This is a genomic window from Streptomyces sp. CNT360 (genome assembly GCF_000424785.1).
Genome location: NZ_AUKO01000002.1, coordinates 1 through 115343 on the forward strand (window position 1 = coordinate 1; position 115343 = coordinate 115343).

99 protein-coding genes, 5 pseudogenes and 1 riboswitch (1 of these 105 running past the window's edge) are annotated in these 115343 nt (G+C 70.6%); of the genes and pseudogenes, 54 read left to right on the forward strand and 50 right to left on the reverse strand.

The genetic code is table 11. The features are described from left to right. Positions 1-106 precede the first annotated feature (106 nt). The gene (locus tag H297_RS34460; protein ID WP_486589402.1) at positions 107-772 is read left to right on the forward strand and encodes an amidohydrolase family protein; all 666 of its coding nucleotides are present in this window, start codon (positions 107-109) and stop codon (positions 770-772) included. Between the two features lie 131 nt (positions 773-903). Then, positions 904-1263 (forward strand): annotated as a pseudogene (locus H297_RS44000) (transposase); the annotation flags it as partial. Positions 1264-1958: 695 nt separating this feature from the next. Here the strand turns inward: H297_RS44000 and H297_RS34465 are convergent. Beyond that, positions 1959-2730: pseudogene (locus tag H297_RS34465) on the reverse strand (transposase family protein). Positions 2731-3322: 592 nt separating this feature from the next. After that, complete coding sequence (locus H297_RS0104490) at positions 3323-3802, reverse strand: DoxX family membrane protein (protein WP_158693636.1); 480 nt, start codon at positions 3800-3802, stop codon at positions 3323-3325. Between the two features lie 183 nt (positions 3803-3985). On the opposite strand from H297_RS0104490, the gene H297_RS34470 reads away from it, so the two are divergent. The 3 genes from H297_RS34470 to H297_RS34480 are packed head-to-tail and all read left to right on the forward strand — an operon-like array spanning position 3986 to position 7388. Beyond that, the gene (locus H297_RS34470; protein WP_051351522.1) at positions 3986-5227 is read left to right on the forward strand and encodes a histidine kinase; all 1242 of its coding nucleotides are present in this window, start codon (positions 3986-3988) and stop codon (positions 5225-5227) included. Continuing rightward, positions 5224-5910, forward strand: coding sequence for a response regulator transcription factor (locus H297_RS34475; RefSeq protein ID WP_051351523.1), 687 nt, complete (start codon positions 5224-5226; stop codon positions 5908-5910). The genes H297_RS34470 and H297_RS34475 overlap by 4 nt, the downstream gene beginning before the upstream one ends. Then, positions 5907-7388: a phytoene desaturase family protein gene (locus H297_RS34480; RefSeq protein WP_051351524.1), complete on the forward strand. Its 1482-nt coding sequence runs from the start codon at positions 5907-5909 to the stop codon at positions 7386-7388. Before H297_RS34475 ends, H297_RS34480 begins: the two co-directional genes overlap by 4 nt. A gap of 378 nt (positions 7389-7766) precedes the next feature. Here H297_RS34480 and H297_RS34485 read toward each other — a convergent pair whose 3' ends face one another. Beyond that, positions 7767-8843: a LacI family DNA-binding transcriptional regulator gene (locus tag H297_RS34485; RefSeq protein ID WP_051351525.1), complete on the reverse strand. Its 1077-nt coding sequence runs from the start codon at positions 8841-8843 to the stop codon at positions 7767-7769. A 140-nt stretch (positions 8844-8983) separates the two neighbouring features. Between H297_RS34485 and H297_RS0104515 the strand changes: the two genes are divergently transcribed. From H297_RS0104515 to H297_RS44005, 4 genes are all read left to right on the forward strand, one after another. Next, the gene (locus tag H297_RS0104515; protein ID WP_078513738.1) at positions 8984-10327 is read left to right on the forward strand and encodes an extracellular solute-binding protein; all 1344 of its coding nucleotides are present in this window, start codon (positions 8984-8986) and stop codon (positions 10325-10327) included. Beyond that, positions 10324-11271 (forward strand): carbohydrate ABC transporter permease, encoded by a 948-nt coding sequence (locus H297_RS0104520; protein ID WP_027736072.1) that lies wholly within the window; start codon positions 10324-10326, stop codon positions 11269-11271. Before H297_RS0104515 ends, H297_RS0104520 begins: the two co-directional genes overlap by 4 nt. Before the next feature lie 3 nt (positions 11272-11274). After that, a complete protein-coding gene (locus H297_RS0104525) occupies positions 11275-12138 on the forward strand; it encodes a carbohydrate ABC transporter permease (protein ID WP_486589403.1) in 864 nt (287 codons plus the stop codon). 77 nt (positions 12139-12215) lie between these two features. Next, a complete protein-coding gene (locus H297_RS44005) occupies positions 12216-14555 on the forward strand; it encodes an FAD-dependent oxidoreductase (protein WP_027736074.1) in 2340 nt (779 codons plus the stop codon). 150 nt (positions 14556-14705) lie between these two features. Here H297_RS44005 and H297_RS41165 read toward each other — a convergent pair. From H297_RS41165 to H297_RS0104575, 8 genes and pseudogenes are all read right to left on the reverse strand, one after another. Continuing rightward, positions 14706-15235, reverse strand: a pseudogene (locus tag H297_RS41165) (transposase); the annotation flags it as partial. 203 nt (positions 15236-15438) lie between these two features. After that, positions 15439-15984 (reverse strand): GNAT family N-acetyltransferase, encoded by a 546-nt coding sequence (locus tag H297_RS34495; RefSeq protein ID WP_051351526.1) that lies wholly within the window; start codon positions 15982-15984, stop codon positions 15439-15441. Between the two features lie 535 nt (positions 15985-16519). Next, entirely contained in the window at positions 16520-17395 is an 876-nt protein-coding gene (locus tag H297_RS0104545) for a LysR substrate-binding domain-containing protein (protein WP_027736076.1), read from the reverse strand. An 833-nt stretch (positions 17396-18228) separates the two neighbouring features. Beyond that, the gene (locus H297_RS0104550) at positions 18229-18978 is read right to left on the reverse strand and encodes an SDR family oxidoreductase (RefSeq protein ID WP_027736077.1); all 750 of its coding nucleotides are present in this window, start codon (positions 18976-18978) and stop codon (positions 18229-18231) included. Positions 18979-19628: 650 nt separating this feature from the next. Further along, the gene (locus H297_RS44010) at positions 19629-19868 is read right to left on the reverse strand and encodes a hypothetical protein (protein WP_486589404.1); all 240 of its coding nucleotides are present in this window, start codon (positions 19866-19868) and stop codon (positions 19629-19631) included. 308 nt (positions 19869-20176) lie between these two features. After that, positions 20177-20674: a hypothetical protein gene (locus tag H297_RS0104565; protein ID WP_027736079.1), complete on the reverse strand. Its 498-nt coding sequence runs from the start codon at positions 20672-20674 to the stop codon at positions 20177-20179. Positions 20675-20961: 287 nt separating this feature from the next. Further along, positions 20962-21384 carry a RidA family protein gene (locus H297_RS0104570; protein ID WP_027736080.1) on the reverse strand — a complete coding sequence of 141 codons (423 nt, stop codon included), beginning with the start codon at positions 21382-21384 and terminating at the stop codon, positions 20962-20964. A 58-nt stretch (positions 21385-21442) separates the two neighbouring features. Next, the gene (locus H297_RS0104575; protein ID WP_027736081.1) at positions 21443-22132 is read right to left on the reverse strand and encodes an HD domain-containing protein; all 690 of its coding nucleotides are present in this window, start codon (positions 22130-22132) and stop codon (positions 21443-21445) included. A 72-nt stretch (positions 22133-22204) separates the two neighbouring features. On the opposite strand from H297_RS0104575, the gene H297_RS0104580 reads away from it, so the two are divergent. The 3 genes and pseudogenes from H297_RS0104580 to H297_RS41175 all read left to right on the forward strand — a co-directional run. Beyond that, on the forward strand, positions 22205-23149 hold the full coding sequence (locus H297_RS0104580; protein ID WP_027736082.1) for a helix-turn-helix domain-containing protein: 945 nt from the start codon (positions 22205-22207) through the stop codon (positions 23147-23149). A gap of 277 nt (positions 23150-23426) precedes the next feature. Continuing rightward, positions 23427-23909, forward strand: a complete 483-nt coding sequence (locus H297_RS0104585) for a hypothetical protein (protein WP_158693637.1) — start codon at positions 23427-23429, stop codon at positions 23907-23909. Between the two features lie 238 nt (positions 23910-24147). Next, positions 24148-24515 (forward strand): annotated as a pseudogene (locus tag H297_RS41175) (transposase); the annotation flags it as partial. Between the two features lie 17 nt (positions 24516-24532). On the opposite strand, the gene H297_RS0104595 reads toward H297_RS41175, so the two are convergent. Further along, positions 24533-24907 (reverse strand): MerR family transcriptional regulator, encoded by a 375-nt coding sequence (locus H297_RS0104595; protein ID WP_027736084.1) that lies wholly within the window; start codon positions 24905-24907, stop codon positions 24533-24535. A 67-nt stretch (positions 24908-24974) separates the two neighbouring features. On the opposite strand from H297_RS0104595, the gene H297_RS0104600 reads away from it, so the two are divergent. After that, positions 24975-25310 (forward strand): EthD domain-containing protein, encoded by a 336-nt coding sequence (locus H297_RS0104600; protein WP_027736085.1) that lies wholly within the window; start codon positions 24975-24977, stop codon positions 25308-25310. A gap of 652 nt (positions 25311-25962) precedes the next feature. Here the strand turns inward: H297_RS0104600 and H297_RS0104605 are convergent. The 5 genes from H297_RS0104605 to H297_RS0104625 all read right to left on the reverse strand — a co-directional run bounded on the left by H297_RS0104605 (position 25963) and on the right by H297_RS0104625 (position 31571). Next, complete coding sequence (locus H297_RS0104605) at positions 25963-27927, reverse strand: hypothetical protein (RefSeq protein ID WP_158693638.1); 1965 nt, start codon at positions 27925-27927, stop codon at positions 25963-25965. Positions 27928-27936: 9 nt separating this feature from the next. Continuing rightward, a complete protein-coding gene (locus tag H297_RS40140; protein WP_051351527.1) occupies positions 27937-28356 on the reverse strand; it encodes a hypothetical protein in 420 nt (139 codons plus the stop codon). A 410-nt stretch (positions 28357-28766) separates the two neighbouring features. Next, entirely contained in the window at positions 28767-29702 is a 936-nt protein-coding gene (locus H297_RS34510) for a hypothetical protein (RefSeq protein ID WP_158693639.1), read from the reverse strand. Positions 29703-30292: 590 nt separating this feature from the next. Next, positions 30293-30784 (reverse strand): ribonuclease E activity regulator RraA, encoded by a 492-nt coding sequence (rraA, locus tag H297_RS0104620; RefSeq protein ID WP_027736087.1) that lies wholly within the window; start codon positions 30782-30784, stop codon positions 30293-30295. 151 nt (positions 30785-30935) lie between these two features. Beyond that, positions 30936-31571, reverse strand: coding sequence for a TetR/AcrR family transcriptional regulator (locus tag H297_RS0104625; protein WP_027736088.1), 636 nt, complete (start codon positions 31569-31571; stop codon positions 30936-30938). 150 nt (positions 31572-31721) lie between these two features. Here H297_RS0104625 and H297_RS0104630 point away from each other — a divergent pair, with 150 nt between their 5' ends. Together H297_RS0104630 and H297_RS0104635 are read left to right on the forward strand one after the other, a co-directional pair. Further along, positions 31722-32462 (forward strand): SDR family NAD(P)-dependent oxidoreductase, encoded by a 741-nt coding sequence (locus H297_RS0104630; protein ID WP_027736089.1) that lies wholly within the window; start codon positions 31722-31724, stop codon positions 32460-32462. A gap of 425 nt (positions 32463-32887) precedes the next feature. Then, on the forward strand, positions 32888-34561 hold the full coding sequence (locus H297_RS0104635; RefSeq protein ID WP_027736090.1) for an NAD-dependent malic enzyme: 1674 nt from the start codon (positions 32888-32890) through the stop codon (positions 34559-34561). 587 nt (positions 34562-35148) lie between these two features. On the opposite strand, the gene H297_RS34515 is transcribed toward H297_RS0104635, so the two are convergent. Further along, the gene (locus H297_RS34515) at positions 35149-36372 is read right to left on the reverse strand and encodes an MFS transporter (RefSeq protein ID WP_037792959.1); all 1224 of its coding nucleotides are present in this window, start codon (positions 36370-36372) and stop codon (positions 35149-35151) included. Positions 36373-36421: 49 nt separating this feature from the next. Between H297_RS34515 and H297_RS34520 the strand changes: the two genes are divergently transcribed. Further along, positions 36422-37336 (forward strand): LysR family transcriptional regulator, encoded by a 915-nt coding sequence (locus tag H297_RS34520; RefSeq protein ID WP_486589405.1) that lies wholly within the window; start codon positions 36422-36424, stop codon positions 37334-37336. A gap of 63 nt (positions 37337-37399) precedes the next feature. Here H297_RS34520 and H297_RS0104650 read toward each other — a convergent pair whose 3' ends face one another. The 3 genes from H297_RS0104650 to H297_RS0104660 all read right to left on the reverse strand — a co-directional run bounded on the left by H297_RS0104650 (position 37400) and on the right by H297_RS0104660 (position 40492). Then, a complete protein-coding gene (locus H297_RS0104650; RefSeq protein ID WP_027736091.1) occupies positions 37400-38365 on the reverse strand; it encodes an aminoglycoside phosphotransferase family protein in 966 nt (321 codons plus the stop codon). A 388-nt stretch (positions 38366-38753) separates the two neighbouring features. Continuing rightward, positions 38754-39041 carry a hypothetical protein gene (locus tag H297_RS0104655; protein WP_027736092.1) on the reverse strand — a complete coding sequence of 96 codons (288 nt, stop codon included), beginning with the start codon at positions 39039-39041 and terminating at the stop codon, positions 38754-38756. Beyond that, positions 39038-40492, reverse strand: coding sequence for a sugar porter family MFS transporter (locus tag H297_RS0104660; protein ID WP_027736093.1), 1455 nt, complete (start codon positions 40490-40492; stop codon positions 39038-39040). The genes H297_RS0104655 and H297_RS0104660 overlap by 4 nt, the downstream gene beginning before the upstream one ends. A gap of 323 nt (positions 40493-40815) precedes the next feature. On the opposite strand from H297_RS0104660, the gene H297_RS0104665 reads away from it, so the two are divergent. Continuing rightward, complete coding sequence (locus H297_RS0104665; RefSeq protein ID WP_486589406.1) at positions 40816-42861, forward strand: SpoIIE family protein phosphatase; 2046 nt, start codon at positions 40816-40818, stop codon at positions 42859-42861. Positions 42862-42945: 84 nt separating this feature from the next. Here H297_RS0104665 and H297_RS0104670 read toward each other — a convergent pair whose 3' ends face one another. After that, positions 42946-43539, reverse strand: a complete 594-nt coding sequence (locus H297_RS0104670) for an FAD-linked oxidase C-terminal domain-containing protein (RefSeq protein ID WP_027736095.1) — start codon at positions 43537-43539, stop codon at positions 42946-42948. A 217-nt stretch (positions 43540-43756) separates the two neighbouring features. On the opposite strand from H297_RS0104670, the gene H297_RS0104675 reads away from it, so the two are divergent. From H297_RS0104675 to H297_RS0104710, 8 genes are all read left to right on the forward strand, one after another. Further along, on the forward strand, positions 43757-44617 hold the full coding sequence (locus H297_RS0104675) for an ABC transporter ATP-binding protein (protein ID WP_027736096.1): 861 nt from the start codon (positions 43757-43759) through the stop codon (positions 44615-44617). Further along, positions 44614-45588 carry an iron-siderophore ABC transporter substrate-binding protein gene (locus H297_RS0104680; RefSeq protein ID WP_027736097.1) on the forward strand — a complete coding sequence of 325 codons (975 nt, stop codon included), beginning with the start codon at positions 44614-44616 and terminating at the stop codon, positions 45586-45588. The genes H297_RS0104675 and H297_RS0104680 overlap by 4 nt, the downstream gene beginning before the upstream one ends. A 4-nt stretch (positions 45589-45592) precedes the next feature. Further along, complete coding sequence (locus H297_RS0104685; RefSeq protein WP_027736098.1) at positions 45593-47662, forward strand: iron ABC transporter permease; 2070 nt, start codon at positions 45593-45595, stop codon at positions 47660-47662. A 360-nt stretch (positions 47663-48022) separates the two neighbouring features. Further along, positions 48023-48511: an MSMEG_1061 family FMN-dependent PPOX-type flavoprotein gene (locus H297_RS34525; RefSeq protein WP_037793084.1), complete on the forward strand. Its 489-nt coding sequence runs from the start codon at positions 48023-48025 to the stop codon at positions 48509-48511. A 305-nt stretch (positions 48512-48816) separates the two neighbouring features. After that, complete coding sequence (locus tag H297_RS34530) at positions 48817-49917, forward strand: iron ABC transporter permease (RefSeq protein ID WP_078513742.1); 1101 nt, start codon at positions 48817-48819, stop codon at positions 49915-49917. A 14-nt stretch (positions 49918-49931) separates the two neighbouring features. Continuing rightward, entirely contained in the window at positions 49932-51047 is a 1116-nt protein-coding gene (locus H297_RS0104700) for an iron chelate uptake ABC transporter family permease subunit (RefSeq protein WP_078513743.1), read from the forward strand. Positions 51048-51171: 124 nt separating this feature from the next. After that, positions 51172-51990: an ABC transporter ATP-binding protein gene (locus tag H297_RS0104705; protein WP_027736100.1), complete on the forward strand. Its 819-nt coding sequence runs from the start codon at positions 51172-51174 to the stop codon at positions 51988-51990. Between the two features lie 11 nt (positions 51991-52001). Next, the gene (locus H297_RS0104710) at positions 52002-53021 is read left to right on the forward strand and encodes an iron-siderophore ABC transporter substrate-binding protein (protein ID WP_027736101.1); all 1020 of its coding nucleotides are present in this window, start codon (positions 52002-52004) and stop codon (positions 53019-53021) included. A 434-nt stretch (positions 53022-53455) separates the two neighbouring features. Here the strand turns inward: H297_RS0104710 and H297_RS0104715 are convergent, their stop codons facing one another. The 3 genes from H297_RS0104715 to H297_RS0104725 form a co-directional block, all read right to left on the reverse strand. Continuing rightward, a complete protein-coding gene (locus H297_RS0104715; protein WP_027736102.1) occupies positions 53456-54259 on the reverse strand; it encodes a DeoR/GlpR family DNA-binding transcription regulator in 804 nt (267 codons plus the stop codon). A 101-nt stretch (positions 54260-54360) separates the two neighbouring features. Then, positions 54361-55716, reverse strand: coding sequence for a GntT/GntP/DsdX family permease (locus tag H297_RS0104720; protein WP_027736103.1), 1356 nt, complete (start codon positions 55714-55716; stop codon positions 54361-54363). Next, positions 55713-57107, reverse strand: a complete 1395-nt coding sequence (locus H297_RS0104725) for a homoserine dehydrogenase (protein WP_027736104.1) — start codon at positions 57105-57107, stop codon at positions 55713-55715. Before H297_RS0104725 ends, H297_RS0104720 begins: the two co-directional genes overlap by 4 nt. A 188-nt stretch (positions 57108-57295) precedes the next feature. On the opposite strand from H297_RS0104725, the gene otnK reads away from it, so the two are divergent. The 4 genes from otnK to H297_RS0104745 all read left to right on the forward strand — a co-directional run bounded on the left by otnK (position 57296) and on the right by H297_RS0104745 (position 60620). Continuing rightward, positions 57296-58594 carry a 3-oxo-tetronate kinase gene (otnK, locus tag H297_RS0104730; RefSeq protein WP_027736105.1) on the forward strand — a complete coding sequence of 433 codons (1299 nt, stop codon included), beginning with the start codon at positions 57296-57298 and terminating at the stop codon, positions 58592-58594. Continuing rightward, positions 58591-59235 carry a class II aldolase/adducin family protein gene (locus H297_RS0104735; RefSeq protein ID WP_027736106.1) on the forward strand — a complete coding sequence of 215 codons (645 nt, stop codon included), beginning with the start codon at positions 58591-58593 and terminating at the stop codon, positions 59233-59235. Before otnK ends, H297_RS0104735 begins: the two co-directional genes overlap by 4 nt. 166 nt (positions 59236-59401) lie before the next feature. After that, complete coding sequence (locus H297_RS0104740; protein WP_051351529.1) at positions 59402-60214, forward strand: SAM-dependent methyltransferase; 813 nt, start codon at positions 59402-59404, stop codon at positions 60212-60214. 148 nt (positions 60215-60362) lie between these two features. Further along, positions 60363-60620 (forward strand): hypothetical protein, encoded by a 258-nt coding sequence (locus H297_RS0104745; protein WP_027736108.1) that lies wholly within the window; start codon positions 60363-60365, stop codon positions 60618-60620. Positions 60621-60965: 345 nt separating this feature from the next. On the opposite strand, the gene H297_RS40145 is transcribed toward H297_RS0104745, so the two are convergent. After that, a complete protein-coding gene (locus tag H297_RS40145) occupies positions 60966-61907 on the reverse strand; it encodes a transposase (RefSeq protein WP_051351530.1) in 942 nt (313 codons plus the stop codon). A gap of 183 nt (positions 61908-62090) precedes the next feature. On the opposite strand from H297_RS40145, the gene H297_RS0104755 reads away from it, so the two are divergent. From H297_RS0104755 to H297_RS0104790, 8 genes are all read left to right on the forward strand, one after another. After that, complete coding sequence (locus tag H297_RS0104755) at positions 62091-63686, forward strand: ABC transporter substrate-binding protein (protein ID WP_027736109.1); 1596 nt, start codon at positions 62091-62093, stop codon at positions 63684-63686. A gap of 79 nt (positions 63687-63765) precedes the next feature. Further along, positions 63766-65226, forward strand: coding sequence for a M14 family zinc carboxypeptidase (locus tag H297_RS0104760; protein WP_027736110.1), 1461 nt, complete (start codon positions 63766-63768; stop codon positions 65224-65226). Further along, positions 65223-66149: an ABC transporter permease gene (locus H297_RS0104765; RefSeq protein WP_027736111.1), complete on the forward strand. Its 927-nt coding sequence runs from the start codon at positions 65223-65225 to the stop codon at positions 66147-66149. Before H297_RS0104760 ends, H297_RS0104765 begins: the two co-directional genes overlap by 4 nt. Next, on the forward strand, positions 66142-67110 hold the full coding sequence (locus H297_RS0104770) for an ABC transporter permease (RefSeq protein ID WP_027736112.1): 969 nt from the start codon (positions 66142-66144) through the stop codon (positions 67108-67110). The genes H297_RS0104765 and H297_RS0104770 overlap by 8 nt, the downstream gene beginning before the upstream one ends. Positions 67111-67112: 2 nt before the next feature. Continuing rightward, complete coding sequence (locus H297_RS34540; RefSeq protein ID WP_078513744.1) at positions 67113-68219, forward strand: ABC transporter ATP-binding protein; 1107 nt, start codon at positions 67113-67115, stop codon at positions 68217-68219. Then, positions 68212-69279, forward strand: a complete 1068-nt coding sequence (locus H297_RS0104780) for an oligopeptide/dipeptide ABC transporter ATP-binding protein (RefSeq protein WP_027736113.1) — start codon at positions 68212-68214, stop codon at positions 69277-69279. Before H297_RS34540 ends, H297_RS0104780 begins: the two co-directional genes overlap by 8 nt. Positions 69280-69396: 117 nt before the next feature. Then, positions 69397-70074 (forward strand): FMN-binding negative transcriptional regulator, encoded by a 678-nt coding sequence (locus tag H297_RS0104785; protein WP_027736114.1) that lies wholly within the window; start codon positions 69397-69399, stop codon positions 70072-70074. Beyond that, positions 70071-71615, forward strand: coding sequence for an amidohydrolase family protein (locus tag H297_RS0104790; RefSeq protein WP_027736115.1), 1545 nt, complete (start codon positions 70071-70073; stop codon positions 71613-71615). The genes H297_RS0104785 and H297_RS0104790 overlap by 4 nt, the downstream gene beginning before the upstream one ends. Positions 71616-71717: 102 nt before the next feature. Here H297_RS0104790 and aztA read toward each other — a convergent pair whose 3' ends face one another. Further along, a complete protein-coding gene (gene aztA, locus H297_RS34545; protein WP_037792964.1) occupies positions 71718-72413 on the reverse strand; it encodes a zinc ABC transporter ATP-binding protein AztA in 696 nt (231 codons plus the stop codon). A gap of 59 nt (positions 72414-72472) precedes the next feature. Here aztA and aztB point away from each other — a divergent pair, with 59 nt between their 5' ends. From aztB to aztD, 4 genes are read left to right on the forward strand one after another with little or no spacing between them, the layout of a single operon-like run. Continuing rightward, entirely contained in the window at positions 72473-73327 is an 855-nt protein-coding gene (gene aztB, locus H297_RS0104800; protein WP_027736116.1) for a zinc ABC transporter permease AztB, read from the forward strand. A gap of 20 nt (positions 73328-73347) precedes the next feature. Next, the gene (locus H297_RS0104805; RefSeq protein WP_027736117.1) at positions 73348-74583 is read left to right on the forward strand and encodes a hypothetical protein; all 1236 of its coding nucleotides are present in this window, start codon (positions 73348-73350) and stop codon (positions 74581-74583) included. Between the two features lie 41 nt (positions 74584-74624). Further along, the gene (aztC, locus tag H297_RS0104810) at positions 74625-75533 is read left to right on the forward strand and encodes a zinc ABC transporter substrate-binding protein AztC (RefSeq protein WP_027736118.1); all 909 of its coding nucleotides are present in this window, start codon (positions 74625-74627) and stop codon (positions 75531-75533) included. A gap of 54 nt (positions 75534-75587) precedes the next feature. After that, positions 75588-76787 carry a zinc metallochaperone AztD gene (gene aztD / locus H297_RS0104815; protein ID WP_027736119.1) on the forward strand — a complete coding sequence of 400 codons (1200 nt, stop codon included), beginning with the start codon at positions 75588-75590 and terminating at the stop codon, positions 76785-76787. A 45-nt stretch (positions 76788-76832) separates the two neighbouring features. Here aztD and H297_RS0104820 read toward each other — a convergent pair whose 3' ends face one another. Continuing rightward, positions 76833-77315, reverse strand: coding sequence for a VTT domain-containing protein (locus H297_RS0104820; RefSeq protein WP_027736120.1), 483 nt, complete (start codon positions 77313-77315; stop codon positions 76833-76835). A 352-nt stretch (positions 77316-77667) separates the two neighbouring features. On the opposite strand from H297_RS0104820, the gene H297_RS0104825 reads away from it, so the two are divergent. Further along, positions 77668-78264 carry an RNA 2'-phosphotransferase gene (locus H297_RS0104825; RefSeq protein ID WP_051351531.1) on the forward strand — a complete coding sequence of 199 codons (597 nt, stop codon included), beginning with the start codon at positions 77668-77670 and terminating at the stop codon, positions 78262-78264. A gap of 85 nt (positions 78265-78349) precedes the next feature. On the opposite strand, the gene H297_RS0104830 is transcribed toward H297_RS0104825, so the two are convergent. From H297_RS0104830 to H297_RS0104840, 3 genes are all read right to left on the reverse strand, one after another. After that, on the reverse strand, positions 78350-79195 hold the full coding sequence (locus H297_RS0104830; RefSeq protein WP_051351532.1) for a heme ABC transporter ATP-binding protein: 846 nt from the start codon (positions 79193-79195) through the stop codon (positions 78350-78352). Positions 79196-79312: 117 nt separating this feature from the next. Continuing rightward, positions 79313-80431, reverse strand: coding sequence for an iron ABC transporter permease (locus tag H297_RS0104835; RefSeq protein ID WP_078513746.1), 1119 nt, complete (start codon positions 80429-80431; stop codon positions 79313-79315). Further along, a complete protein-coding gene (locus H297_RS0104840; RefSeq protein ID WP_078513747.1) occupies positions 80428-81591 on the reverse strand; it encodes an ABC transporter substrate-binding protein in 1164 nt (387 codons plus the stop codon). Before H297_RS0104840 ends, H297_RS0104835 begins: the two co-directional genes overlap by 4 nt. Before the next feature lie 222 nt (positions 81592-81813). Between H297_RS0104840 and H297_RS0104845 the strand changes: the two genes are divergently transcribed. Together H297_RS0104845 and H297_RS0104850 are read left to right on the forward strand one after the other, a co-directional pair. Beyond that, positions 81814-83343 carry an HtaA domain-containing protein gene (locus H297_RS0104845; protein WP_106959557.1) on the forward strand — a complete coding sequence of 510 codons (1530 nt, stop codon included), beginning with the start codon at positions 81814-81816 and terminating at the stop codon, positions 83341-83343. A gap of 88 nt (positions 83344-83431) precedes the next feature. After that, positions 83432-85123, forward strand: coding sequence for an HtaA domain-containing protein (locus tag H297_RS0104850; protein ID WP_051351535.1), 1692 nt, complete (start codon positions 83432-83434; stop codon positions 85121-85123). Positions 85124-85205: 82 nt separating this feature from the next. On the opposite strand, the gene H297_RS0104855 is transcribed toward H297_RS0104850, so the two are convergent. Genes H297_RS0104855 through H297_RS0104875 form a run of 5 tightly spaced genes read right to left on the reverse strand, consistent with a single transcriptional unit; the run spans position 85206 to position 90216 of the window. Beyond that, a complete protein-coding gene (locus H297_RS0104855; protein WP_027736127.1) occupies positions 85206-86390 on the reverse strand; it encodes an FAD-dependent oxidoreductase in 1185 nt (394 codons plus the stop codon). Then, positions 86387-87616: an aminotransferase class I/II-fold pyridoxal phosphate-dependent enzyme gene (locus H297_RS34550; protein WP_051351536.1), complete on the reverse strand. Its 1230-nt coding sequence runs from the start codon at positions 87614-87616 to the stop codon at positions 86387-86389. Before H297_RS34550 ends, H297_RS0104855 begins: the two co-directional genes overlap by 4 nt. Continuing rightward, on the reverse strand, positions 87616-88386 hold the full coding sequence (locus H297_RS0104865; RefSeq protein ID WP_027736128.1) for an amino acid ABC transporter ATP-binding protein: 771 nt from the start codon (positions 88384-88386) through the stop codon (positions 87616-87618). Before H297_RS0104865 ends, H297_RS34550 begins: the two co-directional genes overlap by 1 nt. After that, the gene (locus H297_RS0104870; protein WP_027736129.1) at positions 88383-89294 is read right to left on the reverse strand and encodes an amino acid ABC transporter permease; all 912 of its coding nucleotides are present in this window, start codon (positions 89292-89294) and stop codon (positions 88383-88385) included. The genes H297_RS0104865 and H297_RS0104870 overlap by 4 nt, the downstream gene beginning before the upstream one ends. Beyond that, complete coding sequence (locus H297_RS0104875) at positions 89281-90216, reverse strand: ABC transporter substrate-binding protein (protein ID WP_078513749.1); 936 nt, start codon at positions 90214-90216, stop codon at positions 89281-89283. Before H297_RS0104875 ends, H297_RS0104870 begins: the two co-directional genes overlap by 14 nt. 160 nt (positions 90217-90376) lie before the next feature. Here H297_RS0104875 and H297_RS0104880 point away from each other — a divergent pair, with 160 nt between their 5' ends. Then, on the forward strand, positions 90377-91297 hold the full coding sequence (locus H297_RS0104880; protein WP_027736131.1) for a LysR family transcriptional regulator: 921 nt from the start codon (positions 90377-90379) through the stop codon (positions 91295-91297). Between the two features lie 96 nt (positions 91298-91393). Here H297_RS0104880 and H297_RS0104885 read toward each other — a convergent pair whose 3' ends face one another. Continuing rightward, complete coding sequence (locus tag H297_RS0104885) at positions 91394-92992, reverse strand: AMP-binding protein (RefSeq protein ID WP_199787144.1); 1599 nt, start codon at positions 92990-92992, stop codon at positions 91394-91396. 343 nt (positions 92993-93335) lie between these two features. Between H297_RS0104885 and H297_RS0104895 the strand changes: the two genes are divergently transcribed. After that, positions 93336-94532: a CobW C-terminal domain-containing protein gene (locus H297_RS0104895; protein ID WP_051351539.1), complete on the forward strand. Its 1197-nt coding sequence runs from the start codon at positions 93336-93338 to the stop codon at positions 94530-94532. Between the two features lie 108 nt (positions 94533-94640). Here the strand turns inward: H297_RS0104895 and H297_RS0104900 are convergent, their stop codons facing one another. Next, complete coding sequence (locus tag H297_RS0104900; protein WP_027736135.1) at positions 94641-95468, reverse strand: class I SAM-dependent methyltransferase; 828 nt, start codon at positions 95466-95468, stop codon at positions 94641-94643. 587 nt (positions 95469-96055) lie between these two features. Between H297_RS0104900 and H297_RS44015 the strand changes: the two genes are divergently transcribed. From H297_RS44015 to H297_RS0104920, 4 genes are all read left to right on the forward strand, one after another. Beyond that, entirely contained in the window at positions 96056-96385 is a 330-nt protein-coding gene (locus H297_RS44015; protein WP_027736136.1) for a hypothetical protein, read from the forward strand. Beyond that, positions 96382-97590: a JmjC domain-containing protein gene (locus H297_RS0104910; RefSeq protein ID WP_027736137.1), complete on the forward strand. Its 1209-nt coding sequence runs from the start codon at positions 96382-96384 to the stop codon at positions 97588-97590. The genes H297_RS44015 and H297_RS0104910 overlap by 4 nt, the downstream gene beginning before the upstream one ends. Before the next feature lie 10 nt (positions 97591-97600). Further along, complete coding sequence (locus H297_RS0104915; protein ID WP_027736138.1) at positions 97601-98518, forward strand: sucrase ferredoxin; 918 nt, start codon at positions 97601-97603, stop codon at positions 98516-98518. Positions 98519-98650: 132 nt separating this feature from the next. After that, positions 98651-98791, forward strand: coding sequence for a hypothetical protein (locus tag H297_RS0104920; protein ID WP_158693641.1), 141 nt, complete (start codon positions 98651-98653; stop codon positions 98789-98791). A 59-nt stretch (positions 98792-98850) separates the two neighbouring features. Here H297_RS0104920 and H297_RS0104925 read toward each other — a convergent pair whose 3' ends face one another. From H297_RS0104925 to H297_RS0104955, 8 genes are all read right to left on the reverse strand, one after another. Then, positions 98851-100020 carry an FUSC family protein gene (locus H297_RS0104925; RefSeq protein WP_106959558.1) on the reverse strand — a complete coding sequence of 390 codons (1170 nt, stop codon included), beginning with the start codon at positions 100018-100020 and terminating at the stop codon, positions 98851-98853. Positions 100021-100424: 404 nt separating this feature from the next. Beyond that, positions 100425-101531: a type I phosphomannose isomerase catalytic subunit gene (locus H297_RS0104930; RefSeq protein WP_027736141.1), complete on the reverse strand. Its 1107-nt coding sequence runs from the start codon at positions 101529-101531 to the stop codon at positions 100425-100427. Then, on the reverse strand, positions 101528-102367 hold the full coding sequence (locus H297_RS0104935; protein ID WP_027736142.1) for an SDR family oxidoreductase: 840 nt from the start codon (positions 102365-102367) through the stop codon (positions 101528-101530). The genes H297_RS0104930 and H297_RS0104935 overlap by 4 nt, the downstream gene beginning before the upstream one ends. 266 nt (positions 102368-102633) lie before the next feature. Continuing rightward, a complete protein-coding gene (locus H297_RS41180) occupies positions 102634-103005 on the reverse strand; it encodes a serine hydrolase domain-containing protein (protein WP_078513750.1) in 372 nt (123 codons plus the stop codon). Beyond that, positions 103002-104642, reverse strand: coding sequence for an ATP-binding cassette domain-containing protein (locus H297_RS34555; protein WP_051351540.1), 1641 nt, complete (start codon positions 104640-104642; stop codon positions 103002-103004). Before H297_RS34555 ends, H297_RS41180 begins: the two co-directional genes overlap by 4 nt. After that, positions 104639-105475, reverse strand: a complete 837-nt coding sequence (locus H297_RS34560; protein ID WP_051351541.1) for an ABC transporter permease — start codon at positions 105473-105475, stop codon at positions 104639-104641. Before H297_RS34560 ends, H297_RS34555 begins: the two co-directional genes overlap by 4 nt. Further along, entirely contained in the window at positions 105472-106419 is a 948-nt protein-coding gene (locus H297_RS0104950; protein WP_027736143.1) for an ABC transporter permease, read from the reverse strand. Before H297_RS0104950 ends, H297_RS34560 begins: the two co-directional genes overlap by 4 nt. A 1-nt stretch (position 106420) precedes the next feature. Then, positions 106421-107983 carry an ABC transporter substrate-binding protein gene (locus tag H297_RS0104955; RefSeq protein ID WP_486589407.1) on the reverse strand — a complete coding sequence of 521 codons (1563 nt, stop codon included), beginning with the start codon at positions 107981-107983 and terminating at the stop codon, positions 106421-106423. 52 nt (positions 107984-108035) lie between these two features. Further along, a riboswitch (cobalamin riboswitch) is annotated at positions 108036-108163 on the reverse strand. A 313-nt stretch (positions 108164-108476) separates the two neighbouring features. Between H297_RS0104955 and H297_RS0104960 the strand changes: the two genes are divergently transcribed. Next, positions 108477-108944, forward strand: a complete 468-nt coding sequence (locus tag H297_RS0104960) for a hypothetical protein (RefSeq protein WP_027736145.1) — start codon at positions 108477-108479, stop codon at positions 108942-108944. Between the two features lie 275 nt (positions 108945-109219). Next, the gene (locus tag H297_RS34565; RefSeq protein ID WP_064744779.1) at positions 109220-110620 is read left to right on the forward strand and encodes a sugar porter family MFS transporter; all 1401 of its coding nucleotides are present in this window, start codon (positions 109220-109222) and stop codon (positions 110618-110620) included. Between the two features lie 183 nt (positions 110621-110803). Here H297_RS34565 and H297_RS0104975 read toward each other — a convergent pair whose 3' ends face one another. From H297_RS0104975 to H297_RS0104985, 3 genes are all read right to left on the reverse strand, one after another. Then, positions 110804-111244 (reverse strand): DUF2267 domain-containing protein, encoded by a 441-nt coding sequence (locus tag H297_RS0104975; RefSeq protein ID WP_027736146.1) that lies wholly within the window; start codon positions 111242-111244, stop codon positions 110804-110806. A 67-nt stretch (positions 111245-111311) separates the two neighbouring features. Then, positions 111312-111728 (reverse strand): DUF2267 domain-containing protein, encoded by a 417-nt coding sequence (locus H297_RS0104980; protein ID WP_199787146.1) that lies wholly within the window; start codon positions 111726-111728, stop codon positions 111312-111314. 140 nt (positions 111729-111868) lie between these two features. Continuing rightward, a complete protein-coding gene (locus H297_RS0104985) occupies positions 111869-112312 on the reverse strand; it encodes an Hsp20/alpha crystallin family protein (protein WP_027736148.1) in 444 nt (147 codons plus the stop codon). 201 nt (positions 112313-112513) lie between these two features. Here H297_RS0104985 and H297_RS41185 point away from each other — a divergent pair. Together H297_RS41185 and H297_RS0104990 are read left to right on the forward strand one after the other, a co-directional pair. After that, a pseudogene (locus tag H297_RS41185) lies at positions 112514-113096 on the forward strand (type III effector protein). A gap of 73 nt (positions 113097-113169) precedes the next feature. Further along, entirely contained in the window at positions 113170-113541 is a 372-nt protein-coding gene (locus H297_RS0104990) for an MmcQ/YjbR family DNA-binding protein (protein ID WP_027736149.1), read from the forward strand. A 101-nt stretch (positions 113542-113642) separates the two neighbouring features. Here H297_RS0104990 and H297_RS41190 read toward each other — a convergent pair whose 3' ends face one another. Beyond that, positions 113643-115343 carry the 3' portion of a PE-PGRS family protein gene (locus H297_RS41190; RefSeq protein ID WP_486589408.1) on the reverse strand. 246 nt of this gene lie beyond the right edge of the window, so only the last 1701 of its 1947 coding nucleotides appear in the window; the start codon falls outside the window, past its right edge; it ends in the stop codon at positions 113643-113645.

The window sequence follows — 115343 nt, forward strand, 5'->3', positions numbered from 1 at the left end:
CGTTCCCACTCGGCATCCGTCAGATCTCCCCGCCCCATGTCCACATCAACGACACCACCACGAAGTAGTCACATGATCGCCAGGACAAGTCCTAGCCGACCAGAACGTGGACGCCATCAAGCTCCTGTCGGAGGGCGCGTGCGCGCACTCCGGCTCAACGCCGTACCTCTGGCAGAACCCAGCCTTTCGAGACGGCGTCGAACTGGAACGGCTCCCCCGCGATCTCCTCCGCGCAGGCATCGAGACCGGGCACGACCGCGACCTTCGGGTGACCGTCCACACCACCCAGCAGGTCGCGGCGCGCGAGGCGATCGAGGCCGGCGCGGACGGCCTGGAGCACGGCGTCACGATCGAACCCCTCACCGATGACGCGTTGATCGAGCTGATGCTGGAACGCGGCACCACCTACACGCCGACGCTCTGGATCGACAACGCTCACCCGGACGCACGCGGCAATGCCAAGAAAGTCACCGAGGCCGGCGTGCACATCGCCCTGGGCAGCGACACCTTCAGCGGCCTCGGCCTGTTCGGCGCGAACACGCTGAAGGCGGCCGAGCTGATGGTCGCGGCAGGGATGACGCCCACCCAGGTTCTCACCGCCGGCACCAGCGGCGCCGCGCGGCAGTGCGTCCGCCCCGAGCTCGGCGCAGTAGCGCCCGGAAAGAGCGCCGACCTCATCCTGCTGAACGCCGACCCTACCGCGGACATCAGCAGCCTTCACAAGCTCGTCATGACGGTCCTGGACGGCAAGATCGTCGTCGACAACCGCTAGATGTTTGAGTCTGACGTTCTCAGTGGTCAAAGGCGGTCAGTGATCATCTGACAGGTGCTCCGGTGGTCCAGTTGCGCCATATCGCGGTGGCGGGGGCGAGAAGTCGTTGCCCCACTCGGGCCCGCACGTGATGGACCGATGCACTGCGGCCTGAGCGGGAGCACGACGCTGCTGCCGCCCGCCACGAAAGCATCGCCGTCTGCTTCCGGCACTTCCCCGATGTCGCCGTCCTGTCGTACGACGGCTGCCTGGGCCTGAGCCGCGACCACCGCGAGCAAGCGATCACGCCGCCGGGAGCACTGCCCGGCGAAGTCGAACAGTGGGAACGCGACCGCCACGGCCACTCGTCCGACCGCATCACCGGCGCACATGTCCTTGCCGATCACAAACGCTGGAAGCAACTGACCCGCTGGGCACATCGCCACGACCGCCTGCCCGACACCTACCGCGCCATCGCCACCCTCGTCTCCGAACGCACCGCTCGGATCTGAGGACAGCCGTGAGCACGGCAAACACACCTCACCCGCTATCACGCACCAACTCGTTAGCCGTGGCTTTTGGGCCACCACGGCGGGAGCGGAATTACTGCTGGCCTCAAAGAGGTTGAGCGCCGCACACAAGACCGCGTACAGCAGTACGGCTCAGAGCGCGGACATGCGGACGAGGCAGAGGGCGGTGACGAGGCAATGATGTTTGATCTTGGCTACGATTATCTCTACTCCCGGGTGACACGACATCTGCATGGCAAATGCGAGTTGGCTCGTTACCTGTACTGATGACGATTTCCGGTTAGTGGCTGACGGAACGCGCATCCGATTACGTGAGCTTCCTGTTAGCGCGGGGGGCCTTCGTGCGTGTGCTCCTCTCGAGTGCGCGGTCTCGGACTACGTGAGCGGCAACGCCGTCGGCGCGGGCGCCACTCTTGTGAAACTTTCGAACGGCCTCACGGCGCGGCTACAGTTGCCGTGGGAATACAGCTTAACGACTGTGTTTCACAGCGGGATCGGTGTTTCAGGGGAGATGCACCGGTTAGTAGAACTGAGCAAGAACACTCGGGGAAAAGTCCCAGGTCCTATCGCCAGCCATCGAGGCCCACCCGCCTGGACTATGAAGTTAGTCGTCGCAGATCACAGGACCGCCGTCAACCGACTTCGCTGTCCACGGACACCCATGCGGTGAGCTGTTTTCAACCTCGGTTGGAGCAGGTCAGGTGGAGGGTGAGGACGGCCTGGACGGGGTGGGTGATGCGGGTGGTGGAGCATCGCAGCGTGCGCAGGAGTCGCCAGGTCTTGAGGGTGGCCGTGGCCTGCTCGACGCGTGCGCGGATCTTCGCGTAAGAGCGGTTGACGGCTTGCTGACCTGCAAAGAGGTTCTCCCAACGTCCGCGGAAGGGGGCGCGGACGGTGTCGCTGGCGCCCTGGTAGTCCTTGTCGGCCCAGCACTGCACGCCCGCCTTCGTGAGGGCATCGATGATGCCGTGGGTGCGGGCCGGCCCTGATGTCGTGGACGGGGCCCGGCAGTGCAGGCGATGCCCACAACAGCCGGCCGTGAGGGTTCGCGATGACTTGCACGTTCATGTCGTGCTTCTTGTGCTTGCCGGAGTGGAAGGGCCGGCCGGCGGCGATGCGGTCGATGGGCAGCAGGGTGCCGTCGAGGAGGACGAATGCCTTGGTGGAGGCGGTCTTCCTCGCGTCGGCGAGGGTCGGCGCGAGGGTGGCCAGAAGGTCGACTGCCTCGGTGACGTGGCGGTAGGCGGTGGTGGTGCCGATGCCGAACCCGGCGGCGAGCTGGATGTAGGTGTGGCCGCACCGAAGGTGGGCCAGGACCAGCAGCGCCTGACGTCCGGCAGTCAGCCGACGCCATCGCGTGCCCTGGCCACGGCGGTGTGCGGCCAGTTCACGAGCGAGGAAGCGCAGTGCCGAGCTGGACAGATCGGCACCGGATGGGTCGACAAGCACGCAGAAGCTCCTGGTGGGCCAGGCGATCTTGGTCGTGAACCCGTCTACCAGGAGCTTCTTCACACACAGACACCGCCCTCCATCCCAACCACCCACCTGCGGGGCCAGGTTGAGAACAGCTCAGTCACCGGCCACCCAGGCGATGAGCAGGGGCGAGGTCAGGGTCCGCAGGATTGCGGTCCCGGCCAGCTCGCCCTTGGTCATGCAACCCCGGCTTCCGGGAACGCCCGCCGCCCGGCAGCGGTGCGGGCGCGGTGAACACCCAGGCATCCTCCCTCGTCCGGTCCGGCTCGCTTCTTGTGCGCGCTCCAGGTCCCCGGCCTGCTGCAATCGGCAACATCCACAGTCACGACCGGCGTTTCGGTGCCCGGACCGTCCCGGCCACGTCGCACCAGCAGGCCACCATGTCGCGCGTGGCCACGTGCCGAAGACGGACGAGGGTTGCCGGGGCCGGTCGATGAAGACCGACCGGTGCTTCGCACCGGCTTCGACCGCGCGCTTCCGCGGCCCGAACGTCGGCCTGGCCTGGTGCCGTTCCTGGCACCACGGGTCTGAGGAGGTGAATGGCGGTCTGCCCGCTTCAAACACTCACTCAGTGCTCGGTCCGCTGCCCGGCTGCGCGAGCGGAGGTCTTCGCCGGTTCGGGAGTGCGACGGGGCAGTTCCCAGAACGCGTGGCGTAGCCGGTCGCGGTCGCTCCAGATGAGGAAGACCAGCAGCAGGGTGTAGACGGTGACCACGTACTTGACGCTCGGATAGTGGAAGCACCAGTCCATGATCGTGATGTTCAAAGACACCGCGAACAGCCCCAGCGCGCCGAGGGAGTACAGCCTGCGGTGGAACAGCAGCAGCGCCGGCACGAGTTCGAAGAGACCGGTGATCCGCCCGTAGACCGGTGAGGAACCGTAGAAGGCCCACACCGTGCCGGCGCTGAGCGGGGTCTTGTCGGTGATCGAGTATTCGCCGTAGTTGTACTGCCCGCCGGCCAGCTTCACCGCTCCGTAGAAGATGAAGATGATCGCCAACAGGATGCGGACAGCGAGCACCGTGCGGTGCATTTTCCTCGACGCCATGATGCGGACCGGTCTCCTCGCGCTCTTGCGTTTCCCCGTGTGGGCTGTTCCGGCTCCGAGCCTCGCGCGCCCGCCCGGCGCCGCGCCATCCGACGACCGGCCCGGATCGGTGGCCGGGTGGAGGACCCGGTCTCCTCCGACCGGAGGAAGTGGGCCCCTGACGCAGTCACTACCTTGATACTTGTGCGAATCACCTCTCATGCCCTGCGGGCGCACCTGTCCGGCCTCGGCGGGGTACGGCTGCTGCCGCTGGCGGGCGCCGCCGCGATGGTCCACTGGCTGCACGTACCGCAGTCCGCTCCCCGCCCCGCCGACTGGCTAACGGCCATGGTCTCGGCTGCACTGGTCGTGGTGGGTGGGCGCCGTCCCCTGGCGGTGACCCTGGCACAGAGCGCGCTGGCCTCTTCAGGGGCCGTGGCCGACGCGCTGGGGGAAACCTGGGGGGCGGGGCCGGGGGTCGCGGTAGCCCAGATCCTCGCCTCGGTCGCCCTCGCGGAGCTGGCGCTGCGCCGCCCGCCCGTCCCGGCCTGGTGCGGAGCGGTGGCGGTGGCTCTGGCCAGTGCCGTCACCGTCTATGTCGACTACCCGGCTCCCGCAAAGGCGCTGATCGTGCTCCTGTACGCCGGGGTGCCGCTGCTGCTGGGCTCTTACCTGCGTTCCCAGCGCCAGCTCGCCGAGGAGGCCGAGCAACGTGCGCGTGCGGCGGAGCAGGCGCGGGAGTGGGAGGCCGCTGCCGCGCGGGCCGCGGAGCGGTCGGCCATCGTCAGGGAGCTCCACGACGTCGTGGCCCACCATGTGGCGTCGATCGTGCTGCGGGTCGGCATCGTTCTGCATGTGATGCCGCCGTCGACCGACCCGCGGGTGGACGAGGCGCTCAGAGACGTGCACGGCATCGGCGGGCAGGCCCTGGCCGATCTCCGGAGGCTGGTGGCGGTCCTGCGTGACCCGCAGACCACCGGCGAACCCGCGCTGATGTCGGTGACGGACATCAGGGAGGCACTGAAGGACGTACTGGACCGTACCCGGCAGGCCGGTGTGGAGGTCGAGACGGCGGTGGACCCGGCCATACTCGAACGGTTGGGGACGGCGCACCGGCACACCGTTCTGAGGCTCGTGCAGGAGGGGCTCACCAACGCGCTCAAGCATGCCGGGCACGGCGCGCGAGCCCGTGTGCAGCTGGAGGACGGGGACGACGGACAGGTGGTCGTCGAGGTGAGTGACGACGGAGGCCACGGGGTGGCCGGGCACGCGGCCGAGCCGGGGCACGGGCTGCTGGTGATGCGGGAGCGCGTGGGGTTGCTGGGCGGCGAGTTGACGGTCGGGCCGCGCGCCGGCGGCGGCTGGGCGCTGCGCGCGCTGGTCCCCCAGGCACCGCCGGGGCACGAGACCGTCGAGGTGCCCGGGGAAGCCGGGGCGCGGTCATGATCCGGGTGCTCTTCGTCGACGACCAGCAACTCGTACGTGCGGGGTTGCGGATGCTCTGCGACGCGGCCGAAGACATCGAGGTGGCGGGAGAGGCCGAGAACGGGCGGCAGGCGATCGATCTCGTCGAGCAGCTCCGCCCCGATGTCGTGCTGATGGACCTGCGGATGCCGGTGGTCGACGGCATCACGGCGACACGCCGTATCGTCGCCGCCCACCCGGCCGTCCGGGTGGTGGCGCTGACCACCTTCGAGGACGACGATCACCTCTATCCGGCGCTGGGAGCGGGAGCCTGCGGGTTCCTGGCCAAGGACACGGCGCCGGACGCGTTGCTGAGCGGTGTGCGCCGGGCGGCCGAGGGAGACACCCCCTTCAGCCCGCAGGTTCTTCAGCGCTTGGTGCAGCGTGCGGTGTCCGCGTCCCGGGCCGAGGCAGATGCGGACGCGGAGTCGGGAAGGGAACGCGTACGGCTGACCGCCCGGGAGCGTGACGTGCTGGAGTTGGTGGTCGAAGGGCTGCCCAATACCCGGATCGCCGAGCGCCTCCACATCGGGGTGACCACGGTCAAGACGCACGTGACCAGCCTCATGACGAAGACGGGCACCAGCAATCGGGTCCAACTCGCCGTCCACGCACACCGGCTGGACGCCGAACCGTCCGCCCCGCACGACGGCGGACAGCGGTGACACAGAGCGGTCCACGGCCGGGGTGGGAGTCCGCCACGCACAACGCCGTCGTCGTCGGCGCGGGTCCCAACGGGCTGGCTGCGGCGTTGACCCTGGCGCGGGCCGGAGTCGAGGTCCTGGTCCTGGAGGCGTGCGACACCGTCGGCGGAGGAACCCGGTCGCGCGAGGCGATGGTTGCGGGCCTCCTCCACGACCATTGCTCGGCGATCCACCCGATGGCCGTGGGGTCGCCCTTCCTGACCGGCCTCGGGCTGGAGCGCTACGGACTGACCTGGCGGCATGCGGAGGTCGACTGCGTGCACCCACTCGACGACGGCGCCGCCGGGGTGCTGTACCGCTCGGTCACGGAGACCGCCGACGGTCTCGGTGACGACGGGCGGCGGTGGCGGCGGCTGTTCGAAGCGCCGTCGGCCGGCTACGACCACTTGGGCGAAGACATTCTGGGCCCGCTCCTGCGAGTGCCCAGGCATCCGTGGCGTCTCGCACGCTTCGGCGTGCCCGCGTCGCTGCCTGCCTCCCTGGTCTCCAAGGTGTTCGCGACGGAGGAAGCACGGGCGCTGTTCGGCGGAGTGGCGGCACACGCCTTCCGTCCTCTGCACCATCCGCTGAGTGCCAGTATCGGCCTGGGGATTCTCACGGCGGGACACCGGTACGGCTGGGCGGTCGCCGAGGGCGGCTCCCGGCGGATCACCGAAGCGATGGCCGCTCTCCTCCGGGACCTCGGTGGAAGGATCGAGACGGGGGTGCGGGTGACGTCGGCCGCCCAGCTTCCGCCGTCCGCCGTCACACTGTACGACTTGGCCCCGTCGGCGGTCGCGGACCTGCTCGGCGACCGCCTGCCGCCGTATACAGCCCGTGCGTACCGCCGCTTCCGCCATGGTCCGGCCGCGTTCAAGGTGGACTTCGCCGTCGAGGGCGGCGTCCCGTGGCGCGCCGGGGCGGCTCGGCGGGCCGGCACCGTGCATCTCGGGGGCGGTTACGCGGAGATCGCCGCGACCGAACGGGACGTGCACCGGGGACGGATGCCGGAGCGGCCCTTCGTCCTGGTGGGCCAGCAGTACCTTGCCGATCCCGGCAGGTCCGTGGGTGACGTCCATCCTCTGTGGACCTACGCGCACGTGCCCCACGGGTACGACGGGGACGCCACCGAGGCGATCATGCGTCAGATCGAACGTTTCGCCCCGGGCTTCAGGGACCGTGTGCTCGGCACCTCGGTGACCACGACGTCGGACTTCACCCGGCGTAACCCCAACTACGTCGGCGGCGACATCATGACCGGGGCGAAGGACATACGGCAGCTGCTGTTCGGGCCCGGGCTGTCGCTCCAGCCGTACGACACGGGCGTGCCGGGCCACTACCTGTGCTCGGCCGCCGCGCCGCCGGGCCCCGGGGCGCACGGCATGTGCGGCTACCACGCGGCAACGCGTGCGCTCCGTCGGCTGGGCCGAACTCCCTCGGTGGCGCATCGCACCGGCTGAGCGCGTGCAGCGGCCGTCCTCCTGCCGGGCGGCGTGGGCAGGAGGAGCCGGTGGACACGGGCCCAGGACGGCTTTCCTGCCACGGACTCACGACCGTGGTCCGGGACGGTCCGGCCGACCGTGGTCCGGGACGGTCCGGCCGGGCCGCCGCTCACGACCCGGCGGGCCCCTCCCCGCCGTCCTCTCCCCGCTCGCCGCTGCCCGAGCCGGGCGGGATCCAAGCTCTGCACGTCGCCGCACTGTCGGCGCGACAACGGCCGACGGTCCCGCTCGCCCCTCGCGGTGGGGCGCTCCTGGGGGCACTGCTACGGCGCAGGAACCATCGCCGACGGAAACACCGGACACGGTGCTCAGGGCCGGGCAGCCGGGCCGCGCCCGTCACGCGTCGTCGGCCGCCGTGCCAGCGTCGCCGGGAGAAGTACTGTGCCTGACCAGCAGCCGGTGGCCGAGGCGGACACTGCGGTAGGGGGTGTCGGGGCGTGCAATGCGATCGTGCAGCATGCGCATGGACCGCCGCGCGATCTCCGCCTTGTCGGGAGCGACGGTCGTCAGCGGCGGATTCGCGTACCGCGCCTCGTCCGTGCCGTCGAAACCTGCCACCGCCACGTCCTCGGGAACACGCAGCCCCCGGCGCAGCAACCGGTGGGCCGCGCCGACGGCGAGCAGGTCGTTGAAGGCGAAGACCGCATCCGGCGGTCGGCTTCCGTCGAGGAGCGCGCGCACGGCACGGTCGCCCTCGGCCCTGGTGTAGGCACTCACCGGAACCGCGAGCGCGGGGTCGTACGGCAGTCCTGCCTCGGCGAGTGCCGCACGGTAGCCGACCGTGCGCCGACGGCTCATCTCGGTGCCGGCCCCGCGCTCGACGCCGACGGCGGCGATCCGCCGACGGCCGAGCGACGCCAGATGGGCGACGGCCTCCCGCGCACCGCTCTCGTTGTCCACCATGACCACGTCCCCTGGGCCTTTGTCGCCACGGTCGCCCAGCAGCACCAGGGGCCGCCCGACCGCGTGGGCCGCCAGTTGGCCGGGGTCCAGCGCCTGCGGGAAGAGCACCAGCCCCTCCGTGGGCGTCGGCACGGCACCCGCCAGTGCGCGCCGTTCGAGGTCGAGGCTGCCGTTGGTCTGCTCGATGAGCACCGTCCAGCCCAGACCCTCGGCCTCCGACATCATCAGCCGCGCGAGCTCGGCGAAGTACGGGTTGTCGATGGAGGGGAGGGCGAACGATACGACGCTGGCACGGCCCGCGCGCAGGGTGCGCGCCGAGTGGTTGGGCACATAGCCGAGACGTTCCACGATTTCGAGGACGCGCGCCCGCGTCGCCGCTGAGACGTTGGGCGCGCCGCGGACCACGTTGGACACGGTCATCACGGACACCCCTGCGACGGAGGCGACGTCTCTGAGCGACGGCCGCCCGTCAGGGCCGCCGTCGGCCGGGGACCCGACGCGGTGTGGCATGGCAGCAGTATCCACTCGTTACTCAAGGTGATCAACCGGGGGGCTTTACAGGCGAGGTTTAACGTTACACACTCGCGGAGGAACCTTCCCCAGCCGCCCGTTGCCGACCACCGGCAGCCGCGCCCTCCCAGTGAGACGCCATGTCACGAACCCGTACCGCGTCCCCCTCAGCCCCCTCCCGCCGCCTTCTGCTCCGGCTCGCAGCCGCGGGCACCCTGGCACCGTCCGTGGCTGCCTGTGGCGGCCGTTCCGGCGGCTCCGGCCTCAGCGCGACATGGTGGGGCGACCCGGGGCTGAACGACGCGATGAGTGCCGCCATCGGCGCCTTTCGCAGAGCCGGCCCGCACCGGCCCGCCGTACGCTCCGAGTTCCTGCCCTGGGAGGGCTACTGGGACAAACTCGCCACCCGCAGCGCCGACGGCGACACCCCGGATCTGGTCATGCAGGCCGCCACCTACCTCCCCGAGTACGTCGGCCGGGACGCGCTCCTCACTCTGGACCCGTATCTGGGAGAGAGCCTGAGCCTCACCGGGGTCGACAAGGACGCCCTGTCCATGGGCCGCTACCGGGGCCGCACCTACGCGGTCGTCGCCGCGACCAACGCCCTCGCCCTCATCGTCAACCGCTCCCTGCTCCGCCGGATCCTCGGCGGGCCGCTCCCGAACCGGCCCGCGCTGCCGGGCCGGCCCGGGGACACCGAGTGGACCTGGGAGGACCTGGAGGCTGTCGGCCGCGAGGTGCACCACCGCTCAGGCGGGCGGGTGTACGGGGTGCAGGACGCGGGCGGTGACCTCATGCACTTCCAGGTCTTCGTACGGCAGCGGGGACGTGAACTCTTCGACACGCACGACCGGGTGGCCTACCCCCGGGCGTGGCTGACCGAGTGGCTGGAGATGTGGCAGCGCTGGCGCCGCGACGGCATCGCACCGCCGCCCGACATGACCGCGGAGAGCACCGGAGTGCTCGCGCAGACTCCGATGGTCCGCCGGCGGGCTGCGATGACCTTCGGCTGGACCCAGGACCTGCCCGCCCACGCCGCCGTGCTCGCCGACGACTACGCCCTGCTGTTGCCCCCGGGCCCCTCCGGTGGCGGCGGCAGGCCGGGACTGTGGGTCAACGCGGCAAGTCTGTGGGCTGCCGCGGCGAACACCCGCCGGCCCGAGCAGGTGGTCGCGCTGATCGACTTCCTGCTCAACAGCCACGCGGCCGAGGTGGAACTCGGTGGCACGCTCGGCACCCCGCCGAGGGCCGAGGCACGCGACCGCCTGCGCAAGGGGGCCGACATGGTGACACGAACAGGCCTGGACTACATGGACCGGGTGGCGCGCCACTCGACACCGCTGCCGCGGGTGTGGCCCGGGGGCTTCACCGAACTGCGCGACGAGTTCGGCCGCTACAACGAGGACGTCGGTTTCGGCCGCCGCACCCCCGCCGCCGCAGCCGACGCTTTCACCGCCTTCGCCCAGCAGGTGGTCGCGGCATGAACAGCACCGCACACCAGGCACGTGCCGCGCAGAACCGCGAGGGCACCGGGCGCCGCCTACGGCGCCGCGGCGGCTGGGGCTACTTCTTCCTCGGTCCCTGGCTCCTCGGTTTCTTCCTGCTGGTGCTCGGCCCCATGGCCGCGTCCTTCTGGCTCTCCTTCACCGACTTCAACCTCTTCGACCCGCCACGCTGGCTCGGTCTCGGCAACTACACGAAGGCGTTCACCGGGGACGAGCGGTTCTGGAACTCGCTGCGCGTCACCTTTGTCTACGTGTTCGCCTCGGTCCCCGCGCGGCTGGTCTTCGCGCTGGGCGTAGCCATGCTGCTCAACCGCGGGGTACGCGGACTGCGCGTCTACCGTGCCGTCTACTACCTGCCCTCACTGCTCGGTGGCAGTGTTGCGATCGCGATCCTGTGGCGGCAGATCTTCGGCTCCTCCGGGCTGCTCAACCACGTGCTGTCGTGGTTCGGTCCGGACACCGAGCACTCCTGGATCGCGGATCCGGACACCTCGCTGCTCACCATGATCGTGCTCGCCGCTTGGCAGTTCGGCTCCCCCATGATCATCTTTCTGGCCGGGCTGCGGCAGATCCCGCCGGAACTGTACGAGGCGGCACAACTCGACGGCGCGGGCCCCGTCACGCGTTTCCTCCGGGTGACACTGCCGCTGCTGAGCCCGCTGATCTTCTTCAACCTGGTGCTTCAGATCATCGCCGCTTTCCAGGCGTTCACCCCGGCGTACGTGGTGAGCAACGGCTCGGGCGGCCCCTCGGATTCCACCCTCTTCTACACCCTGTACCTGTACCAGGAAGGCTTCACCCAGTTCCACATGGGGTATGCGTCCGCGCTCGCCTGGGTGCTGTTCGCCGTCATCGCCGTATTCGCCTCGGTGGCCTTCCTGACCTCTCGTTACTGGGTCCACTACGCAGACGAAGGGAGCTGACCCGTGTCAGTACTGACCCGGCCCGGTGACACGGGCACCCGGCGCGACTGGCGGCGCTTCGCCCTGCACGCGGGCCTTGCCTGCGGGGCCTTTGTCACCGTCTACCCGCTGCTGTGGATGACGGGCAGTTCGCTGAAGCCGGAAAACCGGATCTTCACCGAGACCTCGCCGCTGCCCTCGCAGTTCACCACCGACAACTTCACACAGGGATGGCAGTCCGGCGGCAGCTTCTCCACCTACCTGCTGAACTCCCTCACCATCGCCTTGCTGGCGGTCGTGGGCAACGTGCTCGCCTGCTCCATGGCCGCCTACGCCTTCGCCCGGCTCGAATTCCGCCTTCGTAAACTGTGGTTCGCGCTGATGCTGGGCACCATCATGCTGCCGCAGCACGCCGTGCTGATCCCGCAGTACTTCCTCTTCCACCAACTCGGCTGGGTAGGCACCATCCTGCCCCTCGTGGTGCCCAAGTTCCTCGCCACCGACGCCTTCTTCGTCTTCCTGATGGTGCAGTACATCCGCTCCATCCCCCGGGAGCTCGACCAGGCCGCCGCCGTGGACGGCTGCAACCCGCTCCAGGTCTACCTGCGGGTGATCTTTCCGCTGCTGCGGCCCGCGCTGGTGACCACGGCCGCGTTCACCTTCATCTGGACGTGGGAGGACTTCTTCAGCCAGCTCATCTACCTCAGCGACAGCGGCAACTACACCGTGCCGCTCGGACTGCGGATGTTCCTCAACTCCATGGGCGATTCCAGCTACGGACAGCTCTTCGCCATGTCCGTCGTCTCCGTCCTGCCTGTCTTCATCCTTTTCGTGATCTTCCAGAAGCACCTTGTGGAAGGGATCTCGGCCGGTTCCCTCAAGGGCTGACCGTGCACCGGCCCCGCCCCGGGAAGTCCGCCCGGCCGGCCACCCCGGCCACCCCACTGAACAAGGAGAGTGCCGTCATGAAATGCCGCACCGAGACCTATGACGTCGTCGTCTGCGGCGGTGGACTGGCCGGTCTGAGCGCCGCCGTGGCCGCCGCCCGGCACGGCTCCCGCACCTGCCTGGTGCAGGACCGTCCTGTCCTGGGAGGCAACAGCTCCTCGGAGATCCGGGTGGTTCCGCGTGGCGCCGGGATCTATCACGCCTACGCCCGGGAGAGCGGCATCGTCTCCGAGTTGCTTGCCGAGGAACGCGCGGTCAACCACGAGGAGATCTTCGAGAACGGATGGACCAACGGCGTCTGGGACCTCGTCCAATACGACCTGGTGATGCGCACTCCCCGCCTGACCCTCCATCTCAACACCGCGGTGACCGGGGTGACCGTCGAGGACGGCCGCATCACCGCCGTCACCGCGCACACCACGCACGCGGAGACGCAGCTGACCCTGTACGGCGGGCAGTTCGTGGACTGCACCGGCGACGCCGTGGTCGCCGACCTGGCCGGCTGCGAGTGGCGCATGGGTTCCGAGGGGCGCGCCGAGTTCGGGGAGCCGCACGCCCGTGAGGAGGCCACGGACGACGTGATGGGCTCTTCCCTCCACTTCAAGACCAAGAACGTCGGGCACCCGGTCCCGTTCACCCTGCCCGACTGGGCTGTGGAGTACGACGACGCGGCCTTCTTCTACCGGGGCGGCCGCCGGCCCAGTACCCTCAAGGGCGGCTTCTGGTGGATCGAGATCGGTGTGCCCTGGCACTCCATCCACGACAACGAGAGAATCCGCCACGAACTCACCCGGCACGCCCTGGGCGTCTGGGACTGGATCAAGAACAAGGATCCCGAGTTGCGCGAGCAGGCGGCCACGTACGCGCTCGACTGGATCGGTCAGCTGCCGGGCAAGCGCGAGAGCCGCCGCGTCGTGGGGCTGCACCTGATGACCGAGGGCGACCTGCGGGCCGAAGAACCTTTCCCTGACGAAGTGGCCTACGGCGGCTGGAACATCGATCTGCACACCCCGGGCGGGCTGCTCGCGCCCACCAGCGAACCCACCGCGGCCGAGGGCCACGACCCGACGGCCTCGGCCGCCATGCAGGCGTACGTCGGCCCGTTCGGCATACCGCTGCGGAGCCTGATCGCAAAGGACGTCGGCAATCTGCTGATGGCAGGCCGGAATGTCAGCGCCACGCATGTCGCGCTCGGTTCGGTCCGGGTGCAGAACACCACCGCGATCGTGGGCCAGGCCGCGGGCACCGCGGCCGCCGTCGCGGTGGCCCGGGGACTGTCCGCCCCTGAGGTGTACGAGCGTGCCGTCGGCGAGGTGCAGCAGCGGCTGCTCAAGGACGGCTGCTTCCTGCCCAACGTGGTCGGCGCCGACTCCGACGACCTCGCCCGCCAGGCCGTCGGGGTGCGGGCCAGCTCCCAGGCGGTGCTGCACGGCGCCGGTCCGCACGACCCCGTGCGCCCCGAGGGCTGGAACCGTTCCGCACGGCCACCGGCCGACGATCCGAAGGATGCGCTGACCAGCGCCCGGGGCCAGTGGATCGCCGCCGAGGTGGCGGGCGGCCGCTTCACGCTCGACACCGTGTCCCTGTGCCTGAGCAACGACACCGACGAGGAGTGCGAGGTGGCGGCGGAACTGCTGCCCGTCGACCACATCTGGGACTACCGGGCCACCCCCGCCCAAGCGCTGGCTCGCGGTGTCCTGCGGGTGCCGCCGGGGCGCGAGCACTGGGTCGAGTGGGACGTGAATCTCTCCGTCCACCCGTCGGCGGCCGAGGCATTGCCGCACGGCGGGCACCGCTATCTGCGAGTGGACCTCGCCGGCACACCCGGCGTGCGCTGGCACACCGCGAGCGTCCTCGAACCGGGCCACGCCTCGGCCTTCGCCATGGCGGACGGACGCTTGCGCCGCTTCCGCGACGGAGTCACCCAGGCGTTCCGGGTCGACCCGCCCCAGCACTGCTACGGACCGGGCAACGTCCTCACCGGCGAGACCCGCCCGCACCGCGGCACCAACCTGTGGCGCTCGGACCCCGCCCAGCCCCTGCCGCAGTGGCTGGAGCTGACCTGGGACGGTCCGGTGTCGGTGGGCACCGTGCAGCTGACGTTCGCGGGGCATCTCGCGCGTGACTACGAGGTGTACGGCCCGCTGTACCGTGATCCGCAGTGTGCCCGTGACTACGCGATCCAGGCCCAGGCGGAGGACGGCACCTGGTACACCGTCGAACAGGTCACGGGCAACTACCAGCCCCGTCGCCGGCACACCTTCCCCACTGTGGTCACTCCCCGTCTCCGCGTCCTGATCACGGCCACCAATGGGGACCCGTCGGCGGCCGTGTACGAGGTCCGCTGCTACGCCTGACAACTTTTCGGGGACGGCGGCGGCCGTCCCCGGGAAGTTGTCGGGCGGGACACCCCCCTGCACGACAGGGGCCCACCGAAGGTGCCTTCATGACTTCGGTCAAGGGGAGGCGCCGTCGCGGAGCATCGCGAAGAGGACGTCGGCTCAGCCTCGGGCTCTCAGGACGGTCAGGCAGGCGTGGGCAGCCACGGCCATGGTCATGTGACGGTGCCAGCCGGGACAGCGGCGGACCTAATAGTCGTCCGGGCCGCATTCGTGCTTCGCGCTCCGGAAGCATCCTTGACGCTTCGGCGGGCGATAGCCCGGCGGCGGCGGTCGGGTCGGCGTCAGGGGAGCACCTCGACGCGTGCCCAGTCGTAGATGCGCAGGCCGTGGGCCCCGGTGCCGCACGAACGGCGCTTCCGCTTCTGCCGGGCGAGACCGTTGAACAGGGCGTGGACGGGGTGGTCGATCGCCCAGCGGGTGACCACGGTGTCGTTCCGGCTGGTGGCGACGCCGACCTGGCAGTTCTCCGTCCGCCCGGCGAAGTACTGCCGCTGCGCCCCGACCGACCGCGTTCCCTTCTTCTGGAAGCCCGTATCGTCCACGGCCAAGGCGGCGCCTGGGTCACCGAGGTTGTCGTCCACATACTGACGCACGTCGTCGAGCACCTCATCGGCGTCGAACATGATCCGGTTCAGCCCGGGCGGTGCGGGCCACTGTCCGACCTGCCGGTGAGGGCGGAGGCCCGGCTCTGGGAAGCCAGCTCCAGGATCCTCAACCGTCTTCGGCGGCGCGGCCCGCGGGTGCCAGCCACCGAAGAGACCCGGCGCCGCCCGCCCGTACCCGTCCGCGCAGATGGCCCCCGGCCGGACTTGAAGCACGGCCCGGAGGACACAAACCGTCACCGAGGAGGTGTTGCGTAAAGGAGTTGCCGTTCGTCGGCCGGATCGGGACCGACGAGCCGGAAGCCCGCCCGCTCGAGAACCTTTCGACTCGGCTGGTTGTCGGCGAAGACGTAGGCGTGCACGGAAGTGTCGATGCCGGGCTCGGGGTGCGTGTGATGCCAGTCGACGAGAGCGAGGGCGAGTTCGGTGGCGTAGCCGCGGCCCCAGTACGCGGGCGCGAGCAGGTAGCCGATTTCACGGTGCGCTGTGCAGTGCGGCCGCCGGAAACCCGCCCGCCCCACAAAGGTTCCGGTCTTCTCCTCGACCCGCCACTTCGTCCACCCGGGTTCTTCCTGCTCCCGCAGGAACGTACCGAGCCGCACCCGCGTCCGGCCGAGGGTCTCCACCCCGGAGGACATGTAGCGCATCGCCCGCACGTCCGTATGCAGCGCGTACAGCTCGTCCAAGTCGCCCGGCAGCCAAGTCGTCACCCGGAGCCGCGGAGTGGTCAGCACCGTCGTACGTACGGCCGCCGAGCTTCCCCATCGGTGGTCTGCAGACACGCGGACCGGTCCTCCCAAAGTGAGGGGCGTGTGCGGGCTCGCGCCGCCCCCGCACCGCTCTACCCCCGACACGCCCGGCCAGACAGCAACCAGGACACTACTGAACCTGCCGACTGAATACGCGCAGCACACGCACACCGGAACAGCGGGTGTAGGGGGGCAGTGGGTGTAGGAGACGGCAACCAGAAGGTTGCCGTTCCCGGCTGCGAAGGACGCCATCCGACGGTGCCCGACGGGTTGTCCGACCCGGACACTCGTGGAGGCACCAGACCGACGTCATAGCAACATCCGTACACCCGCCGGGGCCAGTGCCAGGGCGAGCCCCATCGGCCAAGAGCGCGACAGCTCGGCCGGTGGCTTCCAGCATGTCGTCCACGATCGATGGCAGAGCGGGATTTCCGCGGCATACCGCCTCGCAGACGCTGCTCGCACTCGCGCTGCGGGGGTCGTCGCCGCTGGGCGCGAACAGCTCCACACCCCGGGCGCACCAGCTGGTGTACCGGTGGTCCTCCGAGCGCCGGGTGAGGATCTGGGCTCACAGCGTTGCTTGGGCGAGGAAGGTGGTGCGGCTCGGGCAGGTGGTGTGGGGGAGGTAGAGCGCGTGGAGTGGTGCGTGGACGGGGGGTTCGAGAGTGAGGATGTGTGCCTTGCCGCCTGCGGCCGGACCCGGTGAGGTGGTGACGAAGGCGATGTGGCGGGTTCCGATGACTGCGGTGACCGGTGGTGTGCCTTGGCGGTCGGTGCGTTCGGTGTGCGGTTCGAATCCGGCCTGACGGCAGTGGCCGATGAGGAGGTCGGTGTAGCCCGAGTGGCCGCGGGTGCCCCAGACCATGAAGGTTTCGTCGGCGAGCTCGGGCAGCGTCACACTGGTGCGGGTGGCCAGGGGGTGATCGGAGGAGACGGCGATGTGCAGGCGCTGGTGGCCGAGCGTGGTGCGGGTCAGACCGTGAGCGGGTGCGATACCTCGGCACAGGCCGATGTCGAGGTCACCGGAGAGCAGAGCGGCTGTCAGCTCGGAGGGGTAGCGCTGGTGGATTTCGGGGGTGATGTCGGGGTGGGTGTCGGTCACCGGGGCGAGGAGGGTGACGAGCTCGTCGCCGGTGACGGCGGGGGTGTAGCCCATACGGAGCGTCTGGGTCTCGCCGCGCCCGATACGTCGGGCACGGTGCAGGGCGGCACGAGTGATGCCGTTGAGGATGCGGGCGTCTTCCAGCAGGGCCGCACCGGCGGGCAGTACGGTCACACCTGCACTGCCGCGTTCGAGCAGCGGCACACCGACTTCACGTTCGAGGACCTGGATGGAGGTGGACAGTGCCTGCTGGGACAGATGGAGCCGGGCGGCGGCACGAGTGAGGCTGCCTTCCTCGGCCACGGCGATCAGGTGGTCGAGTTTGTTCAGATCCAGTCGCACCTCAACACCTCTCGGCTCGATGGTGGCCAGTGAAAGGCCCTGGCCATCGATGTGACGGCAGCCAGCGCCGGTACCCCACCACGGTGCCCGGCCCCGAGGGCCGGTGCACTCAAGCCTGGTGCGGCACCCCCACTGCCTCTTGGCGGTGCAGTGCCCCTGCATCGGGAGGGCCTCACCATGGAACGGCAGGTGCCAGTCGGTCTTCTGGAGAGCCGTCCGTGATGTTACGGGGAGGCAGCCCGGAAGACGGCGACCACGAAGGTTACGGCGGACAACAGCTCCAGCGGGCGTCGACACCCCGCCCCTCCCCCGCCGCGGTCGTCCGCTCGGACCGTCGTCGTCCGCCCGGCCGCTCACCACATCTTCCTGCCGTATGCGGCCGACGTCACTGACGGGCCCACCCTCTCTGCCCGACCGGGACGCCGCGGGGCAGAGACGCCGAACGCACCGTCCAGCCCCGGTCCGAGCACGAACGACAGCCTGCACGACATCGGTGTTCCGCTGTACGCACCCCTCCGGTACTGCCGAGACGGGCTCACCCACCGGCCGCGAGCTGGGCCAGTGAGCGAGCCGTGCCACCATGCGGGCGGTCTCATCGGCACACCGACCCCGGCACGGCGTACATGAAGGACCCCTTCAGGCGTGACCGGTTCCAGTGCGACTGACACGACCGTCGGTGACGGTGAACGTCCACCCCGCGCGCATACTCCCCCAGGTCGAGTCGGTGCAGGTGACCGTCAGAATCCGGCCGTCGCCCGGGACCTCTTCAATTGGCGTTGTGCAGGGCACCGACGCAGGCAGACGCCGGCCGGTGCGCCCGCCCGGGGGCTGCGTCAGCGAGTGGTGTAGCCGCCGTTGGGGAACATGGTCTGACCGGTGAACCACCAGCCCTCGGTGGCCAGGAACCGGATGACCGGGACGATGTCCTCGATCTGCGTGAGCTGGTTGCCCATCGCCTGCGACTTGTGGAACTCCACCCGCTCCGGCGTTTCCTGCGGGTAGAAGAACGGCGTATCCATCGGCCCCGGAGCCACCGTGTTCACGGAGATCCCACGGTCTGCGAACTCCTTGGCCGCCGCCCGGGTGAAGTGCTCCAGCGGCGCCTTGCCACCGGCGTACGTGGAGTAGCCGTCGGTGAAGGCGGCCAGCAGCGACGTGCCCAAGCTGATGATCTTGCCGTGGTCGTTCAGCCGGCGCCCGGCCTCCTGGATGAAGAAGTACGCCGCCTTGGCGTTGATACCGAACATGCGGTCGTACTCTTCCTCGGTGGTCTCCAGGATCGGCTTACGCAGAACCATCCCGGTGGTGTTGACCGCGATGTCGGCGCCGCCATAGGTGTCCACTGCCGCGTCGAAGAGCCGCCGTACGTCGGCCACCTTCGTCAGGTCCCCCTGGACGGAGACGGCCTGCCCTCCGGCGTCCTGGATCGCCTTCACCGTCTGCTCGGCGTCGCTCTGAGAGCTGTGGTAATGCACGACCACCTTCGCCCCGGCCTCCGCGAAAGTCCTGCTGACCAGCCCGCCCAGGTTCTTCTCACCGCCGCCCACGACGACGACCTTGTCCCGCAGGGTGTCCTCAGTCATGCTCCGCGCTCCTTCACGTGCTTGCTGGTTCTCGATCTTGCTGGTGATCGACTTGATCACGTACTGCGGACGAGCCTAGGCAGACATTCCGGGTATCGGGTAACAGAAGTTTCGGGTCGCGCCACAAACATCATCGGTACCTCAGCCGGCGTACAGGCCAGCGCCGAGGGCGGCCACCCTCCTTTTCGGTGCCGCCGTATGCGGCAGCAGCCCACAGCCCGCTCCGGCAACCTGCACGGCAACCACCCGCGGATACGTCCGGCCGACTCCCGTACTCGCACACCACGTGAACCCGCAGGGGCGGTGCGAGCTTGAAAGGAACAGTCGCCTGGGTGGGCCTGTGGCATGCCGCTCTACGGGCGACAGGGCGGCGACCAAGCTGCGATGGAGACTGTCGGCACACGACGCGGAACCGGCGGCACCGCGCCGACGCGCGGGCCTTCACGCCAACAGTGGCACTGCTGCCAGGTGAGCTGATGCAGGTCGACACCACCGACTGGACATCATGACCATCACGCGGTGCCGGGTCGGCGGCGAGGGCGCACACTGCGCCTCCGCCAACTTGAAGTCGCAGGTCAAGGGGCTGGTGTGACCGGCGCTCGGAGCGTTCACGCTGGTCACGGGTGACTGTCTGAGTAGTAGATCGTCCGTCAGCTGAACCGGCCGTCGGGCAGTTTGCGGAGCCAGCCGCGAGCGACGAGTCTGACCAGCTTGCTGCGTAGCGGTTCCATCTCGGCACCCACGCTGACGTCCACTCCCACTCCCACTACCTCCCCGCCGACCTCGCGGGCGCTGACCGGTCCGGCGGCCTGCCGTACGGCGGCGATGATGCGCTGGTAGTCCGGCAGGAGCAGGCCCTCGTCCGGTTCGCGGTGCGGGATCAGCGTCACCGCCCGGGCAGCCCACCTGCCCGGCCGCAGTCCTGGCGGAGGCGCGTTCCTCGGCGAGCTGCCCGGTCATCCCCCTCAGGGACACGCTCGGTGACAGCGAGTTCGTCCCGCTCGGCCCGCACTTCCGCGAGCTGGCCAGTCAGTGGATATTCGAATTCGTCCAGTTCCGCACGCCGTGCGGTGATCCGTTCCAGCAGATCGGAGCCAGCGTGCACCGGCTCGTGGAAGGCTGCCGGACTTCGGTGAGCGAGAACCGGATGGTTCAGCTACCTGCTTATGCTGACGACCGCTTGCTCAGGGCTCGTGCGCTACGCATGTCGATTCTGTTCGGGCCGACCACGCGCCAGACGCTGAGCTTCGACCGTGACCTCGGCGTCGAGCTGGGCCAACATCCTGTTCCCGTACTCGACGATGTCGTACTCGTCATCGAGCTCAGCAAGGCGCTCGGCCAGGGGGAGCTGATGGCCGAACCGCTGGTGGGTGCGCATAGCAAGCTCTCGCGGCGTCAGCTGGCCCGCCAGCATCCGGTGCGCGAGCGCCCGCACGGCAGCGTCCTGCCCGGCCTCGCTGTCGCGCGGGTAGTACACAAGGTCCAGCTCATCGAGTACGACGGGAAGCAGGTCAGGAACGTCGTACTCCGCCTCCGCACGTGTGGATCCGGCCAGAATGCGCAGTGCCGGGCTGTCCAGTCCGGCAACGAGTGCCGCGCAGGCAGCCTCGACGACATCGTGGGCATGGGCCTCGCCGATACTCCAGAGAACGGCGCAGTCTTGCAGATCAATGGTTGCGGCTTCGATCGGCGACACTCACACATGATTCCCTGCACGAGATGATCCCGTCGACCGCCTTTCGGCTCAGGCGCCGACCGCACTGACGGACGATCTACCACTCAGCCAGTCGCCCGTGGCCGGTACGAGCACCCCGAGCACCCCGAGCGCCGGTCATACCGGCCCTTTGACCTGCGACTTCAAGTAGGCGGATCCTTACTGAGCACCCCAGCCACCGCTTGGCGAAGGACACACAGGTGCCCCCGCCGGAGCACCGCACCGTGCCCCGGGACCGCAACATCCCGGGGCGCGGCGGGTGCGCTTCGTCAGGCTGTTCCGTCGGGGTAGGCGGCGGTGGCCTGGATCTCGACGAGCAGTTCCGGACTCGCGAGGCCGCTGACACCGATGATCGACCAGGCGGGGTAGGGCGCCCTGATGAGACGCTGCTTCGCCGCGAGGAAGCCGGACATGTGCTCGCGGATGTCGACGTGGTAACTCGTCACGTCCACCAGGGCGCCGAGGTCGAGACCTGCCAGCCGGAGGATCTCCTCCAGGCGCCGTATGGCGAGTTCGGTCTGCTCCTCCACGGTTGCGCCAGGGGTGCCGTCGGGGCGGCGGCCGATCTGGCCGGAGATGAACAGGTGCCCGTGCGCACGCATCGCGGGGGCGTGGCCGAAGCGGGCGAAGGCGTCGGTGGTCGCACCGAAGACGGGCGAGTCTTCGGGGACTTCCACAGGGTGGATGGACATGATGGCGTTCCCTTCTCTTCCTCTGTTGTTCCGGTCGGTCGGATGGTGACCGGACCGGTCAGTTGCCCCAGCGGGAGGAGCTGAAAGCGTGCTCCATCCGAGTCCTGCCGTAGGTCCGGCGCTCACGCAGGAACTCGCCCGCTATCGCGTAACGGGGCGCATTCGCGGGGTTCTTGGCAGCTTGCGCGACGATCGCGTCGGTGAGTGAGCGGATCATCTCCAGCCGCGGGTAGGCCGCGTGGACGGTGTCCGCCTGCTCGTCGGTGAGGGCATCGGCGTGGTTGTTCCCCATCGGGCCGCCGAAGTCGAGTGCGACGCCCTCGCGGACGAGCACGCACAGCGGGCCGCGGCGCTCCGCGATGCCCGCTGAAGTGTGCAGGGCGATGGCCTGCCAGACCTGGTCGGCGTCCGCCGCGGACCGCCCGTGTTCGACAAGGAGCGCGGCAGCCCGGTCGGCGCCCTCGACCTCGAAGCGCTGCATGTGCGGCCCGTCCGGCGCCACACCGATGTCGTGCATGGCGCATGCGGCGAACAGCAGCTCGTCGTCGTAGTCCCGTCCAGCGGTCAGCTCCAGGCGCTCCGCCACAAGTCGGGCGAACAGATAGGTGCGCATGCTGTGGTTGAACACGGACGGTGTCTCCACCGACTTGACGAGTGGCACGACAGTGCCGGCGAGTGGTGTGTCGGGCAACGCGATCAGGGCGGCAGCCGCCTCGTGGGCCGTACGGCCGCGGGTCGATCCGGTCATGTCTCTCAGAGTGACGCTCAAGGCCCTGACCAGGCGAGTGGCAATCTTGACCCGTTTCGTTAGTATCTTGCCATGAAGGCACATCGAGTCGCGGTCCTGGCTCTGGACGGCGTCACCCCGCTCGATCTGGCGATCCCGGCACAGATCTTCAGCACCCGCCCGGAGACCCCCTATGAGGTGGCCGTGTGCGGACTCGACTCCGAGGTGACGACCACCGGGGGCTTCTCCCTGGTCACCGAGGGCGGCCTGGACCGGGTACGCGCCGCCGACACCGTGGTCGTGCCTGGCTACGAACCGGGACGCGAGCCGGTGGCAGATCCGCCCGAGGAAGTGCTCGACGTCCTGTCCTCGGCACGCGACCGTGGTCAGCGGGTGGTGTCGATCTGCACCGGCGCCTTCGCACTGGCCGCGGCGGGCCTGCTGGACGGCTTGCGGGCCACGACGCACTGGCGGCACGTCGACGCACTCGAACGGGACTTCCCCGCCGTCACCGTCGACCGCGATGTCCTCTACATCGACGAGGGGGACGTACTCACGTCGGCCGGGGTGTGCTGCGGCATCGACCTGTGTGTGCACCTGGTGCGCCGTGACCTGGGCGCACTCGTGGCCAACCAGATCGCCCGCGGCCTGGTAGCCGCGCCGCACCGCGACGGCGGGCAGGCCCAGTACGTGCCGGCCCCGGTCACCGCAGCCGGAGAGATGTCGCTGTCCGAGACCCGGGGATGGGCTCTGCACCATCTCGACAAGCCACTCACACTCCGCGAACTGGCCCGGCACGCGGGCGTCTCACCCCGCACCTTCATGCGCCGGTTCGCCGAGGAGACGGGCACCACGCCCCTGCAGTGGCTGCTGAGCGCCCGCCTGGCCAAGGCACGTGAACTGCTGGAGACCACGGATCACTCGGTGGACCAGGTAGCCAGGGACTGCGGCCTCGGCACAGCGGCCAACCTGCGTCTGCATTTCCGGCGAACCCTCGACACCACCCCCACCGCCTACCGCCGCACGTTCACGCACTGAGGCTCCGCGCTCATCACTCCGACTGGGTCGGATGCAGGGCGAGGACGGTGAGGATGAGAGCGAGGACGGTGGGGATGCGGGCGGGGTGTCAACGGCCCTGGCAGTTCTTCCACTCCGCCTTCGACCGCAGTCCGAGGGGACACGAACGGGCACTTGCCGTCGGCTCGACCCGGCGGGGACTGTGCAAATTTTGCCGGGCACCCAAAGTCCTCGCGTTGTAAGTGAGGTAGGAAAACGCCGGTTGCCGATGCGGTTCAGGCCCGCGAGCATCTGTGTCATGGAGACGACAGGCCGCGGGCGTTGGGACGAGGTCCCTCTGCTCCAGCTCTTCCCGCTCGCCGGCGAGGACGACTTCGACATCATGGCTGGCGCAGCCGCCAAATTGGACGCGTCGCGGTCGGCGCACCGGCCCTTGATATGGCAGTGGGCCCCAGCGGAACTCCGGACGAGTATCACCGTGCTCGACACCGCCGAGGACCAGCTTGAGTTCGCCTTGAACGTGGACTGCACGGACGGCGATCCCGTCGATCACGTGTCGGTGGACGTGCGAGTCTCCTGCGACTGCGGGGCAGGCACCCCCATCCACACCGCGTGGAGCGACCCGCTGTTTCTCACCGAACTCGTGGACTGCCAGCCCATGGCGCTAGGAACGGCCTTCAGCATCTCGGCGGGCTCCCTGGGCAGCCGGCTGAAGGAGCCCGGGACGCCCGCATTCTGGCGCTCCCGAGCACGCATGTCCAAACGGTGCGCCACGCGTTGAACGGCACGAGACGACGAACCTGTGATGCCCGCACCAGGCTGACGCAGTGGCACCGCCGCGATGGCGCGAGGGGGCTGTACGACCCGGTGAAACGGGCTCACGTCGACACGCGGTGACCTACGAGTGCTGGTGCCAAGGCGCGTGACGGGGTCGCGCAGCGCTCCCGTTCCTTGGTGTGGGACGCAACCCGGCAGCTCCGGCGAGGGCATCAGCACAGGAGGTGCGGAACGCGCCTGCCTTCGCTCACGTCATGGCCCGCCTCCGCGTCCCCCGGCAGCGAGGGACGCCCCCGTACCAGGCCGGATGCGGTCCTGGCCGACATGGCGTACTCCTCCCGCGCGACCCACGAGCACCTGCGCAAGCGCGGAATCCGGGCGGTCGTCCCCGTTCCTGCCGATCAACGCTGTCACCGGCTGCGGCGCGGCAGCCGAGGCGGCAGGGCCACCCGCCTTCGACCGCGAGGCATACAAGCCGCGCAACACCGTCGAACGGTGCATCAACCGCCTGAGGCAGTGGCGGGGCATCGCCACCCGCTACGAGAAGACCGCAACCATCTACCTGGCCGGACTCCACGCCGCAGGCGTCTTTTTCTGGTCCGCACGCTGATCCACACGCCGCCCAGTTCACACCTCGCCGTCCGCCGACCGTGTCAGGTACGCGAGGTTGTCCTTGATGAGGTGGTCCAGTGCGTCTCTGGCGGCGACGAGGCCGCCGATGTCCTCGGACAGCCGGGCTCGCTCGCGGTCCATGATTGCCAGTGCCTGCCGCGCCCTGTCCTCGCTCGGCTCGGTCATGCAGGGCACCATCTCGACGAGGGTGCCGCTGGAGATGCCCGCCGCCAGGAACGCCTGCACCAGGCGCACCCGCTGGACGTGCTCGTCCTCGTAGTGACGCTGTCCGCTGGGCGAGCGGGAGCTGACGAGCAGGCCCTGTTCCTCGTAGTAGCGCAGCGACCGGCGGCTGGCTCCCGTCCGGGCGGACAATTCACCGATCCGCATGCAGAACTCCTCCCCTGCTCCTGCTTCACTTGCCCCTGACATCGATGTGAGCGTTTAGGTTAACTCCATGCTGAAGCTCATCTTCATGATCAACCGCGTCGAGGGCATGTCGTACGAATGTTTCGTCGACCACCATCGGAATCGGCACGCGCCCCTGTTCACCTCCATCCCGGAGGCGGAGCGCTACGTGCGCAGATATGCCGTGTCGCACCCGGTGCCCGCCGAGAACTACCCGCCCCGGGCCTATGACGGCCTGACGGAGATCTGGTTCGAGGACTGGGAGGACCACGACGCCTTCTTCGCCTCCGACAACTACCGGACACTGGTCAACCCCGACGAAGCACGCTTCATCGACATGGGCTCAGTGGCCGTGATGGTCACCGAGGAGAAGGAGGTCATCTGACCGACCGACTCGGCGGGCGGATCCGAACTCAACTCTTGCGGTCGGCCCGCATACACGGTGATGGCCGTGCCCGCCGCATCGCCGACGACATCCTGGGCGCCCTGGGCACATCAGTCAGCGGCGCACTCGGACACAGGACCACGTGATCCGAGCGAAACTGCCTCCGTTTATGACGGTACCGAAGACGGTCGAGTCGTTGACGTCGCCGGGCGTGGTGACGACGGCCATGGGCAAGCTTGGGTCGGCAGCTCGCCGACGTGACCAGCCTCGCCCAGGGCCGTGGCGAAGCCGACCTCGTCGACGCGCCGGCGAAAGCGGACTCGAAGTGCCAACCGGAACACGTCAGAAACGTGCCGCAAGGCGTATCCGTCGAGCGGGTGCTGAGGTTTCACTCGGAATGGCGCCGCCGGGGAGCCCCGCCGCGACCCCGGCGGTGGGCGTCACCCCGCTCATCGCTCGCTGCGGACACCCCCTCCGGCTCCAGCCTGGGTACCTGCCGTTGGGTGGCCGAGCGTGACCGACCGACCTCATGGCCGCATCGCTTCCGGCAACCGAGGAGCCGTTGGAATCGATGCGACAAGATCCACGTCGCCCTCCTCCGGTCGGCCGTCTCCATCATCCTGTACAGGTGCGTGCATTGCACGAGCAGTTTTCATCCGGCTGTTTCCCTCACCGCCTGCTGCAGTGCTTTGGCGTCCGGTGACGTTGTCCGGAGATGGGCGACCGCGGTTGCCGCATCTGGCCAGATGTCGAAGTGACCCCAGTGAAGCGGCCAGGCGTAGCGTCGGTCGATGATCCAGGCAAGGTGTGCTTCGATGTCGGCGCGGCGCTCGGGTGGCGCGATGGCCGTGTCCGGTTCGATGGGCAGGCACCAGGTGTGATCGTCGAGCGCAAGGATTTTGCCGTCGAATTCGGCGTATACGTACTCCGGGTGGATCGGCAGCTCAGCGTCCGCTTCCCGTAGAAACGTGTAGTCGCTCATGATGTCGGCGCTGTCGGCCCGCAGGAACCGCAGGACTTTCTCGCCCACCGCGACGATCACGTTGTCAGCGCCCCACAGGACTCCTTGCGTATCATCCGGGGCGGCCAGTGTGCGCAGCCGCCTGGGCTCGCTGTCGCCCAGTGACCAGATCTCGATGTCTCCCGCTGCTGTGAGGACGGCCCCCTGGTCTCCGCACGGCGCCCAGGCCCACACCGCGAAGTCCCTGTTCTCACGGGCCAGAGCCGTCTCCGCAGGGGTGACGGCCAGTCGGTGGCTGAGCCGCCCGTCGTCATAGATCTCCACGCCGGGCTCGGCCGCCTCTTTGCTCAGCACGGCGGCGAGCCGGGCCGTGTCACCGCGCATGCCCCAGTGCAGCGACAGGTCCCAGCGCGACCCGACAGTCGGTGCGGGGTCGGCGGCCGGGTGGCCGGTGTCCGCCTCAGAAAAGTGCAGCAGCCCCTTGTGGACATGAGCGAGGAAGCGTCCGTCAGGACTCCACTCGGCAAGCCAGTCGACCCTGTGGGTGAACCAGAGCGGGGCGCCCGTGGGGACGTCGACGACGAAAGCTTCGGAGCGGTTGGCGACGTACAGCCGGTTTCCGTCAGGGGACCAGAGGGGCGGGCGGTCGACCTCCAGCTCCTCACCGCAGGATTCCCGGATGCCCGCCGGTACAGGTCCCTTGGCCAGGATGTGCTCGTGCGGCATCTCGGCGTGCTCGGCCAGCCAGAACAGGCGACCACGCTCCAGCGGGGCCAGGCAGCCCCACACACCGACCCTGTCCTTGTTGCCCGTCGCGACGTAGGCACTGCGGCCGTCGGGGTGCAGCGCCCACGCCGGCGGCCGGGAAGCGCCGTTCGTCACCTCAGCCTCCGCTCGTCGCTCGGAGGACCCACCGAACGGATCCCACACACCGATCGCATTGGTACGGAAAACCATGCCCAGGTGCAGGCCGTCTGCCGACCACTGCACGGTGCGCGCATGACCGTCCCAGCCGACGCCGCCGTCGATCCGCTCCAGGACGTTGACGCACCGCCCGGTCGCGACCTCCCAGACCTGCGCGGTACCGCTGTCGCCTTCGCCCCAGTCGCCGGTGACCAGATGGGCGCCGGAAGGGCTGAGCGCCAGTGCGGTGATCTTCGACCGGTGTCCGTAGGGGCGGCTCAGCACCGTGCCACGCACGCGGATCATGTTCGTGGCCAATCGGTGCGCCGGAGTGACACCGTGCCCGCCTTCGAGCTCCGTAAGCCGGGCCCGCAGCAGCGGGAGGTCGCGGGCCGGCACAAACGCCGCCCAGTCGGCTTCCCTCAGCATCTCTTCGAGTTCCGCCGGGTCGGCCGTGGCAAGTGCTGCGGGGTCGACGAAGGAGTCCGGTGGCTCAGCCGTCCGGCCCACCGGCTCCTCAAGCTTCGCGAGCGCCGCGAGGAGGGCCACCTCGTCGTAGTTCGGTATGCCCTGGACGTACGCCTCGTCCCCCTTGTCGCTCGATGTCTCCCGTCCTGTGAAGATCGCGGCTGTCGAGGGCGTGAGCTCATTCGTCACGTGCACGCCTGCAGCTTCCAGTCGTCGCTCGGCCTCGCCGGGTCCGAGGGCGCCGAAACTACCGGAGAGCGCGACACCACGGCCTTTTGGATTCATGGGGCGAGACTACTGATCGGCACTGACATCACCGTGACTCGCGTCCGGGAACGGGCTGGCTCTGGGGGCGGAACCAACTGGGAGCAGGCCCCCGCCTCCAGGCCCAGCGCGGACTGCCGACGCACCTTGCCTTGGCGCGGGAGAGCGGGCTTTCCCCGACGCCTGGTCGTTCGTCAGGTCCGCGTTGTCCACGTACCCGGCGTCCATCTTCGCCGCCATCGCGGTGCGCTTCCGCTTCAACGCCATGGTGAACGCGCCCGCCGTGCTGGGCAGTCCGGCGTGCTCGCAGTACTCGACGACCAGCGGCTCGCACTCCTCCCAGGAGAGGAACCGGTCGTGGAGGTTGGCGCAGGACTCAGAGCCGATGACCGCCACGCCGCCGGTTCGCAGCTCAGCGACTACGGCGCGACGACGATGCGTTTTCGACATGGCTTCCTTCTGTCCTGTCGCACGCATCGTCGACTCGCCATGTCCGGCGCGAGACCGACTCCGTGCGCGGTGGGGGTGGGCGGACGAGACGTAATGCCTGAGCCAATACATCGGTCAACCAGGAGGCGAACGACTGTCCGTACCCCTGAACGCCACGATCGTTGCTGCCTGGCGAACGGCCCTCCGATACTGGACGTCCCTGTTCGTTCAGTTGGCTTCTTTACGGCACGACCAGAATTCGGTGGCGGACATCTCGGCGGTCGACGCACGGCCGGTGACGGAACCCTGCTCGGTCCTCGCGACACGCTCTTGTGCTCCCCGCCGATGGCGCATGAGCTCGTGGAAAGCGCGTGATCGGCGTGACAGCCGTGCTCCAGCGAGGTCGCGCATGCCTTCGGGGCGGCGTGCGGTCAATCCCACTCCCACCGGATGCCGTACAGTCCGGGCTCGACATCGGTGAGCGCCAGATGCGCCTGGCCCCCACTACCCAGCCAGAGAGGGCCCAGCGACCGTTCCGGCGCGCCGAGACGGGCTGCGTGGAAGCCCTCACACCGGGCCGGCAGCGCTTGGGAATCGAAGAGTGTTTCGACCACCAGGACAGGGGCCGGACGGTAGAGGGAGTGCCGGGTGCAGGACTGCGGCCGGACGTGTCCCTGCCGCGCGGTGTAATCGACCGTCGTTGTTTCTCCCCGGTTGAGGACGCGGTCCAGGATGAGTTCGACCACCGAGTAGTCCGCCCACGGACCGCGTCGCGTGCGGCCCGTGCGACAGGGCGGCTCCGCACTGACACTGGAGAGTGGACTCGGGGTATGGAGGACGGTGAACACGCGGTCGACCCCGTCCTGTTCCGCGCAGACCAGTCGCCGTACCCGCGTGCTCAGCGAGGCGCGGTCGGCGCCGACGATCTCCTGGATGTGGGCGTACCCGCTGGACACCGCCCACAGAGCCTCCCGGGCCCCGGGCCCCAGCAGGTCCGGCACCGCGTCCAACCCCTCCGATCCGCTGCACAGTTCGTGGGTGGTCAGCGGGCCGGTCGACGGTGCCCACCGGCCGCGTGGTCGCCGCGGGCCGAGAAGTACCACCAGCGAGTCGGCCGGTAGGCCGGGGATCTCTCCCAGCATCCTCACCGCCCGCAAGGAGCCCGCCCGTTCCGACCGGTTGCTGCCGCGCTGCCAGTAGCTGAGCGCCGCCGGGCTGACCCGGACTCCACGCTCGCTCAGCTTCACGCTGATGCGCTGCAGACTCAGGCCGCCGTCAGCGATGGCACCGCGAAGCACCTCGCTGAACAGGCCGCAGCGGAGGGCGCGCTCCGGTTCGGACTCCCGGCGTGGAGGACGCATATGCATGGCACGTCACACTCTGTCGGCGCGGGAGAATCGGGGACCTGACGGGCCGCGGCGGGCGTCAAGTCCGCTCTCCGAACAGCCGGAGCATCGTCTGCCTGTCGGCTGCGTACCGGCGCACATGACGGAACCATCAAGAGGTCTGTCCGCCCCTCTTCGCCGCCTCGGCTTGTCTCACGGCGCTCACTGAGAGCCGATCCCCCCCCCAGGCGATGACTCTCCCCACTTCGACGATGTGTATGCATGGCTTCTCGGGCACAAGCTCGGGCTCCACCGTGCCGCCACGCACACGAGTCCGCCCGCGACACCACCGCGCCCCGACGTCGCCTTCTCCGATGATGCGCCGAGCGACAGGGGGCCCACCTGGACCGGACTGTGGCGACCTGCGGGCGCGCGGGGCACGTCGCAGGTCCACGTCTTGCCCGCGCTGCTCGGTCCAACCGCCCAGTGGCGGGGCGGCGAACCAGGTCTCGTGTGACGGCGACACCACGCTGTCCGGCAGAGCAGGCACGGCGCCCGGTCTCTCCCCCGCCACCTCAGTCCCCGCGGGCGGGCGTCGTCGGCACCCGTCAGCCCTTCCAACAGTCGTGTGGTCAGGTGCGGTACGGGAGAAGGGCGACACCGTCGTCGTCTGCGTGCAGGATGTCGCCGGCGTGGAAGGTGACGCCGCCGAAGGTGACGGGGACATCGACCGTTCCGGCGGCGTCCTTGGCGCTCTTCCGCGGGATGGTCCCCAGTGCCTTGATGCCGAGCTTGAGGCCGGCGAGCGCGGCACTGTCACGGACGGCACCGTGCAGCACCAGGCCTGCCCAGCCGTTGTCCTGGGCTGCGCCGGCGATGAGGTCGCCGACCAGGGCGGTACGCAGAGAGCCGCCTCCGTCGACGACCAGAACGGTGCCGTCGCCGGGGGCGCGCAGCAGGTCACGCAGCAGGCCGTTGTCCTCGTGGCAGGAGACGGTGCGCACGCGGCCGGCGAAACCACGGTGAGCGCCGAACTGGCGGAACTGCAGGTCGCAGACCCGCAGGTCGGCGCCGTACCGGTCGACCAGGTCGGCGGTGGGAACGGGGGTGATCCGATTGGTCATGAAGTGTTCCTTCGCTCGGGGATGCCGCGGCCGGTTCTCATCCGGCTGTCAGGACGGCGGAAGCGCGAACGCGGCAACCTGCTCGGGGCTGAGAGGGCGGGTTGACAGGGAGTGGGGAGCGGGCGGTGCGGAGGATGAGTACACACGCGGCCTACTGGGGCGCACCGGCGAGCCGGCCCATCACGTCGTACACCTGCTGCGGGGCCAGCGACGCAGGAGATGGCGGCACTTGCATTGGTTCGGTGCGCAACCCGTCAAGCAGAAAGAGGACTTGACGGCGCCAGGTATCGGGCGCGGTGTCCGCGGCTGCGCGGGCGAGCAGAGAGTTGGTGCCGAAGAGGAGCAGGAGGTCCTCGGCGGTGAAGTCCGGGCGGATGGTGCCCGCTGCCTGGGCTCGCTCGATGATCCGTGTGGCGGCGTTCCTCACCCGGCCGCAGATCGCCATCAGGCACTCGGCAGCCGGGTAGCGTCCGCTCACGACGTCGGCAACCGCGGGGTCGGTGGCCTGCAGTTCACAGACCTTCTCGACGTAGTAAGCGAACCCCTCCCCGGCGTTCTCGAAGGCCAGGGCGTGCTCTGCCGCTTCGCCGAGACGGTCCGCGGCCAGGCCGGTCACCACTTCGTCGATGAGCGCCTCGCGGGTACCGAAGAGGTTGTAGAGGGTGCCGTGGCTGACACCGGCCCGGCGGGCGATTTCCTTCAGGGGCACCCTGAGGCCGCGCTCCTGGAAGAGCTCGGCGGCAGCTGCCCGCAGTTTCTCCGAGTTCCGTTGCGCGTCGGCCCGCATCCGGTCGTTCCTCCTGTACTCCGGCACTTACGACCTTCATGGTCGCATTCCCCACTCGCCCAACTTGACCCCATGGTCAAGTTGAGTGTTACCGTCGGCACATAAGTTGACCACAGGGTCAGGAACGCTGCCGTGCCAAGGAGTAGTCCTATGTCCAAAGTGCTCGCCGTCTTCGGTGCCGGTACCGGTCTGGGAGTGTCCGTGGCCCGCCGCTTCGGGCGCGAGGGTTTCCGGGTCGCGCTGGTCGCCCGCCGCAAGGACCGGTTGGACGCCCTCGTCCAGGCGCTCGCCGACGAAGGCATCGAGGCGGTCGCGTTCTCCGGTGATCTTTCCGAGCCCGCCGAGGCGCCCGTTCTCATCGAGGCGGTCCGGGACCGCCTCGGCCGGATCGACGTGGTCGAATACGGGCCGATCAGCGCCAACGAGGGCTTCACCCCGGCCGCTGAACTGGACGCGGTCACCCTTGAACGCCTGATCCCGCTCCTGCTGCTCACCCCGGTCGAGGTGGTCCGGGCGGTGTTGCCGGAGTGGTCCGAGCGCGGCGACGGCACCTTCCTGCTGGCCCAGGGACTCTCAGCGGCACAGCCGATGCCCCACCTCAGCGGCCTGGGCCCGGTGATGTCCGCTACCCGCAACTACCTGTACTCCCTCAACGCCGAGCTGGCGGACACGGGCATCTACGCGGGAGCCCTGACCATCGCGTCTCTGATCGCCCGCAGCGAGGTCTCCGCCGCGGCCCAGGCCGCTTTCGAGTCGGCGGACGGCCCGCAGTTCCCGATCGCCGACCCGGACGATCTCGCAGAGCACTACTGGGACATGTACACCACACGTGACCGCGTCGAGCAGTACCACCCCGCGTCACTGACTCCGCAGACCACCGCCTGCCGCTGACGCCCTCCCCCGCCTGCCCAGTCATGACCGTCGGACAGTCCCTCGTGCCCTGAGACAGAGGTTCGTTGGCAGTAAGCGGCGGCTTTGTCGAGGATCTCAGGTCACCAGGCCCAGGCGAATCGGTGGCAGCAATGGTCGGAGCCCTGCGGGCAGCAGGCGAAGCCATGTACCGGCCAGCGAACGGTGTGCGGCGAGGGGCGGGGAGTCCGAGGCGGAGCGCGTGGGAAGGGCCGGTGACCACCGGCTCACGGAGCAGGGACGCTGTGCAACCTCTGATGGGACGGGACCCGCTTGTGTGCGGCGCTGCCGACGGGGCAGCTCAAGATCGACGAGCCACGGGAGAAGTGACTGCGTAGGGTGGCCGTGGGGCGACACCGCCGGGCCCGTCGGGCCGTATTTCCTTGATCCCGCCGTAGGGAGAAGTGATGGCAAGGCACGTCGTGCGGACTCCAGCCACTCCGGACGTGCTGGCTGATCCGTCCCGCAACCGGGGCGTGGCCTTCACACCGGCGGAGCGGGACGAGCTGGGTCTGACCGGGCGCCTGCCCTCCGGAGTCCTGGCGCTGGAGCAGCAGGCGCAGCGGGTCCATCAGCAGTTGCAGACACAGGGCAGCGATCTGGCCAAGAACGTCTGTCTGGAGCAGCTTCACGACCGCAACGAGACGCTCTACTACAAGGTGCTCACCGATCACCTGGTGGAGCTGCTGCCGATCGTGTACGACCCCACCGTCGGTGAGGCGATCGAGAAGTACTCCCACGAGTACCGCCGCCCGCGCGGGGTCTTCTTGTCCATCGACCGGCCCGACGACATCGAGAAGTCCTTCGCCACGCTCCAGCTCGGGCCTGACGACGTCGACCTGGTCGTGTGCACCGACGCCGAGCAGATCCTGGGCATCGGCGACTGGGGCGTGGGCGGCGTCCAGATCGCGGTGGGAAAGGCAGCCGTCTACACCGCGGCAGCCGGCATCGACCCTCGTCGGATCGTCCCCGTTTCGCTGGACGTGGGCACGGACCGCGAAGCGCTGCTCGAAGATCCGCTGTACCTGGGCAACCGGCACCCCAGGGTCCGCGGGGCCGACTACGATGCGTTCATCGATAAGTACGTACGGTGCGTGGCCTCGATGTTCCCGCGGGCGCTGCTGCACTTCGAGGACTTCGGCCCGAGCAACGCCCGGCGCATCCTTCAGACCTACGGCGACCACTACCGGATCTTCAACGACGACATGCAGGGAACCGGCGCGATCACCCTGGCTGCGGCCCTGTCGGCGGTCAAGGTCAGCGGCGTGCCCATGCGGGAGCAGAAGCTGGTGGTCTTCGGCGCGGGGACCGCGGGGGTGGGCATTGCCGACCAGCTCCGCGACGCCATGGTCCGTGATGGTGCGAGCCGTCGGCAGGCCACGGCACAGATCTGGCTGGTCGACAAGCCCGGGCTGCTCACCCAGGAGGTGCATGGGCTGCGCGATTTCCAGCAGCCCTATGCGCGCGATCCGTCGGAGGTCGCCGGCTGGAAGGCGGACGACGGCGGGATCTCCCTGCTGGAAACCGTGAAACAGGTCGAGCCGACGATCCTGCTGGGCACCTCCACCGTGCACGGAGCCTTCACCCGTGAGGTCGTCGAGGCCATGGCCGCGGGCACCGAACGTCCGCTCGTTCTTCCGCTGTCCAACCCGACCTCGCGCATCGAGGCCATGCCGGGCGACGTCATCGCCTGGTCGAAAGGCAAGGCCCTGGTCGCCGTCGGTATCCCCGTTCCACCCGTCGAGTACGACGGGGTGACCTACCGGATCGCGCAGGCCAACAACGCGCTGCTCTATCCGGGGCTGGGTCTGGGCACGGTCGTCGCCGGCGCCTCGAAGGTGTCGGACGGGATGCTTCTCGCCGCTGCCCGAGCGGTGGCCGAGCAGGTCGACGTGGAGGCGCCGGGCGCTTCCCTGCTGCCGCCGGTGGAGGACCTGCGCAAGTCCTCCACGATCACTGCGGCGGCGGTGGCGGAGGCGGCGACCGCCGAGGGCATCGCCGCCAGGGAGGTGCCCGACGCCGACAGGGCCGTCCGACAGACGAGTTGGGAGCCGGTCTACGAGGACGGCACGACGGCGTGACCGTCTGCCGGAAGAACTCCGCTGCGAACCGTGCCGGTACGCCCGCGCCACCGTCGCGCGGACGCGCGGCCGGTACCGGCGCCTGCACCGGCCGTGCCGGAAGTGTCCGGGTCCGGTGCCCGTTTCCGCCGCTCTGTTCGGCCGGTCCGTTTCGATGCCGGCCGTGAGCGCGAGGTCGACCTTCCTGGTGACCCGAGGGCACGGGGCGGGCCCACGCGGCTGGACCACCGGCTGTACGACCACGGTCTGGAGGGTGCTGGAGACCTGGGCGCGCCCGCAGGGCCGGGCTGAAGGGCGTACAGGGGCACCGGCCCCTCCCCGCGCTCCGATCTGATGACGGCGCTCGGGGTCCCGGGACGGGGCGGGACCGGCACAGGCGGCCTCTCCGGGAGCGCCGAACCTGCCGAGGCCGGAGCACGCGCCGCCACCGGCGGGACCCCGCCACCATCGGCGACGAGGTCAGCGGAGAGCGCGGCCGGTCCCTGCGGGCCTTGTTGTTGTGCTGTCGCTCAACCCGGCACCCCGGCGACTCCTCGCCCCGGTACTCGCTGCCGTGCCGCTGGGTGCTGGGCGCGCGGCTGGTGGGTTCAGCGTGGCGTTCCGGCCGCCCGGCCGCTGAGCCAGGCCAGTGGAGCCGACGCGGCGATGGCCACAGCGGCGACGGCGAAAGAGCCTGCCACCGTGAAGGCACCCGACATGAGGCCCACGCCTGCCGCACCGATGCCGGTACCGGCGTCGTAGGCCATGTTCCAGGCGGTGCTGGCCAGGCCACTGCCGCGGGATCCGGGGCCCGCCTGCGCGAACATCACGACGAGGGTGTCGTTCTGCAGAGCGCCGAAACCCAGCCCGTACACGGCGGAAGCGACCATGGAGACGGGCCAGGGGGGTGCCCCTCCTACAACCGCCGCGAAGCCCGCCATACCCACAGCACACGCAAGGACGCCGAGCACGAGGAGGCGGCCGGGACCGGCTCTGTCACTCAGCCAGCCGGCCCCCCAGCGCCCGGCGATCGCCGTGGCGGAGAGTACGAACAGGGCGACGGCAGCCACGTGCACCTCGTCCAGAGCGAGGGGGAGGAAGGATGTCACGCCGCCCAGTGCGCAGGCTGCCGTGATCAGTACGGCCCATGGGGGCAGCATGGAGCGCCACTTCCCGGCGATACCGGACCCACGTGCACCGGGTGGGAAGGGCCGGCCGCCTCGTTGCCGCGTGCCGGCGGATACTGCGCCGATCAGGGGAGCAGCGATGACGCTCAGGAGCGCCGAGACGGTGAACACCGTGGCGTAGCCCCAACGCTCCACGCCCCACACGGCCAGCGGCAGGCAGACGACCTGGGGAAGGCCGACCGCGATGCCGTACCAGCCCACGGCGCGTCCGCGTTTCCGCTCGGTCACCAGCTCGGCCACGAGCGCGCTGCCGGCGACGGCGACCATCGCGAACCCGACGCCTCGCACGGCCGACACCGCGAGGACGGGCAGCAGTTGTGACGAGGCAAGGTAGGCGAAGGTCGGAGCTCCCAGCAGAACCGCTCCCCCTGCGAAGAGCGCCGGGAGGCTGAGTTTCCTCAGCAGCCACGGCATGCACATCTGGACGGCGGCGGTCACCCCCATCGTCACGCCCGTTGCCGCACCGGCCCACGCGGTTTCGGTCCCTCCCTCGTCCGTCCACAGCGGTACCACCGAGAGCAGCGGTGCGTAGTTGGAGAAGGCGCACGCCGTCGCGAGGAGGAGCAGCAGGAAGTCACGGTCGGCGAGCCCGCCCCTGGAAGGGGCGCCTGCGCTGCCGGAGGTGTCGTGGGCGGTGAGGATCATGCCTTCGTTGTAGAAGCTGCGCAGTCATTTCGTCCAACGAATGTTTGCGATGGGTTCCATCGAGGACACCGATGCAAGTGTGGAGATGAAGCATCTGCAGACTTTCCTGGAAGTGGCCCGTTCGATGAGCTTCACCCGGGCCGCCGACGAGCTCGGCTACGTCCAGTCCAGCATCACCAGCCACATCAAGGCCCTCGAAGCCGACCTGGGCGTCGCGTTGTTCGAACGCCTGGGAAGACGGATCGCCCTCACCCCGGCCGGAGAAGAGCTGCGGGGTCATGCCCAGCGCATGGTGGCCCGCGCCCAAGAAGCACGCGAGGCCGTACTGCAGGCCGCCGGGGACGCTCACGACGTACGCGGCACGTTGCACATCGCCGCGCCGGAGAGCCTGTGCGCCTACCGGCTTCCCGTGGTGCTCCGGGCGCTTCAGGACCGCTACCCGCTGCTGCGCGTCGTCTTCCGGCCCGCAGACCGGGCATCGCTCCTGGCGGCCGTCAGGGACGGCACCGTCGATGTGGGGTTCCTCCTCGAACGGAGCGTCACCGCGCCCATGACCAGCGCTGAGCTTCTGACCGAAGAACCTCTCCTCCTTGTCGCACGACCCGGGTATCCGCTCACGGGACACAGACAGGTGCGGACCCCTCAACTCGCTGACGAGACACTCCTCGTGATCGAGAAGGGCTGTGCGCAACGGGAAGTGATCGACACCGAGCTCAGGGAAGCAGGAGTAACCCCCACGCTCATGGAGTTCGTCAGCATGGACGCGATCAAGAAGTGCGTCACGGCAGGTCTCGGGATCGCTCTGCTGCCGGCCAGCACCGTGCGAGAGGAGAGCGAGCGCGGAGAGCTGGCGGTTCTGCCCTGGACACGCGCCCCGCACCTGGGCGTCTACCTGGTCACCCACAGGAGGCGCACACCCACCCGGGCACTGGACGCTCTCGCCTCACTGGCCCGCAGTCTGTGATGCGTCGGACGGTCCAGGTGACTGACCTTGCGGCACGTGGGGCACACCGCGGGCCGTCCCGGCTCAGCCCAGCCGGTCCATCAAGGCGGTGACATAGGTGTCCAGCCGCTCCTCCACCACCCGCGTCGTCAACTGCGTCCTGCCTGCCTCCCGCCACGGCTGCGCCACCCACTGCACTTCCTCCGAGCACGCCAGTCCATCCCGCACCTGCCAGTACAGGCGTTCACTCGCAGCCGCGGCCAGCACCCCGCCCCTCTCCTCGTACACCTCGGCGAACCGCAGGCCCCACTCCGGCCCGTGCAACAAGGCCAGAACGGCGGAGCAGTGCGCCACGTCGAGATCCGCCGGGCCCCAGGAGGCTGCCGCCCAGTCGACGACGCCGGTGATCCGGGCACCTGCCGAACTCGGGGATGCCATGCCGCCGAACAGTACGTTGCCGGGTTGGAAGTCCCGGTGCAGGAACCGCCCTTCGTAGGACGGCGGGGGCTTGCGGATCACCTCGATCGCTGCGGCCCAGGCCGCCGTATCGGCGCCCTTCGGTACCACGACGGTCTCCGGGGTCGTCAACGCCACGTACTTCCGGGGGCGCTCGGCGGGTCGCACGGCGTGGATCGCCACGAGTTGCCGGGCCAGCAGAGAAACACGTGTCTCCAACCCCTCGTCATCGAGGACGGTCCGGCCATCGAGATGTGTCATGAGGAGCGACGGATACTCGCAGTGCGCCGCGGTGTCGTCCACCGCGACCAGTTCAGGAGCCGGCACGCCGCTCCCCGTGAGCAGGTTCAAGGCACCTGCTTCCCTGTTCAGCAAGTCCGCGGCCTGTCCGGCGTAGAACGGGTCGACGAAGCTTCGCAGCACCAGGTGGCGGGCGTCTCCGTCCCGGCCGCCGATGGTCAGCCTCCGCATTTCGGCTGTGATGCCGCCGTGCAAGGCCTTGGCCCCGACAACGCGTTCACCGGCATCAAGGTACCGGCCCACCCAGGCCAGCGTGCCCGGCCGGACGGTTCCGGTCTCATCATGGTTGGTCACCGTGCCACCCCATCACCCTGGCGCACGAGACGCACCACCATTGATCCGGGAGAGCTCCGATCGCCGACCTGCTGTACGAGCGGTGAGCACCTGAGAACCGGCGCCCCTCCCCCACGTCACCGGCCCGGAAGTCACATCCGCCGCCCGAGTACACGGACTCGTCCCTCGCACCTGCCCCGGGCACCGGACGGCCTACGCGCCGCAGACGTGCCGCGCTGGCTGGCTGGCTGGCTGGCTGGCCATCCGTGCATCGACGAGATCGGGAGCGGCCGCGACAGCAACCGGTGGCGGGTGGGCGCGTGGGCCCTGGCGTCGCCTGGGGCTGAAGTGCGCCGTGGGGCGGTTGGTGCTGGTGGCCGCGGAAGGCGGCGCACCAAGCGGCGGTCGGTCACCGCTGTCGCCGCTCGATGCGTGCGGCGAGACCGTCGAGGATGCAGGCGAGTCCGAACTGGAGCGAGTCGGCGCCGACCGTGCGGTGTTCGCCGCTGGTCAGGGCCGCCGTCAGGGCGGGGAAGCGGCTGCCGTGCTTGTCGAGGATGCCGCTCATGGTGGCGTCCCATTCGGCGTCGCCCCCGGAGTGGGTGAGCTCCTGGGCGACATTGCGGACGTGGCGTCGGACAGCGGGCACGGTGCAGCGCCGGTGATCCGTCGCGTCGATGCGGCGCACCTCCGTCATGGCCCGGTGCGACCGCCGTCGGACGGGTTCCCGCGTCCGAAGCGGGACCGCAGTGAGGCATCGATCTCGTCGAAGCCACGGCCCTTGGTCTCGGGTACGAAGCGCCCGACGAAGACCAGCCCGAACGCACAGACGAGCGCGAAGATCCAGAACGTCTCCCCTTGGCCGATGACATTGGCCAAGGGAAGGAACGCCTGGCCGATCACGAAGTTCGACAACCAGTTGACGGTCGTCGAGGCGCTGGAGCCAGTTGCTCGTACGGACGGCGGAAAGACCTCACCGACCAGTACCCAGAAGATCGGGCCCAGGCCGCCCGCGTAGACGGCGATGTAGAGCACCATGAACACCAGCGACAGCGCGGAGCCCAGTCCGGCCACGAAGCTCAGGCCCAGCAGCGCGAGCGTGACCAGCATTCCGGCCAGCGAGCCGATCAACAGCCGCCGACGGCCCACCCGGTCGATGAACCGGATGGCAACCAAGGTCATGACCAGGTTGATGAGGCCGATGAAGACCGAATAGAGGATCGAGTTCGAGGCGGTCAGGCCGGTCTTCTCGATGATCGTCGGAGCGTAGTAGATGATCGTGTTGATGCCGCCGAACTGCTGGACCGCGGCCAGCACGATCCCGACAGCCAGCGCGGGGCGGGCAGAAGGCGAGAGCAGGCCCCGCCAGCCCTGCTGTGGCGACTGACCGGTGCTGTCCGTGCTGGACCGCTCCTGCTCCGCCTGGCGCTGCCGGAACCTGTCGATGAGCTGATCTGCGTGCTCCTCGTCCGTCACCGACGCGATCACCCGCCGCGCCTTGTGCTCGGCGCCGTTCCTCAGAAGCCACAGCGGGGACTCCGGTACCAGGAACAGCGTGCCGGCGCACAGCAGCAGGGAAGGGACGAAGCCGGCGCCGAACATGGCGCGCCAGTCGCCGCTGCCGGAGAATGCCAGGTCCACGAGGTACGAGGCCAGGATGCCCACGGTGATCATCAACTGGTTGGCGCTGAGCAGCCGGCCCCGCATCTCGGGCGGCGCGATCTCGGAGAGGTAGACAGGCACGGTCGCCGAAGCCGCCCCCACCGCGAGCCCCAGCACGATCCGCCCCAGCATCAGCACCCCGTACCCGCCGGCGACCACCGCGATCGCCGTGCCCACGACGAAGACCAGCCCCTCCGCGACGAGTGTCTTCCTACGCCCGAAGCGGTCCGAGACGCGGCCGGCTCCCAGCGCACCGCACATGGCCCCGATGAGCATGACGCTCACGACGCTGCCCTGCTGTACGGAGCTGAGCCCGAAGTCCTCCCTGACGTAGAGCAGGGCACCGGAGACGACGCCTGTGTCGTATCCGAACAGGAATCCGCCGACCGCGATCACCGCTGACCAGAGGGCGACCTTACGTTTGCCCTGGGCAGGTACTTCTTCGAGCGGGCCGTGGGTTCCGGGCTCCCGGGAATGGCCCTGCATATCGGGGTCTCCTCATGGTGGTCCGAAAGATTTTCGTCAGCCGCCACGAGGGGCGCCCCCTAGAGGTTCCGGAAAGGGCCGGCCGGGAAAACGGGCGCTGAGCCAACTGGGGCCGCGCCGCGCTCCGGGCCGTGCAGGAGCAGGTCCTGGCCGTGCCGCGCGTGCGGCTGCCGTCCGAGAGGCGCAGGCGCCCGGCCGGCCGCATCATGGAGTGGACGTCCACCCGGCCACGGACAGTGACTCCCCCGAGCGGGACGGGCGCCGTCCAGGAGGGTTGGGAGGCCGTGATGCACCGCTTCCGCGAATCGAACAACCAGCCTCCCATGATCAGCGAGCCGGAGCGTGTCGGCCGGGTGGCTCTGGCCATCAACGGAATGGGCGTCTTCATCTGGGACCTGGCCAGCGGGGTGATGCGGTACGACGACGTCGGCCTGTCCGTCATGGGCATCAGGCCGCAGGAGTGGGACGGGCGGCTCAGCACTCTGGGTGAGCGCATGGTGGAGGCGGAGCTTCCCGCGGTCGAGGCGCGGGTCGACCGGGCTCTGAGGGAGCGGACGAGTTTCAGCCTCTACTTCCGGGTACGACTCCGGGACGGTTCACTGCGCTGGACGCACACCCAGGGCAATGTGATCTCCGACAGTGCGGGACGCGCGGTCCGGGTCATGGGCGTCATCAGAGACGCCAGCCAGGAGCTCCGGGCCGTCGACCAGACGGAGGAGGTGCGCCGCGCGCAAGGCGACCGCCGTCGCCAAGCCGCCATCGTCGGCCGCCTCAGCGATGTTCTGGCCCCGGCGATCACCGTCGAGGACGTCACGGAGGCGGTCACCAGCCCCCATCTGCTGCACCAGCTCGGCGCCGCCACCGTCGCGCTGGGTCTGCTGAAGAAGGGGCGTGTCGTGATGGTGGGCTTCCGCGGCACGTCCGAGGACTTGATCCGCAACCTGCACCTGACGCGTTTCACCGAGCCCCTGCCCTTCAGCGAGGTGCTCCGCTCCCGCACACCGGTCTTCATCACCAGTCGCGAGGAGTACGTCGCGCGCTATCCCAGCCTGCGGGCGTTCATGGAGCAGATGCCCGACGCCACCGCCGCGGTCTACCTTCCGCTCATCGCCCAGGGCACCGCGATCGGTGCCATCGGGCTCTCCTACAACGGCAAGTCGCACTTCACGCGTGACGAGCGGACCGTGCTGACGGCCGCGAGCAGCGCCATCGCACAGTCGCTGCAGCGTGCGCTGCTCTACGACCGCGAGCACGAGCTGGCGACCGGGCTCCAGGCGGCGATGCTTCCCGGGGCGATGCCGGACATACCCGGTCTGGATCTGACGACGCGCTACCGGCCTGCTCACGCCAGCGGGGACATCGGCGGTGACTGGTACGACGCCATTCCCCTGCCGGACGGCAGGGTCATCGCGGTCGTCGGCGACGTGCAGGGCCACGACGTGACCGCCGCCGCGGTGATGGGGCAACTGCGGATCGCGCTGCGCGCCTACGCCGACGAGGGTCACCCGCCGGCAACCGTCATGGCCCGCACCTCCGCCTTCCTCACCGAACTGGACACCGACCGCTTCGCCACGTGCCTTCTCGCACTGCTCGACCCCCGCACGGGTTTCACCGTGACCGTCCGCGCCGGGCACCCCGAGCCTGTCCTGCGTCGTCCTGACGGAAGCGTCACCTGGCTCGCGATGCCAGGGGGGATGCCGCTCGGGCTCGCCGACCCGACGGGTCTGCCCGTCTACCCCGAGACGGAAGCCACCCTGGAGCCGGGCTCGACGCTGCTGCTGTGCACCGACGGCCTCATCGAGGCACGCACCGCGGACATCGACCAGGGGCGCGCCCGGCTTCTCGACACCCTGCGCAACGGCCCCGCGCTCCCGGATCCCCTCGCAGACCACCTGCTCAACACCATGGGCCGCTACACCGGGCAGGAGGACGACGTCGCCCTCCTGCTGCTGCGCCACGCTCCCGCCGGACCGGCAACCACCCCGCGCATCACCGCGCCGATCAGCCGCACCGACCCGGACACGCTGCACGCAGCCCGGTGCCGTCTGCGTACCGCCCTGCGCGAGTGGTGCCTGGAACCCCTGGAGGACACCGCCGAACTCCTCGCCTGCGAGCTGGCCACCAACGCCCTGCTGCACACCGGCGGCAACGCCACCCTCACCGCCGAACCCGTGGGAGACGGCAGACGCACCCTGCGCCTGACGGTCGGGGACGCCTCACCCTCCTCCCCCCGGCGACGAGCCGCCCCGGGACAGTCCACGTCCGGGCGCGGTCTCGTCCTCGTCGAGGAGCTCGCCACCGCCTGGGGGGTCGCCCCGCGCGGCAGCGGAAAGTCCGTGTGGTGCGAGATCCCCCTGGCCCCCGGCTGACATCGGCCGGGTGTGAGCACCGATCGCGGCGCTCATGCCCTGCCTTCTGCGGCTTCTGTGTCTACCGCGCTCCTGCCCGGTGCCTCAGCGGCCCTGCCGGAGGATTCCTCTGGGGTCGAAGTGTCGTTTCAGGGCGTCCGCCGCCCCACGCACCGTGTCGGGTACGTGAGCCAGGTAGACGTCGTGGTTGCTGGGTCCGATGCCGTGCTCGGCGCTGAAGCTGCCGTGATGGCGGCGCACCACCGTGTCGTAGACGGCCGCAGCGAGTGCTTCCTCGTCCGTGCCGACGGGCAGCGGCAGCAGCAGATGGAGGCCGCCGTCGCCGTAGTGCCCCAGTTCCAGAGGGCGGATGTCCGGCCACCTCTCGGCGAGTTGCGCCGCCAGGTCGTCACGGAGCGCGGAGATTCCGGTGCGGGTGACGGAGATGTCGAACCGGAGCAGCGGGTGCATGCGGTGGGTGATCTCCGGGACGGCATGCCGGGCCTCCCACATCCGTCCGGCCGCGCCGACGGTGGCGTCGTGCAGCAGGCCGCGCTCCGCCGGTGCGACCAGGTCCTGCGCGAGGCGCTGTTCGGCGTGCTCGTCGGCGGTGGCGTACTCGACCAGCAGCCGGTGCCCGGCGCCGTCGGGGAGCCGTCGCATCAGGTCGGGCCGGTGCTCGCCGAGCAGCTCCACCACCGGCGGGCCTGCGGCGCGGCAACACCGTGGGCGCCGGGAGCCCGGCGGACGCCGCCGGGCCGGGCGCTTGTGCCGGCAACTGCCCCTGAGCGCCTGGGCAATTGCTCCGGAGCGCACCTGGGACCGCCCAGACTCCCTCAGCGGTGCTCGTCCGGGTGGAGAGGCACTCGGCGGCACCCCCCTCGGCGGACCAGTAAGGTTAGGCTAACCTACACATATGAGCGTTGGTGATCGCGTCGCCGGTGTCCCGCGAATGCAGGGGCACGGGCTGGCAGCCGAAGGTGTGACCGTGGCATACGACGATGTCGATGTCGTGCACGGAGCCCGCCTCACCCTCAGGCCCGGTGTCGTCACCGCGCTCGTCGGTCCGAACGGCAGCGGGAAGTCGACGTTGCTGCGTGCGCTCGCGCGCCTGCAGCGTGCCCGCAGCGGCACGCTCACGCTCGACAGGGAGACCGACGGCCTGGCCCTGACCTCCCGCGAGTTCGCGCGCCGCGTGGCGCTGCTCACGCAGGGGCGCCCCACACCCAGCGGTCTCACCGTCCGCGACCTCGTCGAATTCGGCCGCTACCCCTACCGGGGCCGCTGGGGCAGGCAGGACCCCGACGGCAGCGCGGCGGTGGACAGTGCACTGCGTATGACGGGTGTCGAGGAACTGGCCGAGCGGGGGGCCGAGCACCTGTCGGGCGGCCAGTTGCAGCGGGTGTGGCTCGCGAGCTGTCTCGCCCAGCAGACAGGTGTCCTCCTCCTCGACGAACCGACGACCTATCTCGACCTGCGATACCAGGTCGAACTTCTCGACCTGGTCCGCGATCTGGCCGACGGCCACGCGATCGCGGTGGGCGTCGTCCTGCACGACCTCGACCAGGCAGCGGCCGTCGCCGACAGGATCGCCCTGCTCCAGGAGGGACGGATCACCGTCGAGGGCGCGCCCGCGGACGTCCTGACCCCACAGCGCCTGACCGATGCCTACGGCATCCGGATCGACGTCGACACCGACCCCTTGACCGGCCGGCTGCGGACCCGCGCGATCGGTCGGCATCACATGCGAAGTGAAAGGCTCAGCACCACCCCATGAGACGCCTCCTGATCACCGCGTCCGCCGCCACTGTCGCGGCCCTCGTCCTGGCCGGCTGCGGGACGACCGAGCCCGCCTCCACCGGTTCGGACGCGAAGTCCGGCCGGATAGCCCTCACCGACGCGACCGGCGCGAAGGTGACCCTCGACGGTCCCGCCAAGAAGGTCGTCGGCACCGAGTGGAACGTCGTCGAGAACCTCGTCTCGCTCGGCGTCGACCCTGTCGGCGTCGCCGACGTCAAGGGCTACAAGACGTGGAACCGCGCGGCCCCGCTGAAGAACCGCCCCAAGGACATCGGCACGCGCGGCGAGCCGAGCATGGATGCGATCGCGGCTCTCGCGCCGGACCTGGTCGTCGCGACCACCGACCTGCCGTCCTCGGCCGTCAAGCAGATGCGGAAGATCGCCCCGGTACTGGAGGTCCGCTCCGCCGACGCCTCCGACCAACTCGGGCAGCTGAACGAGAACCTCGGCCTCGTCGCCGAGGCGACCGGCAGGAAGAAGCAGGCCGGCACCGTCAAGAAGAAGTTCGAGGCGAAGCTCGCCGCGGGCCGCAAAGCGGTCGAGGACGCGGACCTCGACGGGACGGAGGTCGCCTTCGCCGACGGCTATGTCGCCTCCAACCAGGTCACCATCCGCCCCTACACCCGGCGCTCCCTCCTCGGAGTCGTCAACGAGCGGCTGGGGCTGAAGAACGCCTGGAAGGCGAAGGGCGACAAGAGCTACGGGCTCGGCAGCACGGACGTGGAAGGTCTCACCGACCTCAAGGACGTGCAGTTCGCCTACCTCGCCAACAAGCAGGACGGCCGTGACCCGTTCGCCGACGCGCTGGCCGGCAACCGGACGTGGAAGTCACTGCCCTTCGTGAAGGCCGGTGACGTGCACCGCCTGCCGGACGGCATCTGGATGTTCGGCGGTCACGCGTCGATGGGCGCCTACGCCGACGCCATCGTCGACGCGCTCAAGAAGTAGCGCCGTGGCCGCCACCGCAACGACCTCCGGGCCCACCGCAGCCGGATCCGGGAGGTCCACGACGGGCGCGGTCGCGGTGACGGCCGCGCTGGTGGTCCTGGTCGCCGTCCTCGCCGTCGTCGACGTCACCCAGGGCACGGCCGCCGTCGGCCCGGCCGAGGTGGCCGATGCGCTCACCGGCCGCGCCGGGCAGTCGGACGCATCCGTCGTCCTCGCCTCGCGTCTGCCGCGGATGGCCGCCGGCCTCCTGGTCGGCGTCGGTCTCGGTGCGGCGGGCGCCGCGTTGCAGGCCGTCAGCCGCAACGTACTCGCCTCTCCGGACACGCTCGCGGTGAACGCGGGCTCGTATCTGGCCCTCGGGCTGCTGGCGGCGACCGGGGTGTCGATGCCCTTCCTCGCCTCCTCCGGTGTCGCCTTCGCCGGTGGCCTGGCGGCGGCGGCCGTCGTACTGGGGCTGTCAGGACCCGGCACGGGGACCGTCCGGCTCGTTCTGGCGGGCAGTGCCCTGGCCCTCGGGCTCGGTTCGATCACCGAAGGGCTGCTGCTGCTCTTCCCCGAACAGACGCAGGGCCTCTACCAGTGGAACCACGGCTCCATCGCCCAGAACGGGGGCAGCGGTGTCGCACAGATGGCGCCGCTCGCCCTGCTCGGACTCGTCGGCCTGTTGCTCGTCGCCCGGCGCGTCGACGCCCTGGCGCTGGGGGACGACGCCGCGCGCGGGCTCGGCGTACCGGTCCGCAGAACCCGTTTCACGGTGGTCGCACTCGCGGCGATGCTGTCCGCGGCGGCCGTGACCCTCGCCGGGCCCATCGGTTTCGTCGGCCTGTGCGCCCCAGCACTCGTCCGTCCGCTCGGGCGCCGCTACCGGCCCTTCACCCGGGCGCGGCTGACCATTCCGGTGGCCGGTCTGGCCGGTGCCGCGCTCGTGCTCGGCTCCGACGTGCTGCTGCGGACGGCAGTCGGCGCACGGTCGGCGGTCGCGGTGCCCACGGGAGCCGTCACGAGCGTGGTCGGTGCCGTCTTCCTCGTCACCATGGCCCTGCGGGTCCGGGACGCCGGCGGCGCGTCCGCTCCGGACAGGCTGCGCATCCCGAGCCGGGCCACGTTCGTGGCCACCGTGGTGGCCCTCGTGGTCGTGCTCGTCGGCGTGACGATCGCCGCCGTGCTGCTGGGCGACGCCAAGCTGCTGCTCGGTGACGTCGCGAACTGGATGCAGGGCAAGGCGGGCCAAGCCACCGGATTCGTCCTCGACACCCGGGTGCCGCGGGTACTCGCCGCCCTCCTGGCGGGCGCTGCGCTCGCCCTGGCCGGCACGCTGGTGCAGGCCGTGACCCGCAACCCCCTCGCGGAGCCCGGCGTCCTCGGTGTCTCGGGCGGGGCGGCGCTCGGTGCGGTGCTGGTGGTCACGACGGTGCCGGCCGCCGGCTCCTGGGGCATCGCAGGTGCGGCCTTCGCGGGCGCTTCTGCCACCGCGCTGCTGGTCTTCGGCGTCGCCGCGCGAGGCGGGTTCCAGCACAACCGTCTCGTGCTCGTGGGCGTCGGAGTGTCGACGGCGACGGCCGCTCTCGTCAGCCTGGCCATCGTCCTGACCGATCCCTTCAACGCGACGAAGGCGCTCACGTGGCTGTCGGGCTCGACCTACGGGCGGAGCACGAGCGACGTGCTGCCCCTGGCGGTCGTGCTCGCCGTCGGCGCCGCGGTGGCGGTCGCCCGGCGCAAGGAGCTCGACCTCGTCTCACTCGACGAGGACACGCCCAGGCTCCTGGGCCTGCCGCTCACGCGGGGGCGGCTCGGTTTCCTGGTCGTCAGCGTCCTGTTGAGCGCCAGCGCCGTCGCCGCGGCCGGAACGATCGGTTTCGTCGGGCTCGTGGCACCCCACGCGGCACGTGCCCTGGTGGGGCGCCGTCATGTGCGGAGCGTGCCGGTGGCCATGCTCCTGGGCGCGGTCCTCGTCGGCGTCGCCGACCTGCTCGGCCGTACGGTCATCGCCCCGGCGCAACTCGGTGCGGGCCTCATGACGGCCGTCGTCGGAACGCCCTACTTCCTCCACCTCCTCGTCCGCAGCCGGAGGTGAACAGCACAGCGGGCCGGTCAGCACGCCGGGGCGAGGCCCGGAGCAGTGCGGCGCAGCGGTTGTGCGACCTGCGGCCCCCGCCGTGTCCGGCCCGCTGAGCTGAGGCGGAGCGCCGGAGGCCCGGAGAGCCGCGGAACGCCTCCAAGTAAGGTGAACCTCACCACCTGTTCCCCACCTTGCCAGGGCGGCCCCCGTGTCGCCCGCCACCAGGCCCACCCCAGGAGCCCGCACGTGCCCGACCTCATACCGGCCGCCGACACCCGCGGCACCACCGACATCAGCCGTGCGAACGGCACCACGGGCGACCCGGTCACCGGCGCACCGCCGCCGGGGACCGCGGACCGGAGCGGCTACGTACCGGTGGACTCCCCCGGCGAGCTGCGCGCACTCCTCGGGCAGCCGCACCCGGTGGTGGTGGACAAGGTGCACCAGCGGCTGACCGACGCGGACCTGGACATCCTGGCGCGGTCACCGTTCGGGATGCTCGCCACCTCCGACGCGGCCGGCAACTGCGACGCCTCGCCCCGCGGCGGCGAGGCGGGGTTCGCCCACGTCCTGGACCGGAGCACGCTGGCGCTGCCGGACCTGCCCGGCAACCGCAGGGGCGACAGCTTCCACAATGTCCTGGACAACCCGCACGTGGGTCTGGTCTTCCTCGTCCCCGGCTCCACCGAGGTGCTGCGGATCAACGGCCGGGCCCGCGTTCTCAAGGACGCCCCGTTCTTCGACGCCATGGCGTTCAAGGGCCGGCGCCCCCGGCTGGCGCTGCTGATCGAGACCGACGAGATCTACCTGCACTGCCCGCAGTCGCTCAACCGCTCCCAGCTGTGGGGCCCGAAGAAACGCTGATCGAAGGACGCGGGGACGCGGGGAGCGGCACCCGGCACCGACCGGCCTTCTCCGTGCGACCGTCACCGGGGGCGTGCCGGGCGACGACACCCAGGTCACGGCCTCGCACCCGGCACATGATGCAAAGTTCAACGAGATGGGTGTTAGGGTCACCTCACCACAGCGATGTTAGGGTCACCTAACTTGCAGAGTGCCGGTGCGCCACGGCCGTGGCATCGGACTTCCGGCGCGTGAGACGCCCCGGACCGCGCGCCGGACGGCGCAAGCCGAAGTGCGTGGAGTGGAAGGAAGAGGGAGGGCCGGTAGTGGCCACCAGCGGTGGTGCGACGCACGAGTCGCACACGGCCCCCGTCGACGCCGCCGCCGGGGATGCGGCGGAGCCAGGTAAGCAGAAGGCCTCCCGGCACACCGGCACCGCGTTGACGACCGGCCTGGTGGCGCTCGTCGCCGTACTGGTCACCGTGGTCTGGCTGAGCCTCGCGGTGGGGTCGGGACCGGCCGGCGCCGGCGATGCCTGGCGGACCGCTTTCGACGCGGACCCGGCGGACAAGGCACAACTCCTCATCCGGGAGGTGCGCGTCCCCCGCACCGCGGCCGGGCTGCTGGCCGGTGTCGCGCTCGGACTCGCCGGCGCCCTCATCCAGGGCCTGACCCGCAACCCGCTGGCCGACCCGGGGCTGCTCGGCCTCAACTCCGGGGCCTCGGCCGCCGTGGTCTTCGCCATCGGGGTACTGGGGCTGACCGCGCCCGAGCAGTACATCTGGTTCGGTTTCCTCGGGGCACTGCTGGCCACGATGCTGGTCTACGGAGTGGGCTCGCTCGGCCGTGAGGGCGCCACGCCCGTCAAGCTGGCGCTCGCCGGCGCGGCCACCAGCGCGTTGCTGCTGGCCGTCACGACGGCGCAGCTGCTCACCGACAGCCGGACCTTCGACCAGTACCGGTTCTGGCAGGTCGGCTCCCTGGCCGAACGGGAGCCGTCCGTGCTGTGGCAGGCCACGCCGTTCATCGCCGTCGGTGCCCTGCTCGCGCTCTGCCTCGGCCCTGTGCTCAACGTCCTGTCACTCGGTGACGACCTGGCCCGCTCGCTGGGCCAGCGCGTGGGCCGGACCCGGCTGCTGTGCGGCGGCGTCGTGGTGCTGCTGTGCGGAGCCGCCACCGTCGTCGCCGGTCCCATCGCCTTCGTCGGGCTCGTCGTACCGCACGCCGCCCGGCTGGTGACCGGCCCCGACTATCGCTGGACCCTCCTGTACAGCGCTGTACTGGCGCCCCTGCTCGTACTCGCCTCGGACATCGTGGGACGCCTGGTCGCCCGTCCCGGCGAAGTACAGGTAGGCGTCCTGACCGCCCTGGTCGGGGCCGCGCCGTTCGTCATCCTGGTCCGCCGCCGCAACGTGGCCGGACTGTGAGGAGCAACGCCCGGATGAACGTCAAGGGACCCGAGGCCGTCCCCCGGCCGCCGAAGGGATCCGCGTCCGCGCACATACCCGGGACAGCAACCGGGCGAGAGGACGCCGTACGGCAGGTCGTCTCCGCGCGGGCCGCCCAGCGGCGGCGCGGCGTCGTGGTCAGCACCCTCCTGCTCGTTGCCCTGGCCGTCGCGTTCTGTCTCGCGCTGGCCTACGGGGACATCGTCGTGCCGCTTCCCGACGTCCTCGGCGCGCTCGCCGGAGGCGGGGATGCGGGGGCCCACTTCATCGTCGTCGAACTGCGCCTGCCCCGCGCTTTGACGGGCCTCCTGGTGGGGGTCGGGTTCGGCCTGTCCGGAGCGCTCTTCCAGGCGCTGCTGCGCAACCCGCTGGCCAGTCCCGACGTGATCGGCATCAGCCACGGTGCCAGTGCGGCCGGAGTGGTCGCCTCGGTCCTCTTCGGCGTCAGCGGCCTGGGGCTGTCGGCTGCGGCGCTCGCCGGGTCGTTGGCCACCGCCGCTCTCATCTACGTCCTGGGCAGGACCAAGGGCACGTCCGGTTACCGTTTCGTGCTCGTCGGCATCGGCGTCGGCGCCGCCCTGCTGAGCGTCATCTCCTTCGTCCTGACCAGCTCGAAGGTCACCGAGGCGCAGAACGCGCTGGTCTGGCTGACCGGCAGCCTCAACGGCAGCTCGCTGGGCCAGATGTGGCCGTGCCTGGTGGGGCTGGCCGCGCTGTCCCCGCTCACCTGGGTGCTGGCACGGCCGATGGGTGCGCTCCAGTTGGGCGACGAGACCGCCGCGAGCGTCGGCGTCCGCGTCGAGCGGGCCCGGTTCGGGCTGCTGGCCTGCGCCGCGGCGCTGGCCGGTGTGGCGACCGCCGCCGCGGGTCCCGTCGCCTTCGTGGCCTTCGTCAGCGCCCCGCTGGCCCGCCGTCTCGCCCCGGGGTCCGGCGCGGCGCTCGTGCCCTCGGCGCTGGTGGGCGGAGTGCTGGTGCTGGCGGCCGACTTCACCGCGCAGCATCTGCTGTGGTCCACCCAGTTCCCCGTCGGCGTGGTCACCAGCCTCATCGGCGGCCCCTACCTGCTGTGGCTGCTGGCGCGGGCCAACCGTGAGGGCCGGGGCGGATGAGCGGCACCCAGCGGATGCACGGCACACCATGCGGTACGGCGCAGGGACTCGCCCGCACGACGGCCGCTCCCGCAAAGACGCGACGGCGTGAAGCGGATCCAACGACGCACGGAAGGCGGCTGCCATGAGCGCCGAGCACTCCCTACGCACGGAGCAGGTCCGACTCGGCTACGACCGGCGGGACATCGTCCACGAACTGAGCGTGGAGATACCTCCCGGCCGGATCACGATGATCGTCGGACCGAACGCCTGCGGGAAGTCCACCCTGCTGCGCTCGATGGCCAGGCTTCTGACGCCCCGCTCCGGCCAGGTGCTGCTGGACGGCCGGAGCATCCACGCCATGCCCACCAAGGAAGTCGCCACCACACTCGGTCTGCTGCCGCAGAACCCGGTGGCCCCCGAGGGCATCACCGTGAGCGACCTGGTGGGCCGGGGCCGCTACCCGCACCAGGGCTGGTTCCGCCACTGGACGAGCGAGGACGACGCCGCGGTCGCGGACGCGCTGTCCGCCACCGACGTACTGGAGCTGGCCGGGCGGCCGGTCGACGCGCTCTCGGGTGGCCAGCGGCAGCGGGTATGGATCGCCATGGCACTCGCGCAGCGCACCGACGTCCTGCTGCTGGACGAGCCGACCACGTTCCTCGACGTGAGCCACCAACTGGACGTGCTCGACCTGCTCACCGACCTCAACCGGGAACGCGGCGCCACAGTCGTCGCCGTGCTCCACGACCTCAACCTGGCCGCCCGCTACGCGGACCACCTGATAGCGATGAAGGACGGCCGCGTCGTCGCGGAGGGCGCGCCCGCCGGCATCGTCAGCGAGGACCTGATCACGGAGGTCTTCGGCATGGAGTGCCTCGTGATCCCCGACCCCGCCTCCCACACCCCGCTGATCGTTCCGATCGGCAAGCACAGAGCCGCCCGCAGCGGCACGAGCAGTTAGGCCCCGCCATCATGTCGTACCGTCGTCCCGCACGCCGTCCCGTCCGCCGTTCCCGGGCAGCCCTCGTGGCGCTGCCCGCGGCACTCGCGCTTCTCCTCACCGGTTGCTCGTCCTCCGACGGCGGCGCAGGGGGCGGCTCCTCCGCCAAGGAGAAGGTCGCCACCAAGTTCGGTGAGATCACCGTCCCCGAGAAGCCGCAGCGCGTGGTCGCCCTCGGCTGGGGTGACGCCGAGACCGCGCTGGCTCTCGGTGTCGAGCCCGTCGGCCAGAGCGACTGGCTGGCCTTCGGCGGCAACGGGGTCGGCCCCTGGGCCAAGGGCCGTTACAGCAAGAAGCCGAAGAAGATCGGCACGCTGGAGCCCGAGTACGAGAAGGTCGCCGCCCTCAAGCCCGATCTGATCCTCGACACCAAGTCCAGCGGCGACAAGAAGCGCTACGACACGCTGCGCAAGATAGCCCCGACCGTCGGGGTGCCCAAGGGCGGCGACCAGTACATGACCTCCTGGGAACAGCAGACCAAGATGGTCGCCGCGGCGCTCGGTGAGAAGTCCAAGGGCAACCGGCTGATCTCCCGGGTGAACAAGCAGTTCAAGGCGACGGCGGCCAAGTACCCCGAGTTCAAGGGCAAGACGATCACGCTCGGGTCCCGTACCAGCGCGGGCTACGGCGCCTACGTCCACGGGACGGGCCGCACCGACTTCGTCGAGCGCCTCGGCTTCAAGAACAATCCCAAGGTCGACGCCAAGGCCGGCAGCGGGTTCTCGGTGACGGTCTCCCGCGAGAACCTGCGTATGCTCGACGCCGACCTGACCGTCATGGCACCCATCGGCATCTCCGCCAAGAAGATCACCGACGACAAGCTGTACCGGCAGGTGCCCTCCGTCAAGGCCGGTCGCTCCGTCATGCTGGACGATCCGCGGGTGAGCCAGGCGTTCGCCACCGATTCGGTCCTCTCTGTGCAGGACGCGCTGAAGACGGTCACACCCCTCTTCTCGGAGAAGCTCAAGCACCCCGAGCCGCTCTCCGACTGATCCCACGCCGCCCGGCCATAAGCTGGGGGCGGCAGCCGTGGTCTCAGGCCGACGGGCGCCGGCGCCGCCCGTCGGCAGGGTTCCCCCAGGGCCGGTGAGCAAGTCGTCGCGTACGCCGCCGGGGCCTGCGGCAGGACGTACGTGGAGCCGAGCGGCGGCCATCGCCGGGAGGTGATCCCTGCGGCCCTGCCGTTCGTGCGGACGGACGGTTACGGACGGGTGGAATTGCACTCCGTCCAGGTCACGAACCGTGTCCGCACGGCACGGCGGCTACGCCTCTCGGCGGCATGCCACGGCCGCACCGAAGCAGCGGTATTCCGCGCCCGGCAGGCAGCGGGCTCGCAAGAGTGCCGGGCCTCTCCCGAGACGGCCGCCCCAGTCGCCCCGAGACGTACCGCCCCGGTCGCCCGGGGCGGTACGTCGTCCCGGTCTCGTCAGTCCGGCGTCCGGGTGGAGACCAGGCGTAGGTCGGTGCCGCACGCCCGGATCCCCTGCGCGGCGGCCTCGGTCAGCACGGAGTCGGCGACGATCGTGTCGAAGGCGTCCAGCGAGGCGATCCTGTACATGCCGAAGGTGCCGTACTTCGCCGATCCGGCGACCAGCACCGAGCGCTGCGCCGCGGCCATCGCCGCCTGCTTGACCTCCACCTTGGGGGCCGAGGGTGTGGTGACGCCGCGGACCAGGTCCCAGGAGCTGGTGCTGACAAAGGCGATGTCGAAGGCGAGTTGACCGATGGTCGCGGCGGCCAGCCGGCCCACGGAGGAGTGGTTGTCCGGTTCCACCTGGCCGCCGACATGGATGACGGTGAGGTGCCGGGCGGCGAAGAGCGCCGAGACGGCCCCGAAGTCGTTGGTCACCACCGTCACATCGGTGCGTTCCACCAGGTGCGGGACCATGGCCAGCAGGGTGGTGCCGGCGTCCAGGTAGACGGTCATACCGTCGCGCACCATGGCGGCCGCTTCAGCGGCCATCGCCTGCTTCTGCGGCTGCTCCACCAGCGACTTGTCGTCGAAGCTCGGCTCCGAACGCAGCCGGTTCGCAAGCCGCACACCGCCGGGCACGGAGAACACCAGGCCCTGGCTCTCCAAATCGGCGATGTCCCGGCGGACCGTCATGTGCGAGACACCGAACAGCTGAGTGATCTGCTGCACGCTCAGCACCCCCTCGCGCCGCAGGTGCTTGAGGAGGAGCTCACGCCGCTGGTCCGGAATCAGCGGCGGCTCGTCCGCGGAACTCATGGCGTCCGTCTCCGTCCTGCTGGTCGAAAGGGGTGGGCCGGGGGTGCCGTGCAGCCGGTGCGTTCATCTTGCCCGAACCCGCTGTCCGGCACCCGGCCGGGTCAGCCGATCACGGTGCTGAGCAGCAGGATGCCGCCCAGGCTCAGCACGGACTGCAAGGACAGCATCAGCGTCCAGGTCCGGAACGTCTGCGCGACGCTGAGCTGGAAGTACTCCTTGAACAACCAGAAGCCCGAGTCGTTCACGTGCGAGAGCATCACCGCGCCGGAGGCGGTCGCCAGCACCAGCAGTTCCGGCGAGAGCCCCGGGTAGGCGCCGACCAGCGGTGCCACGATGCCGGTCGCCGCGGCGGTCGCGACGGTGGCCGAGCCCAGGCAGATACGCAGCAGGGCGGCGGTGCCCCAGGCCAGGAGCAGCGGAGGTATGGACCAGTCGATGGCGTAGTGCGAGATGATGTCGTCGACCCCGGTCGCGGACAGCATCTCCTTGAGGGCGCCGCCGGCACCCAGGATGAGGACGATGGCACCGACCGGTCCGAGTCCCTTGGCTGCCATCTTCTGCAGCTGGCCCAGGCCGAATCCGGAGCGGACGCCGAGTGCGAAGAAGGCGAAGACGACGGCGGCGATCAGCGAGATGACCGGCGTGTCGCAGGTCTCGAACAGGGTGTGGGCCCAGGTGCCCTTGTCGGTGACGGCGGTGCCCAGTGTCCCCATGAGCATCAGGGCCGCGGGGAGCAGCACCGTGACGAGTGACAGGGTCAGCGAGACCGGTCGCCTGCTCCCCTCCGGAGCCGGGCCGGTGTCCGGTACCGGCCCCTGGGTCAGGTCGGGAGCCGGGCCGAACCAGCGGGCGGCCACCTTGGTCAGCAGCGGGCCGGAGACGACCGCGAGGGGGATCGCGATGATCAGGCCGTACAGCAGCGTCAGGCCGGTGCTGGCGTCGTAGGCCTGCACGGCGACGGTGGGCGAGGGGTGCGGGGGCAGCAGACCGTGCGAGACGTACAGGCCCGCTGCCATCGGGAGGCCGACGAACAGCAGGTGCGAGCCGGTGCGCTGGGCGACGGCGTAGACCAGCGGCACCAGCATGACGAAGCTGACGTCGAACAGGTGCGGCATGCCGATCAGCAGTGCGGCGCCGGTGATGGCCGCGGGGATCCACTGGACGGGACGCGAGCCGATGAAGGCGGTGGCGATGCGGTCGGCTCCGCCGGAGCCGAGCAGGATGCCGCCGAGCAGTGTGCCCAGTCCGATGACGGGACCGGTGCCGCTGAGGGCGTCGCCGAAGCCGGTCTCGTAGTGCTCCACCGCCTTGGCCGGTGAGATGCCGTTGGCCACGCCGAGGGCCAGGGCACTCACGGTGAGAGCGAGGAAGGGATGCAGCTTCGCCTTGGTGATCAGCAGCACGAGCAGGACGATCGCCGCGGCGGCGAGCAGCAGGTGCTGGATGTCGGCGCTCATGCGGCCGGCTCCGTGTCGTCGGTGTGCCGGCCGTCCTGCCAGGCGGCGAGCAGTCCGGTGTCGGGCGCTGTCAGGTCGTCCAGGCCCAGCAGTGCTCCGGCGGGTACGTCCCGGCCCAGCGTGGTGTCCGCGGCGAGGTAGAGCGGTGCGACGCGGGCGGGGGCGTCCTCGCCGCGCAGCAGTACCGCGTCCACACCGGTCACGTCGTGGTGGTGGCCGCCCATCTCCAGCCGCGTGCCGGCGGGGACTGCGTGGCGTGTCCGGCCGGCGAGGACGGCGACGCGGCGCGGCGCCAGGCCGCCGGAGGGCCGGTGGTGCAGGACGGCGGAGAGCAGCGTCAGGGGGGTCTCGACGCCCATGAGGTGGTAGGGCAGGTAGACGGCTGCGTACTTGCCGTTCCTGGCGACCACGTGGCCCTTTTGCGCCAGGGTCTGCCAGGTGACCGGGTCGTGGGTGCGTACGACGACGAACACGCCCCCGGCGAAGGAGGCCTCTTCGGGCAGCCGCAGCGCGGTGAAGACGTCGACGGCGTGCGGGCGGTGCAGTACCCCGCCGTCCTCGCGCAGCGCGTACACGTCGGCGAGTTCGGCGATCCGCGCGACCGGATAGTGCAGCCGCTCGGTGTCCGGTGCGAAGCCCGTGTTGTTCGCGACGACCGCCATCTCGCAGTAGTCGGCGGTGGCGCCCGAGGGCAGCGCGGAGACGGCCTCGGCGCGGGCCGCGAGGGTGGCGCGCACGTCGTCGCCGAGTTCCAGCAGTCCGGTCAGGCCGGGTGCGGGCACGGTGGTGTCGAGCTGCGTGACCGTCTGTGCACGCGGGTCGAGAACGAGGTCGTACTCGGTGGACTTGCCCACCGCCACGATGTCGAGGCCGAGGGTTTCCGCCCAGGTGACCAGGCCGATCAGGTTGGCGGGCTGATCGCCGTCGGCGGTGGTGTAGACGACTCCGCGCTCGCGTGCGAGACCGGCGAGGTGGAGTCCGGCCACCGAGTCGACCTCCTTGCTCACCATCGCCACGTGCCGGCCGGCGGCGATCGCGTCGCGTGCCATCGTCCAGCCGTGCACCGGGCTGCCGGTGGCCTCGACCAGGATGTCCCACTCGCCGGCGCCCATCAGCGCGGCGTCACCGACGAGCGCCACCCTCTCCTCGCCTGCCGCGGCCGCGACCGCGGCGGCGTCGGTGCAGACGCTCAGGGCGTCCTCGCGGTAGCCGACTTCCCGGCACAGCGCGTACAGGCGATCGACGTCGACGTCGCACAGGACGGCGGGGACGAGTGTGGGGATGCGCAGGGTCTGGGCGAGGAGGGTGCGGGCAAAGCCGCCCCCTGCTCCGGACAGCGCATAGCGGACAGGCCGTCCCTCGCTGTCGGCGAAGAGGTGGTGCACGTTCATGGGGCTCCTTGACGGACGACCGGAGCGGAAGAAGTCACTTCGGTTTAACAGAACCTACGCACCATGTAACACCAGCGTCAACCCTGGTAACATTTCTTCACACCTCGCAACCATGCGCCACCTCCGGACGGCAACAGCGTCGTGCGCCCGCACCCGCCGCGCTGCCCGGACGTCACCCAGGAGGGCCGATGCCGACGCTCGGTGCCATCGCCGACGACTTCACCGGAGCGACCGACCTGGCGACCATGCTGGTCGCCAGGGGTTTCCGGACCGAAGTCGTGGTCGGGCCACCCGAACCAACGGCCGGGGAGGGACAGGGCGCGGCCGATGCGGTCGTGGTGGCCCTCAAGTCCCGCACCGCGCCCGTGGACCAGGCGGTACGGGAATCCGTCGCCGCGCTCGACGCCCTGCGCGGTGCCGGCTGCACCCGCTTCTACTTCAAGTACTGCTCGACGTTCGACTCCACCGAGCGCGGCAACATCGGCCCCGTCACCGACGCGCTGCTCGCCGCACTCGGCCAGCGGCGCACGGTCGTGGTCCCCTCCTTCCCTGCCACGGGCCGCACCGTCTATCGCGCTCGTCTGTTCGTCCACGACGAACTGCTCGACGAGAGCCCGATGCGCCACCACCCCCTCACCCCGATGCGCGACGCCCACCTGGGCCGGCTGCTCGCCCCGCAGACCGGCCACCCCGTGCGTTTTCTGCCACACGAGACGGTGCGGCAGGGAGCGGCCGCCGTCCGCGGCGCGCTCGCCGAGCCCGCGCTCGGTGACGGACTGATCGTCGCCGACGCCACCACCGACGAGGACCTCCGCGCGCTGGCCGCGGCCACCCAGGACCTGCCCCTGGTCACCGGAGCAGCGGGGCTCGCGCTCGGCCTGAGCGGGCCACGCGCGGGAGCCGCCGAGGCACGGGCCGCCGCCGCGGCGCCCTCCCCCCACGCCAAGAGCGTCGTCCTGTCGGGCAGCGCCTCGGCGGCGACCCGCGCCCAGGTCGCGCACGGCACGGCCCACCTGCCGCACCGCAAGCTCGACCTGCGCAGGCTGCGGGACGACTTCGAGTCCGCTGTCGCGGAACTCACCGGCTTCGTCACCCGCTCCTGGGAGCAGTCGCCCGGTCCGGCGCCGCTGCTCTACGCCGTCGGGGAGAACGACGACGTGGAGGACGCCGCCGCGGCACCCGCCGACGGACCCCCGGCGGGCGAACTGATCGAGGCCGCCCTCGCGCGGTGCGCACGCGATCTGGTGCGGGCGGGCGCGCGCCGCCTGCTGGTCGCCGGAGGCGAGACCTCCGGCGCGGTGGTCACCGCGCTCGGTGTCCACACGCTCCGGATCGGAGCACCGCTGGACCCGGGGGTTTCCTGGGCCACGGCGAAGGCCCGCCCCGAGACGGAAACCGGGCCCGGAGTCCTGCTCGATCTGGCCCTCAAATCAGGCAACTTCGGCTCCACCGACCTGTTCACCGCCGCCTGGAAGGAACTCTCGTGAGTGGGCCGAGGGAGGAACTCGCCGCCGCCGGCGCCCATCTGGCAGGGCTCGGCCTGAGCCCCGGAGCCTCCGGCAACCTCAGCGTCCGCGAGGACGACCGTGTCCTCATCACCCCGACCGGCGCCGACCTGGCCGCCCTCGACCCCATGGACCTGAGCGAACTCGACACCGACGGACGACACCTGGCAGGCCCGCGGCCCTCGAAGGAGTTCCCGCTCCACACGGCCTTCTACCGACGGGCCCCGGAAACGCGCGCCGTCGTCCATCTGCACTCCCGGCAGGCCAGCGCGCTCAGCTGTCTGCCCCCATGGTCGGAGCGGAGTGCGATACCCCCTCTGACCCCGTACTTCGTGATGCGCGTCGGCCGTACCCCGCTCATCCCCTACGCCGAACCCGGCGACCCCTCCCAAGCGGGCCGTCTGGAACACCTCGCGTTCGGTTTCCGGGCGGTGCTGCTCCAGAACCACGGACCGGTCACCGCCGGAACGAGCCTCGGCGCGGCGGTGGACGCCGCAGTCGAACTGGAGGAGACGGCCGCGCTCCTGCTGCTGCTCGGCCACCAGGAACCGCGGCTGCTGGACGAGGGGCAGGCCACAGCCCTCGCCCGGCGCTACGGCACACACTGGGGAACCGACGGCTGAGACGCCCCCGCCGGACACGCTCTCGGGAAGCTCGCGGAGCAGCCCGGGGCAGGCGGACGTGGGGATCTTCCTCCGCGCGTTTCGCCGAATCCCTCCCCAGGCTTCTCCACAACCGGAATACTGACGGTGACAGGTACTGTTCGTCCAGTTGTTCTCCGGAGGGCTCATGGGGCGTGTTCGTCAGACAGTCGACCTGCGGGTGGACAAGCCGCACAGCGCCCGGATGTACGACTACCTCCTGGGGGGCAAGACCCACTACCCCGCCGACCGGGAGGCCGCCGTCAAGGCGACCGAGGGCTGGCCGGGCCTGCCGACGGCCGCACGGGCGAACCGGGCCTTCTTACACCGCGCGATCCGGCACCTGGTGAGCGAGGCCGGTGTGCGGCAGTTCCTCGACATCGGAACGGGCATCCCCACCAGCCCCAATCTCCACGAGGTGGCCCAGTCGCAGGACCCGAGCGCCCGCGTCGCCTACGCCGACAACGACCCGATCGTCCTCACCCACGCCCGCGCCCTGCTGCGCGGCAGCCCCCAGGGCCGCACCGCCTATCTCGACGCCGATCTGCGCGAGCCCGGCACGCTGTTGGACAACCCGCAACTCGCCGCGACCCTGGACCTTTCCGAGCCGGTCGCGCTGACCCTCATCGCGACCGTGCACTTCGTACCCGACCATCACGACCCGTTCGGCACCGTCGCCTCACTCATGGACGCTCTGCCGTCCGGAAGCCACCTGCTGCTGTCCCACGCGACACCGGACTTCAGCCCCGAGGAGATCAACAACGCCGTCGCCGCCTACCACGCCGGAGGCATCGAGGCCCAAGTACGGTCCTACAGCGAGATCCTGCCCTTCTTCGACGGGCTGCACCTGCTCGACCCCGGTCTCGTCCTCATCACCGACTGGCACCCGGAAACAACACCCTTCGGGCCGCCCACGGGCAGCGACGTCAGCTTCTACGGCGGACTGGCCAGGAAACCGTGACCTTTGGCCGTGGCACCCGACACGGCCCCTCGCCGCGTGGTCACCACAAGCAACCCCTCCGGATCTCCGGTGGTCTTGTCGGGCGTCGTCCTCGAAGGACCGGCCTCTGAGGACTCGTACCGGTAACCGACCGAAAAGGGTGTACCGCATGGAGCTCGACCCCGACCTCTGCCTGGACGTGCCGGACGGCTTCGACGACACGGAGGCCGAGACGCAGGTTCATCCCATGGCCAGGAAGCTGTTCCTCGCCACATCTGCGGCCGAAGCCTTCCAGAAGGCGCATGACTGGGTGAAGGAACACGAGGTCTTCCTCGTGGACGTGTCATGGACTTTCCTGCACGACGAGGACGAGCCCTGCATGCTGAGCATCTACTTCACGTTCGAGCTGGAGCCTGAAGAGCCCTGAGAGTGGCTGGTGCTGCGGGAACGGCTGACACGGTGACCGGCGTCGGCAGCGGGTGAGGAGGCAGGGGGCGTGCGGGCGACGGCGCGGCGCGATGTCGGCGGGGGCCGGGGACGGCCTGGTCGCGCCGGCGCTTCCCTGCGAGTCCGCAAGCCCGGCCACACCGTCCCGTCGGAGGCGAGTCGCGCTCGGGCCCGGCCCGGTGCCCGTGAACGAGGACACGGTTTCCAGGACAGCGTCACAACAAGCGCTGCGCAGAATCCCGTTTCCTGCACCGCACAGCCGCAGTTCACGCTGTCGACCGGGGCAGCCGGTGTCCGGTGCGGGCCGGGGTTCTGCCGGGAACGCTCATGCGTCGCGGCGGCCGCGCCGCTTGCGGGCGGCGGCGGCGATCTCCGTACACCAGGCGCGGTCCTCGGGCGCGGCTGCGGCCGGTAGGCGCTCCCAGACGTCCGCGTCGCTCCATGCGGTGAAGCGGCGGTGCGCGGTGGCGGGAGAGACACCGAAGTGACCGGGGAGCTGCTGCCAGCCGCAGCCCGCGGTCAGCACGTGCACCACGCCGGTGAGCACGGCGCGCTCGCCCTCTCCTGACGACGGCAGCAGCGGTGCGGCGGCCTGCCACAACGTGTCCGGCACCAGCCGCTGGGCGAGCGCCTGACCGAGTGCGATCGAGCGTCGCTGCTCGGAGGCGAGTCCCGACGCGTCGGGAGCCTCCGATCCGGAAGCAGCGGCAGCCGGCGCCGCCGACTCGTCGGGGCCGGGCCGGAACCGGGCGGGCGGCTCCTGCGCCGAGGGCACGTCCGGGTGGTGCGCGCGGCGGTACGCCTTCCAGTTCGCGAGCAGCTCGCGGTGGGCGCCCTGGATCCAGCGCATGTAGTCGATCATGTTCTGGAGCCGGCGGCGGGGGCCCTCCTCCTCGGCACCGATCAGTTCGAGGGCCTTCTCGCCCAACTGCCGCTGCTCCTCCAGGAAGCGGCGCTCGCCCGCGAGGAAGCTGCCCCAGACGTCGTCCTCCATCCGGAAGTACCGGCTGCGTTCGCCCGGAACCGCGTGCCGCTTGACGAAGCCCGCCTCGACCAGCCGGCGGGTGGCCAGCGAGATGGAGCCCGCGCTGACCTTCAGCGCCTCGGCCAGCTGTGCGGACGAGACGTACGGCGCGTCCGTCACGATGAGATAGCCGATGATCCGGCCGTCCATCCGGGCGCTGCCGACCGCCTCCCACAGCAGCCCCATCTCCTCCACGAACGACGCGCGCCCCCAGCCGTGTTCGACCTCGCCGCTCCGCCCCATGCGGTCCTCCGCTCTCCGACCCTCGCACCTGAGCTTTCATCTCAGATTAAAAGTTCTAGACGTTTTTCATTGACAGGCTCTTCGCGCGAGGCTCAGTATCCCTGGTACGCGTCACCGGCACCACCGACATGGAGCCCCCGCAGCCTGCTTCGGGGCTCGACCGCATTCTCCCCTGGAGCCGTCTTGCGTCGATACAGCCTGCTCACGACTGGTGCGGCGGCGGCTCTCGCCGCGGTACTCGGCGCCGCCGGATGCGCGGGCCAGGGCAGCCGCATCAGCACGCCCGAAGGCGGCTACTCCGTCGCCACCACCGAGCCGGACCATCTCACGCCGGGCCGTACGGTGACCTCGATGGACCCGATCCACGCCCTGTTCGCCCCGCTGGTCACGGTCCGCGACTCGGGGAAACTCGCGTACGTCCAGGCCCGCTCCGTCACCTCCCGCGACTCGCGGCACTGGACCATCCGGCTCCGCCCCGGCTGGACCTTCCACAACGGCGAGCCGGTGACCGCGCGCAGCTACGCCGACGCCTGGAACCACGCCGCCTACGGACCCAACGCCTGGTCGACCAACGGCCAGCTCTCCGGGATCGAGGGCTACGCGGCGCTCAATCCCCAGGGCAAGAAGAAGCCGGCACGGCACACACTGTCCGGCCTGCGCGTCGCGGGCCGCTACACGCTGAAGGTCACGCTCCGCGCGCCGGACAGCCAATTCCCGTACCAGCTCACCGACAACCAGGGCGCATTCTTCCCGCTGCCCGAAGCCGCCTTCACCGATCCGCGCGCCTACGACCGCCGGCCTGCGGGCAACGGACCGTTCCGGATGACGGCCGCCTGGAAGCGGAACCGGGGCGCCACCCTCACCGCGTACCGGGGCTACAAAGGGCCCGAGCCCGCAGCCGACGGTCTCACGTTCAAGAGCTACACCGACATGAGCACCGCCTACACCGATGCGCTGGCCGGGAACACCGATGTACTCGCCGTGCCTCCCGACAAGTTCGGCCAGGTGCGCCGCGACTTCCCCGGCCGGGTCCACCGCTACGAGGCCCCCTCCATGGAACTGCTCAGTCTGCCCCTGTACGACAAGCGGTTCCGTGACGTGCGCCTGCGCCGGGCGCTGTCCCTGGCCATCAACAGGAAGGCCGTCAACAAGGCGATGTACGGCGGCCTGAACACGCCCGCCACCTCCCTCGTCCCACCCGCAGAGGTCGGTGCCGACACGGGCGTGTGCGACGACTGCCGCTACGCCCCCCGGCGCGCCCGCGAGCTGCTGCGGCAGGCGGGCGGCTGGCACGGACCGCTCGTCCTCACCTACCCGGGCGGCCTCGGCCTGGACGAGCTGTACCGGGCGCTGGCCAACCAGCTGCGGCAGAACCTCGGCATCGACGGCGCCCGCGCGCAGGCGACCGCCGACTGGGCGGAGTTCTCCGACAAGGTCTACGGCAAGAAGCTCTCGGGCCCCTTCTACGGTCACTGGGGCGCGCTCTACCCGAGCATGCAGAACACCCTGCGCGGCATCTTCACCAAGTCGGGCGACTGCTGGACGTGCAGCTTCTACAGCCACCCGGACGTCGACAAGCTGCTGGCCCGCGCCGACTCCAGCACTTCACCCCGCCGTGCCGCCTCCCTCTACAACGCGACACAGCGCAGGATCCTCACGGACTTCCCGACCATCCCGCTGTTCTACGGCAGCTACGTCTACGCCGCGACGGAACGGCTCTCCGGGGTGGCCATCGGCCCGTTCGGCCTGCGACTGGAACGCGTCGGGACGCACTCCTGACCACGACACCCCTCCTGCCCCCTTCTCTCCCTTGCCGCAGATCCCCGTCCTTCCGTCGAGAAAGCGAGAGCCCACCGCCATGGCGACCGTCACTCCCCGTACCGCCCCGCCGGAAGCGGACGGGCCGCGCTCCTGGGTCGAAGCGACCCGATCGGTACCCGCGACGGACCACTATCCGGACGTCGACAGCCTGTTGGCCGGCTTCCGGTCCCTGGCCGCGAGCTACCCGGACCTGGTGGCCGAACGCCGCATCGGCACCTCGCGCCTGGGCGAACCGCTGTTCTGCTTCACCGTCTCGGAACACGACAGCGGCCCGCCCGAGTCCGCGCGCTCGGCCACCGGCGGTGAGGACTACGTCGTCGTCGGCGGGGTGCATCCCAACGAGCCGGTGGGCGGCGTCACCGTGCTGCACCTGGCCACCCGGCTGTGCGAGGACGCGGAGCTGCGCGCCCGGTTCGGGGCCGCCTGGCATCTGGTGCCCTGTATCGACCCGGACGGCGCCCGGCTGAACGAGGGCTGGTTCGGTGACCCCGAGAACAAGTACCTGTACGGGCGGCACTTCTACCGGCCACGCGGCGACGAGCAGATCGAGTGGACCTTCCCGTTCGCGTACCGGGACGCCTACTTCGACCGGGTGCTGCCCGAGACCCTGGCGCTGATGCGGCTGCTGGACGCCACCAAGCCGCGTTTTCTCACCACTCTGCACAACTGCGAGGCAGGCGGCGCCTACTACTACCTCAACCGCCCGGCACCCGCCCTGTACGCGCAGCTCACGGCGATCCCCGCAGCCGCCGGGATTCCACTGGCCACCGGCGAGCCGGAGGCCGCACACACCCCGCTCTACGCCCCCGGCATCCACGGCGCCATCGACATGCGCGCCGCCTACGACTACCTGGCCAGTCACGGCGGCGACCCGGCGGCCACCCTCGCGGGAGCGTCCAGCGCCGCCTACGCGGAGCCGTACGGCACCTTCTACTTCGTCGCCGAGGTCCCGCAGTGGTCCCACCCCGACGCCGAGGACGACTCTCCCGTCCCGGAGAGCTACCGCGAGGTGCTGCGGCTGCGCGCCGACGCGCTGGGTGAGGCGGGGGCGTTCCTGGAAGAGATCCTGAAGACGGCCGAACCGCACCTGACGATCGCCTCGCCGTTCCTGCGCGCCTCCCGCTCCTTCGTCCCCGGACTGCGCCGGCTCAGCGAGACCGAGACCCGCCGCGCCGACGGCCTCCCCGAGCGCCCCGCCACGGTCGCCGAGCGCTACTCCTGCCTCCAGTCGGCGCACAGCCTCCGGATGCGCTTCGGCGGGATGCTGCTGCGCGCGCTGGAGGCCGAGACCGGGGCGGGCACCGCACCCCGCGAGGTGCACGCCCTCCGGCGCGCGCTGCTGGAGCGGTACGACGCCTGGGCCGCGGAGGCCGCACCCGTGATGGGCACCTCCCTGCCGATCGCGACCCTGTCCGGGGTGCAGTACGCGGCGCTGCTCGCCGCCGCCGACCACGCCCGCACCGAGCAGCACCCCTCGCAGAGGCGGGAACCGCAATGACCTCGCTGCTGCTGCGCCGCCTGCTGGAGGCCGTGCTCGTCTTCTTCGGCGTCACCCTCGTCATCTACGTCATGGTGTACACGCTGCCGGGCGACCCCGTCAGTGCGCTGGCCGGCGACCGCCCGCTCACCCCGAGCGTCGTCGCGGCGCTGCGCGAACAGCACCACCTGGACGAACCCGTGCTCGCGCAGTACGGGCACTACCTGGCCGGGCTCTTCCACGGCGACCTGGGTGCCGACTTCTCGGGGGTCCCGGTGGCCGAGCAGATGGCGGACCGCTGGCCGGTGACCGTACGCCTCGCGCTGACCGCCTGGGGGGTCGAGGCCGTCGTCGGGATCGCGCTCGGCGTGCTGGCCGCGCTGCGGCGCGGCACGTGGACGGACCGTGCGGTGCTGGCCTTCACGACCGCGGCCGTCTCCGTACCGGTGTTCGTGCTCGGCTACACCGCGCAGGTGCTCCTCGGGGTGCGGCTTGGCTGGTTCCCCGTCGCGGGCGACAGCGCGGGGTGGCCCTCGGCGTACGTACTGCCCGCGCTGGTCGTCGCCGTGTTCGGGCTGGCGTCCGTCTCCCGGCTGGTGCGCGCCGAGGTCATCGACAACCTGAGCGCCGACTATGTGCGGACGGCGGCGGCCAAGGGCCTGTCGCGGCGCCGCACGCTGCTGGTGCACGTGCTGCGCAACTCGCTGCTGCCCGCCGTCACGTACCTGGCCGTCGACCTCGGGCTGCTGCTCGGCGGCACGGTCATCGTGGAGGGCGTCTTCAACCTCCCCGGCGTGGGCCAGCTCCTGTTCCAGGCGGTCCAGGCGCACACCGGGCCCACCGTGGTCGGCGTGGCCACCGCCCTGATCCTGGTCTTCCTCGCCGTGAGCGTGCTGGTGGACCTGCTCAACAGCCTCCTGGACCCGAGGATCCGCCGTGACTGAACCGATGAGGGCAACGAGCAGCGGCGGCGCGGCTTCCCCCACCGCCGTGCCGCCCGGCGGCCCCGCGGCCGACGAGCGGAAAGGCTCCCCCGGCGGCGTGTCCGCGGTGCCCTTCGCCGACCGGTCGGTCTGGCAACTGCTGCGCCGCAGCACCGTCTTCCTCGTCTCCGGCGGCGCGACGGTGGTGCTGCTCGTGATGGCCGTGTGGCCCGGCCTGTTCGCCGGCTGGTTCGGACACGGCGACCCCCGCTCCTGCGACCTGGACCACAGCGCCCAGGGCCCCGTTGCCGGGCACCCCCTCGGCTTCGACACGCAGGGCTGCGATCTGTACGCCAACGTCGTGCACGGCGCGGGTACCTCGATGGGCGTCGGACTGCTCGCGACCGGGTGCAGCCTCGCGCTCGCGCTGCTGCTCGGCTGCCTGTCCGGAATGGCGGGCCGGGTGGTGGACAGCGTGATCGCGCGGCTCACGGATGTCTTTCTGGGCTTCCCTTTCCTGCTCGGCGCGATCGTGGTGCTCAGCAGCGTGACCACGCGCAACATTCCGACCGTCGCCGGGGTGCTCGCACTGTTCGGCTGGCCGCCGATGACCCGGGTGGTGCGTGCCTCCGTCCGCTCGGCGAGGGAGGCCGACCACGTGCTGATGGCCCGCAGCATGGGCGCGGGCACCGGATGGGTGGTCCGGCGGCACGTCCTCCCGCACATCCTCACGCCCGTGCTCGTGCTGGCTTCCATCACCGTGGGCAGCGTGGTGGTCGCCGAGGCCGGACTGACTTTCCTCGGTGTGGGGATGCAGGCGCCCGCCATCTCCTGGGGGCTGCAACTGGCCACGGCGCAGAACAGCTTCGAGGCCCACCCCCACCTGCTGCTGTTCCCAGGACTGTTCCTGTCCGTCACGGTGTTCGCGCTCATCGCCTTCGGCGACTCGGTCCGCGACGCCCTCAACCCGAGGACCCGGTGACCATGGCTGACGGCGAGAGCGGCAGCACACGTGAGGTCGGGCACGACCCGCAGCCCCACGGCGGCGTACGCGTGCCCGTGCTGGAGGTCGAGGACCTGAACGTCGAGCTGCTGCGCCCCGGCGGCACACCGCACCTGGCCGTGGAGCGGGTGTCGTTCACGCTGTACGAGGGCGAAACCCTGGCCCTGATAGGCGAGTCGGGGTCGGGAAAGAGCCTCACCGCGATGGCCGTGCTCGGGCTGCTGCCCGGCAACGTACGCGCGAGTGGAAGCGCCCGCTACCGGGGCACCGACCTGCTGACGCTGCCCGAGGCCGGGCTCCGCGCCCTGCGCGGCAAGCATGTGGCCACCGTGTTCCAGGACTCGCTCTCCGCGCTCAATCCGACCCTCACCGTCGGTTTCCAGATCGCCGAGGTGCTCCGCGTGCACCGCGGCCTCAACCGCCGCGCCGCGCGCGCCGCCGCCGTCGAACTGCTCGACCGGGTGCGCATTCCGGACCCCGCGCGGCGCTACGGCGACCACCCCCATCAGTTCTCCGGCGGCATGCGGCAGCGCGCCATGATCGCGATGGCCGTCGCGCTCGGTCCCGATGTACTCATCGCGGACGAGCCGACCACCGCCCTCGACGTCACCGTGCAGGCGCAGATCATGGAGCTGCTGGCAGAGCTGCGCGAGGAGCACCGGTCGGCCCTGCTGCTCATCACCCACGACCTGGGGCTCGCTGCCGGCACGGCGGACCGGGTGGCCCTGATGTACGCGGGCCGCATCGTCGAACAGGCCCCGGCCGTGCCGCTGTACGAGCGCCCGGCGCACCCGTACACCCGCGGCCTGCTGAACGCCGTGCCCTCGCTCGACGCGCCTGTCGGCGGGCTGGTTCCGGTGCCGGGCGCCCCGCCGGCGCCGGGTGCCTTCCCCGGCGGCTGCGTCTTCCACCCGCGCTGTCCGTCGGCGCGTGACCGCTGTGCCACGCAGCGGCCCGAGCTGGAGGCCGGCTCCGACGGCCGCACGGCCGCCTGCCACTACCCCCTGAACCCCCTCGACCCGCCGGGCCCGCAGCGCCCGTACCTCCCGAAGAATCCCTACGGCCCGCAGGAGGCGCCCCGTGCCTGAGACGACCGACGGTGTCGCCCCTCCCCCGGACGCCACGACGGCCCCTTCCAAGGCCCCGGGCACCTCACGGAACGCCGGGGTGCCGCTCCTGGAGGCCCGCAACCTCGTCAAGCACTATCCGGCTCGCGGCTTCCGGGTCGGCCGCCGCTCCCCCGCCGTGCGAGCCGTGGACGGCGTCGACCTCGTGCTCGCCGAACGGTCCACGCTCGGCCTGGTGGGCGAGTCGGGCTGCGGCAAGTCGACGCTGGTGCGGCTCCTGATGGCGCTGGAGCGGCCCACCTCGGGCCAGGTGCTGCTCGACGGTGAGGAACTTCTCGCGCTGCCGGCCGCCGAACGGCGCCGCCGCAGGCGCGGCATCCAGATGGTGATGCAGGACCCGTACGGCAGCCTCGACCCCCGGATGACCGCCGAAGAACTGGTACGCGAGCCTTTGGACATCCACCGCGATCCGGCCGACGCGCGGGCCCGCTCGCGCCAGGCGCTGGAGGCGATGGAGCTGGTGGGGCTCGACCCCGCGCACGCCGGGCGCCGCCCGCACCAGTTCTCCGGTGGCCAGCGGCAACGGCTCGGCATCGCACGAGCGCTGGTGCTACGGCCCCGGGTGCTGGTGTGCGACGAGCCGGTCTCCGCACTGGACGTCTCGGTCCAGGCCCAGGTCGTCAACCTTCTGCGGGACCTGCAGCAGGAGTTCGGTCTCGCACTCGTCTTCATCGCGCACGATCTGGCGGTGGTACGTCAGATGGCCGACGAGGTCGCGGTGATGTATCTCGGCAGGATCGTCGAACGCGCCGCACGCGACACCGTCTTCGGGCATCCCGCGCACCCCTACACCCGGGCGCTGCTGTCCTCCGTGCCCGACCCCGACCCGCGCAGGCGGGGCCACAGCTCCCGCCTCGTACTGGCGGGCGACCCGCCCAGTCCCAGCAACCCGCCGGGCGGCTGTCCGTTCCACACCCGCTGCTGGAAGACGCAGGACCGGTGCCGCACCGAGATCCCTCCTCCCGAGCCCCGCACCGGTGCACACCGCTCGGTCGCGGCCTGCCACTTCCCCGAGACGTGAGCCCCCGAGGGGCTGACGGACCGGCCCGCACAGCCCGGACCGCGCCCCTCCCCGCACCCGAGAACCCCGCATCCGCCGACTGCCACGCCCGTCGGTGAACTGCCGCCAGGAGCCCCCATGCTGCAACAGAAGATCTTCGAGGTGGAGGACCCCGCCGCCGTCCGCGGGATGATCGCCGCCCATTCCTGGGCCACACTCGTCAGCCACCCGGACGACAGCGACCCCGTCGTCTCCCATCTGCCGGTGCTCGTGGAGCCGCAGGAGACGGCCGGGCCCGCGCCGCAGGACGCCGGCGCGGAGCGCGCTCTGGACGCCGGCCGCATCGTCGTCACCGGGCACCTGGCGCGTACCGACGCCGACGTGCACCGGCTCGGCAGTCTCCCGGTGGTGCTCCTCGTGCAGGGGCCGCACGGCTACGTCTCGCCTGTCTGGTACGAGGAGACGCCGCACGTGCCGACATGGAACTTCGTCGTCGCCCACCTGTACGGCCGCCCCCAGGTGCTCGGGCCCGAGGAGACCTACCAGGTGCTGACGGAGACCGTGGACCATTTCGAGTCGCGCTTTCCGCAGCCCTGGAAACTGTCCCAGGCCGGTGCATACGCGCAGCGGATCGCGCCCGGCGTCACCGGGTTCCGGCTGGTCGCCGACCGCGTCGTGGCCAAGGCGAAGCTGAGCCAGGACGAGAGCGCCGAGGTGGCGGCCCGGGTGGCCGACGCACTGGAGAGGCCCGACCAGCCCTGGTCCAACCCCGCACTCGCCCGCGCCATGCGCAACGCCCTTCGGAGGCCGTCGTGACCGACCCGCACGAGCACGCACAACCGCACAGCACCGCCCCGGACACCCGCGCCTGCGCGCACGGTCCCGCTCCGCGCCTGCTGCGCCGGGTCCGGTTCCCCGGTGGTGCGGGTCTGTACGACGTGGCACTCGGCCGGGGCAGGGTCGCCGGGGTCCGTCCGCACGACCCGGGTGCTGTGCCCACGTCCGGCGAGGAGCACGCCCCCGACCTCGACGGCAGGGTACTGATCCCGGGGCTGTGGGACGCCCATGTGCACCTCGGACAGTGGGCGACGGCCAGGCGCCGGCTGGACGTCTCCGGCACCGCCTCGGCCCAGGAGACCGTGCGCGCCGTCCGTGAGGGCGCCGCCGCGCTGCCGCCCGGCGAACTGGTCACCGGCTACGGCTTCCGGGACGGCCTGTGGCCCGACGCCCCGCACAAGCGTCTGCTCGACGCGCTGCCCGAGGCCCGGCCCGCCCTGCTGATCAGCGCTGACCTGCACACCGCGTGGCTCAACTCGGCCGGGCTCGCCCTTCTCGGACAAGGCGGCCACCCGACCGGGGTGCTGCGCGAGGGCGCCGCCATGCGTGCCGTCGCGCAGCTGTCCAGCGTGCCCGCCGGGACGCTGGACGGCTGGGTGGCGGACGCCTGCGCCGCCGCCGCGCGGCGCGGGGTGACCGGTGTCGTGGACTTCGAAGTCGCCGACAACGTCACCGACTGGGAGCGCCGCGCGGCCGGCGCCCCGCCGCTGCTGCGGGTCGTCTCGGCGGTCTACCCGGAACACCTGGAGGCGGCCGTGGCCCGCGGCCTGCGCACCGGCAGTCCGCTGGCCCCGCTGGTGGAGACGGGCCCCCTGAAGTTGTTCACGGACGGCTCGCTCAACACGCGTACCGCGCTGTGCCACGCTCCCTATCCGGGCCTGGATCCGGCGGCCCCCGAGGCGTACGGGCTGGCCAGGACGGTCGGTGACGACCTCGTCACCGCGCTGCGGACCGCGTCCAGGCACGGTCTGGAGCCGGCCGTCCACGCCATCGGTGACCGCGCCAACCAGCTCGCGCTGGACGCCTTCGCCGCAGTGGGCTGCCGCGGCCGCATCGAGCACGGCCAGCTCGTGCGCACCGAGGACTTCGGCCGGTTCGCCGAACTGGGCCTCACGGTCGGCGTGCAGCCCTCGCACGCGGTCGACGACCGCGACGTGGCCGACCAGCACTGGGCGGGCCACACGGCGCGCGCCTTCGCCTACGCCGCGCTGCTCGCCGCGGGAGCCCGTCTGGAGCTGGGCTCGGACGCGCCGGTTGCTCCCCTCGACCCGTGGCTGAGCATCGCCAACGCGGTCGCCCGCACCGATGACCGGCGCCCGCCCTGGCACCCCGAGCAGCGACTCACCCCGGCTCAGGCGCTGGCGGCCTCCACCGGCGCGCAGTCAGGGATATCGGCAGGCGCCCCTGCCGACCTGGCGGTCCTGGACGCCGATCCCCTGACGGCCGACGACGCCACGCTCCGCCACCTTCCCGTGCACGCGACCCTGCTCGCGGGGGCCTGGACGCACAGGGAGGGCTAGCGTTCGGCTTGGTCTGCCGACGTGGCTCCCACGAGCGCGGCAGCCATGGGTAGTCATGCGCAGCCGCCATGAGGGCGCTCCAGCCCGGCTGGGAGCGGAGCGTCAGCGCAGCCCCCAGAATTCCCGCAGTGCGCTCTCGGTGAGCACGTCCTGGGGCTCTCCTTCCCCGATCGCCCTGCCGTCCAGCAGCAGGACGCAGTGATCGGACTCCCTGGCCGCGGCAAGGTCATGCGTGGCGTGGACCACTGTCGTGCCCTCTGCGGCGACGTCGCGCATCACGGTCGCGATGCTCTCCCGGGCGGCCACGTCCAGCCCCGTGGTGGGCTCGTCCAGCAGGATGAGGCCAGCCTCCTGCGCCAGCCCCTGGGCCACGAGAACCCGTTGCCGCTGGCCTCCCGACAGTTCGCCGAGCTGCCGGGAGGCCAGCTCACGGATGCCGAGGCGCTCCATGCTGTCGTCGACGGCACGCCGGTCCTCGGCGGTGAGCCGTCGCCAGGGACCCCGGTGGGCCCAGCGGCCCATCGCCACCGTCTCGCGGACGGTGAGCGGCAGCGCGTCGGATACGGCGCTGCGCTGCACGACGAAACACGGACGGAACGAGCGGCTTCGCTCGATGGTGCCGGAGGTGGGCGGGTGCACGCCGGCCAGCACGCTCAGCAGAGTCGACTTCCCCGAGCCGTTCGGCCCGACGACGGCCGTGATCGCCGACTGCGGTACGGCGGCGGTGAGTTGGTGCAGGGCCGGTCGGCGGGCGTACCCGGCGGCGATGTTGCGGAGCGAGACCTCGCAGGTGGTCACGGAAGCATGCCCTTCGCAGAAGTTGCTATGAAAATCGTTTTCATTATAGTCTGCGGGACATGGAGTGGTTGACCGGCCCGTTCGAAGTGGCCTTTGTCCAGCGGGCTCTGTGGAGCGGGATCCTGGTCTCCTTGATCTGCGCCACTACGGGCACCTGGGTCGTGCTGCGCGGCATGACCTTCCTCGGCGACGCCATGTCGCACGGGATGCTGCCGGGGGTGGCTCTCGCCTCGTTGTACGGCGGCAACCTGTTGGCCGGCGCCGCCGTCAGCGCCGCTGTGATGGCGGGCGGAGTGACCGTATTGGGACGTTCGCGCCGGATCTCCCAGGACACGGGCATCGGCTTGCTGTTCGTAGGGATGCTGTCGCTCGGCGTGATCATCGTTTCGCGGTCCCAGTCGTTCGCCGTGGACCTCACCGGGTTCCTCTTCGGTGACGTACTGGCGGTGCGCGAACAGGACCTGGTGAACCTCACCGTCGCGCTGGGCGCGGCCACGCTCGTCTCCGTCCTGGGCTACCGGTCCTTCCTGGCCCTTGTCTTCGACGAACGCAAGGCCCACACCCTCGGGCTGCGTCCCCGCCTGGCCCACGGGGCACTGCTGGGGCTGGTCACCCTCGCCATCGTCACGTCCTTCCATGTGGTGGGCACGCTGCTGGTGTTCGGGCTGCTGATCGCTCCGCCGGCGGCAGCGCTGCCGTGGGCGCGCCGGGTGCCGGCGGTCATGTGCGGTGCCGCACTCTTCGGCGTCAGCGCGACCTTCGTGGGGCTGCTCCTGTCCTGGCATCTGCGGACGGCGGCCGGAGCGACGATCGCCGCCGTCGCCGTACTGCTCTTCTTCCTCTCCGCCTCCGCCGCCGGCCTGCGGCGCCGCTGGGCGAAGGTCGCACGGCCTCTCGCAGCACTCGAAACGTGAAGGGAACACGAACACCGGTCATGACCTGGAACCACAAGAAGTCCGCGACCGCCTCCGCGGCCACCCTGGCTCTGGGGCTCCTGCTCCTGGGCTGCACCGACAGCGAGCAAGGGGCGGAAGGGAAGGGCGAGGGGAAGTCCACGTCCTCCTCCAAGCCGCACGGCTACATCGCGGGAGCACAGGAGGCCGCGGAGCAGCAGTCCCGTCTCGTCCTCGGTGACAGCGCGAGCGGCACCACTCAGGCGCTCGACCTCATCCAGGAGAAGACCAAGCCGCTGGGCCGCATGCCCAAGGGGGCCCGACTGCTCACCGACGGCCGGTTCGCCTACGCCGCCTCCGGCGGCGGTGCGAAGGTCTTCGACAGCGGCGCCTGGATGGTCGACCACGGTGACCACGTGCACTACTACCGCGCCAAGATGCGCGAGGTCGGCACCGTCCGGGGGAAGAAGCCGGAGCACGTCCACAGCAGCCCCTCGCTCACGGCGCTCACCTTCGCCGACGGCAAGACGCGCCTGCTGGACCACGCTCAGCTGGAGAAAGGCCTCATCAAGACGACCGCGACGCTCGACAGGGCCGCCGCGGGACCCGTCGTGCCCCTCAAGGACGAGGCGCTCGTCCCGGCCGCCGGGCCCGGCGGGAAGACCGTGGTGGAAGTACGTGACCGGCATGGCAGGAAGAAGACGACCTTGCCCGAGAAGTGCCCGGACCTCCGCGGTGCGGCGGTGACACGGACCGGTGCCGTCTTCGGGTGCGCTGACGGTGCGCTGTTCGTCTCCGAGAAGAAGGGACGGCCTCACGGCGAGAAGATCCCCTTCGGCCGGAAGGTCCCCGACAAGGAACGTCCCGCCTCCTTCCAGCACAGATCTCTGGGTTCCACACTGACGGCAAAGGCGGGCAAGAGGGGCGTGTGGGTCCTCGATGTGCCCCACCGTGAGTGGAAGCTGGTCGAAACCGGTCCGGTGACAGCGGTGAACAGCGCCGGAGAGGGAACACCACTCCTGACTCTGGACGGCTCCGGCACGCTCACGTCCTACGAGACATCCAGTGGAAAGCGGATCGCCGGCAAGAAGCTCCTGTCCCGGAAATCCGTCGGCAACGCTCCGCAGCCGGTGATCGAGGTCGACGCGAACCGCGCCTACGTCAACGACGCGTCGGCGAAAAAGATCTACGAGATCGACTACAACGACGACCTGCGCAAGGCCCGTTCGTTCTCCCAGGACTCCGTCCCCTCCGTCATGGTGGAGACGGGGCGGTGAGCGCCGCCACAAACTCTGCGCCACCTCGGCTCCGCGGCGCACTGCCCGGTGCCGCCCTGCTCGTCTGCGCTGTGCTCGCCTGCGTGACGGGATGCTCCGGATCGACGGGCGGGCGGCCCACCGTCGTGGTCACCACCAACATCCTGGGCGACATCACGCGCCAGATCGTCGGTGACGAGGCCGAGGTGAAGGTGCTCATGAAGCCGAACGCGGACCCCCATTCCTTCGGCGTCTCGGCTGCCGAAGCCGCCGAGGTCGAGAGCGCGGACCTGGTTGTGTACAACGGACTGGGCCTGGAGGAGAACGTGTTGCGGCACGTCTCGGCCGCCAAGGAGTCGGGCGTTCCCACGCTCGGTGTCGGCAAGGCGGTCGACCCGCTCACCTACCAGGCCGACGAGACAGCGGGCCGGCCCGACCCGCATTTCTGGACCGACCCGTACAGGGTGCGCAAAGCGGTCCGCCTCATCGGGGAGAAGGTGGCCGAGGAGGTCGACGGCGTCGACAAGAAGGCCATCGCCTCGCAGACCAGCGACTACGGGGACAGGATCCGGCGCCTGAGCGGGCAGATGAAGGAGAGCTTCGCGGCCATACCGGAAGAGCGCCGCAAGCTGGTGACCAACCACCATGTCTTCGGATACCTGGCCCAGCGGTTCCGTTTCCAGGTCGTGGGCGCGGTGATCCCGAGCGGCACCACCTTGGCCTCGCCCAGCGCCGCTGACATGAAGTCTCTGGCCACGACGATCGACAAGGCGGGCGTCAAGGCGATCTTCGTCGATTCCTCGCAGCCGGACCGCCTGGCACGCGTCCTCAAGCGGGAGAGCCATGTCGATGTCGCGGTGATCCCCCTCTTCTCCGAATCGCTGACGGAGAAGGGCAAGGGCGCCGCCACCTATCTCCAGATGATGCGCTCCAACACCAAGGCCATCGAACGAGGACTCACGAAGTCCTGACAGCGGTCCGACGCAGCACCGCTCCACCTACCGCATCCGCGGACGAAGAAGGGAATTTCCATGGCCGTCAGGTCACGTACGAAGAGAGCCGCAGCAGCCGTAACCGCTCTGTTCGCCACCTCAGCCGTTGTCACGGCGTGCGGCTCGGAGGACACGGACAAGTCGTCCTCGAAAGCTCGTGAGAAGCCCGCTGCCGCAGCTGTCGAACAGCCCCTGGTCGCCACCCACGACGGCGGGATATACGTACTGGACGGCCAGTCCCTGAAGATAGCTGGGGACGTGCCGCTTCCTGGCTACAACCGGGTGAACCCGGCCGGGGACGAGGAGCACATCATGGTGTCGACCTCCCAGGGTTTCCGGGTTCTCGACGCGAGCCGCCAGAAGATGACCGGCACGCTGTTCAAGGGCGCGGAGCCCGGGCACGTGGTACTGCACGCCGGACACACGGTCCTGTTCACCGACGGCACGGGAAAGGCGACGGTACTCGATCCGGCCGACCTCGGTAAGAAGAAGCCCGAGGCCGAGACCCACACCTCGCCCTCCCCGCACCATGGTGTCGCGATCAAGCTGAAGAACGGGGAGCTCGTCTCCACCCTCGGCACCGAGAAGGAGCGCAAGAGCATCGTCGTCACCGACAAGAACGGCAAGGAGATCGCCCGGAACGACAAGTGCCCGGAGGTCCACGGGGAGGCGACCGCGAAGGACGAGACGGTGGTCGTCGGCTGCGAGGACGGCGTCCTGGTCTACAAGGACGGGAAGATCAGCAAGGTCGACAGCCCCACCGACTACGGCCGGATCGGTCACCAGAAGGGGCACGAGGACTCCGCCGTCGTCCTCGGCGACTACAAGCAGGACCCCGAAGCCGAGCTCGAACGTCCCGAGAAGGTCTCTTTGATCGACACGAGGACGGGCAAGATGAAGCTCGTGGACCTGGGGACCAGCTACAGCTCCAAGTCACTGGCGCGCGGCCCGCACAGCGAGGCCCTCGTACTGGGTACGGACGGGAAGATCCATGTCATCGACCCCGAGGCCGGAAAGGTGACCAGGACCGTCCCCGTGCTGGGGAGGTGGAGCGAGCCCATGGACTGGCAGCAGGCCCGCCCCGAGATCCTCGTACGCGGCGGGACGGCGTTCGTCACCGACCCCGAGAACAAGAAGATCTACGCGGTGGACCTCAAGTCCGGGAAGAAGAAGGCCACCGGCACCTTCCCCAAGAAGCCGAACGAGCTCGCAGGGGTGACCGCCGCACACTGACCCCGCACGCTCCGGCGACGTCTCCGCCTGGCCTGCCTGGCCTTGTCACGGTTCTTCCGCGACGGCCTCGCGGGGCGTCGCCGTGGCTCGTCTGCGCCGGAAAACCACCACGCCGCACGCCACGAAAAGAAGAGCGGCGACCGCGGCCACACCGTAGGCGGTCCGCTCGGCGAACAGTCGTGCCAGCACTTCGAGCGCGCCGACTCCAGCGGTCGCGTACAGCAGCGCCCATCCCGCTCCGCCGATGAACAGCGCGGGCAGATAGCGCGACAAGGGCATGCGCATGGTGCCCGCGAGGAAGTTGGCGGCGGTCTGGAATCCCACGGTCAGGAAGGAGACGGCCACCACCGGCGCGCCCCACCGGTGGACGGCTCGTTCGGCGCGCCGGAACGTGGGCGAGGACATCCGCCCGGCGAGCCTGCTGCGCCTGGTGCCGGCAGCGGCGAGCCGTCCGAGAGCGAACGTGCCGCCGGCTCGCAGAAGAACGATGGCGTAGAGGCCAGCAGCCGTGAGCGCGATCCTATCCACGGCGCCTCGCCCCCGGTGCCGGGCCGTGGTCCGCTCTCCCCGGCCGCACCACCCGGTCCCGCGACTTCCGCCACGGCGATCCCGCGAGAGTCACGAACCTGGCCTCCATGTATCAACATCCGGGCACCGTGTTCCAGAACGACGTCCCACCAGAACGACCCGGTACCGCCAGGTTAACCGAACGCTCGTTGTACCGGTCCACCGCGCTGCGCAGCTTCGAGGGGCCGGCGGTACGCCACGGTCCCGGCGGGTGGACTGCAGAGCGCCGGCGCGCGCCACGAGGCCCGTCCACTGCCAAGACAGCGGATAACCAGGTGCGTCCGCAAAGGGGTGTCCGGCACCCTGAGCGCCTATGAGCGGCAATCCGCAAGATGCTCAGCAGCGTGCCCGCCACGTGCGCATCTCCAAGTACCTCGCCCGCCACCTGCGTCACGACCCGCAGCGCATCGGGCTCGTGCTGGACGCCGCTGGCTGGGCCGGCACCGAGGCGCTGCTCGCAGCGGCCGCGGCGGACGGTTTCCCCTTCACCCGGGGCGAGCTGGAGGCCGTGGTCGCCGGAAACGACAAGCAGCGCTACGCGTTGTCCTGCGACGGCAGCCGTATCCGCGCGAACCAGGGCCACACCGTGGCGGTCGAGCTGGACCTGCCCGCGCTGCCGCCTCCGCCTGTGCTCTTCCACGGCACGACACCGCGCTTCCTGGCAGCGATCCGCGACGAGGGGCTGCTGCCGATGGCCCGCCACGCCGTGCATCTGTCGCCCGACCCGGAGACCGCGACCCGTGTGGGCGCCCGCCGCGGCAGGGCCGCCGTGCTGACCGTCGCCGCCGGGTTGATGCACGAAAGAGGCCACACGTTCCGGCGCAGCGCGAACGGTGTGTGGCTCACGGAGGCCGTCCCGCCGGGCTACCTCACCTTCCCGGACCCTCATCGGCACTCGCACGGCGCCTGACCCCCGTCTTCGCCCCACCGACTCGCGCCCCGCCGCGCGGGCTCCCTCGGCCCGGCGGACACGGTCGGGAGCCGGCCCCCATGTGTCAGGGGCCGCCTTCACGTACCGGGAGCACCAGTGGCACAGCCGTGGCCGGGTGCGGACGCACCTCGACCGGGTACCGGTAGACCCGGGTGAGCAGCTCGGGGGTCAGGACGGTTCCGGGCGGGCCGGTGGTGACCAGGTGCCCTGCGTCGAGGAGAGCGACCCGGTGTGCGTAGGCGGCGGCAAGGTTCAGGTCGTGCAGCACGATCGCGACAGCGTCTCCGCGGGCGGCCCGGGCACGGCACAGGGCGAGTACCAGTTCCTGGTGGCGGAGGTCCAAGGCGGCCGTCGGCTCGTCCAGCAGCATGAGCGGGGTGCGCTGCGCGAGCACCCGGGCCAGGGCGACGCGGGCGCGTTCACCTCCGGAGAGGCCCGAGAACGGACGGGCCGCGAACCCGCCGACCTCCGTCTCGGCCATGGCCGCGGCGACGGCCTCGTCGTCCTCGTCCTCCTCGGGGGTGCCCGCCCACGGGGCGCGGCCCATGCGCACGACCTCCTCGGCGGTGAACGGGAACGCCAAGGTCGCGGCCTGCGGCAGGACGGCGCGGCGGACAGCCAGTTCGCGGGGCGTCCACCGGTCCACGGGACGCCCGGCGAGGTGCAGCGTGCCGCCCGTCGGCGGGAGGTCCCCGGCGAGCGCGGCCAACAGGGTGGACTTGCCGGCGCCGTTGGGGCCGACGAGGGCGAGGAGCTCACCTGCCGAGAGGCTCAGGTCCACTCCGCCGAGTACCTGGCGGCCGCCCAGCCGCACGTCGGCCGCGCGTGCCTCGGCGAGGCACTCACCGGCGGTGGGGCGCAGCCGGGTCAGGTCCTGGCGGCGTCGGCGGGACAGTGCCGTTCTCGGCATGGACTTCCTCCGGTCGGGAGCGGGCTGTGGGCAGCGGTCGTCAGGGGCGTCGTGGCCGGGGAACGGGAGGGGGAAGTGGGGCGGGAACAGCGGGCGAAGGGCGGCGCCAGCCGCGGCTCAGGCCCATCCGCCCTGTCGCCGCCGGGTCCTGCGCAGCAGCCAGAAGAAGAAGGGGCTGCCGAGCAGCGCGGTGAGAACCCCGAGGGGCAGCTCGGCGGGCTGGGCCACGGTACGAGCCGCCAGGTCGGCGCCGACCAGGACGACGGCACCACCCAGGGCGCTGCCGGGGACGAGGAAGCGGTGCCCGGGGCCGGCGGCCATCCGCAGCAGGTGGGGAACGACCAGGCCGACGAAGGTGATGATCCCGGCGACCGCCACCGCTGCGGCGGTCAGCAGTGCGACCAGCAGGATCAGTACGAGGCGCAGCCGTTCGACGTCCACGCCCAGATGCCGGGCGGGCCGCTCGCCCAGTGCCAGCAGGTCCAGGCGACGCGAGTGGAGCGGCGCGACGAGCAGCCCGGCGAGTGCGCAGGGCAGCACGGCCAGCACCTTGGGCCAGGTCGCCTGGGCGAGGGAGCCGAGTTGCCAGAAGGTGATCTGGCTGATCTGGGCGTTGTCGGCGAGGAACACGCACAGGCCGATAAGCGCGCCCGCGAACGCGTTGACGGCGATGCCGGTGAGGATCAGGGTGACGACCTCCGTGCGGCCACCGGCCCGGGCCAGCACGTACACCAGCAGCACCGTCGCCAGTCCCGCGACGAACGCGCAGGCGGTCACCGTCCAGTTGCCGAGGAACGACAGCCCCAGTGCGATGGAGGCGACCGCGCCGACGGCGGCTCCCGAGGAGATGCCGATGACGCCGGGTTCGGCGAGCGGGTTGCCGAACACCCCCTGCATCAGGGCGCCGGCGCAGCCCAGCGCGGCGCCGACGAGCACGGCGAGGACCACCCGGGGCAGCCGGACGTTCCACAGCACGCTCTCGGCGACGCGGTCCGGCTGCCGACCGCCCAGCCCGGCCCGGTGCAGCAGCGAGCCGAGCACGTCGCCGACCGGTATGTCGTACGCGCCGATGCCCGCCGAGAGCAGCGCCAGCGCCACCAGTGCGGCGGTGAGCGCGACGGTCAGCACCAGGGCCACCCCACGCCGGGCCGGTGCTCTTCGGGGGGCTGCTTCTGCTGGAGGTGGCGCTGCCCCGGTGCCCCGCACGGGTTCACGGCCGGTCACCTGAACCGTCATCCGGCCCCGCCCTTCGCGTGGATCCGGTCGGCCAGATCCTTCAGCACCTGGTCGGTCCTGGGGCCGTAGTTGAGCAGCACACCGTCGTCGACGGCAGCAACACGGCGGTCTGCTCCCGCGGGTGTCTCGGCGACGCCGGGGATCTTCAGCAGGCCGTCCACCCCGCCCACGGACTCCAGCCCCTTGGTCATCACCAGGATGACGTCGGGCGCCGCCTTGGCGAGCGCCTCGCTGGTGATCGCCGTGAAGTCCTTCTTCAGCCCGGACTCCTTGCCCGCGTCCACGCCACCGGCTGCCTCGATGAGCGAGGAGGCGCCGGAGCGCGCACCGCCCAGCAGGTAGACGGACGCGGAGCCACGCAGGTACAGAAAGGCAACACGTGGCCGGTCGGCGGGCTGCTCACGGTGGCCGCCGCCCTTGCCGGAGCCCGGCGAGGTGCCGGGTAGTCCGTCCCGTACCGCGTCGATGCGGGCGTCCGTGCGCTTGCGCAGCCTGTCCCCCGCCGCGCGCACGCCGAGCGCGCGGGCGACGTCGGCGATACGGGTGTCCACATCGCCCAGCTTGCGTGCCGGCCCGAGGACGACGAGCGGCACGCCCGCCTTGCGTATCTGGTCGACGGCCTCTGCGGGCCCCGTGGTGGTCTCGGCGAGCACCACGGTCGGCTTGAGGGACAGGACGCTTTCGGCCGACACGTCGTGGGCGCGGGTGACGACGGGCAGGTGCTCGGCCTGGGCGAAGGTCGCGGTGATGTCGCGGGCCACCACCTGTTTGCCGAGTCCGAGCGTGTGGACGATCTCGGAGAGGGAGCCGGTGAGCGGCACGATCCGCTTGGCGCTGCTGACGGTCACGGTGCGCCCGTCGGCGGAGTCCACCCGCGCGGGCAGGCGGGGCACCGGGGCCGGGCCCGGGAGCGGTTCGAGGCGGTCGGCGCGTGTGGAGCCCACCGCACCGTGCTTGCCGTGACCTGCGCCCTGTCCTCCCGCCTCGCCACCGCATCCGGTGAGCGTGAGCGTGAACGCCAGCGCGAGAGCGGTGGCCGAAGCGGTGAACACACCCCGCGCTCGGAGTCGTCGATGCACGTCTGTGCCTTTCGCGCGTCGTGGGCCGACAGGCCTTCGGTCATGCCTTGTTCGTGCGGGCCGTGGTGCATGGGGCGCCATGTGTGTCGCGGCCGGGGTCCGCCTCGGGCCGGGCACCGGCCGGGGTCTGCGGGGTGGCGCGAGGGGCGCGCTTGCCCGTGGACGACCGTTGGGCCGGGGCTTCCGGAAGTGCCCAACGTAGCTTAGGTTAGCCTTACCTTAACCGCTAGCCCCGGGCAGTTGCCCGGGCATCGGGCGCCGCACGCTGCCCCGATTCCTCCGGCCGCCCCTGGAGTCGTACCGATGCGTTCGCGAACCCGGCACCGTCCCGGAGCGCGCCACATACCCGTCCTGCTCGCTGCCGTGCTGACCGCGACAGTCCTCACCGCTCCGGCCGTCGCCGCCGCGACCCCGGCCCTGGGCCCGGCGGCTCACGGCGCCACGTCGCGAGCGGCACCCACGGCACCGAAGGCCGGGCGGACCGTGTCGGGCGGCCGACTGGACTGGGGCATCAAGGCCTCGTTCCAGAGCTACGTCACCGGTCCCATCGCCCACGGGAGTTGGTCGCTGTCGGACGGCTCCACCACCACCGGGCAGAGCCGGTTCCGCTTCCACTCCGCACGGGGCACCTACGATCCGGCCCGCGGCACCTTCGACGCCTCCTTCTCCGGTGCGGTGCGGTTCACCGGCCACCGCAAGCCCGGCGGCGGCAACCAACTCGACCTGACCATCAGCCGACCCGCCGTCCGCGTCACCGCCGAGGGCAGGGCCACGCTGTACGCCGACATCCGCAGCAAGGCCAAGAGCACCGGCAAGGTCACCGTCTCCGACGGTGTCCCCCTGGCCTCCCTCGATCTCGGCAACGTCTCCATGCGGGGCGGCAAGAGCCCCCTCGCTCTCACCGACGTCCCGGCGAAACTGAGCGCGCAGGGCGCCAGTGCCTTCGCCGGCTACTACAAGGCGGGCACGTCCCTCGACCCCGTCACCCTCTCCACCGACCTCGTTTCAGGGGCCGCCGGGAAGAGCCGGCACGACGGGGACAGGGGCGGCGGAAAGCCGGAGCGGCACGACGACAAGGACGACAAGAAGGATCAGCCGAAGGGCAGCGTGCGGTTCTTTGACGCGGCCGTGGACTGGGGCGTGCGCCGCACCTTCCGCGAGTACGTCACCGGCTCCCTCACCAAGGGCCGCTGGAAGCTGTCCGGCGGGGCGCGGGACGGCGGCGCCGTCTTCCGCTTCCCGGCGGGCCACGGCGACTACCACCAGGAGAAGGGCTCGCTCGACGCCGCCTTCGACGGGGCCGTCCGCTTCACCGGGAAGCGCGTGGACCTCACACTCGACCACGTCCGCGTCCAGGTCGAGGACGGCAAGGGCACCCTCAGCGCCGACGTGACCCGGGGCGGGGCCGGCACGAAGAAGCGCCGGCAACTCGTCGGCTTCACCGCCCGGAAAGCCGCCTTGAAGCCGAAGGACGGGCTGGTGGAACTCACCGAGGCGCCGGCCGAGCTCACGGCTGAGGGCGCCGACGCCTTCGACGGGATGTACGCCAAGGGAACCCGCATGGACCCGGTGTCCCTCGCCGTGGCCCTCGACGAGAAGACGCGCCTCCCGTCGCTACCGGACCTGGGCACCGGCGTCGACACGGCCCACGGCAGCGCCGGCCGCGAGGGCGCGAAGGAGAGGCGGACCGCCCGGGCAGCAGACTCCTCGTCCTCCGCGCCCATCCCCCTGATCGTGGGCGGCACGTCAGCCGCGGTGCTCCTTGCAGCCGGGGCCGTGTATGTCACCGTCCGTCGGCGAAGGGCCCGCGCCCGGCCGTCCGCCGACGGCTGAGCCCTTCTGCCCAGGCTCTGTCGCCCCCGCTCCCCCACGAGATGACAGTCCCCGTCCCGCCCACCCCACCTTCGAGGAGACAGCGACCATGACCGTCAACGCCCGGACCGACACCGCCGGACGACCGCGACGACTCCGGCCTCGCGGCGGCGCCCTCGCGCTGGCCGCGGCCACGGCGACCGTCCTGGGCGTCACCGCCTCCGCGCTCCCCGCCCTCGCGGCACCGGGCCCCGCCCGCACCGGTGTGCCGGTGGCCGCCCCCGCCTCCGTTCCGCTCACGGACGGCACGCTGGACTGGGGCGTCAAGAAGTCGTTCCGCGACTACCTCACCGGCCCGATAGCCCACGGAAAGATCACCACCGCCGACGGCGCACGCACCAATGCCGACGGCACGTTCCGCTTCACCGACGGCTCCGGAAGCTACGACGCGGACTCCCACGCCGTGTCCTCCGCCTTCCACGGCAGCGTCCATCTGTACGGGCACGACGGTGCGCTGGACATCAAGCTGTCCGGGTTCTCGATGGAGACGAAGGGCAACACCGGCACGCTCACCGCCGACGTCGCCAACGGAACGGGAGAGGACGGCAGCGGGGAGCCCGAGGAGGTCCAGGAGGACGTGGCACTCGCCGACCTCGACCTGTCCGGGATCGAGCCCGGCTCGGGCCAGGACGGTGCGCTCACGTACTCCGACGTCCCCGCCACGCTCACCGAGGGCGGGTCCAAGGCCTTCGAGGGCTACTACCAGAAGGGCGAAAAGCTCGATCCGGTGTCCCTGAGCGTCACCCCCGACACCGGGAGCACCGACGGCTCCTCGGGCGGCGACGGCTCGGCCTCCGGAAGCGGCGGGAGCACGGACGGTGGTTCCCGGAGCGGCGGAGCGTCCGCCGGAGGAGCCGCGTCCACCTCGGGCGGATCCACGAGCACGGCAGGCGGCGACTCGGGCTCCGGCGGCAGCGGGTCCGCCGCCTCCGGGAGCGGCGGATCACAGCAGCCCGCCTCCGGCGCCGTCGTCGACGGCAACCTCGACTGGGGCGTGAAGGCGTCCTTCCGCTCCTATGTCACAGGTCCCATCGCCCACGGCAAGGTGGAGACCCTCGACGGCGCCGAGTCCACCAGCGGCGGCTACCGGTTCACCAAGGGCTCCGGCGACTTCGAGACGGGCAGTCTGAACGCCTCCTTCACGGGCGGGGTGCGCTTCCTCGGCCACAAGGAGGGCGGTTCGTACAGCCTCGACCTCACCTTCTCCCACCTCGGCGTCGAGGCCGAAGGCACCAAGGGCAGTCTCGTCGCCGACATCCGGGCCAAGGACCGGACGAGCGGCAAGGTCTCGACCGACAAGAACGTCACCGTCGCGACACTGAAGCTGGACAGCGGTGCGCTCACCGCGCACAAGGACGTCGTCACGGTGAAGAAGGCGCCCGCCACTCTCACCAAGACAGGCGCCAAGGCCTTCGGCGGCTTCTACCAGGCGGGCGACGCCCTCGACCCCGTCACCGCAGCCGTCTCCCTGAGCGAGAACGCCTCGCTGCCGGGGGCCGGTTCGGGCGCGGGCTCCGGCTCGGAGGGTGCCTCGGGCGGCACGGAGGCGGCCGCCACGGGAGGTGCCGAGAACGTGGGCGGCCCGGGGGATGCCGGATCCGGCTCCCTCGCCACCACGGGTACGCACCTTCCCGCCTCCGGGCTGACCGGCGCGGCCGCCGCGCTGGTCGCCCTCGGCGGCGCCGCCGCATGGGCGACGCGCCGCCGAGCGGGGACCCGGGCCATCCGGACTGAGAGCTGACCAACCGGCTCTCATCGCCGTGCCCGCCTGTTCCGACGGCCCTGCGGGCGGGCACGGCACCTTCTCGTACCGATGTCGCGAGCTACTGGGCGGCGGGAAAATGAAGAGTGGCGAACTTGGGGAAATCCGAAACGGTCTTGCCGATGAGACGGTCCGGTGAGTAGTCGGCGAGCAACGCCGAACGGTCGCCCGTGAGGATTTCGGAGCTGACGAGCCTGCCGAGCAGAGGTGCCAGAGTGATCCCGCTGTGCGTGGCCACCAGGTAGACACGTGCGGCCTCTGTCACAAAACCCACGGCCGGCAGACCGTCGGCCGGACGGGAGCGCTGACCGACTGCGAGCTTCACGATGCGTGCGTGAGAGGTGTTCTCGAACAGCCGGTTCAATCGGCGCAACATCTCCGTGCCGATGAGCGCCTGCGGGTCGGCCTGATAGGCAGGATCGGCCCGGTGATCGAGGTCAGGTGTCTGCAGCAGGAGGCGACCGCCGCCGTCAGGGCGTACGTTCATCTCCGGCGTGATGAGGTTGGAGCTGAGCTGTACGGGCTGCGGATCGGTGTACCCGAGGAATCCGCAGGCGAATTTGTTGGGCTGGTCCGCGTCGATCATGGCGAACTTCATGCCGAGCAGCGACATGATCGATGCGCTCCACCGTCCAGCCGCACTGACCACGTAGTCCCCCTGCCAGGTCTCGCCTGTGCTGAGGTGGAGCGAGACTCCACCGGGCTTCTCTGCGATGTCCACCACGTCGACCGGGGCTCGCAACCTGGCGCCGTCACCGCGGGCTTGCGACCACAGCCAGGCCATCAGAACGCCCGGCGTGACGTACCCCTCCGTCGGGAAGTGCACGATCTCCGACGCCCGAGGGGAAAGACCGAGCTCCGGGATCCTGCCCCGCAACTGGTCCGCGGTGACCTTGCGCACCGGATAGCCGAGATCCACGAGTCGCTGGACACGGGCAGTGAGACGTTCCTCGGATGCCGAGCCGGTCGTCCACTCGTACGTCCCGGTCTGCATGTACCACTGCGCTTCAGTGGTGGTGTCACGTTGCAGTTCTTCGTGCTCCCGCATTCCTGCCAGGTTCAACTCGTAGTAGGAATCAGGTGACTTACCGTTCGAGTTGATCCACGCGAAGGTCGCCGAGCTGGTGCCCGCACCGATGCGGGAGCGCTCGAAGACGGTGACGTCGGCGCCCTCCTTGGCCAGGCAACGGGCGAGGGACAGCCCGATGATTCCCGCGCCGATGACGGCGATCGACGGTCGGCTCATGGTGTGTTCTCGCTTTCTCGTTCATACGCGTCTGCGGGCGGGGTGGCGGAGGGCAGCGACCTGCCCATCGCGGTGACGATCTGTTCGAGGATGTGGGTCGGTGTGGCGAAGTTGAGTCGTATGCGGCCCTCTCCGGCGACGCCGCACATGGCTCCCTCTGTCACCGACACGGAGGCGTGGTCCAGGAAGTACGCGCCGGGGCGGGGTCCGAGGCGGAGTCCGCGGCAGTCGAGCCAGCCGAGGTAGGTGGCCTCCGGCTGGTTCAGGCGCGCACGGGGCAGGTGCCGGGCCACCAGGTCGGCCAGTACCTGCCGGTTCGTCTCCAGGTAACGGAGAACCTCAGCGAGCCACGGACCGCCTTCGTAGTAGGCGGTGATGGTTGCTTCGGCACCGGGGTTCGACGCCCCGCGTGAGGACGAGTGCCGGATCGCGTCCCACACGTGTGCGTCCTGGCTGCCCAGCACGACCTGGGCGCACTTCAGGCCGGGCATGTTCCACGCCTTCGAGGCCGACGTGGCAGTGATCGTGTGCCTGGCGGTGGCTTCGTCGAGCGAGGCATAGCACCGGTGGCGGGCGCCCGGGTGGACCAGCGGGGCATGGATCTCGTCGGCGAAGACCCGGGCACCGTGCCGCTCGACGACCTCACTCAGGGCTCGCAGTTCGGCTTCCTGGTAGACCTTGCCGATCGGGTTGTGCGGGTTGCACAGCACGACCAGGCCCGCACCGTCCCGCAGTGCGGCGTCGATCGCCGCGAGGTCCATCTCCCAGGTGTGGGTGGTCTCCCTCATGGCGACCTGGACGACCTGTCGTCCGATCCGCGCCGGGGCCGTGAGGAATGGCATGTAGGCAGGTGTCAGCACCACGATGGGCGACCCCCGGGGGGTGAACCACTCGATGGTGGTCTCCAGCGCCACCATGACATCGCCCACCGCCCGTACCCGGTGTGCGTCGACCTGCCATCCGTAGTGGGTGCGCTGGAACCAGGCACACGCCTCCGCCAGCCGGTCGGCCAGCGCGGGTGGGAAGTAGCCGAACTGTCCCCTTCTGGCCGAGGCCACCAAGGTGTCGACGATGCGCCGGTCGGGGGGAAGGTCCATCTCTGCCACGGAAGCACCGAGCGCACCTGGCACGCGGTTCCACTTCGCGCTTCCCTGGCGTGCCAGGTCCTGCGCCGTGACCGACGACAGCCGGCGGCGGTCCAGCAGATCCGTGTCGGGCGTCCCCATCAGCGGTTCACGCTCGCGAAGAACTTCCTGGCCCGCTCGGTGCGGGGGTGGTGCAGGACGCTGTCCGGCGGGCCGCTTTCGATGATCTCGCCCTGGTCCATCATGACGACGTGATCGGCGATGTCCCGGGCGAACGCCAACTCGTGGGTGACGATGAGCATGGTGAAGCCCTCCTGGGCGAGTTCCTTGATGACTTCGAGCACCTCGGCGACCAGTTCGGCGTCGAGTGCGCTGGTCGGTTCGTCGAAGAGCAGGACGCTGGGTTTCATCGCCAGCGCTCGGGCGATCGCGACGCGTTGCTGCTGTCCTCCGGACAGCTCAGCCGGGTAGTGCCCGAAGCGGCCCTCCAGCCCTACGCGCCTGAGCAGCTCGTGGGCTCGGTGCCGCGCCGTTGCCCGGTCGGTGCCGAGTACCTCGACGGGGCCGAGCATGACGTTGCCGGTGGCCGTAAGTTGGGGAATGAGGTTGAAGTTCTGGAACACCATGCCGAAATGGGCGGCCTGCCGGCGGGCCTTCTTCTTCCCTGCTGGACGCCTGTGATCACCCTTGACGGTGAAGCCCAGCATCTCCCCTCGCAGATAGATGCCACCGCGGTCGATGGTCTCCAGGAGATTCATCGTGCGCAACAGCGTGCTCTTCCCCGATCCCGAGGGGCCTACCAGACAGGTGACGGTGCCCGCCTCGATCGTCAGACTGACCGACTTGAGGGCCGCGAAGTCACCGAAGTACTTCTCCACCGCTCGTATGCGGAGCAACGGCTGTTCGCTCATGACGGCACACTCCCCGATTCCCCGGTGGTTTTGACGGTGCGGCGCGCGAACCCTCGCCCGAAGCGCTTTTCGAGCTGGGACTGCCCGAGCATCGCCAGGCTGGTCAGCGCGAGGTACCAGATGACTGCGACCGTCAGCAGCGGGACGGTCTTGAAATTCTGCGAGTACACCAACTGCACGGTGGTGAGAAGCTCCACGTACCCGATGACGGAGACCAGCGAGGTGTTCTTGAACATCGTGACGACTTCGTTCGCCAGCGGCGGGGTGATGACCCGGACGATCTGCGGCCCGATCACCTTGGTGTAGGTCTTCCACGCCGACAGTCCCAGCGAATGGCATGCTTCGAACTGTCCGGAGGGGATCGACAGAACGCCTCCCCGGAAGATTTCCGACGAGTAGGCGCCGAGGTATGCGGAGAGGCCGATGACCGCGGCGGAGAACTGCGAGACGACTTCATTGGTCGGAACCTCCACGATCGGTCCGAAGCCGGGGAGCCCCAGACCCAACGTGGGCACGAGCGCCGCGAAGAAGTAGATGAACAGGATCAGCACGAGCCCCGGTGTGGCGCGGATGACCCACACATAAGCCGCGGCCACGGTCCGCAGGACGGCGAACTCCGACAGCCGGGCCGCGGCGACGACCAGTCCGAGCAGCAGGCCCGCCACAGTCGAACACACGGTGATCAGGATGGTGTGTGCCAGGCCCGACAGAACCCGGGCGCTGAACAGCCAGGACCATATGGTCGGCCACTCCCAACGCGGGTTGAAAGCGAAGAACCGGATGGCCAGGACGAGCACAAGCACGCCGAGGGCGTAGGTCAGCCAGTGAGCCAGGCGCTTGGGGCTGCGGATCGGCTTGTCGTGGAGGTCGGTGACGCGGTCCTGGTCGAGTGTTTCATTCACTGTCATCGGAAGGCCCCGCATTGATCGGCATGTCCGGCAGTGCGTAGTCACTCAGTCCGTAGTCGGCGAGGAGCTTCTCGTACATCCCGCTCGCCACGCATGCTCGCAGTGCGGCATGCAATGCTTTGCGGAGTTCCGGCTGATGCACATTGACACCCACCCCGTAAGGGCCGGAGACCTCCCGGTACACCTCCTTGTAGAGTTCCGGGTTTCTTCTGGCGTTGTAGGAGACGGCCGGAGCATCTCCCCAGGCCACGTCCACCTGCCCGCTCTGCACCGCCAGCATCGCGGCGTTCAGGTCCTGGAATCCGGACCCGGACACCTGAGGTTTCCCGGCCTCGTGGCACCGGCGGGAGGCCTTGCCGACCAGGCTTTGCTGTACGTTGCCGCGGACATAGCCGACGGACAGTCCGCAAAGGCTGCGGGGCGTCACCCTTTCGCGTCCCAGGGTGGGCTTGGCGAGAATGGCGGTCCCCGTCTTCATGTAGTCGATGAAGTCCGTGCTGCTGCGGCGTTCCGCCAGATCGTTGATGGACAGGATCACATCGAACCGGCGGGATTCCAGCCCAGGGATCAGCGCGTCGAAAGAGGTCTGCTGCATGCGGACCTCGATCCCCATGATCTTGGCCGCGGCCGTGACCAGTTGCGGAGTCAGACCGGTGATCCGCCCGTCCGCGTCGATGAACTTGACCGGCGGAGAGGAGGGATTGACCGCGGCGGTCAGATACCCTCGCCGCGCGATGTCGGAGGGCACCATGGCGGCAACGGCAGGCTTGCGCGTCACGTCGTTCACGGCGTTCCGGGAGCGTTCACCCAGCCTGCCCTCGGAGCCGTCATCGGGATTGGCGCAAGCTGCCAGGAGAGCGAGACTGACGGCGCCGGGCAGCAACGCCTTACGGATGAGTTTTCCTCGAAGTGAAGTCCGCATCGATCCACGACACCTCTCACTCGGGACGTGTGAGTTCGACCGGCGTTGTCCTTTCCGAATGGCTGCACGGCCGAAGGCCGTTCGTCACCACTTCAGGTTCGGCCCCTGCGGAGAGTTCCGGTAGGCCGAATCGTGCTATGCCTGGCGTTAGGCTCTCCCTATGTCCGGGGCGAAGCTGGAGACGATGGACCTCGTGGTGCTGGCAGCCATCGCGCGGCTCGGCAGCTTCAGCGCCGCCGCCACCGAACTGCGCCTCGCTGCTCCGTCGGTGAGCGCGCGGGTCTCCGGCTTGGAACGCAGGCTGGGCGAGACGCTGTTCGTGCGTGGCGCGCGCGGCAGCACCCTCACTCCCGCCGGGCAGCGGCTTGCGGGATACGCACGCAGATGCCTCGATCTGCTGGACGAAGCCGTGCACGGGCTGGACACCGGCACACCCGAACGGCTCGTCCTCGCCGCGCCGAACAGCTTCGCCTCGACCGTCTTCCCGCTGGCATTCCGCGCACTGGACGGCTTGCCGGTCGCGGTGCACGGCCGCGTAGCGCACGGCCGTGAGGTCGTGGAGCAGGTACGGGACGGCAGCGCGCACGGAGGCTTCCTGCTGACCCAGGTCGCGACCGGAGTGCTGCGCTCGGAACGGCTGACGGCCTCGCCGATGATCGCCGTGTGCCGGCCCGGCCACCCCCTGTGCGGGCGCGGCCCGTTGCAGCCGGACGATCTGGTCGACCATGCGCTCGTCGTCTACCAGTGGGACGCGGAGGGCGGGCCTCTCGCGCAGGTCTTCGACCATCCGGGTCGACGACGCGACCGGCCGGTGCACACCACGGGGTCACCGGAGACGGCGATCAGACTGGCCTGCGACACCGACCGCCTCGCTGTGGTACCGCAGTTCGCGGCGCACGGATCCCTGCACGACGGCGCCGTACGCCTGCTCCCCGTGCACCTCCCCCACTGGAGTGTGGAGCTGCGCTTCGTGTACCTGGCGGCCAACGCGACGCGCCCCGCGATCGCCGCTCTCCTGGACGCCCTCCCCCGCCTCCGCCGCGCCCTCGACAAGGGGCGATGGTGCCCGGAAGGGTCTTGAGCCCTTGCTTCCGCCGCAGCGGCGCAGGTGCGCCACCCTTCACGGCCGTGACCGTGATGCCGGGGCGGGGTCACCCCGGCCGGGCGACCCCGCCTTTCAGCCGCCGCCCCTGAGCTGTCGCAGCACCGCGTTCTTGTCGATCTTGCCGAGCGGGGTGCGCGGCAGTGACCGCAGCACCCGCACCTCGTCCGGGATCTTGAACTGTGCCACGCCCCTCTCCCGGAGATGCGCCGACACCTGTGCGTACGTGGGGGCTTCTCCCCGCGCGACGAGGCAGGCACAGCTACGCTCGCCCAGCGAGGGGTCGGGCAGTGGCAGGAGAGCCACATCATGGACGCCCGGGTGGCTCAGCAGGTGGTTCTCGACCTCTTCGACCGGAATCTTCTCCCCGCCCCGGTTGATGACTTCCTTGACTCTCCCCTCCACGACCAGGTGGCCGCTCGGAAGTCTGCGCACGAGGTCTCCACTGCGGAAGAAGCCGTCCTCGGTGAAGGCCGTCGCGTTGTGCTCAGCGGCGCGGTAGTAGCCGCACAGCGTGTAGGGGCCGCGCACCTGGAGCTCACCGACCTCGCCGGCCGCCACCTCGGCACCGTCCGGTCCCACGATCCGCACCTCGTCGTGGGGCGACAGCGGGCGGCCCTGCGTATGGAGGACGAGTTCCTCGGGGTCGTCGAGACGGGTGTAGTTCAGCAGCCCCTCCGCCATGCCGAAGACCTGCTGGAGGCGGCAGCCCAGGCCGGCGCCGACACGGGCGGCCACCTCCGGCTTGAGCTTGGACCCGCCGACCTGGAGCAGCTGGAGGGAGTCGAGGTCGTCGTCGCTCCACTGCGCGGCCTCCAGCCAGAGCAGCACGAGCGAGGGGACGAGGGCCGTCACCGTCACCCCTTCCCGTGCGATGAGCGGAAACGCCGCGTCGGGGCTCGGGTTGGGGCACAGCACGACGGTGCCGCCGCGAAAGAGCGTTCCCAGGATGCCGGGGCAGGCGAGGGGGAAGTTGTGCGCGGCGGGCAGCGCCGCGAGGTACCGGGTGTGGGCGCCGATTCCAGCGACGCGGGCGCTGGCGGTCGCGTTGTACAGGTAGTCGTCGTGCGTGCGCGGGATCAGTTTGGGGGCGCCCGTGGTGCCTCCGGACAGCAGAAGGAGTGCCACGTCACTCGCCTCGGGCCCCGCCAGGGGCTCGGGATCGGTGTAGACGCCGGCCAAGTTCGTGAACTCCGCCGCGTCGCCGTGCACGAGGACGTGCCGGAGGCCGGGCGCGCGGTCGAGCAGTGTGCGGGCCAGGGGGCGGTAGTCGTAACCGGCATGGGTGTCGGCGATGACGTAGGCGACGGCCTGCGAGAGGTCGGCCAGGTGCAGCAGGTCCGCCTCCCGGTGGGCGGGCAGCGCCATCACGGGGACGGCGCCGAGCCGGAAGAGCGCGAAGGACAGGACGACGAACTCCGCCGAGTTGGGCAGCTGCACCAGCACCCGGTCCCCGGCGCTCAGGCCCAGGCGGCGCAGGCCGGTGGCCAGGTGGTCGGCGGCCAGGTCCAGCTCCCCGTACGACCACCGGCGGGCGCCGTCCACCAGAGCGACGGAGTCCGGCGTGGTGCGTGCCGCTTCGCGCAGCACGCTGCCCAGGGTGCGGCCCTCCCAGTAGCCGCGTTCGCGGTAGGTCCTGGCCCGCGACTCGGGCCATCCGGTGCATCCATGCATCAGGGAGCATCCGACCGCACAAGCTGGACGGGCCTCTCGAACGCCTGCGTGTGGCCGTACGTGGCTGTCCGCACGGGGTCATGGTCACCAGCGGGTGTCTGGCACCTCTCGTGAGGTGTCCTCGCCGGGCAGCGGGACTCGTCACCGTCGTCCAGCCCTGCACGAGGGACCGCGAGCCCAGTGGCCCGCCCGTCCGGCTCGGGCCGATCCTGGCCATGGAGGACGTCGAGGCGGTGTCCGTCTGGCTCCTCGCCGGCATGCCGAACGACGGAACACTCCCGGCGCGTCTGCTGGCGCGGCGCTCGCCTCTGCGAACGGCCCATCCGAACTGAGCGGAGAGCGCGTGTCCAAGACCCTGTTGAGCGTGGTGACAGGCAACACGCCGCAGTCACGAGGCGAGTTGGTCGACCACGTACTGCGTACCCTGCCCGACTCCGTCGTGCTGTCCGTCTCACTTCACGGCGAAGAGGAGGGCTATCCCGTTGTCCAGCGCTTCCTGACGGGAACCGGGCACCACCTCTCGGAGACGACCGTCCGTGGTGCGACAGGCGCACCCGCCGTGATCGTCCGGCAGGACCTGCTGTCCCTCGCGCGCGCCTCCCGGCACCCGCACCTCGTCCTGACCCTGTCGGACGAGGTGGACACACTGCCCTTCCTCGCCGAGCTGTGGCGTAAGAGCCTGAGCGACAGCGCCTTGGACGACCACTACACACCGGGACCTGTACTGACCGGAATCGAACCGACCGTGCTCCTGGCGGACGTCGGGTGTGTCCACAGCGCCGTGCGGAAGTGGTCCGGCTGGGATCGCGGGCGGCCCATCACTCGCGCGGAAGCTGCCGCCCGCCAGGTGGAGACGGCGAACGCACTCGTGGTGACTGCGCCACACGACACCCGCGGCGCACTCACGGACGGGGTCGCTGCTCTGCTGGGTCACCTCAACCGAACGGCGGCATGCCTGGTTCTCCCCTCCGCCCCTGCGGCAGAGGCCGTCTCGGGGCTGCCTTCCGCCCTCTTCGAGCCTGGTGTCCGGTGCGGGCCGGACGACTGGCTCACCCGGCTGGATGCCGTGGGCGTGCCACACACGCCCTCCGGAACCGGCGGAGGGGTCACATCGGTACTGTGGCGTGCTCGGCGTCCCGTGCATCCCGAACGGTTGGCCGACACGCTCGGGGCCGTTTTGCCCGGCGTCGTGCGAGGGCACGGGCATCTATGGCTGTCGAGCCGGCCCGCCTCCGTCATCACGTGGCGGTCGGCCGGGGCCCATCTGGAACTGCGGGAGGCCGGGCACTGGCTGGAGGACACCACAGCCCACGCCGCCTGGCGGGCGGTCTCCCCGCAGCGGCGCACGCTCGCCTCCTGGTACTGGGACCCCTATTACGGCGAGCGCCGCAACGAGATCACCTTCACCGGCATCGATCTCGACACCTCGCACCTGAACGAGACTCTCGACGCGACGCTGCTCAGCGACGAGGAGCTGTCGTGGGGTCCGGAGGGCTGGGGCGCGGTTCACGACCCGCTCTTCAGCGCTGATCCGCAGTGACCGCGGAGCCCGGCCTGGCCGCCGTCGAGACGGCGGCCAGGCACTACGGGCCCTTCATCACAACCGTCAACAGAGCCTTCAGCAGAGCTCGTTGTGCAGCGGCTCCGGTCAGGGCAGCTGCACCAGATTCAACGTGTACTCCTCCACTCCGGGCAGGCGTTGCTGAGCGAGTTCACGCATCATCTCTTGGTACGGTGCCGGCAGCGCGTCGTGTACAGGGGCGGGCAGCGTCGTCAGCGTGTGTGAGGCCGACAGTTCGGACCCGGGGGCCCAGTCCGCGAGCCGGCGAGGGTCAGTGCAGCCCCACCGCATCCGGGCAGCGACCTTGCTCAACGCGTCATGCGTGTCCTGGGCGGCGACGACGCGGGGGCTCGCGGTGTCCAGGGCGAGGCGTGAGCCGGGGAACCTCTCGACGATCAGGTCGTGCACCGCACGCACCTCCTTCTCGTCCAGATACGGCAGGACGGCCTCGGCGCAGAACAGGTAGGGCGCTTGGCCGAATTCCGCGATCTCGTCGGCCCAGGTGTGGTCGGTGACCGAGGCGGCCACCAGACGCCGCCGGTCGGTCTCGGAGAAGAACTCGCGCCGCAGCGCGGCGACATCGGGGAGGTCCAGATCCACCCACCGGACCCGCCCGTTGTCCACGCGCTCGAAGCGGGTGTTGAGGCCCGCACCCAGCTCCACCACCGTGCCGTCAGGGTGCTGGTCGAGGAACGTACGGGTCCAGTGGTCGAACAGGCAGGTCCGCAGTGTGGAGCCGAGCAGGCTCGGCAGAGCGTCGAAGCGGGCGAAGTCGTAGTCGATCGCGGCGACGATCTCCTCAGCGCGGGGGTCACGGAGCGCGGGTTCGTCCTTGCGTGTCTCCACCGCCCGCCCGTACAGGGGAATGAGCAGGGTCTCCTGGACCGTTCCGGTGCGCACCGTATGCATGGTCATGGCCGTCTCCGATTCCGGGGCCGGAGGAAAGGGGGCCTCCGGTGACGGCGGGAGGCGTACCGGTCCGGGCGACTCCTGGCCCCATTCGTCGCCCGGACCGGCGTTCTGTGCACTCTGCCGCTCGAAGGACATGAGAGGTTCCGGTCCCGTCATCCTGGAGGGCTCGAAACCGGCCTCCGGGCCGAGGCGGGTCGGTGCCGCGCCGATGCGGTCGGCCCGTGCCCCCAGCCACGAGACCGACTGCGCGAAGGCGATCACCTCCGCGCACTGCGGTCGCGGCCCTCCTTCGCACGGTTCTCAGCGAGGCTACACGCTGGTGGTATTCATTTTCAATAATCCTCGACCGCGCTCTCTCGGCTGACGGATCAGCATGTCTCCCGGCCATGCCTCACGCACCCTGCCGTCGATGCGGCTCGCGCCCGTCCACGCGACAGCGCTCGGTCGACACGTCCGCCGCCCCGGTTCGAATCGATACCTCCGGCATGTGGCGATACGGTGATATTGAGACCGTTTGTGCAGACTCGTCCCCATGAGGCGCTCAGCCGCCGAGCGGGGCCTGGTCCCAGTCATCCGATTCTGGAGAGCCTATGACCGATCCCAAGAAGGACCGCGAGGAAGAAGGACCCGCAGACGCCGGAGCGGGAGGCACGCCGGGGGTCCACGACGGCGGCGCCGACGACGGCGCCGAAGGACCCGCAGACGGCGGAGCCGGGGGCACACCCGGCGTCCACGACGGCGGCGCCGACGGCAGCGCCGAGGGTCCCGCGGACGCTGGAGCGGGAGGCACACCCGGCGTCCACGACGGCGGCGCCGACGACGGCGCCGAAGGACCCGCAGACGGCGGAGCCGGGGGCACACCCGGCGTCCACGACGGCGGCGCCGACGGCAGCGCGGACGAGTCCGGCAACCGCTCTTGACCTCACCGCCCAAGGCCGAGCTTCAGGACGTCGGCGCCGTATCAGGCGCCGGGGTCCTGGACAAGCGCCTGACCCGTCTGAGCCGGGAGGAGTTCGCCCGCGACGTGTGGGCGCGGACTCCGCTGCTCACGCGTTGCGCGAGCGACTTCTCCGACCTGTTCTCCGCCGACGCCGCGGACGAGCTGATCTCGCGTCGCGGGTTGCGCACCCCCTTTCTTCGCGTCGCCAAGGACGGCTCCACACTTCCCGAGTCGTCGTTCACCTCGTCGGCCGGTGCCGGCGCCACCATCTCCGACCAACTCGACGACACTGCCGTGTGGCGCGGGTTCGCCGACGGCGCCACGCTCGTCCTCCAAGCCTTGCAGCGCACCTGGGAACCGGTCGCGGACCTCAGCTCCGGGCTGAGTACGGAGCTGGGGCACCCGGTGCAGGCCAACGCCTACGTCACACCGCCGCAGAGCCGCGGTTTCGACGACCACTACGACGTCCATGACGTCTTCATCGTCCAGGTCGAGGGCACCAAACGCTGGCTCATCCACGAGCCTGTGCATCCGGACCCGCTACGGGACCAGCCCTGGACGGATCACCGCTCCGCCGTCACCGAAGCTGCGAAGGAAACGGCGTACCTCGACACCGTCCTGGTGCCCGGCGACACCCTCTACCTCCCGCGGGGCTGGTTGCACGCGGCGCGGGCTCAGGGCGAGGTGTCCATCCACCTGACGTTCGGCATCCACTGCTGGACGCGGTACGCACTGGCAGAGCATCTGACCCAGGCAGCGCTGGCGATGTTGCGCGAGGACCCCGGGATGCGTACGTCCCTCCCCCTGGGCGCACAGGATGCGTCCTGTGACATCGGCCTCGTCCGGGAACGTCTCCTGGACGCCGTGGCAGAGGCCGACCCGGGCCCCTCGTTCCACCGCGCCCGACGAGGCCAGGGCCGCCCTGCGCCGCTGGGCCCGCTGGCTCAACTCGCTGCTCTCGACGCTCTCGGACCCGCATCACCGGTGCGGCTTCGGGATGCGCTGGAGGCCCGGCTGGTGGGCCCACGCCTCACCACTCGGGTGGGCTGGCTGGACTTTCCGTATAGCGATCTGCCGGCTGTCGCCCGCCTGCTCGGCGGTGAGGTCCGCACCGCCGGCGACCTCGGCCTCGCCCTCGCCGAGAGACTTCTGCGCGCGGGCGTACTCGTCCCCGCCGAACAGTGACGCCGCTGCAATGGCTGCAACCGACCGGTTCTTCTGCGCCGACGCCGCTCGAAGACGTGGCGACCCGATGGCCGGCACAGCGCCGCGCGGCGTGGCGTGGATCCTCGTCGAATACCGCGACGGCTGGCCCGCCAACGGCTTCGACGGTCTCGATCTCGACCCCGGCACCAAGGCACTCGTGTACTCCTCCGCCCAGGCGGTGCGTGCACGAGTGCTCCTGATCAGACGGCACGGGCGGCGCCGGGCCGAGGGTCTCAGCCGCTGGGCGGTCCTGCGTCATGACAACTCGGGCGGCTACCGCCAGCATTGGGGCACCTGGAGGCGTGACGAGGACTTGGCACAAATCGCGGGGGCCCTCGACGCACCAGGGGAGCTCGGCTGCCCGCCCGTCGTCCTCGTGTGCACCCACGGTCGGCACGACACCTGCTGCGCGGTCCGCGGACGGCCCGTGGCACGTGCCCTGCACGAGCGCTGGCCGGATCTGGTGTGGGAATGCACGCATGTGGGCGGCGACAGGTTCGCCGCCACCGTGGTGGTCGCGCCCGACGGTGTCTATTACGGCGGCCTCGACGCCGACTCCTGCCTTCCGGTGGTCGAACAACACCTGGCCGGCCGTATCCACGCGGAACACCTGCGCGGATACACGGATCTCCCGCCGCCCCAGCAGGCCGCTGTCGCGGCGATGCTCAGCCGGTTCGGCCCGGCAGGCCGGCACGACTACGTGGTCACCGAGACCTTCCGCGACGACGACCGCTGGCGGATCCGGATCGCCGGCCGCCCGCCCCATCCGTCCGTTTCCGACGTCACCGTGCAGGCCCGCCGCACATCGCCGCACCGGTTGACCTGTCGCGGGCCGGCGTCGAGCTCCGCCACCGTCTACGAGATCACGGAGATCGGGTCGGGCACCGGCTCCGGTGACACCACTTGATCGACGGCCCACTTCGGCCGACGCCGACTCGCAGCTTCATGGTCCTTCAGCCTGGTCGCCGGCTCCGCGATGCTCACCGAAGCCACGCCCACCGCTCTCCGGCCAGGTCTGCAAGGCACCACGGACACCGCGATGAACCTCGTCGCAGCCGTCGGTGCCGGACTGGCGGGTCCCCTGATGCACAGCATCGGTTTCGGCGGACTCAACGCCGCGGCCGCGGCTCTCGTCCTCCCGGTGCTGCTCTGCTGGATGCTGCTGGTCCGGTCCCGCTGACCGAGGCCGAGGGCGCGGACGTCGCACCCGGCCGATCGGGACGCCCAACGGGCCGCCGGTCACGGCTCGTGCCGCCTGTGCCTGCGGAACGGCGTCCGGCGCAGAGCCGCCGGTGTGCTCGCCCGCACCCGTCCGGTGCCCTCACGGACGGCGCGGGTGGCCTCCTCGTCCCCGACGCCGGTGAAGAGCAGTACGTCGTAGGCCACCGCCCGCACCATCGCGCGGGACACGGCGAGGGCCGGTTCCCGCAGGTCACCGGAGGCGGGGATCCGGCCGGCCAAGGTGACGACACGCTCGGCCTCCCGCTGCCGCACGCCGCCGTCGCCGGGTGCGGCTGCCAGGCGCTCCAGCGTGTCGGCCAGCGCACCGACGAGAGGCACCAGCGCGGAGCGGTGCCCCTCATCGAGGGCGCGCATCGTGCGGGTCAGAGTCAGACAGCTGTTGCCGAGCAGGTCGAGCCGGGCGGCGTTCGCCCTCTCCCGGCCGACGCGCTTCCCCCGGCCCCACCACACGGGCGACCAACGGGCAGCCGTGCCGGTACGTGTACGGGTGGCGCTCAGCTTCGCGAGATCGGAGTAGGCGACGCGCAACTGTTCCCGCGTCCAGTCGCTGAACACCGCGCCCCCGGAAGACGACGCCCCGGCCGTGAGGCGCAGCGCCTGGACGAGGTCGCACAGCGCCGCCGACTCGGCGCGCCGCAGCAGACCGATCGGCTCGCTCGGGAACAGCGCCTGGCTGACGACCAGAGCCACGCCCCCGCCGAGAAGAGCGTCGTAGGCGCGCGCCGGCCCGTTCTGCGGGCCTCCCACGGCGATGGCCAGGATGGCGCTGACGGCCGCCTGCGCGAGGGTGACCCGTTCGCCGCCGACGGCGAGGGCGACGAGCATCGACACGAGCGTGGCTGCGGCCAGCGTGCCGTAGCCCTGGCCCAGGACCGCGATCGTGACCTGGGCGACCAGGACACCCGCGAGAACGCCGAGGACGAACCGCAGGGCGTTGGTGCCGCGCTCGCCGCGAGCGGCGTTGAGAGCGACGAGAGTGGTGATCGGAGCGAAGATGGGCTGATGGTGCTCGACGACGTGGCGAGCGATCCACCAGGACAGGGTCGCTGCGGCTGTCTGCTGGAGCACCGGCCACAGGCCTGTGGTGATCCGCCGCCAGGCGCCGCTGACCACCCCGCCGACGGCCGAGCCCGCCCAACGCAGCACCGTGCCGCCCCGCGCGGTCACCGGCGCCGCTCACCCGTGGGCGGCGGACGGGGGGCCGCGGCGGGCTCGCGGCTCTCGTCGGAGTTCACCGCGTTCCCGTCCTCCGCCGGCCCGAGCGACGCGCCCTCGCGGCCCTCGCCGCGCCCTGCACGATCCCTCTGCGGGGAGGGCCTCCACACGGTCGCGGGTCCGGTTGCCTGCGGATCCCCTGCACCACGTGTCTCTCCTACGGCGATGCGGTCGCTCGACGTGCTGTCGCCGCGTCCGTGCGGAACCTCCAGCTCGCTGCGGCTCGGGGCCACCACTTCCAGGACCGCCCGGAAGGTAAACCTCGCGTGAGCGGGGCGGGGGCGGGTCGGTGGTGGTGGCTTCGCGTATCCACCGGGACCCTGCCCGGCCCGTTGCTCCACCGGTGCAGGCGTCCGTCAGGAGCCCGGCGTGTGCGCGGCTGCGCGGGAGCCCGCGGGCGCACCGAGGGCGTCGATGGTCCGGAGTGGGTAGCCGGCTTCGAGCAGCGGGGCGCGGACATCCCGGTCGAGGTCGGGCAGGTAGCCGAACAGGACGTCAGCCGGCCCGGTGATCTCGACGCTCCCGCAGGCCGCGGGGAGCAGCAGCGTCTCCGCCCGGCCCAGTTCCGCACACCACTCCCCTGTCCGCACCCGCACAGGGCGTCCGACATTGGACAGGATCTGTGCGGTGGCGAAGAGGTGGCGCACAGGCTCCTCGGTCCCTGCACGCCAGCGTTCGAGGGCGAAGCAGGGGCCCGCGCACAGGAAGACCCGTTCCACGCCGTCACCGACGGCGATTCCGAGCCCGGGCGTGAAGTCCGGCCGCGCCCCCGGATCGACCTGCCGCATCAGCATGTCGAGATGGGAGCCGAACTCCGCGTCGCCCACCGCGGAGCCGTCCTCCATCCTCCAGCGCATCGCGTGCTGCTGGATGTCGGAGGTCTGTTCGATCTCGTAGACCAGCGTGTCGGGGCCGAACGTGTGCAGGGTGCCACCGGGCACGTACACGGTCTCCCCGGACCGCACCGGCAAGCGACGCAGGACGGCGTCGAAGTCCTGCGCCTCCAGTGCGGCACGCAGCCGGTCACTCGTCACGCCGTCCTTGACGCCGCACAGGGCGGTCGCGCCCGGCGCGGCGTCAAGGATGTGCCATGCCTCGGTCTTGCCGTTGGGCTGCCCCTCCAGGCGTTGGGCGGCCTCGTCGTCGGCATGCAGATGCACGGGCAGGGAGCCGGCCGCGTCGATGAACTTCGTCAGCACCGGGAAGTGCTCGCCTGTCCAGCCCTCCCCCATCAGCTCCTCGGGATGGTCGGCGATCACCTGGCGCAGGGTCCGGCCCGCCAGGGGGCCGTTGGTCACCGCGCTGCCGCTGCCTGTGACGTCGCTGCACTCCCACGTCTCCGCGACGCTCCAGTCGGGGATGCCGGTCTTACCCAGGCGGCGGGCGATCGCGTGGCCGCCGAAGACCAGCGGCTTGGAGATCACCGTCAGCCGCAACGGGTACAGGCCGCTCGGGGCACTCACAGGATCGGCTGCCCACCGGTGACCGCGACCCGGGCCCCTGAGACGTAACCGGCCTCGTCCGAGGCCAGCAGCACGTAGACCCCCGCCAGCTCGGCCGGCTGCCCCGGCCGCCCCAGCGGAACCTGGGACCCGAAGCTCTCCACCTGCTCCGGCGGCATGGTCGCCGGAATGAGCGGCGTCCAGATCGGCCCCGGGGCGACACTGTTGGCGCGGATCCCCCTCGGCCCCAGCATCTGGGAGAGAGTCCCGACCATGTTGGCGATACCGGCCTTGGTGACGTTGTACGCCAGCAGCTGCGGCGGCGGGCTGTCGGAATTGACCGAGGTGCTCCCGATGATCGCCGAACCGGCACTCATGTGCGGGACGGCGGCTTTGACCAGGTGGAAGAAGGCGCTGATGTTGATCGCCAGAGTGCGGTCCCACTCCTCGTCCGGGATGTCCTCGATGGAGTCGTGGGTCATCTGGAACGCGGCGTTGTTGACGAGCACGTCGATGCGGCCGAACTCCCGCACGGCCGCCGCCACGATCGACCGGCAGTGGGCCGGATCAGCCACGTCACCGGGCACCAGCACGCACGTGCGCCCCGCATCCTCCACCCAGCGCCGTGTCTCCTCCGCGTCCTCGTGCTCGTCGAGGTACGAGACCAGGACGTCTGCGCCTTCCCGGGCGTAGGCCAGCGCCACCGCACGACCGATACCGCTGTCCCCGCCCGTGATCACCGCTGCCTTGCCGGCCAGCCGTCCCGATCCCCGGTAGCTCTCCTCACCGTGGTCGGGTGCGGGCGCCAGTGCGGAGGTGACGCCCGGCGGGGACTGCTGCTGACGAGGACGCGACATGGCCTCTCCGAGGTTCGCTGGAGCCGGACGGAAGCACCGGGGCCTCCCACGCGACATCCATCCTCGGCCCCTGCCCCACTTCCCGCGACTCGGCCTTCTGTGCACGAGGCCCCCAGAGCACGCCCCCGCGTGGCCTGCCCTTCTTCGACCACGGTCCGTACCGAGCTGGGCCGGTAGTACACCGAGCGACGTCGTGCTCGCGCCGTGCCGCCGCCACCGCGTGCTCGGGAAGCGGTCCTCACTCGGTGCCGTCCGGACGGCGGCCGTCATGTCGTTGCTCCAGGCATCGGTGGAGCCGGGGAAGGTTCACCATGTCCGCAGCCTGCCTGCCGTCGACCGTGGCGGCGCCTGTCGTGCGGTGGCCGGGCAGGGAAGTGGTGGAAGCCGGTGCCGGCCACGTGCATCGAACCGCTCGGACGGGAGGGCTGACGGGCTGTGCTCCTCCGCCCGTGGTTGCCGTGGCCGCGGAGGAGGCCGGGCAGGCAGCGCTCCACCGGCGCGTCGAGATCCGTGCGGCGCCCGGCCACCAGGTGGAGTACGACGGTCGCCACGAACGGCCTGGTCATACTGGCGGTCCGGAACCGGCAGTCCCCGCGCGGCCGTGCTTGGCTGTCCCCGTCCGCGACGCCCGCGGTCACTGCCGCGCCGGCGGACCGGCGTCACGAGCGGGGCCGGGTGCCCGGGGCCAGGCGGCCGGTACGACGTCCTCGACCGGTCCGCTCCGCACACAGCGGCCGGCCTCGAACAGCACGGCCTCGTGGGCCAGCATCCGCACTGCGGGCAGGTCGTGGCTGATGAACAGGAGAGCGGTCGCGGCAGGGGCGAGCAGGCGGGGCAGCGCGCCGAGGAGCCGCTCCCGGGACACCGTGTCCAGCGCCGACGTCACCTCGTCGCAGACCAGCAGCGCCGGGCGGGCGGTCAGGGCTCGCACCAGAGCACAGCGCTGGAGCTGGCCGCCCGAGAGCCGGTCGGGGGTGCGATGCAGCAGGTCCTCGTCGAGTCCGAGTGCATCGGCGGTCTCGACCGCTTCGGCCACCGCCACCTCGCGGGGCAGGCCGCGCAACAGCCGTGCGGTGTCCGCGAGCTGCCCGCCGACCGGCCGGTGTCCCTCGAAGGAGTCGGCGCTGTTCTGGTGCACGTACTGGACAGCGCGGCGCTGTGCGGCCGTGCGCCGGTCTATCCGGCGGGGTAGGGCCCGGCCGTCGAACCGGACCTCGCCCCGGGACGGCGTGGCCAGGCCGGCCAGCACTCGGGCGAAGGTCGTCTTCCCCGAGCCGGACGGGCCCAGCAGCGCGGTCGTCCGGCCGGGCCGGAACGTCATGGACACCGGGCCCGGGAGAGGATCCCCGGTCCGGCGGCGTACGGAGATCTCCGTGGCGGCGACCACCCGGCGCCCTTCCACGTCCTGACCGGCCGGGCTCCGGTCCGCCCCGTTGCTGCCAGCACCGGTGCGGTGTTCGGCAGCCAGCAACTCCCGGGTGGCCCGGTGCCGGAGGGTGGGACGCTGCGCGGGGGCAGGTTCCACGCCGGGTGCGGGGAGGCGGGTGCCGAGAACCTCGGCCACCGGCCCGGCGTCCACCGCCCTGCCGTGCTCCAGGACGACGACCTGGTCGGCCGTCTGCCGGACCAGCGGCAGGTCGTGGCTGAGCAGCAGTACGCCGGCTCCCTGGTCGGCGAGCTGGCGCACCGTTCGGCCGAGGGCGTGCGCGAGCGCCGGGTCGAGGCCGCTTGTCGGCTCGTCCAGTATCAGCAACCGGGCGCCCGTCACCAGAGCGGAGGCGAGTGCCAGCCGTTGCTGCTGGCCGCCGGAGAGCTGGTGCGGGAAGCGGCGACGCACGGTCTCCCATTCCAGCCCGGCACGAGCCGTGGCCCGGCGGGCGGCGGCCCTCCGTGCGGCGCGTTCAGGAACCCCGAGGGCGGCCAGCTCCGTCAGCGCGCCACCGACCCGGCGGATCGGATCGAGCACCGTCTCCGGATGCTGCGGCAGATGCGCTGCCCGGCCCGCCCGGGCCGCGCTGCGCCGGGCCGGTGCCATGCGCAGCAGGTCCGTACCCGACAGCAGCGCGCGTCCCGTCAGGGTGACGCCGTCGCGCGAGGCACCGAGCGCCGCCAGTCCGAGCGTCGTCTTGCCACTGCCCGACGGCCCGACGACGGCGGTGACGGCCCCCGGCCGGACCGTCAGTGCGACCCGGTCGAGGAGCGGACGCCCGACCCCGTGGGCGTGCGCGGACATCTGCGGGACGTCCAGCAGCGGCAGGGGTGCGGACCCGCTCACCGGAGCCTCCTCTCACGTGCCAGGGAGTGGTCCACGAGGAGGTTGCCGCCGACGCACAGCGCGGTGAGCAGCCCGGCAGGCACCACCACGGCGGCGGGCTGGGTGAACAGGGCGTCGCTGTTGCGTTCGATGAGCACGGCCCAGTCCGGTGAGGACGCCGGCAGTCCGAGGCCGAGAAAGTTCGCGGATGCCAGAAGGTACAGCACGACGGCGAACCGCCCGCCGGCGTCGGTGGCCAGCGGGGCGGCCAGCTCGCGTGCCAGGTGGCGCAGATGGATGTAGGTCCAGCCGTGCCCCTGCATCCGCAGGGCCTCGACAACCGTCCGCGTGCCCGGTGCGAGCACGGCGCCGCGGACCAGGCGCGCGACGGCCGGGACCTGGAGCACTCCGGCGACCGTCACCAGCCAGTACCAGTCGCGGTGTCCGGTCGCGGCCAAGGTCATGAGCACGAGCAGTCCCGGGAAGGCGAGCAGTACGTCCAGCCCGCGCATCACCGTTTCGTCGAGGCCGCGCCGCGGACCCGCGGCCAGCAGTCCCAGTGGCACGCCCACGGCCGCCCCGACCAGCAGCGCTCCCAGTGCGCTGCCCAGAACCGAGGCACCGCCGTGCAGCACGAGCCACAGCACGTCGCGGCCCAGCAGGTCCGTGCCCAGCGGGTGCCCCGCGCCGGGCGGCTGCGAGGGAAGCGCGCTCCCGGCAGAGGGTGTCTCTGCGCCCGGCCACAGGCAGGGCCCCAGCACGGCTACGAGCACCGGTACGCCGAGCAGCACCAGAGCCGTCCACGGACGGCGGTCCCGGCCGGTGCCGGCCCCCGCGGGCCCGTGCCCCGTCACGCCGTCACCTCCCGCCGGGGTGCGAGGCGGTGGGCGGCCAGGTCGGCGGCGAGGTTCACCAGCACTGCGATACCGGCGAACAGCAACGCGTACGTCTGCACCTGCGGCAGGTCCCGGTTCTGCACCGCCTCGACGAAGCCGCTGCCGAGCCCGCGGAAACCGAACACCGCCTCCACCAGCACGGCACCGCTCAGCAGCCCCTCCACGCACCGGGCGAACTGCTGCGCGGCGGGGCCCAGGGCGCCGGGCAGCACGTGGCGCAGCACCACCGTCCGCTCCCGCATCCCCAGCAGCCGCAGGTGTGCGGCAACGGCACTGTGCCGTTGCGCCACCACACCCACGCGGATCTGCCGTGCCAGGTCGCACAGATGCCGGGCGGTCAGCACGGTGACGGGGAGCACCAGCACGGCGGGCTGTGCCGACAGCGTGGCCGTGTCCATGCCCACCGCGGTGGCCGGCAGCAGCCCCGCCGCCAGCGACAGCGAAGCAACCAGCAGCAGCCCGAGCACGAACTCCGGTACGGCGTGCAGCACCACGGCAGCGGAGTTCAGCACGCGGTCGAGGCGGCTGCCTTCCCGCAGTCCGCAGACCGTGCCGAGCAGCGGCGCCAGTACCGTGACCAGCAACAGCGCCGGCACGCCCAGCAGCAGTGTCACCCCGGTACGGCGGCCGAGGTCCCCACTCACCGGGAGCCCGGTCGTCAGGGAGCGCCCCAGGTCGCCGGTGAGCAGGCCGCCGAACCAGTGCCAGAACCGCACCCAGGCGGGCTCGTCCAGGCCCAGTCGAACGCGCAGCGCTTCCACCTGCTCCGGGGTGCCGAGTTCGCCACGGAGCACATCGGCCGCATCACCGGGCAGCAGTGAGCTGATGGAGAACACCGCGACGAGGACGACCAGGCACTGCAACAGCGCCAGGAGGCAGCGCCGCAGGAGGTAACCGCGCATCTCAGCTCAGCCGCACCCGGTCGAACCGGGCCCAGTCGTGCGAGTTGGGCGGTGCGGCGCGCAGGCCGTGCACCGAGGGGCCGATGGCGTCGGTGGCGTCGGAGAACGCCCACACCAGCAGGCCGGACTCGTCGCGGGCGGCCTTCTGGGCGCGGGCGAGCAGGGCCAGCCGGTCGTGTTCGTCGCGCGTGGTGCGGGCACGGGCCAGCAGCGCGTCGAACTTCTTCGACGCGTACTGCGTCTGGTTGCGGGCGGCACCGCCGCGGACCCGCTGCTGGAGGAAGTCGGAGACGGGCAGCGTGGAGGTGGTGTTGAAGGCGGCGACGCCCTTGTTCTCTATCTCGCTGAAGTAGGTGCTGGAAGCGCGGGTGCGGGCGGACAGTTTCAGGCCCACCTCGCGGAGTTGGCGCGCCATCAGGTCCGCCGCGGGCTCCCAGGCTGCGTCGACGGAGCTGGTCTCCACGGTGATCTCCAGCCCGTCCGCACCGGCTTCCTTGACGAGCTTCCGCGCCTCCTCGACGTCGCGTTCGCGCGGCGTCAGGTCGTCGGGATAGCCCCGCAGACCCATACCGAACAGGTCGTTGCCCACCTCGCCGTGTCCGGCCAGCGCGATGCGGACCAATTCCTTCCGGTCGAGGCCCAGTTGCAGGGCCCGGACCAGCCGCGGTTCGTCGAACGGCTTGCGGCCGGTGCGCAGCAGCAACTGCTGGGCCGTGGCCCGCTTCGCGGTTAGCAGCCGTGTCGAACCCTCCTTCTTCAAGCGTTCGACGGAGGCCCCGGCCATGTCGGCCGCGTAGTGGACCTGACCCGACAACAGGGCGTTGAGCCGCGCCGATTCCTCGTTCGCGGGGACGATCTCCAGCTCCGCGATGTGCGGGGCACCGTCCCAGTGGTCCGCCCAGCGCCGGTAGCGGGCGGTGCCGCCGGGCGTGAAGGACACGTAGGTGAAGGGGCCGGAGCCGACCGGCTTGCGGAAGTCCGTCGTCCCGTCGGGAACGATCTCGGTACCGGGCCCGGCGAACACGGTCGGGAACTCGAAGTTCGGCGCCTTCAGCACGAAGACGACGGACCGCTCCCCGTCCTTCTTCCCCGCCTCGAAGTCGATCGCGGCCAGCAGTTCCTGCGAGGGGGACCCGGTCTTCGGATCGGCTGCGCGCCGGTAGCTGTAGAGGACGTCCTTCGCGGTGACCGGCTTCCCGTCGTGGAACTCGGCCTTGCGCAGACGCACCCGCCACCGGGTGCCGGAGCGGTCGCTCTCCCAGGACTCGGCGAGGCGGGCGCGGACGGACATGTCGTCCGCGTAGGTGCCGAGTGTGTCGTACAAAGCCTTGGCGCGCGCCTGGTCGACGAAGTTCGGAGCGACGTGGGGGTCGAGTGTCTCCTGCGAGCCGCCGGCGGTGAACGCGGCGCGGAAGCGGTCACCGCCTCCCCCGTCCGTCCCGTCGCCGCCACAGCCGGCCAGCAGGCCGGACGCGGCCAGCGCCAGGCCGCCTCCCGCGGCCAGCACCCCCCGTCTGCCGGGTTCTGGCCGGTACGTCGACCCGGTACGGGCATGCGTCGTCACAGTCGATCCTCTCCGGGGTGTCCTCGCCCCTGCTGTCGGACCGGCGACGGGTCAGTCTCCTGGCTCCCGGATCGTCGCTCGCCTCCGCCTTCCCGTTCCGCGTGCGCGGACGGTGGCATGCGGGAGGACCGCTCCCCGGTCACAGTGGCGGGACCGCGCCGGACTCGCACCGGCTTCCTGGTCCCCGTCGCCTCGTGGGCTCATTGTGGCCCACCAGGTGACGACGGCTTCCGACGGGTTGCCCCTTGGCGCCTGCGGCCGCCCCGGACCACCGGGCACACCGGTCGCCCCGGACGGGACGACCGCCTGCAGCCCCTGTCCTCCCGGCCGGGACGGTCAGCGGTGGAGCCTTTCCTGTGCACATGAGTCGCACCCTCGCCGGGGCCGACCACGGGCGCGCGTCTACGATCCGTACAGGCGGTCGGGGCCCGTGCGCGGAGCGGTCCCGCCCGGTATGTGTACGCGACCGTGCCATGTCGAGGGAGACGGGTTCATGTTCACTCCCCTCCGCAGTGTCGCCGCCTACGCCGCAACGGTCGCCCTCGGCGCCTGGCTCGTCGGGCTGACGGTCACCGCCGCCTGCTGCCTGGTGAGCGCTTCCGGTGACGGCTCGTCGACGATGCCACCGGTCACCTGGGACGACGCCGTACTCCTCGTCGCCGAGGTGACCGACCTGACGACGGCACGGAAAGTGCTTCCCAGCATGCCGCGATGGAAGGTGACCACCTTCGATGCGCCTCTCTACACCGTGGTCATGCTCGTCGTCGCCGTCGCGACCGCTGCCGCGGACGGGGACTCCTCCGCGGTCGACTGGGGCTTCGTCCGCCTGACCTTCGCCATGCTGAGCCTGCACCTCCCCGCCGCATACGTGCTGTCGTGGTGGGCTTCCGGACGTCTCACCCTCGCGATGAAGGGGAACCGCGAGCGCGGTGGACGCCGGACGTCCTGGAGGTGCGGATGACCCGCTCGCCATGGCGACGCGGTACTCCCCGGTAGGCGGTGCCGCCGGTCGTGCATGCAGCTCGCCCAGCGGCAGCAGGAGGTGCCGCCGTGGGCGTACCTCTCATGGTGCTGACCGAGGCGCTCTCGTTGCGGCGGACACCCGGATGCCCGACCAGATGATGCCGGACCGGCGGCCGGCCGACACGATGGGGCGGAAGGAGTTTTTGCACGGCCGCGGAGCAGTCCTCCTGCGCCGTAGGCACTGACGCCGGGCCGACGAAGTGGGAGGAGTGCGTGAGGGAGCCCACTGGCCGCGCCCCGTCGCACGGTGATCCCGGAACCGTACGCCGACAGAACCGGGTGGCGGCGATCGCCACCATCGGCGGGTTCCTGTTCGGCTACGACACCGGTGTGATCTCCGGGGCACTCATCTACATCTCCTCGGATCTGCACCTCTCCGCGACCGAACAATCGGTGGTGGTCAGCTGCTTGCTGCTGGGGGCCGCGTTCGGTGGCACCTTCGCCGGGCGCATCTCCGACACGGTCGGCCGGCGCAGGGTGATCAACTGGGCTGCGGTGCTGTTCATCATCGGCACGACGGGCAGCGCGCTGGCGCCCGACATGGAGACCATGGTCGCCGCGCGAGTGGTGCTCGGCCTCGGCGTCGGCGCGGTGTCGGCCGTGGTGCCGCTGTACATCGGCGAGATCGCCCCGCTGTCCCGACGGGGCCGGCTGGTGAACCAGAACGAGATCATGCTTGTCACCGGACAGCTCGCAGCCAGCGTGGTCAACGCTGTCATCGCCGGAGTGAGCGAAGGTGATCAGGTCTGGCGCTGGATGCTGGGTGTGGCGCTCGTCCCGGCCGTCGGACTGTTCGTCGGCAGCCGCTTCCTCCCGGAGTCGCCCCGCTGGTTGATCAGCCACCAGCGGGGCGACGAGGCGGACCGGGTTCTGCACCAACTGCGCGATCCGCAGGCCGCGGAGGAGGAGTACGGCCACATCCTGGACGTCTCCCGCTCCCATCGGCACGATGCCAAGCTGAAGCCCCGCCAGTATCTGACCATCCGCTGGGTCAGGTACCTGGTGGTCGTCGGGATCGGTGTGAGCCTGTGCCAGCAGCTGGCGGGTGTCAACGCGGTCGTCTACTACGCCCCGACCCTGCTCTCCAGCACAGGGCTGAGCGCCAACGCCTCGGTCACCAGCGAGATCGCTGTCGGCGGAATGGGCGTCGTCGCGACCCTGGTCGGCATGTATCTGGTCAGCCGTGTCGACCGCAGACCGATGCTGATGACCGGGCAGATCGGGGCCGCCGCCGCCCATCTGCTGATCGTCGTCCTCCTCACCGTGCTGGGTGGCACGGTGATGAGCGTGTCTGTGCTGGGAGCGATGGTGGTCTTCATCTTCTTCCAGCAGTGCTTCATCTCGACAGTGACGTGGCTGACGTTGTCGGAGCTGTTCCCGATGCGCGTGCGTGGCTTCGCGATGGGCCTGTCCGTGTTCTTCCAGTGGACGGCGAACCTCATCGTGTCGCTGGCCTTCCCCAACGTCATCGACCGGTACGGCCCGCAGGCGGCTTTCGGGTGCTTCGTGGTCCTCAGCCTCCTCGGCTTCGCCTTCACACGGTGGGTACTGCCGGAAACCCGCCGCGAGTCCCTGGAGGACCTGGAACGCCGCCTCAAGGCCAAGTACTCGTGAAACGGTCCTCCTCTCACCCGGCAGCCGTGACCGGCAGCGCAGCGAGCGCTGCCGGTGCAAGACACCGGGTCCGCGGTGGTCACACGTCCCGGCGAGCCGGTCGAGGGGGAGGCTGAGCGGGACGGTGTCAGCAGCCGCCGCAGCGACGACACCGATCGGCTCCTGAACAGGCCGGGGCGTGCGTCAGGCTGCCTGGATGAGTTCGGCGCGGCCGAAGAGGATCGCGTAGCCGGCAGGGAGCTGGGCGAGAATGCGGTCGGTCAGGTCCGGGCCGGCAAGCTGGGCGACCGCGCCGAGGACGGAGCCGACGTCCCAGCGTGTGGTGGCCAGTGTGCCACCGGTGCGGGTGGCGAGGTCCTTGACGAAGGACCAACCGGTCAACGCATCGGTCTCCGGCACCTGGGCGGTGAGGATCCGCGCGGCCTCACGGGGAAGACGGGCAGCGAGCTCGACACGTTCCTCCCCGGTAAGGCGTCGCCCGAGGGCGGCCAGCACGGCCGAGGTGACGGCTTCGGCCCGCTCGCGGGTGGGGTAGGCGCCGTCGTAGCGGACACGCTCCAGCATCTGGGGGTAGGTCATCGCCGGAGGGGTGGTGAGTGTCACCGCTTGTCGCGTGGACTGCATCGGTCGGTGGGTGCCTTTCTCGCTATGGGGTTGTCCGGTCCCTGTCCGGCAGTGGTCGACACGGGACTCACTGCTGCTGCGGAACGTGACCGAGGTTGGTGTCCTGGGGACGGCCGAAGAGCATGTCGTAGCCGGGTGGGAGCTGGAGCAGGACCCGTCGGGTCAGCTCTTCGCCTGCCGCGTCGGCGGCGACGCTGAGGACGGCGCCGACGTCCCAGGCGGCAGTGGCGTCGGTGGCTCCCTCGATCCACGCCGCGGCGGCGCGGACGAACCGCTGAGGTGACAGCGGTTCGGCGGCCTGCAGCGGGTTGAGCAGGATCAGGGCGAAGGCCTCGGGGAGCCGGGCGGCCAGTTCCGCGCGTACGTCGCCGACCAGGTGGGCGCCCAGCAGGGCCAGCACGGTGCGCGCTGCCCGGTCGGCTTCTGTGCGGGTCGGGTACTCGCCGCGGTCCTGCACGTGGTCGAGGAAGGCTTCCCGCTGCATGACCACTGCGCTCTCCCTTCCACTCGTCGGTCCGTCGATCACGCGTAAGCGGAGGACGAGGGAGGGGAAGAGCAAGGCCCTCGTCCTCCGCTGCTGCTGCCGAGGGGGCGTGGGTTCCGCGTTTCAGCCGCGCGCCCTTCTCAGCTGCGGATCTCCTTGCGGCCCGAGCCGGCGGCGATGGAGATCTTGCGCGGCTTGGCGCGTTCGGCGATCGGGATGCGGACGGTGAGCACGCCGGCGTCGTAGTCGGCGTTGATGTGCTCGGTGTCCAGGGTGTCGGCCAGCATCACCTGCCGTGAGAAGACGCCGAGAGGACGCTCGGACAGCTCCACCTGTGCCTCGTCGCTCTTGGCCAGCGGACGGCGTTCCGCCTTGACGGTCAGCATGTTCCGCTCGACGTCGATGTCGATCGCCTCGGGGTCGACACCGGGAAGGTCGAGAGCGAGCACGTACTCGTCGCCTTCGCGGTAGGCGTCCATCGGCATCGCCGAGGGCCGCGACCAGGTGCCGGTCCCCGTGTTGGTGGCGAAGAACTGCTGGGTGATCCGGTCCAGCTCACGGAAGGGGTCGGTGCGCATCAGCATCGTGGAAACACCTCCATGGTTCCGGTTCGGGCTCTGCATGCCCATGCGCCGTTTCGTGCTTCTTTTGTAGCACGTCATCGATTCGATGACAAGTAGGGCTGTCGTCCATGGGGCGACACCGTTGAGCGGAGGTGACTCAAGACCGCACGTACCCGGAGACCGACCGGCACACCCGCGTCCTTCCTCGCCGCCAAGGAAGCGCTGGAGACGATCGAGGACGCGGTCCGCACCGCTCGGAGACCACAGCCCGGCCACCGGCCGGGGCCACCGTCGACCTCGGAACAGGCGCTGGCCACACTGCTGCTGCTGCGCCAGGTGCGTGACCAGCTCGCCGACTGGGAGACGGGCCTGGCCGAGACAGCACGTGCGGCGGGCGCGAGCTGGTCCCAGCTCGCCCGTCCCCTCGGCGTCGCCAGCAGACAGGCTGCCGAACGCCGCTACCTGCGGCTGCGCCCGGGGGTTCCCGGCACCACCGGTGAGCAGCGGGTGCAGGCCGCCCGGGAGCGCCGTGCCGCAGACCGCAACGTCACCGCCTGGGCGCGCGGCAATGCAGCCGATCTGCGTCAGCTCGCCGGGGCGATCATCGCCCTGCGCAGTACCCGACGAAGCGCGCCGCCCCCTGGTCCGGGCGCTGGGTGGCGCGGATGTCGCCGCGCTCAGCCGCCCACCGACCGGCACACGCGCCCACCTCGCGGCCGCTCATGGTGACCTGGCCGCCCGTGTGGACGCCCTCACCCACCACACCGAGAGCCTGCGCCAGACCGACAGCGGGCAGGGCCTGTGACAGCCTGCGGGCGCGGGCGGCACCTTGTAGGCTCGACCACCGGTCAGTCCGAGCAGCGGGACGTGAGGACACGATGAGTGAGCGGATCCGGCGGGAGCGGGAAGAACGCCTCCGAGCCGTCGTTGCCCGGTTGCCCGAAGCGACCTGTCAGGGTGAGCAGCATCTGAAGCTGGCCGTGCGGGGCAAGACGTTCGGGTACTACATGAACGACCACCACGGAGACGGAATCGTCGGCGTCGCGCTGAAGGCCGCACCGGGCGAGCAGGAGGCCCTGGAACAGGCCGACCCGGAGCGCTACTACATACCCGCCTACCTCGGAGCCAAGGGCTGGATCGGCCTGCGTCTGGACCTGCGGGCCGTGGACTGGGAAGAAGTCGGCGAACTGGTCTCCGAGGCCTACAGGCTGCAAGCTCCCCGCAGCCTCGCAGCACGGATCGGACTCTGACCCGGCGCTGCACGCCGGCAGGCGCCTTCGCCGCTGCCACCGACGAGACAGCGGTCGGCTCCCCCTCCCCTGCACGTCCTGTCGGTCCCCGGCGCACCCTGTCAGGCGTTGCCGTACAGGTGCTGGCGCCGTCCTGCCAGCTGCTCGTAGAGCGCCCGCCGCTGTGCGGAACCGTCCTCGGTCTCCCGCAGTTCCGCGTACCAGTCGCGTTTGACGCGCTCCAGGAAAGCCCGCCAGTCTCCGCTGCCCTCGGCCCGGCCCAGCTCCTGAAGGTCGACGAGGCGTTCGTTGTGCTTGAGGCCACCTGAGCCGATCTTGTCCCTCTTGTGCCCGTGCAGGACTGACTCGGGGTTGGCTGTGGCCTCTGTGGAGCGGAAGTTGTGCTCGTAGCCGACAGGGCTGTAGGCGTGCGGTGCGATGGTCTCGATGCCGACGAGCAGCGAACCGTCGGACTTCGTGGTGGGAGGGGTGAAGACCAGCAGCATGTGACCGTACGAGCCGTTCGGCAGGACCACGTCGCCGTTCCAGTCCCGCGAACCGATCCCCCCGCCGGAGATGTTCACGCCCATCATCTGCGGGCGGGCCGGCCCGACGTCCGGGGAGCTCGGTGACAGCATGTTCGTGAGGGAAGCGCCGATCCCGCCCTTCTCCTCGAACGTGCCGCGCCCCTTCGGCGTGTTGCGTCCGATCGACGTGCGGTGCGTGGCGAACTCCCGCTCGTCGACGAACTCCGCGCGCTGCCCGTTCGCATCCGTGGCACCCAGGAACTCGGTGGCCGACCACGCCGATTCGCCGTCGCGCAGCGCCGGGACGCGGATGTTGACGCGGCCACCGTGGGCGAGGGCCCGGATCACGTCGCCTTCGGTGTAGTCGAGGTGGGCCTTTTGCTGCGGCACGTACGTCTTGAGTCCGTGCTGCAGGACGAGCAGGATTGCCGTGAGCACTTCGCGGGCCTTCTCGTCCCTGCGCGCATGCTCGGCGACCTGCTTCTGCTGCTGCTCGCCACTGTGCACGCGGTCCGGGGACAGCCCTGCCGGGTGGAGCGTGTCCACGGCAGTGTGGCGTATCTGCTCGTCGCGCTCCGTGTAGAGCGGCGCCTTCGGACTCTCCCCGTCGTCCGGCTCCGAGGCGGCCTGGGTGAACATGAAGCGGCCGAGCGTGTAGTCCGGGCTGATGGGGGCGTCCTCACCCTGCGTACGTGCGCCCGGCGCGCTCTGACGGTAGGCGAGCGTCGCGGACAGAAGACGCCTGCCCGGCGCGAGTTGCAGCCACTGCTTGTAGTCGCCCTTCGCGGCGTAGGCCTCGGCTTCCTCGACGGTTCCCAGGCCCACCTCCTTCAGCCACTGGGGGTTCACCGTCGCGAGCGTCCTGATGTCCGCCAGGTCCGCGTCGCGGAGCAGCTCGCCGCGGACGACCCGCCGTTCCAGAGTGCGGCGCAGACGCATCGGCCCCTGCGGCATCCAGTCCTCCGGCCACCACGAACCGGGCCGCCAGACGTTCTTCTTCATCTTCTCCAGCACGACGTGCCCCTCGATGGAGCGGCTCAGTCGCGCGATGACCGCCGCGCCCGGCTCTTGCTGGCCGGACTCGTCGGTTTCGGGGGCCGTCCGGGGCGTTGCCGTGTCCGGTCCGCGCGTACGTTGCACCGCGACCGGCGTCGCCCGGTTCTCCGCGGCTCTTCGCACAGCCGTCAGGGCGGCGCGGTTTCCTGCGGTGCTCTGGATCCGGGTGACGGCGGGCCGTGTCAACAGCGGCGGAGCGTCCACGTCGTGACCGGCCAGCTCACGCAACTGCTGCGACGA

Excerpts from the sequence above, each read along its gene's own strand:
- aztB (WP_027736116.1), top strand. The coding sequence starts at position 72,473 with ATGGAGTGGTTGACCGGCCCGTTCGAAGTGGCCTTTGTCCAGCGGGCT.
- H297_RS0104830 (WP_051351532.1), bottom strand. The coding sequence starts at position 79,195 with ATGCCGAGAACGGCACTGTCCCGCCGACGCCGCCAGGACCTGACCCGG.
- H297_RS0104625 (WP_027736088.1), bottom strand. The coding sequence starts at position 31,571 with ATGCGGGCCGACGCGCAACGGAACTCGGAGAAACTGCGGGCAGCTGCC.
- H297_RS0104740 (WP_051351529.1), top strand. The coding sequence starts at position 59,402 with ATGGGGCGTGTTCGTCAGACAGTCGACCTGCGGGTGGACAAGCCGCAC.
- H297_RS0104960 (WP_027736145.1), top strand. The coding sequence starts at position 108,477 with ATGTTCACTCCCCTCCGCAGTGTCGCCGCCTACGCCGCAACGGTCGCC.
- H297_RS0104950 (WP_027736143.1), bottom strand. The coding sequence starts at position 106,419 with ATGCGCGGTTACCTCCTGCGGCGCTGCCTCCTGGCGCTGTTGCAGTGC.
- H297_RS0104840 (WP_078513747.1), bottom strand. The coding sequence starts at position 81,591 with ATGGCGCCCCATGCACCACGGCCCGCACGAACAAGGCATGACCGAAGG.
- H297_RS0104725 (WP_027736104.1), bottom strand. The coding sequence starts at position 57,107 with ATGAACGTGCACCACCTCTTCGCCGACAGCGAGGGACGGCCTGTCCGC.
- H297_RS0104980 (WP_199787146.1), bottom strand. The coding sequence starts at position 111,728 with ATGCAGCGGGAAGCCTTCCTCGACCACGTGCAGGACCGCGGCGAGTAC.
- H297_RS34550 (WP_051351536.1), bottom strand. The coding sequence starts at position 87,616 with ATGGGGACGCCCGACACGGATCTGCTGGACCGCCGCCGGCTGTCGTCG.
- H297_RS40140 (WP_051351527.1), bottom strand. The coding sequence starts at position 28,356 with ATGTCGAAAACGCATCGTCGTCGCGCCGTAGTCGCTGAGCTGCGAACC.
- H297_RS44005 (WP_027736074.1), top strand. The coding sequence starts at position 12,216 with ATGAAATGCCGCACCGAGACCTATGACGTCGTCGTCTGCGGCGGTGGA.
- H297_RS0104920 (WP_158693641.1), top strand. The coding sequence starts at position 98,651 with ATGAACCTCGTCGCAGCCGTCGGTGCCGGACTGGCGGGTCCCCTGATG.
- H297_RS0104855 (WP_027736127.1), bottom strand. The coding sequence starts at position 86,390 with ATGAGCCGACCGTCGATCGCCGTCATCGGCGCGGGAATCATCGGGCTG.
- H297_RS0104570 (WP_027736080.1), bottom strand. The coding sequence starts at position 21,384 with ATGTCCATCCACCCTGTGGAAGTCCCCGAAGACTCGCCCGTCTTCGGT.
- H297_RS0104845 (WP_106959557.1), top strand. The coding sequence starts at position 81,814 with ATGCGTTCGCGAACCCGGCACCGTCCCGGAGCGCGCCACATACCCGTC.
- H297_RS0104515 (WP_078513738.1), top strand. The coding sequence starts at position 8,984 with ATGTCACGAACCCGTACCGCGTCCCCCTCAGCCCCCTCCCGCCGCCTT.
- H297_RS34510 (WP_158693639.1), bottom strand. The coding sequence starts at position 29,702 with ATGCATATGCGTCCTCCACGCCGGGAGTCCGAACCGGAGCGCGCCCTC.
- H297_RS34475 (WP_051351523.1), top strand. The coding sequence starts at position 5,224 with ATGATCCGGGTGCTCTTCGTCGACGACCAGCAACTCGTACGTGCGGGG.
- H297_RS34540 (WP_078513744.1), top strand. The coding sequence starts at position 67,113 with ATGGCTGACGGCGAGAGCGGCAGCACACGTGAGGTCGGGCACGACCCG.
- H297_RS0104885 (WP_199787144.1), bottom strand. The coding sequence starts at position 92,992 with ATGCATGGATGCACCGGATGGCCCGAGTCGCGGGCCAGGACCTACCGC.
- H297_RS0104870 (WP_027736129.1), bottom strand. The coding sequence starts at position 89,294 with ATGACAGTGAATGAAACACTCGACCAGGACCGCGTCACCGACCTCCAC.
- H297_RS0104635 (WP_027736090.1), top strand. The coding sequence starts at position 32,888 with ATGGCAAGGCACGTCGTGCGGACTCCAGCCACTCCGGACGTGCTGGCT.
- H297_RS0104765 (WP_027736111.1), top strand. The coding sequence starts at position 65,223 with ATGACCTCGCTGCTGCTGCGCCGCCTGCTGGAGGCCGTGCTCGTCTTC.
- H297_RS0104600 (WP_027736085.1), top strand. The coding sequence starts at position 24,975 with ATGCTGAAGCTCATCTTCATGATCAACCGCGTCGAGGGCATGTCGTAC.
- H297_RS0104630 (WP_027736089.1), top strand. The coding sequence starts at position 31,722 with ATGTCCAAAGTGCTCGCCGTCTTCGGTGCCGGTACCGGTCTGGGAGTG.
- H297_RS34520 (WP_486589405.1), top strand. The coding sequence starts at position 36,422 with ATGGGTTCCATCGAGGACACCGATGCAAGTGTGGAGATGAAGCATCTG.
- H297_RS0104660 (WP_027736093.1), bottom strand. The coding sequence starts at position 40,492 with ATGCAGGGCCATTCCCGGGAGCCCGGAACCCACGGCCCGCTCGAAGAA.
- H297_RS0104665 (WP_486589406.1), top strand. The coding sequence starts at position 40,816 with ATGATCAGCGAGCCGGAGCGTGTCGGCCGGGTGGCTCTGGCCATCAAC.
- H297_RS0104915 (WP_027736138.1), top strand. The coding sequence starts at position 97,601 with ATGGCTGCAACCGACCGGTTCTTCTGCGCCGACGCCGCTCGAAGACGT.
- H297_RS0104900 (WP_027736135.1), bottom strand. The coding sequence starts at position 95,468 with ATGACCATGCATACGGTGCGCACCGGAACGGTCCAGGAGACCCTGCTC.
- H297_RS0104825 (WP_051351531.1), top strand. The coding sequence starts at position 77,668 with ATGAGCGGCAATCCGCAAGATGCTCAGCAGCGTGCCCGCCACGTGCGC.
- H297_RS40145 (WP_051351530.1), bottom strand. The coding sequence starts at position 61,907 with ATGGGGCGGAGCGGCGAGGTCGAACACGGCTGGGGGCGCGCGTCGTTC.
- H297_RS0104705 (WP_027736100.1), top strand. The coding sequence starts at position 51,172 with ATGAGCGCCGAGCACTCCCTACGCACGGAGCAGGTCCGACTCGGCTAC.
- H297_RS0104850 (WP_051351535.1), top strand. The coding sequence starts at position 83,432 with ATGACCGTCAACGCCCGGACCGACACCGCCGGACGACCGCGACGACTC.
- H297_RS0104865 (WP_027736128.1), bottom strand. The coding sequence starts at position 88,386 with ATGAGCGAACAGCCGTTGCTCCGCATACGAGCGGTGGAGAAGTACTTC.
- H297_RS0104975 (WP_027736146.1), bottom strand. The coding sequence starts at position 111,244 with ATGCAGTCCACGCGACAAGCGGTGACACTCACCACCCCTCCGGCGATG.
- H297_RS0104990 (WP_027736149.1), top strand. The coding sequence starts at position 113,170 with ATGAGTGAGCGGATCCGGCGGGAGCGGGAAGAACGCCTCCGAGCCGTC.
- rraA (WP_027736087.1), bottom strand. The coding sequence starts at position 30,784 with ATGACCAATCGGATCACCCCCGTTCCCACCGCCGACCTGGTCGACCGG.
- H297_RS0104580 (WP_027736082.1), top strand. The coding sequence starts at position 22,205 with ATGAAGGCACATCGAGTCGCGGTCCTGGCTCTGGACGGCGTCACCCCG.
- H297_RS0104935 (WP_027736142.1), bottom strand. The coding sequence starts at position 102,367 with ATGTCGCGTCCTCGTCAGCAGCAGTCCCCGCCGGGCGTCACCTCCGCA.
- H297_RS0104835 (WP_078513746.1), bottom strand. The coding sequence starts at position 80,431 with ATGACGGTTCAGGTGACCGGCCGTGAACCCGTGCGGGGCACCGGGGCA.
- H297_RS0104720 (WP_027736103.1), bottom strand. The coding sequence starts at position 55,716 with ATGAGCGCCGACATCCAGCACCTGCTGCTCGCCGCCGCGGCGATCGTC.
- H297_RS0104550 (WP_027736077.1), bottom strand. The coding sequence starts at position 18,978 with ATGACTGAGGACACCCTGCGGGACAAGGTCGTCGTCGTGGGCGGCGGT.
- H297_RS0104985 (WP_027736148.1), bottom strand. The coding sequence starts at position 112,312 with ATGCTGATGCGCACCGACCCCTTCCGTGAGCTGGACCGGATCACCCAG.
- H297_RS0104700 (WP_078513743.1), top strand. The coding sequence starts at position 49,932 with ATGAACGTCAAGGGACCCGAGGCCGTCCCCCGGCCGCCGAAGGGATCC.
- H297_RS0104760 (WP_027736110.1), top strand. The coding sequence starts at position 63,766 with ATGGCGACCGTCACTCCCCGTACCGCCCCGCCGGAAGCGGACGGGCCG.
- H297_RS0104715 (WP_027736102.1), bottom strand. The coding sequence starts at position 54,259 with ATGAGTTCCGCGGACGAGCCGCCGCTGATTCCGGACCAGCGGCGTGAG.
- H297_RS0104490 (WP_158693636.1), bottom strand. The coding sequence starts at position 3,802 with ATGGCGTCGAGGAAAATGCACCGCACGGTGCTCGCTGTCCGCATCCTG.
- H297_RS0104710 (WP_027736101.1), top strand. The coding sequence starts at position 52,002 with ATGTCGTACCGTCGTCCCGCACGCCGTCCCGTCCGCCGTTCCCGGGCA.
- H297_RS0104680 (WP_027736097.1), top strand. The coding sequence starts at position 44,614 with ATGAGACGCCTCCTGATCACCGCGTCCGCCGCCACTGTCGCGGCCCTC.
- H297_RS0104880 (WP_027736131.1), top strand. The coding sequence starts at position 90,377 with ATGTCCGGGGCGAAGCTGGAGACGATGGACCTCGTGGTGCTGGCAGCC.
- H297_RS0104605 (WP_158693638.1), bottom strand. The coding sequence starts at position 27,927 with ATGAATCCAAAAGGCCGTGGTGTCGCGCTCTCCGGTAGTTTCGGCGCC.
- H297_RS34485 (WP_051351525.1), bottom strand. The coding sequence starts at position 8,843 with ATGCCACACCGCGTCGGGTCCCCGGCCGACGGCGGCCCTGACGGGCGG.
- H297_RS0104875 (WP_078513749.1), bottom strand. The coding sequence starts at position 90,216 with ATGCGGACTTCACTTCGAGGAAAACTCATCCGTAAGGCGTTGCTGCCC.
- H297_RS0104575 (WP_027736081.1), bottom strand. The coding sequence starts at position 22,132 with ATGACCGGATCGACCCGCGGCCGTACGGCCCACGAGGCGGCTGCCGCC.
- H297_RS0104595 (WP_027736084.1), bottom strand. The coding sequence starts at position 24,907 with ATGCGGATCGGTGAATTGTCCGCCCGGACGGGAGCCAGCCGCCGGTCG.
- H297_RS0104655 (WP_027736092.1), bottom strand. The coding sequence starts at position 39,041 with ATGACGGAGGTGCGCCGCATCGACGCGACGGATCACCGGCGCTGCACC.
- H297_RS0104745 (WP_027736108.1), top strand. The coding sequence starts at position 60,363 with ATGGAGCTCGACCCCGACCTCTGCCTGGACGTGCCGGACGGCTTCGAC.
- H297_RS0104805 (WP_027736117.1), top strand. The coding sequence starts at position 73,348 with ATGACCTGGAACCACAAGAAGTCCGCGACCGCCTCCGCGGCCACCCTG.
- H297_RS0104785 (WP_027736114.1), top strand. The coding sequence starts at position 69,397 with ATGCTGCAACAGAAGATCTTCGAGGTGGAGGACCCCGCCGCCGTCCGC.
- otnK (WP_027736105.1), top strand. The coding sequence starts at position 57,296 with ATGCCGACGCTCGGTGCCATCGCCGACGACTTCACCGGAGCGACCGAC.
- H297_RS34515 (WP_037792959.1), bottom strand. The coding sequence starts at position 36,372 with ATGATCCTCACCGCCCACGACACCTCCGGCAGCGCAGGCGCCCCTTCC.
- H297_RS44015 (WP_027736136.1), top strand. The coding sequence starts at position 96,056 with ATGACCGATCCCAAGAAGGACCGCGAGGAAGAAGGACCCGCAGACGCC.
- H297_RS0104585 (WP_158693637.1), top strand. The coding sequence starts at position 23,427 with ATGGAGACGACAGGCCGCGGGCGTTGGGACGAGGTCCCTCTGCTCCAG.
- H297_RS0104675 (WP_027736096.1), top strand. The coding sequence starts at position 43,757 with ATGAGCGTTGGTGATCGCGTCGCCGGTGTCCCGCGAATGCAGGGGCAC.
- H297_RS0104520 (WP_027736072.1), top strand. The coding sequence starts at position 10,324 with ATGAACAGCACCGCACACCAGGCACGTGCCGCGCAGAACCGCGAGGGC.